Below are 112,264 nucleotides of genomic sequence, written 5' to 3'. Positions count from 1 at the left end.
TCGGCATCGGCGTCGAGCCTGCCTGGAAACGTCTCGTCGACGGCGCCTCCGGTCTGAGGGTGCTGCCGGAGGATGTTGTCGGCGAACTGTCGGCCAAGGTTGGCGGTGTCGTTCCCGGCATCACTGAGGATATTGAGGCCGGTTTCGACCCGGATCGCTCGATCACGCCGAAGGACCAGAAGAAGATGGATCGCTTCATCCAGTTCGCCATGGCGGCGACGGAGGAAGCGGTGAAGCAGGCCGGCTGGATGCCGACCGACGAAGGTTCGCGTGAGCGCACCGCAACGATCATCGCTTCGGGTGTCGGTGGCTTTCCTGCGATCGCCGAAGCAGTACGGATCGGCGAGACGCGGGGCGTGCGGCGGCTGTCGCCCTTCACCGTGCCCTCCTTCCTCGTCAACCTCGCCGCCGGCCAGGTCAGCATCCGCTATGGTTTCAAGGGGCCGCTCGGCGCGCCGGTGACGGCCTGTGCCGCCAGCGTCCAGGCGATCGGTGATGCGGCGCGGCTGATCCGCTCCGGCGAAGCCGATGTAGCGATCTGCGGCGGTGCCGAGGCCTGCATCGACAAGGTGAGCCTCGGCGGCTTCGCCGCCGCCCGTGCGCTCTCCACCGGCTTCAACGAGACGCCGGAACTGGCCTCGCGGCCCTTCGACACGGCGCGCGACGGTTTCGTCATGGGCGAAGGCGCCGGCATCCTGGTGATCGAAACGCTCGACCATGCGCTGGCCCGCGGGGCCACACCGCTTGCCGAACTCGTCGGTTACGGCACCGCGGCGGATGCCTACCACATGACCGCTGGCCCCGAAGATGGCGATGGTGCGCGCCGGGCGATGGAGGCCGCACTCAGGCAGGCGAAGATTCCGGCCTCGGGGGTCAGGCACCTCAACGCGCATGCGACGTCGACACCGGTCGGAGACAAAGGCGAAATCGCTGCGATCGGCACGGTCTTCGGCCGCAATGGCGCCATTGCCGTCAGCGCGACGAAATCGGCGACAGGCCATCTGCTCGGGGCGGCCGGCGGGCTGGAGGCGATCTTCACCATTCTTGCGTTGCGCGACCAGATCGCGCCGCCGACCCGCAACCTCAATGAAGCCGATCCGGCCGCCGACGGTATCGATATCGTCGGCAAGACGGCGCGGCGGCTGGCGATGGACTATGCCATCACCAACGGCTTCGGCTTCGGCGGGGTGAATGCCAGCGCCCTCTTCCGCCGCTGGTCGTAAAGTCCGCTTTCCTTGTGCTGAAATTCGCCTACACTTCCGCTCTATCGGGGGCTCGCTTCCCGACGGAGCCGGAGATCAATCCATGCGCGCCTTTCTCGCAGTTCTCATTCTGTGTGCCGCGTCCGCCCTCTCTCCTCTCTCGGCCCATGCCGAAGATCCGATCGACACGACGCGAACGATGATCGAGGAACAGATCAAAGCCTTCCTTAAGGACGATGCCGAAACCGCCTATTCCTTCGCCGCTCCCGGCATCAAGGCGATGTATCCCGACAAGAACCTGTTCTTCGCCATGGTGAAGAAGAGCTACGAACCGGTCTATCATCCCGGCAATTACGCCTTCGGGCGCAGCCGCTCGATCGACAACGGCGCGCTGATCTATCACGAGGTGCTGATTTCAGGCCGCGACGGTAAGGACTGGACAGCGATCTACCAGGTCACCCGCCAGCCCGACGGCAGCTACCGGATCAATGGCGTGCAGATCATGCCGGATGCAGACAGCAAGGGCATTTGACGCCAGTTTTGCGCCCGCTCGCAAGCCGGTAGGCGCACGGTCACGTTGCGCTAACAATTTCGAAATCCTCCTGGGGTAACAAAATGCCGACGGAGGGTTGTAACCGTGAATAGTGGCAAGCAATTTTTTACAGCTCTTGAAGCGTTGCGAGGAATTGCGGCCATCATGGTCATGTTCCTGCATACGGGTGGTACGCTTGGCCCGATGCCGGCAAATATCAGCTACCTCGGTGTAGACCTCTTCTTTCTCTTGAGCGGCGTCGTTCTGGCAAATTCATATGAAAAGCGCCTGACGGCGGGAGAGATTTCCCCGGCCGGATTTCTCCTGCACCGTATCATTCGGCTTTATCCGCTCTATCTTCTTTCGCTTCCTGTCGGCTTTGTCAGCTATGCGCTTCAAAGCGACCTGGAGTCGCCGGCAGGCCTCATTGTCAGGGCGATCCTGCTCATTCCAAACGGAAATCCGAACGGGGCATTTCCTTTGAACGGACCCAGTTGGTCGCTCTTCTTCGAACTCTGGGCCGGACTGCTGTTCGCCGTTCTTCTGATACGGCTGTCTTTCAGAACCTTGCTTGTTATCGCGCTTGGGGCTGCCTGTATCACCACATATGGGGCATGGGTCGGAGGCAATTTCGATATTGGACACCAAGCAGGCTACTTCGCATTTGGCTTTTCGCGAGTGCTGTTCTCGTTTTCACTCGGGATATGCCTCTACAGGTTATATGACGTCCGAAAACCGAACACGGTCAAGAACGGCAACATTACGGGCCTTCTTATCTGCGGTTGTTTGATCCTGATCACAAACATACCGGCCATCATATTCTTCGGCTTCCCGTATTTCGATCTTTCAATATGCCTCGTGATTTTCCCGGCTATCGTTTGGATTGCAATGCGCACGACGCAGACCGGCCGAGTGGAACTGCTATTCGGATGGTTGGGGCGGCTTTCCTATCCGACCTATATCCTGCACGGACCGATATTCAGCCTGCTGCATGTACTGCGGCAGCAGGGCTTCAACCTTCCCGCCTCTCCAGCAGCCGGCATGATCGTCGTCATAGCGATTTTCATTTTGGCTGGCGTTATCACCACTCGCTTTGACGAACCGGTGCGCAAGAAACTTAGAATGATGGTTTCGCCGAATCCACCGTCTGCGGCCACCCAGCCGGCCAAGTAGGCTCAGGTGGCGCTTAGACCGGCTGGAGATCACCCCTCGCCCATTCCTCCATCGTCTCCGCCATGAAGTCGGCGAATCGGCCTTCGGCGATCGCCTTGCGGATGCGCTGCATCAGTTCCTGGTAGTAGGCCAGATTGTGCCAGGAGAGCAGCATACCGCCGAGGGCTTCGTTGGCGCGGACGAGATGGTGGAGATAGGCGCGCGAATAATCGCGCGAGGCCGGGCAGTTCGACTGTTCGTCGAGCGGGCGCATATCCTCGGCATGGCGGGCATTGCGGATATTGACCTTGCCGCGGCGGGTGAAGGCCAGGCCATGGCGTCCGGAGCGGGTCGGCATAACGCAGTCGAACATATCGATGCCACGGGCGACGGATTTGAGGATATCGTCGGGCGTGCCGACGCCCATGAGGTAACGCGGCTTTTCAACGGGCAGGACGGGAAGCGTCTCTTTCAGCATATTCAGCATCACGTCCTGCGGCTCGCCGACCGCAAGACCGCCGACGGCGTAGCCTTTGAGGTCGAGCTTGGTGAGCTCCTCGGCCGAACGGATGCGCAGCGCCGGGATATCGCCGCCCTGGACGATGCCGAACATGGCCTTGCCAGGCTGCTCGCCGAAGGCCACCTTGCAGCGTTCGGCCCAGCGGAGCGACATTTCCATGGCACGCGCGATCTCCTTCGGCTCGGCCGGCAGCGCCACGCATTCGTCGAGCTGCATCTGGATGTCGGAGCCGAGCAGGCCCTGGATTTCGATCGAGCGCTCCGGCGACATGTGATGCAGGCTGCCATCGACATGCGACTTGAAAGTGACGCCCTGCTCGTCGAGCTTGCGCAGACCGGACAGCGACATGACCTGAAAACCGCCGGAGTCGGTCAGGATCGGGTGTTCCCAGCGGATCAACTTGTGCAGGCCGCCGAGACGGGCGACGCGCTCGGCCGTCGGGCGCAGCATCAGGTGATAGGTATTGCCGAGGATGATGTCGGCGCCCGTCTCCCGCACCTGATCGAGATACATCGCCTTGACGGTTCCGACCGTGCCGACCGGCATGAAGGCCGGCGTGCGGATCGTGCCGCGCGGCATGGAAATCTCACCGAGACGGGCGCCGGCATCGGTCTTCTCGAGCGTGAATTGGAAATTCTCTGTCATCTAGTCTTTCCGGAAAAGAAGGCTCGCGTCGCCGTAGGAGTAGAAGCGGTAGCCCGTGGAAATGGCGTGTTCATAGGCCGCATGCATGGTTTCGAAGCCGGCGAAGGCCGAGACGAGCATGAACAGCGTCGAGCGTGGCAGGTGGAAATTGGTCATTAGCATATCGACCGCCTTGAAGCTGTAACCGGGCGTGATGAAGATGCCCGTGGTCCCGGCCCATGGCTTGATTTCACCACTTTCCCCGGCGGCGCTCTCGATCAGCCGCAACGAGGTGGTGCCGACACAGACGATGCGCCCGCCCCTTTGTTTTACCGCGTTCAGCCGGGCTGCGACCTCCGCGCTGACATAGCCGCTTTCGAGATGCATCTTGTGGTCATCTGTATCATCGGTCTTCACAGGCAGAAAGGTGCCGGCGCCGACATGCAGTGTAACGAAATGACGTTCGATGCCGGCCCTATCGAGCGCCTCGAACAGAGCAGGCGTGAAATGCAGGCCGGCGGTGGGGGCTGCGACGGCGCCCTCCTCGCGGGCATAGATGGTCTGGTAGTCGGTGCGGTCGCGATCGTCATCGGGGCGCTTGGCGGCGATATAGGGCGGCAGCGGAATATGGCCGACGGCGGCGATCGCCTCGTCGAGCACCGGACCGGAAAGATCGAAGGCGAGCGTCACTTCGCCCGCTTCGCCCTTTTCCTCCACCGTCGCATCGAGTGAGCCGATCATGCAGCTTTCGCCGCTGTGGCCGAAGGCGATACGATCGCCCTCCTTGATGCGCTTGCCCGGTTTGGCGAAGGCTTTCCAGCGGCTCGGACCGACGCGCATGTGCAGCGTCGCGGAAATCAATTGGCCGCCGGCGCCGTCGCGATGGCGGATGCCCTCGAGCTGGGCGGGAATGACCTTCGTGTCGTTGAAGACAAGCGCATCGCCGGCACGCAGGAACGACGGCAGATCGGAAACGCGATGATCCGAGAGGGCGCTTGCCGCATTTGCGTCAACGACGAGCAGCCGCGCGCTGTCACGCGGCTCGGCGGGCCGCAGGGCGATGCGCTCCTCGGGCAGATCGAAATCGAAAAGGTCTACGCGCATAAGTGCACTTCCAGGCAAAGCGAAACCCGCCCCACGCTCTCGCGCAAGGGCGGGTTTCAGCAGAAATCACAATCAGACGTCGGCGGCAACCCGCATGGAGACGATCGAGTCCGGATCGGAGACCGGCTCGCCGCGCTTGATTTTGTCGACATTGTCCATGCCTTCGATCACCTGGCCCCAGACGGAATACTGCTTGTTCAGCCACGGAGCGTCGGTGAAGCAGATGAAGAACTGCGAATTGGCCGAGTTCGGGTTCTGCGAACGCGCCATCGAGCAGGTGCCGCGCACATGCGAGGTGGCGGAAAATTCCGCCTTCAGATCCGGCTTGGCGGAGCCGCCCATGCCGGCGCGGCCGGGATTGAAGGTTTCCGAACCCTTCTTGCCATATTCGACGTCGCCCGTCTGAGCCATGAAATCCTGGATGACGCGGTGGAAGACGACGCCGTCATAGGCCTTCTCGCGGGCGAGTTCCTTGATGCGGGCGACATGCTCCGGCGCGACCTGCGGCAGAAGCTGAATGACAACCTTGCCCTTGGTGGTTTCCAGAATGACGGTGTTTTCGGGATCCTTGATCTCGGCCATTATCTTCTCCTCTTGTTTCTCTCGTAACTTACTTCTTGCCCAGGGTGACCTTGATCATCCGGTCGGGACTTTTGACTTCGCCGTTCTGACCTTCGCCGCGCTTGATCTTGTCGACATTCTCCATGCCGGAAACGACCTTGCCGACGACGGTGTACTGGCCGTTCAGGAAGGAACCATCGGCGAACATGATGAAGAACTGCGAATTGGCGGAATTCGGATCCTGCGAGCGGGCCATGCCGACCGTGCCGCGCACGAAGGGCGTCTTGGAGAATTCAGCCGGGATGTCGGGCATGTCGGAGGAGCCGGTGCCGGCGAGGCTGGCATCGAAGCCCTTCTCCATGTTGCCGTATTTGACGTCGCCGGTCTGGGCCATGAAGCCGTCGATGACCCGGTGGAAGGCGACGTTGTCATATTCGCCCTTCTTGGCGAGTGCCTCGATCTGGGCGACATGCTTCGGCGCCACATCCGGCATCAGCTGGATCACCACCGGGCCGTTCTTCAGCTGAATGGTGAGATAATGATCGGCCGACTGGGCCAACGCATCCCCCGCGAAGGAGGCGAGATACAGCACACCGGCAAATGCGAGATAAAAGAGTTTCATGTGAGCTCCATTGCGGCGTTATCCGCCTAGGCTTTTGCGCTTGCTAGTTTGGGCGCTTGGATGTGAGGGCTTGCAGGACGGCGGCCGGGACGAAAGCGCTGACATCGCCGCCCATGGCGGCGATCTGGCGGACCAATGTGGCGGTAATGGGCCGCGACGCCGTGCCGGCCGGCAAAAAGATGGTCTGGATATCGGGTGCCATCGTTCGGTTCATACCGGCCATCTGCATTTCGTAGTCGAGATCCGTGCCATCGCGAAGACCGCGGATCAGAAGCGTGGCGCCATGGGCGCGGGCGGCATCGACGACCAGATTGTCGAAGGCGACGACCATGATTTCGCCGGTCTTGCCGGGCAAGGCTTCGGCCAGCGACAGGCGGATCAGCTCGGCTCTCTCTTCGAACGAAAAGAGCGGCGCCTTGCCAGGATGGATGCCGATCGCGACGATGACTTTTTCGGCGACGTTCAGCGCCTGGACCAGAACATCCACATGTCCGTTGGTGATCGGGTCGAAGGACCCAGGATAAAAAGCTGTCGTCATCTGGCCCGGCCATTCGTTTGACGCCTTTTGTCACGGATGCGGACTTGTCGCAAGTGATTTACCCGGCCGCGCCGCCCGGCTGAACAACGGATGAACGTGCCATTCAAGGCCGTTTCAGACGGCATCTGCTTAACTCGGATCATCAACCCAGCCGATGCCATTCCGGCAGCCGGCGCTCCCGAATGACTGAGACCCATGCTGATCGTGCTCGTTGCGTTTGCTGTCACTTCCTCCCTCGTCGCCGAGGTGGCCTATGGCTATTTCGCCGATCGCTACGAGGTGAACTGGGTGCGGCCAGAGCTTGCCGAACATGCGGCGATCGTGCGTGTCCAAGGCCGGCTGCGCGGAAATGAGGGCCGGCTGCAAGAAAAAACCGGACTGCGAATCTGAACGCCAGATGAACGAGACATTCAAGGAGGCTTCAGATCGCCGTTGCTAAACACCCCTCAACATCCGACGGAACCATTCTTAAACGGGTGCGTTCACTCAACCGACACAGAAATGCGTCAAAGCGCGGCAGGAAGGACTAATAATGCCCGGCAAGATTACGATGATTAACGTGCTCTGGATGGTCATGGTCACGGGCATGCTCACCGCAACTGTCGCTCTCTATGATCAGAAGGTCGATACCTCCAAGGTTTATGGCCCCTATGCTTCGGCTCGCACAGCCGTACTGGGCCAGTACTGAGGAGCGAGTACGCCACTCCCCAGGAAAGGAATGCCTATGTTCACGATCTTGACAGTGCTCACCGCCCTCATCAGCGTCATGTTCATCGTGTCTGTGGCCTCGACGATATCAGCGCTGCGGCGCGAAGGCGAAGAGGTGAAGGCGCTGAACGAAAAGCATAGCGCGTTCTGACATTCCTCTCTTCCCCTCCCATGAGCGGCACCGTTCGCCGCCTGGGCCTTTCAAAGCCGGATGCACCCAGCGTCCGGCTTTTTTCTTGGGCAGTGAGTGAGCCAACTGAGTGCTTCAGCCTGGAAGCAGGGCTCTAACAGAAAAGGGCGGCTCGAAGCCGCCCCGTTCATTCGATCATTCTTCGGCAGCACCGCCCGGATCGCCATCGGCGACAGGTGTCTCATCGGCGCCAGCGGCGCCTTCGACAGCCTCTTCCGTCTCATCCTCTTCCGGCTCGCTGATGCGCTCGACCGAGACGACCTTCTCGTCCTTGGCCGTCGAGAAGATGGTGACGCCCTTGGTGGCGCGGCTGGCGATGCGGATGCCGCCGACCGGCACACGGATGAGCTGGCCGCCATCGGAGACAAGCATGATCTGATCGCCATCATCAACCGGGAAGGCCGCAACCAGTTCGCCGATCTCGCCCGTCTTCGACGTGTCGGTGGCACGAATGCCCTTGCCGCCGCGGCCGGAGATACGGAAATCGTAGGAGGACGAACGCTTGCCGAAGCCCTTCTCGGAGACGGTGAGCACGAATTGCTCGCGCGCTTTCAGTTCTTCGTAGCGCTCGTCGGAAAGCTGCCCCTCTTCCGTGACCTCTTCGCCAACGAGAGCGATGTCCTCTTCATCCACGCCTATCGCCCGGCGTTCGGCGGCAGAGCGCTTGAGGTAGGCGGCCCGCTCCCATGGCTCGGCATCGACATGGCCGACGATCGTCATCGAGATGATGCGGTCGCCCTCGCCGAGATTAATGCCGCGCACCCCGATCGAGTTGCGACCGGCAAAGACGCGGACATCATCGACCGAGAAGCGGATGCACTGGCCGAGCGCCGTGGTCAGAAGAACGTCGTCCCGATCGGTGCAAGTCTCGACGGAGAGGATTTCATCGCCCTCCTCTTCCAGCTTCATGGCGATCTTGCCGTTGCGGTTGACCTGGACGAAGTCCGACAGCTTGTTGCGGCGAACCGTGCCGCGCGTCGTCGAGAACATGACGTCGAGGTTATCCCAGCTAGCCTCGTCCTCGGGCAAGGGCAGGATGGTGGTGATGCGCTCGCCGGATGCGAGCGGCAGCATGTTGATCAGCGCCTTGCCGCGCGAGGTCGGCGTGCCGATCGGCAGACGCCAGACCTTCTCCTTATAGACGATGCCGCGGGAGGAGAAGAACAGGACCGGCGTATGGGTATTGACCACGAATAGCCGGCTAACGAAATCCTCGTCGCGAGTCGTCATGCCGGAGCGGCCCTTGCCGCCGCGGCGCTGGGCGCGGTAGGTGGTCAGCGGCACGCGCTTGATATAGCCGAGGTGCGATACGGTGACGACCATGTCTTCGCGGGCGATGAGATCCTCGTCGTCCATTTCGAGGCCGCCATCGACGATCTCGGTGCGGCGCGGCGTGCCGAATTCGTCGCGAACGGCTGTTAGTTCGTCCTTGACGATGGTCTGGATGCGGACCCGCGAGGAAAGAATATCGAGATAATCCCGGATTTCCTCGCCTATCTTATTGAGTTCATCACCGATTTCGTCACGGCCGAGCGCGGTGAGGCGGGCGAGGCGCAGCTCGAGAATAGCGCGCGCCTGCTCTTCCGAGAGGTTGTAGGTCAGGTCGTCGTTGATGCGGTGGCGCGGATCGTCGATCAGACGGATCAGGCTTTCGACATCTTCGGCCGGCCAGCGGCGCGTCATCAGCTCTTCGCGGGCCGACTGCGGATCCGGCGCCTGACGGATGACGCGGATGACTTCGTCGATATTAGCGACGGCGATCGCGAGACCAACCAAGACGTGGGCGCGCTCACGCGCCTTGCGCAGCAGGAACTTCGTTCTTCGGCTAACGACTTCCTCGCGGAAGGAGACGAAGGCGCGCAGCATGTCGAGCAGGGTCAGCTGCTCCGGCTTGCCGCCGTTCAGCGCCACCATATTGCAGCCGAAGGAGGTCTGCAGCGGCGTGTAGCGGTAAAGCTGATTAAGGATGACCTCGGCATTGGCGTCACGCTTCAATTCGATGACGACGCGATAGCCCTGGCGGTCGGATTCGTCGCGCAGGTCCGAGATGCCTTCGATGCGCTTTTCGCGCACTAGCTCGGCCATCTTCTCGATCATCGTCGCCTTGTTCACCTGGTAGGGAATCTCGGTGATGATGATCTGCTCGCGGTCGCCGCGCATCGGCTCGATGGTGGCGACACCGCGCATGATGACGGAGCCGCGGCCGGTCTCGTAGGCAGAGCGGATGCCGGCACGACCGAGGATCTTGGCGCCTGTGGGAAAGTCAGGGCCGGGAATGATCTGCATCAGCTCCGGCAGCTCGATCGCCGGATCGTTGATCAGCGCGATGCAGCCGTCGATGACTTCGGAGAGGTTGTGCGGCGGAATGTTGGTCGCCATGCCGACGGCGATGCCGCCGGCGCCGTTGACGAGCAGGTTCGGGAACTTGGCGGGTACCACGACCGGCTCGGAGAGCGTGCCGTCATAGTTGTCGCGGAAGTCGACGGTTTCCTTGTCAAGATCGTCGAGCAGTGAATGAGCAGCCTTTTCCAGGCGGCACTCGGTGTATCGTTCGGCCGCCGGCGGATCGCCGTCAACCGAGCCGAAATTGCCCTGACCGTCGATCAGCGGCAGGCGCAGCGACCAGGGCTGCGCCATGCGGGCGAGCGCGTCATAAATCGCGGCATTGCCGTGCGGATGGTATTTACCCATCACGTCGCCGGTAACGCGGGCGCATTTGACGTATTTCTTGTTCCAGTCGATGCCGAGCTCGGACATGCCATAGAGGATGCGCCGGTGCACGGGCTTCAGGCCATCGCGCACGTCGGGCAGCGCGCGGCTGACGATGACGCTCATGGCGTAATCGAGATACGACCGCTGCATTTCCTCCATGATGGAGATGGGCTCGATGCCTGGCGGGAGCTTCCCGCCGCCGGGGGGTGTTTGCTCAGTCAAAACAGATCACGATCTCTTCTAGAATCACTCGAAGATTTATAGCGGAAAGCCTGTTCCCACGCCAATTTCTGAGCGCGTTTTGAACAGGCTTTTGCGGCGTAAAGACGGTAAAGCGCGCAAGTTTTCCGGCCGAACCGGGCAAATGCCGCCGCGGGATATTTGCCAAATCGGAACCGGCGCTTCACAATCATGAAAACCACGCATTCATATGATGTTCCGGAGAGACGATGGCAAGCGCCGACCAGTTGATCAACGCCTTCACCACGCTCATCGTCACCATCGACCCGCCGGGGCTCGCACCGCTCTTCCTGGGGCTGACGGTCGGCATGAGCCGCGCCGAGCGTCGGCAGGTGGCGCTGCGCGGCTCGACCATCGCCTTCATCATCCTCGCCGTCTTCGCCCTGTTCGGCGCAGGCGTGCTCGGCGTGCTCGGGATCTCGATCGGCGCCTTCCGCCTAGCCGGCGGGCTCCTGCTCTTCTGGATCGCCTTCGAGATGGTTTTCGAGAAGCGGCAGGATCGCAAGGAGAAGACGACCGAGGTGGCGATCACCAAGGATCATATCGAGAATATCGCCGTCTTTCCCCTCGCCCTGCCGCTGATCGCCGGTCCCGGCGCGATCTCGGCCACCATCCTGCTTTCCGGCACGCTGGCGACCTCGGTCGAAAAGGCCCAGCTGATCGGCGTCATCGCCGCCATTCTGCTGCTGACCTTCCTCATGCTGCTGATCGCCGAAACGCTCGACCGTTTCCTCGGCGTCACCGGCCGGGCGATCCTGACCCGCCTCCTCGGCGTCATCCTTGCAGCCCTTGCGGTGCAGTTCGTCGTCGACGGCGCGAAAGCGGCGCTCAATCTCATCAGCGCGACGCCGCGCTGAACGCCACAAGACCAAAGAAAAAGAGCATGACGCCATCAAAGGCATCATGCTCTCAACTCTTCTCCTGGCCAGAAAAATGATCGATCAGAACGGGATGTCGTCGTCGAGATCGCGCGAAAAGTTGCCGCCGCCACCGCCGCGGCTGGGCGACGAGGAGGGAGCCGGGGCGCCGTAGTCGTCGCCGTAATCATTGTTGCTGCTGCCGCCGCGGCCGCCGCCGAAGCCGGAGCTCGCGCCGCCGCCATCGCCGCGGCCGTCGAGCATGGTCAGCGTCGAGTTGAAGCCCTGCAGCACCACTTCCGTCGAGTAGCGGTCCTGGCCCTGCTGGTCCTGCCACTTGCGGGTCTGCAGCTGGCCTTCGATATAGAGCTTGGCGCCCTTCTTCACATATTGCTCGACCACCTTGCAGAGGCCTTCGTTGAAGACGACGACAGTGTGCCATTCGGTTTTTTCGCGCCGTTCGCCGGAATTGCGGTCACGCCAGGTCTCCGAGGTCGCGATACGGAGATTGGCGATCGGCCGGCCATCCTGAGTGCGGCGGATTTCGGGGTCTGCACCCACGTTTCCAACCAGAATTACCTTGTTCACGCTACCAGCCATGCTTTTCACCCTGCCTGCCGCCCTGCCCGGCGGCGTTAATCGATCAGCGCACCTTAAACCATAGAGACCGCAGATGCGCGCGAACGGTGTTTAATCCACAGTTTATCCCATCAGAAAGCCGCATGCATTCATCAGGAAATTTGTTCTTTATTTGTTCTAGTTTATCCGTATGATCCTGTCAACAGAATCGAAAACCTTGAGCCTTCCCGGATATTCAGCCTCGACTCGCCCGTTGGCATCACTAAATAAGGGCTGATATCCAGAAAACCAAAGCAGAGACGATGAGCGAACTGAAGACGATCTCCATCCGCGGCGCGCGCGAGCACAATCTGAAGAGCATCGATCTCGATCTGCCGCGCAACAAGCTGATCGTCATGACCGGTCTTTCGGGCTCGGGCAAGTCCTCGCTCGCCTTCGACACGATCTATGCCGAGGGCCAACGGCGCTATGTCGAAAGCCTGTCGGCCTATGCCCGGCAGTTCCTCGAAATGATGCAGAAGCCCGATGTCGACCAGATCGATGGGCTGTCGCCTGCCATTTCAATCGAGCAGAAGACCACGTCGCGAAACCCGCGCTCGACGGTCGGCACCGTCACCGAGATCTACGACTACATGCGCCTGCTCTTTGCCCGCGTCGGCGTACCCTATTCGCCGGCGACCGGCCTGCCGATCGAGAGCCAGACCGTCAGCCAGATGGTCGACCGCATTCTCGCTTTCGGCGAGGGTACACGTCTTTATATTCTTGCGCCGCTCGTGCGCGGCCGCAGGGGCGAATACAAGAAGGAACTGGCGGAGCTGATGAAGAAGGGCTTCCAGCGCGTCAAGGTCGACGGCCAGTTCTACGAGATCGCCGAGGCGCCTGTTCTCGACAAGAAATACAAGCACGACATCGACGTGGTGGTCGACCGTATCGTCGTGCGCCCGGATGTCTCGGCACGCCTGGCCGACAGCCTGGAAACCTGCCTGAAGCTCGCCGACGGCCTGGCGATAGCCGAATTCGCCGACAAGCCGCTGCCGCCGGAGGAGACCTCGGCCGGCGGTTCGGCCAACAAGTCGCTGAACGAGACGCATGAGCGCGTGCTGTTTTCGGAGAAATTCGCCTGCCCGGTCTCGGGCTTCACCATCCCAGAAATCGAACCCAGGCTCTTCTCCTTCAACAACCCTTTCGGCGCCTGCCCGACCTGCGACGGTCTCGGCGCGCAGCAGAAGATCGACCCGGACCTGATCGTGCCCGAACCGGAGCGGACCTTGCGCGACGGGGCGATCGCCCCCTGGGCCAAGTCGACCTCGCCCTATTACAACCAGACGCTGGAAGCGCTCGGCAAACATTACGGCTTCAAGCTCGGCACTCGCTGGAACGACCTGTCCGACGAGGCCAAGGACGTGATCCTGAACGGCACCGACGACAAAATCGAGTTCCACTACGCCGACGGCGCCCGTTCCTATACGACACACAAGAATTTCGAGGGCATCATCACCAATCTCGAGCGCCGCTGGAAGGAGACCGATTCGGCCTGGGCGCGCGAGGATATCGAGCGCTTCATGTCGGCCGCCCCCTGCCCGGCCTGCAACGGCTATCGCCTGAAGCCGGAAGCGCTGGCGGTGAAGATCAACAAGCTGCATATCGGCGAAGTGACCGAGATGTCGATCCGCATCGGGCGCGACTGGTTCGAGACGCTGCCGGCGACATTCAATGCCAAGCAGAACGAGATTGCCGTCCGGATCCTCAAAGAAATCCGCGACCGCCTGCGCTTTTTGAACGATGTCGGCCTGGAATATCTGAGCCTGTCGCGCAATTCCGGCACCTTGTCGGGGGGCGAGAGCCAGCGCATCCGGCTCGCCTCGCAGATCGGTTCGGGGCTGACCGGTGTGTTATACGTGCTCGACGAGCCGTCGATCGGCCTGCATCAGCGCGACAACGCCCGGCTGCTGGATACGTTGAAGCACCTGCGCGATATCGGCAACACCGTCATCGTCGTCGAACATGACGAGGATGCGATCCTGACGGCCGACGACGTGGTGGATATCGGTCCGGCCGCCGGCATCCATGGCGGTGAGGTTATCGCCCATGGCACGCCGCAGGACATCATGGACAACCCGAAGTCGCTGACCGGCAAATATCTCTCCGGCGAACTCGGCGTTCCCGTTCCCGAGGAGCGCCGCAAGCCGAAGAAGGGCCGCGAAATCAAGGTGATCGGCGCGCGCGGCAACAATCTGAAGAACGTCACCGCATCGATCCCGCTCGGCGTCTTCACGGCAGTGACCGGTGTGTCCGGCGGCGGCAAGTCCACCTTCCTGATCGAGACGCTCTATAAATCGGCAGCACGCCGCGTCATGGGCGCGCGCGAAATTCCGGCCGACCACGACCGCATCGACGGCTTCGAGCATATCGACAAGGTGATCGATATCGACCAGTCGCCGATCGGCCGCACGCCGCGCTCGAATCCGGCGACCTATACCGGCGCATTCACGCCGATCCGCGATTGGTTCGCCGGCCTGCCGGAAGCCAAGGCGCGCGGTTACCAGCCCGGCCGCTTCTCCTTCAACGTCAAGGGCGGGCGCTGCGAGGCCTGCCAGGGCGACGGCGTCATCAAGATCGAGATGCACTTCCTGCCCGATGTCTACGTCACCTGCGACGTCTGCCACGGCAAGCGCTATAACCGCGAGACGCTCGACGTGACCTTCAAGCAGAAGTCGATCGCCGACGTGCTCGACATGACGGTGGAGGAAGGCGTCGATTTCTTTGCGGCGGTACCCGCCGTGCGCGACAAGCTGCAATCGCTGAAGGATGTCGGCCTCGGTTATATCAAGGTCGGCCAGCAGGCCAATACGCTCTCGGGCGGCGAAGCGCAGCGCGTCAAGCTCGCCAAGGAACTGTCGAAACGTTCGACCGGACGCACGCTCTATATTCTCGATGAGCCGACGACCGGTCTGCACTTCCACGATGTCGCAAAGCTCTTGGAAATGCTGCACGAGCTCGTCAACCAGGGCAATTCCGTCGTGGTGATCGAGCACAATCTCGAAGTCATCAAGACAGCAGACTGGGTGCTCGATTTCGGCCCCGAAGGCGGCGATGGCGGCGGCGAGATCGTCGCGACCGGCACACCGGAAGCGATCGTCAGGGAAAAGCGCTCCTATACCGGCCAGTTTCTGAAGGAGTTGCTGGAGCGGCGGCCGGCGAAGAAGGCGGTCGCGGCGGAATGACGATGAGGTTGGCGTCGCCCGACGATCTCCAAGCGGAATATCGCGCTTTATAGTGTCTTCGGGTTCCGGAAAACGGGTCGCCGGCCGAACCCTTGTCGGCCAGGATGGACGCTCATCGCTATGACGAAAGAGATTCATGCGGCCTGACTGCCGCGAACTGGGAGGACGACATGACGAAATCCGGCACTATCCGCACCGGCATCGGCGGCTGGACCTTCGAGCCTTGGCGCGGGCATTTCTTTCCCGCCGACCTGAAACAGAAGGACGAGCTGCATTATGCCAGCCGTCAGCTGAAGGTCATCGAGGTCAACGGCACCTATTACAGCACACAGAAACCAGCGGTCTTTGCCAAATGGGCGGCCGACGTGCCAGAGGGTTTCATCTTTTCGCTGAAGGCCACTCGCTTCGTCACCAATCGGCGGGTGCTCGCGGAAGCCGGTGAATCGATGGAGCGGTTCCTCACATCCGGAATCAGCGAGCTCGGCGATCATCTCGGGCCGCTGCTCTGGCAGTTCGCGCCGACGAAGAAGTTCGATCCGGAAGATTTCGAGGCCTTCCTGAAGCTGCTGCCGGCAAAACAGGATGGGCTGGCGCTCCGTCACGTGGTCGAGGTGCGGCATGATTCCTTCAAGGTGCCAGAATTCGTTGCTCTGCTTGCTAGATATGGCGTGGCGCCGGTTTGTGCCGAACATTTCGAATATCCGATGATCGCCGATGTGACGGCCGATTTCGTCTATGCCCGACTGCAGAAGGGATCGGATGATATCCCGACCTGCTATCCCGACAAGGATCTGAAGGCCTGGGCAAAGCGGCTCGAGACCTGGGCCGAGGGCAAGGTCCCCGACGATCTGCCGCTGATCGACGGGGAGCGCCAGGTGAAGGCCGAGCCGCGCGACGTCTTCGCCTTCATGATCCACGAGGGCAAGGTCAATGCGCCCCACGGGGCTATCGCCCTGCAGCAGTTGCTGGCGAAATAGGCGGTTGAAACTTAGCCCGGGCTAAAGCGGCAACACCTCGGCCGCGAGATCTTCCGCCGTCAACCCCTTGCCGGCGCGCTGGCCAGCCTCTCCGTGCAGCCACACGCCGGCCGCCGCAGCCTCGAAAGTCGGCAGGCCCTGGGCGAGCAATCCGCCGATGATGCCGGCAAGCACATCGCCGGAACCTGCGGTGGCAAGCCAGACAGGCGCATTGGTATTGATGAGCGCGCGCCCGTCCGGCGAGGCGATGACGGTATCGGCGCCCTTATAGACGATCGCGGCATTGGCGCGGCGGGCAGCGGCCACCGCCTTGTCCACCTTCCCCAGTGTTTCGTCGTCGCCGATATCCGGAAAGAGCCGCGAAAATTCGCCCTCGTGCGGCGTCAGCACCAGACGCGGCTCGCCGCGGAACAGGGCGAAAAGCTGTTGCGGATCGTCCTTGAAGGAAGAGATGCCGTCGGCATCGAGCACGAGCCGGCGATCGGCAAGCGCGGTGACGAAGCCGCGCGCCCTTGCCCCGATGCCGAAGCCGGGACCGAGGACGAAGGTCTGCAGCCGCTTGTCGGAGAGCCACTCTGCCAGATCCGCCTCGTCGTCGACTGCATGCAGCATGACGGCTGTGAGATGCGCGGCATTAGCGGCCATCGCTGCACCGCGTGCGGCGATCGTTACCAGGCCGGCGCCGGCCTTGAGACCGGAGACCGCCGACATACGGGCAGCCCCGGTCTTGTCGGCCTCGCCTGAAAAAACGACCAGATGACCGCGCTTGTATTTGTGGGTTTCCAGCTGTTCGGCCGGCAGCACGCCCTTCCAGGCGTCAGGCGTGTTCTCGGCGATGGCGCCGCCCGCCTCAGCCCGGATGATCCGGGCGGGAATGCCGATGTCGAAGACCTCCAACTCGCCGCAAAGCTGCCTGCCCGGCATCAGAAGATGGCCGGGCTTACGGGTCATGAAAGTGATGGTGTTGCGAGCCTGGAAGGCAGCACCCAGCACCTTGCCGGTGCGGCCATCGACGCCGGAGGGCAGATCAATGGCGAGCACTGCGGTACCGGCCTCGGCGACGCGCTTGGTCAAGGCAGCCACATCGGCCGGCACCGCGCGCCCGAGCCCCGCTCCGAACAGACCGTCGATAACGACGTCGCCGGCTTCCGGCCGGTAGAGGCCGAGCTCCTGCCCCTGCAATGTGCAACCGGCTCGAGCGCGGGCGGCATCACCTTTCAGCTTTGCGGGATCGCCGAGATGAAAAATCGCCACGGTCGCTCCGCTCTCCCGCAGATGCCTTGCCACGACATAGGCGTCGCCTCCGTTGTTGCCGGGGCCGCAGAGCACGACGAAACGCAGCGCCGCAGGATGAAGCCTGAGCGCGGCAGCCGCGGCGGCGGCCCCTGCCCTTTCCATCAGGCCGAAGGAATCGATTCCGGAGGCAGCCGCGGCCGCATCGATGGCGCTCATTTCGGCAGGTGTCACCAGAAGCTCGGAGAGATGTTTGCTCATCAGCCTATTCAATTCAAAAAACGCACAAAAAACAACCGTCTGGAGAGACATGCGAGAGATCTAAATTTGTGCATTTGCTTATATTTTAATCGACTCGCAACTTGGTTTTGCAATCGAGGGAAAACCTGGCTTTTCCGGTTTTCGGCCGATTTTTCTCCGATAGCCGACGTTTTTCCACCCCTCTCGTCACCAAATCGACATTAAATTCCCTGCAGACGCGCTGGTTTCGACAAAATCGACGTCTTTTTTCAATAAGACGGATTTCAAACTGGCATGATATCTGCATCATATCCGCGAGCGGGAACATCCCTGCCATAACAGGAGAAGCGGAGAGACATTTTCTCATGAAAAAGATCGAAGCGATCATTAAGCCCTTCAAGCTGGACGAAGTGAAGGAAGCCCTTCAGGAAGTCGGCCTGCAGGGTATTACAGTCACGGAAGCCAAGGGCTTCGGTCGTCAGAAGGGGCACACGGAACTTTACCGCGGAGCCGAATACGTCGTCGACTTCCTGCCGAAGGTGAAAGTCGAGGTGGTGCTGGCCGACGAGAACGCCGAGGCGGTCATCGACGCGATCCGCAAGGCGGCTCAGACCGGCCGCATCGGCGACGGGAAGATCTTCGTCTCCAACGTCGAAGAGGTTATCCGCATCCGTACCGGCGAGACCGGCATCGATGCCATCTGACCACTTTGCCAAGCGCGCAAAGTCCGATAGCGTCATCGCGCCCACCTATTGTTATCGCAAATTGGAGGAAGGTATTTAATGGCGACCGCAAGCGAAATTCTGAAGCAGATCCAGGAGAACGACGTCAAGTTCGTCGATCTGCGTTTCACCGACCCGAAGGGCAAGCTGCAGCATGTCACGATGGACGTCGTGTGCGTCGACGAAGACATGTTCGCTGACGGCGTGATGTTCGATGGCTCCTCGATCGGCGGCTGGAAGGCCATCAACGAGTCCGACATGGTGCTGATGCCCGATACCGAGACGGTGCATATGGACCCGTTCTTCGCTCAGTCGACCATGGTCATCATGTGCGATATCCTCGATCCGGTTTCCGGCGAGGCCTATAACCGCGATCCGCGCGGCACCGCCAAGAAGGCCGAGGCCTATCTCAAGGCATCGGGCATCGGCGACACGGTCTTTGTCGGCCCGGAAGCCGAATTCTTCGTCTTCGACGACGTCAAGTACAAGGCCGATCCCTACAATACCGGTTTCAAGCTCGATTCGACCGAACTGCCGTCGAACGACGACACCGATTACGAGACCGGTAATCTCGGTCACCGCCCGCGCGTCAAGGGCGGCTATTTCCCGGTTCCGCCTGTTGATAGCGCCCAGGACATGCGCTCGGAAATGCTGACGGTGCTCTCCGAGATGGGCGTCGTTGTCGAAAAGCATCACCATGAAGTCGCCGCCGCCCAGCACGAACTCGGCATCAAGTTCGACACGCTGGTGCGCAACGCCGACAAGATGCAGATCTACAAATATGTCGTGCACCAGGTGGCCAACGCCTACGGCAAGACCGCGACCTTCATGCCGAAGCCGATCTTCGGCGACAACGGTTCGGGCATGCACGTGCACCAGTCGATCTGGAAGGGCGGCAAGCCGACCTTTGCCGGCGACGAATATGCCGGCCTCTCCGAGACCTGCCTGTTCTACATCGGCGGCATCATCAAGCACGCCAAGGCGATCAATGCCTTCACCAATCCGTCGACGAACTCCTACAAGCGTCTCGTGCCGGGTTATGAAGCGCCCGTTCTGCTCGCCTATTCGGCCCGCAACCGCTCTGCCTCCTGCCGCATTCCGTTCGGCTCCAACCCGAAGGCCAAGCGCGTCGAAGTCCGCTTCCCGGATCCGACCGCCAACCCCTATCTCGCCTTCGCCGCCATGCTGATGGCAGGCCTCGACGGCATCAAGAACAAGATCCATCCCGGCAAGGCCATGGACAAGGATCTCTACGACCTGCCGCCGAAGGAACTGAAGAAGATCCCGACCGTCTGCGGCAGCCTGCGCGAAGCGCTCGAAAGCCTCGACAAGGACCGCAAGTTCCTGACCGCAGGCGGCGTCTTCGACGACGACCAGATCGATGCCTTCATCGAGCTGAAAATGGCAGAGGTGATGCGTTTCGAAATGACGCCGCATCCTGTCGAATACGACATGTATTATTCGGCCTGATCGGCCGTAACACGGAAAGTCCCGGTTCGCCGGGACTTTCACCTCCCTGGTCATGAACGGCAGAAGGAGGATATGACGTTCATGTGACGCGCTGGTGCAAAAATCTTGATTTGCACGGCACCAATCACCAAATTTGGTGATGAAAGGAAGTCGTACCATGAAAGAAAGACTAGCAAAGTTCAGTATCGGCGAAGTGGTCCGGCACAAGGATTTTCCGTTTCGCGGCGTCATCTTCGACGTTGATCCGGAATTTGCAAATACCGAGGAATGGTGGAATTCGATTCCCGCCGAGGTGCGCCCGAGCAAGGACCAGCCCTTCTACCACCTGCTCGCCGAAAACGACGAAAGCGAATATGTCGCTTATGTCTCCGAGCAGAACCTGGTGAATGACGAAAGCGGCACCCCGCTTCGCAACCCGCAGATCTACCAGATTTTCGATCAAGCGCCGTCCGGCCAGCTCAAACCCAAGATGAGCCTCGCCCACTAAGATCGGATCACCGATCACATAAACAAGGCCTCGCATCTCCCGGCGAGGCCTTTTTCTTTGGCGAGAAACAAAAAACCCGGCTCGAAGCCGGGTTTCTATTCAGTATGGCGGCAGGATCACTGCGCCTTGGCAGCCTTCTGGGCGTCTTCCAGCTTCTTGCGGGCTTCTTCAGCCTTCTTCTGCATGCCTTCCTGCAGGCTGCGCTGGCTTTCGGCGAGCTTGGATTCGGAAACCGGTTCGCCATCATAGGCGCCGGTGAAGCCTTCGAGCGAAATCTTGATCGGGTTCGGTGCGCGGCGGAAGTTGATCGAAGTGAAGATCACGTCGCTGCCCTTTTTGAGGCTGGCGATCATCGCGTCCGTCAGCGGAATTTCGGCGGTGCACTTGTCCGGCAGGCAGACGGCGTAGTCGAGCTTTTGGCCCTTACCGCCGTCGATTTGCATGCTGATGCCCGGAGGAATGAGGCGGGCCGTGGGAACGGAGACCTGCAGGAGCTTGCGGTTGATCTTGCCGGTGACCGAAATCAGGCCGACAGCCGTGACGAGCTGGCCGCCATTGGCGAGAATCAGGTTCTGGACAACACAGATGTCGTTGTCTTCCTGCTTGCTGCAGGTCTTGTACCAGCCAAGCTTCGGCGCACCGGCAGCCTGTGCCGGAGCATCGGCCGGAGCCTGTGCCGCCGCGTCCTGCGCGAAGGAGGAGACCGGAGCCGAAGCGGCGCCGAACATCACTGCCAGAACGGACAGTGCTGCCCGCATTTTCTTTTCAGACTTGAACATCATAACGAATTCCGTCTCCTGATATCCGTTCGGAGCAGCGACGTGCCGCCCCAACCATCGGGTCGTTCGGCACTCCACCTCATGGAAAAATAAGGCAAATGCATGACCCCGAAACTTCGGGTTCACCTGTTACATCGCAGCGTTCAAGATATCCAGCTTTTCTTTGGCAATTCGAGGCGCAATTTCGTCGCGATGCCGAAGAAATCGCCGCTCCGTGTTGGAATCGAGCGACCCCATGCTAATCTCCGCGGTGAATCATGCCCGTTTTCGTGGTCTTAAGGATTGCAGAATGCTCCGGATCGTCGTCCCTCTCGTCCTCTCGCTGCTGTGCGGCGCTGTTGCCGCCGAGCCGCTGCACGGCATCGCGATGCATGGCGAGCCGGCCTTGCCGCCGGACTACAAACACTTCCCTTACGTCAATCCCGACGTGAAGAAGGGCGGCAAGATCACCTATGGCGTCGTCGGCACCTTCGACAACCTCAACCCGTTCATCCTGAAAAGCATGCGTACGACGGCGCGTGGAATGTGGGACCCCGAATATGGCAATCTCGTCTACGATTCGCTGATGCAGCGCTCCCGGGACGAGCCATTCACGCTTTACGGCCTGCTGGCCGAAACGGTGGAATGGGACGACAACAGGAGCTTCATCCAGTTCAACCTCAATCCAAAGGCGAAATGGTCCGACGGGCAGCCGGTGACGCCCGAAGACGTGATGTTCACCTTCGATCTGCTGCGTGACAAGGGGCTCCCGCGCTTTTCTAATCCTCTGAAACTCGTCGCCAAGATGGAGAAGGTGGGCGAGCGGAGCGTGCGCTTGACCTTCACCGACAAAGCTAATCGCGAAACGCCTTTGATTTTGGGCCTTTTCCCGGTGCTGCCGAAACATGCGGTCGACCCCGAAACCTTCGACCGGACTTCGTTGACACCTTTGGTCGGCTCCGGCCCCTATAAGGTGAAGACGGTGAAGCCGGGCGAGAGCATCACCTTTGAGCGCGATCCGAATTATTGGGGCAAGGATATTCCCGCCAAGGTCGGCACTGACAATTACGATGAGATCATCGTCCAGTACTTCCTACAGGACACGACGTTGTTCGAGTCCTTCAAGAAGGGCGATATCGATATCTATCCGGACGGTAATCCCGGCCATTGGGCCAGTGCCTATGATTTCCCTGCCGCCACTTCTGGGGCCGTTATCAAGGACGTGTTCACGCCGAAACTGCCGAGCGGCATGCTCGGCTTCGTATTCAACACGCGGCGGCCGATCTTTGCGGATTCGAGGGTGCGCGAAGGCCTGTCGCTGGTGTTCGATTTCGAATGGGCGAATAAGAACCTCTATTCCGGCGCTTATATGCGCACGCAGAGCTTCTGGCAGAACTCCGAACTATCGAGCTTCGGCCTTCCCGCTGATGCGAAGGAACTTGCCCTGCTCGGGCCGATCAAAGACAAAATCGCGCCGGATATTCTCGATGGCACCTATAAGCTGCCGGTCACCGACGGCTCGGGCCGTGACCGCAATGTGCTGAAGCAGGCGGTCGGATTGTTGAAACAGGGCGGCTACACGATCCAGGGCGGCAAGATGCTTGACGTCTCCGGCCGCCAGCTTGCTTTTGAGATCATGACGCAAAATGCCGACCAGGAGAAGCTCGCGGTTGCCTATCAGCGTTCGCTGCAGGCGATCGGCATCGCCGTTTCGATCCGCACAGTCGACGATTCGCAATATCAGAGCCGGACGAGCAGCCGTGATTACGACATGATCATCAAGTCCTATGTGTCTACGCTGTCGCCTGGAATAGAGCAGGTCGGCCGTTGGTCTTCCGCTGAGCGCACAAAGGACGGTAACGACACATTTGCCGGCGCCAACGATCCCGATCTCGACACGCTGATCGATCATGTGCTGAGGGCGCGTTCGGCGGACGACTTCACTGCAGCGGTGCGCTCCTACGACCGGCTGCTGCTATCGGGCCACTACGTGCTGCCACTCTATCATATCGGCCAGCAATGGGTCGCACGCAGCAAGCGCATCGGCCGTCCCGATACGACGCCGCTTTACGGCTACCAGTTACCGGTCTGGTGGGACACAAGCGCGCAGTAAGAAGAGCCGAACCGCCCCGATCCGTAAAGAATAAGGAAATCATCATGGAACGCATCACCATCGACGTCGTCTCGGATGTCGTCTGCCCCTGGTGCTATCTCGGCAAGGCGCGGCTGGAGCTCGCCATTGCCGAAGTGCAGGACGAGATCGGCGTCGACATCAACTGGCGGCCGTACCGGCTCAATCCCGACTATCCCAAGGAAGGCGTCGACCAGAAGAAGGCGCTAGCTCAGAAGCTCGGCGGCGAGGAGCGCGTGGCGCAGGCCCACAAGATCCTGACCGATTACGGCCGCGAGGTCGGCATTGCCTTCGATTTCGAGGCGATCAAAATCGGCCCGAACACGCTCGACGCCCACCGGGTGATTCACTGGGCGATGATCGAAGGCCGCGAAAAACAGGACAAGGTCGTTGCCGCGTTGTTCAAGGCGAATTTCGAGGAAGGCCGCAATGTCGGCGACCACGCGGTGCTGCTCGATATAGCCGAACAGGCCGGCCTCGACCGCTCGGTCATCGCCTCGCTGCTTGCCTCCGATGCCGACAGCAACCTTATCGTCGCCGAAATCACCGCGGCACAGGAAATGGGCGTCAACGGCGTGCCGTTTTTCATCTTCGACCAGCAATATGCCGTCAGCGGCGCCCAGACGCCTGATGTGCTCGCGAACGCGCTGCGCGATATCGCCAAGGCGAAGGCCGAGGCGCGATCAGGGCTCAACTGAGGCTATCGATGCGAATCGAGATCGAACAGCCGCGACAGAGTTGGGTCGAGGATTTCGCAGCGCTCAAGCGCGCTATCATGCGCGCAGCCCCTGCCGGAGCCTATCTGCATCATATCGGCTCGACGGCCATTCCCGGCCTTCCCGCCAAGGACATCATCGATCTTCAGCTGACCGTGAATGATCTGGCCGACATCGATGTCGACGCGTTCGAACAGGCCGGTTTCGAGCGCAGACCAATCTTTGTCGACCACTGCCCTCCGGGAGTTGAACTTGCGGAAGGCGAATTGCGCAAGGCCTTCTATCGCAGCAGAGGACGCCCCGCCAATCTGCATATCCGGCAAAGAGGCCGTTTCAATCAGCGCTACTCCCTGCTCTGCCGAGACTTCCTGCACGCCCATCCGACGGCGGCCAACGCCTATGCCCTGATCAAGCAGCGGCTCGCTCAACGCTTTCCCGACGACATCGATTTCTACTACGACATCAAGGACCCGGTGTTCGACATCATCATGGATGGCGCCAATGAATGGGCAAAGCTGATTGGCTGGTCGGAGCCACCGGGCGACTGAAGCTGCGGCTTTAACTCAACCCAGAACCGGAATGCAGCGCACTTCGGTCTTCACCGAATTGGCGATGAAACATTTGTCGTGGGCGCGATGATGCAGAGCTTCGAGCTCGCTCAGAGAAGGCTGCTTTTCACCACTGAAGACGACATATGGCTTCAGTGTCACCACAGTCATGGCGACACGGCCCTCGGCATTCTTCTCCATGACGCCCTCGGCGGCATCGGTGTAGCTGTCGACGCAAAAGCCCTGTTTGGCGGCAATCGACAAGAACCAGAGCATGTGACAGCTCGAAAGCGAGGCAACGAAAGCTTCCTCCGGATCGACGGCGTCTTCGGCCGAATAGGGCAGCGGAACGACATGCGAGGACGAGGATGCCCTCACTTCGATGCCGCCGTCGAAGGTCCAGCGGTGGGCGCGGCTGTAGCGGTTGTTGGTGAAGGTCTCGCCGCCGCGTTGCCAGGCGATCGTCGCGCCATATGTCGCCATCTCAATCTCCCTCTGTTTACTTCGCCATCTCGGCCAGTTGCGTCATGATAACGGCAGCACCCTGCAGGCGTTTTTCTGGCGTCGGCAGGTCGCGGGTCAGGAAGAGGCTGTGATCGGGGCGGATCTTCGCCATCGTGCCCTGTTTGCCGATGTAACCGACGAGGTTTGCCGGGTTGGGAAATTCCTTGTTGCGGAATTGCACGACCACGCCCTTCGGACCGGCGTCGAGCTTTTCGACATTGGCGGTGCGGCAAAGCGACTTGATGTAGACGATCTTCAGGAGATGCTGGACTTCGATCGGCATCGGCCCGAAGCGGTCGATCATCTCGGCGCCGAAGCCGTCGATCTCCTTGAGTTCGGTGATTTCGCCGAGACGGCGATAGAGCGCCATGCGCAGATGCAGGTCGGGCACATAGTTCTCGGGAATCATCACGGTCGTGCCGACCGAGATTTGCGGCGACCAGCCGGTATCGTGGATTTCGTCGACACCCTTGACCTCGGCGACCGCCTCTTCCAGCATCTGCTGATAAAGCTCGAAGCCGACCTCCTTGATGTGGCCGGACTGCTCCTCGCCGAGCAGGTTGCCGGCGCCGCGGATATCGAGGTCGTGGCTTGCCAGCTGAAAGCCGGCGCCGAGCGTATCGAGCGACTGCAGTACCTTCAGCCGGCGGTCGGCCGTCGCCGTCAGCACCTTGTTGACCGGCAGGGTGAAGAGCGCGAAGGCGCGCACCTTGGAGCGGCCGACCCGGCCGCGCAACTGGTAGAGCTGGGCAAGACCGAACATATCGGCGCGGTGGACGATCAGCGTGTTGGCCGTGGGTACATCAAGGCCTGATTCGACGATGGTGGTCGAGAGCAGCACGTCATAGCGGCCTTCATAGAAGGCGTTCATGATGTCTTCCAATTCGCCGGCCGGCATCTGGCCATGGGCAACGGCGACCTTCAGTTCCGGTACGTCGGACTGCAGGAAGGCATTGATATCGGCAAGGTCGGAAAGCCGCGGGCAGACATAGAAGCTCTGGCCGCCCCGATAGTGCTCGCGCATCAGTGTCTCGCGGATGACCAGACTGTCGAAGGGCGAGATGAAGGTGCGCACCGCCATACGGTCGACCGGCGGGGTGGTGATCAGCGACAACTCGCGCACCCCGGTCATGGCAAGCTGCAGCGTGCGCGGGATTGGCGTCGCCGACAGCGTCAGCACGTGCACGTCGCTCTTCAGCTCCTTAAGCCGCTCCTTGTGCTTGACGCCGAAATGCTGCTCCTCGTCGATGACGAGCAGGCCGAGATTGGCGAATTTAATGCCGGCGCCGAGCAGCGCATGGGTGCCTACGACGATATCGGTCTTGCCCTCAGCCACTTCCTTCTTGGTCAGCGCCAGTTCCTTCGACCCGACAAGGCGAGAGGCCTGCTGGACACGCACCGGCAGACCGCGGAAACGCTCGGAAAAGGTTTTGAAATGCTGGCGGGCGAGCAACGTCGTCGGCACGACGACGGCGACCTGGACGCCGTTCATCGCCGCGACGAAGGCAGCGCGCAGGGCCACTTCGGTCTTGCCGAAACCGACATCGCCGCAGACGAGGCGGTCCATCGGCCGGCCGGCGCCGAGGTCGGAGCGCACGGCGTCGATGGCATTGTCCTGGTCTTCGGTCTCGTCATAAGGGAAGCGGGCGGAAAACTCGTCGTAAAGGCCGTCCGGCGTCGTCAGAACAGGCGCGTGTCGCGTCAGACGCTCGGCGGCGATGCGGATCAGCGCGTCCGCCATATCGAGCAACCGCTTCTTGAGCTTGGCCTTGCGCATCTGCCAGGCGCCGCCGCCGAGCTTGTCGAGCTGAGCCTCGGTGCCCTCGCCGCCGTAGCGGGAGAGAAGATCGATATTTTCGACCGGCAGGAAGAGCTTGGCCTCATCGGCATATTGCAGTTCGAGGCAGGCATGCGGGGCGCCTGCCGCCTCGATGGTCTTGAGTCCGATAAAGCGGCCGATGCCGTGTTCGGCATGGACGACGATCGAGCCTTCGTCGAGGCCCGCGACCTCGGAGATGAAATCGGCGGCGCGCTTGCGGCGCTTGGAGCGCCGCACCATGCGGTCGCCGAGAATATCCTGTTCGCCGATGACGACGAGATCACCGGCCTCGAAACCGGATTCGAGATTGAGCACGGCGGCAGCGGCCTCGCCTTTGCCCAGCGCACCGAGATCCTTCAGCGCCTCGACCGGCTTCACCCTTTCCAGGCCATGCTCGTTCAGCACCTGCAGCAGCCGCTCCAGCGAGCCCTCGGTCCAGGCGGTGACCAGCACTTTCGCCCCGCCGGCGCGGCGGTCGGCAATATGCTTGACGACGACGTCGAAGATATTGACGCGCTCGGCATCGCCGCCGCCTTCGGCATTCGAGCGTGCCCAGCGCTGGCCCTGCCGGGCTTCGATATTGACGACCCGCCTCGTCTCGCCCTCAATTTCGTTGAAGGGACTGATGCGGATCGCGCCGAGCGAGTCGAGAGTCTTGGCGAAAAGCTTGCTGTCCAGGTAGAGCTGCCCCGGCGCCACCGGCTTGTAGGGCGTGCCCTGCGCCATCTGGCCCTTGGCCGGCTGGCCGGAATTCAGGCGGGCGTCGAAATAATCGAGGACGAGCTTGGAGCGTTCCTCCGCCGCTTCCCGCACCGTATGGTCGGAGACGACTCGGAAACCGCTGAGATAATCGAAAACGGTATCGAGCTTCTCGTAGAAGAGCGGCAGCCAATGCTCCATGCCGGGATAACGCCGGCCTTCGGAAACGGCGAGATAAAGCGCGTCGTCGCGCGTCGTCGCGCCGAAAGCCGAGAGATAGTTCTTGCGGAAGCGGCTGATCGTATCCGGGGTCAGCGTCACCTCGCTCATCGGGTTGAGATCGAGGGAACGCACCTGGCCGGTCGTGCGCTGGCTGGCCGGATCGAAGCTGCGGATACTCTCCAGCGTATCGCCGAAGAAGTCGAGGCGCACCGGCTCTTCCGAACCCGGCACGAAGACATCGAGGATGCCGCCGCGCACGGCATATTCGCCGACCTCGCGCACGGTCGCGACGCGGTCGAAGCCGTTGCGCTCCAGGCGTCCGGCGAGATCATCCATGCGCAGCTGGTTGCCGGGACGGGCCGAAAAGCTGAGGCTCTCGATCACATCCTGCGGCGCCACCTTCTGCAGCATTGCATTGGCGGTGACGAGCACGATCGCGGCATGCGGCTTTTTTCGGTGGGCAATCAGGCCGCCGAGTGCGGCAAGCCGGCGGGCCGAGGTATCGGCACTCGGCGAGACGCGGTCATAGGGCAGACAGTCCCAGGCCGGCAGGGTGAGAACCGGAATGTCGGGGGCGACGAAGCCGAGCATCTGCTCGAGATCGGCCATGCGGTGGCCGTCGGACATGACATAAGCGACCGGTTCCCCCGCGCGGGCGAGCTCGGCGAGCAGCAGCGGTTCGAGGCCAGCAGGCACATTGCCGATCGTCAGCGGCTCGGCAATGGCCGCAAGCTTCTTCGCATCGAAACCAGGGATCATTCCGGCGTCCTGAGGGGCTTGTCGAAATCGGGCGTGTAGGCGGCAAGGCGGGAGAACATCGGTGTTTGGAAACGCTCAGGCACCGGCCAGGTTCCCATGATCCAGCGGACCAGGTCGTTGTCCTCTTCGGCCATGATCGTCTCGAACTCGTCGAGTTCGGCTTCCGAAAGCGTCGCGATCTCGGCTTCCGCGAACTGGCCGAAGACCAGGTCCATCTCGCGAATGCCGCGATGCCAGCAACGGAAAAGAATCCGGCGGCGGCGCGGGTCGAGACCGGCACTCGTGAGCGTGACACCTGTCATGGCATTACCTTCCTGTTGATGCGCCTCTATAGACCCTGGAAAGCGGCTTGTCAGCCTTGCCAAGGCCGCATTCTTCATCGCATTTTGGCCGCATGCGCCCCGCCATTCTCGATCCGCTGTTTTCTCCTATTTCGGGCCTTCCGGGCGTCGGCCCGAAGATCGCCGAACTGCTGGTCAAGCTGCTCGGACGCGAGGCGCCGGAGGATTGCCGGGTCATCGACCTTTTGTTTCACGCCCCCTTCTCGCTGATCGACCGCCGCAACCAGCCGGGGATCGCCCGGGCGCCGCAGGGCGCGATCGTCACCATCACCGCACGTGTCGATCGGCATCAGGTGCCGCCGCGGGGCAAAAGCAATGTGCCCTACCGCGTGTTCCTGCACGACGAGACCGGCGAGCTGACGCTGGTCTTCTTCCGCGGCCAGGCTGCATGGCTGGAAAAGCAGCTGCCTATTGACACCGAGGTGACGGTCAGCGGCAAGATCGACTGGTTCAACGGCCGCGCCTCGATGGTGCATCCCGACTATATCGTCAAAGCGGAGGAGGCGGAGAGCCTGCCGCTCGTCGAGCCGATCTATCCGCTGACGGCCGGGCTTTCGCCAAAAACGCTGCGCAAGATCATCGACGCCGCCTTGCCGCGCTTTCCGGAGATGCCGGAATGGATCGACCTCACGCTGACGCAGAAGCAGGGCTTGCCGTCGATCCGTGACAGCTTCCATATGCTGCACGAACCGCGCGATCCCGCCGATATCGATCCGCAGGCCCCTGCCCGCCGGCGGCTCGCCTATGACGAATTCCTGGCCGGCCAGCTGTCGCTCAGCCTGGTGCGCCAGAGGCTTCGCAAGGTGGCGGGCCAGCCGGTGCATGCGACCGGTGCGGTCAGCAGCAAGATCGTGAAGGCGTTGCCCTTCTCGCTCACATCAAGCCAGAACGATGCGATCGCCGAAATCCTGAAGGACATGGCCGGTCACGAGCGGATGCTGCGGCTGCTGCAGGGCGATGTCGGCTCCGGCAAGACGCTGGTGGCGCTGATGGCGATGGCGGCGGTGATCGAGAGCGGCGGCCAGGCCGTGCTGATGGCGCCGACCGAAATCCTGGCGCGGCAGCACCACGCGACCATCTCGAAATTCGCCGCCTCCGCCGGCCTCGGCATCGAGGTGCTGACCGGGCGCACCAAAGGACGCGAGCGGGAGGACATCCTGGAGCGCATCGCCTCAGGCGAAGCGCAGATCATCATCGGCACGCATGCACTGTTCCAGGAGAGCGTCAGTTACGCAAACCTGATGCTCGCAGTCGTAGACGAGCAGCACCGTTTCGGCGTTCACCAGCGCCTGCGGCTGACGGCCAAGGGTACCTCGCCGCACATGCTCGTCATGACGGCGACGCCGATCCCGCGCACGCTGGTACTTGCCGCCTTCGGCGACATGGACGTTTCCAAACTCACCGAGAAGCCGGCCGGCCGAAAGCCGATCCAGACGATCACCGTGCCGATGGAACGAACGAGCGAAATCGTCGGGCGGCTGCAGGGCGCGATCGCCGAAGGGAAGAAAGCCTACTGGATCTGCCCGCTGGTCGAAGAATCCGAAGAGCTCGACCTGATGTCGGCGGAAGAGCGGCATGCGACGCTCGTCTCCGCACTCGGTCCCGATATCGGCCTCATCCATGGCCGCATGAGCGGCGCGGAGAAGGATGCGGCGATGATGGCGTTCAAGAACGGCGAGACCCGCCTTCTCGTCGCCACCACCGTCGTCGAGGTCGGCGTCGACGTGCCGGATGCGACGATCATGGTGATCGAACATGCCGAGCGTTTCGGCTTGGCTCAGCTGCATCAGCTGCGCGGCCGCGTCGGGCGTGGCGACGAGGCCTCGACCTGCATCCTGCTTTACAAAGGGCCGCTCGGCGAGACCGGTCACGCCAGACTGTCGATCATGCGGGAGACCGAAGATGGTTTCCGCATTGCCGAGGAAGACCTGAAGCTGCGCGGCGAAGGCGAATTGCTCGGCACCCGTCAATCCGGCACGCCGGGCTTCCGCATCGCCAGCCTCGAGGCGCATGCCGATCTGCTCGAGATCGCCCGCAAGGATGCGGCCTATCTGATCGAGCGCGATCCGGAACTGACCAGCGAAAGAGGACAAGCGATCCGCACCCTGCTCTATCTCTTCCGCCGCGATGAGGCGATCCGTTTCCTGAGGGCGGGTTAATCGGCCTTGGAAATCGCCACTGGCTTCGGCCGCGGCAGATGCTTCGGTTTCGGCTCAGGCGGAGGGGTTCCAGGCGCCACGAGACCGCCCGAAATCAGGAACTTGGCGGCGTCTTCCGGCGACATGTCGAGCACGACGATCTTCTCGCGCGGTACGAAGACGAGGAAACCGGCGGTCGGCACCGGCGTCGGCGGCAGGAAGACAGCGACCATATCCTGACCCATCGCATTAAACTTAGACGCGATTTCGCCCTTGGCGTCGGTGGCGACGAAGACCAGCGCCCAGAGGCCGGGACTTGGATATTCGATGAGGCCAACTTTTTTGAAGGAGTTCGACTGCTCCTTCAGCACCGTTTCGAAAATCTGCTTCACGCTTCTGTAGATCGTGCGCACCAGCGGCATGCGCTGGACGACCGATTCGCCGAAACCGACGATGCTCTGGCCGATGAGGTTCTTGCCGAGAAAGCCGACGACGGTGATCAGCACGACGGCAGTCAGCAGGCCGAAACCGGGAATAGCGAAATTAAGATAGCTTTCCGGATTCCAGCGCGCCGGGATATACGGTCTGACCCAGCTGTCCGACCAGTGGATGAAGGTCCAGGTCAGCCAGATGGTAATCGCAATCGGCGCGCAGATGATCAGGCCTGCGAGAAAATTGTTCCTCAGCCGGGTCGCTACCGGCATTCTGGGGGCGTTGTCGGCCATCGTTTCCTGATGAACTCCATCTCAGTCCTGGACGGGCCGGAACGCCGGCCCTTCCCCCTTGTCCATATGGTAAAATTGCCAGAATTCCAGGCGCCGCACAATATGTTTCGGCGCCGGATTCCGACCTTGCCGGCTTACTCCACAGTCACGGATTTCGCCAGATTGCGGGGCTGATCGACGTCGGTGCCCATGAAGACGGCGGTGTGATAGGCGAGCAGCTGGATCGGCAGCGAGAAGATCATCGGCGCGATGATTTCATCGACAACAGGCAAGGTGATGGTTGCCATGGTCGGTAGTTTCGAGGCCGCCGCACCGGCTTCATCGGTGATGAAAATGATGCGGCCGCCGCGGGCTGCGACCTCCTGCATATTGGAGACGGTCTTTTCGAAGAAGCGGTCGTAGGGGGCAATGACGATAACCGGCATGTTCTCGTCGATCAGTGCGATCGGCCCGTGCTTCAACTCACCGGCGGCATAGCCTTCGGCGTGAATATAGGAAATTTCCTTGAGCTTCAGCGCCCCTTCCATGGCGAGCGGGAAGCTGGTGCCGCGGCCGAGATAGAGCACATCCCTGCATTTCGACAGTTCGCGCGACAGGCTTTCCATCTGCGGCTGGATGAGGTTCAGCACCCGGCTCATGATGCGCGGCATCTCGGCGAGATGGCGCACCAGCGCCCTCTCCTCCTCGATACTCACCGTGCCGCGCGCCTTGCCGGCGCCGATCGCCAGCGACGCCAGCACGGCGAGCTGGCAAGTAAAAGCCTTGGTCGAGGCGACGCCGATTTCGGGACCGGCCATGATCGGGAAGACCGCGTCGGATTCGCGGGCGATCGTCGATTCGCGAACATTGACGACGGCGCCGATCTTCAATCCGTTGTCGCGGCAGTAGCGCAGCGATGCCAGCGTATCGGCGGTCTCGCCGGACTGGGAGATGAAGAGTGCGGCCTGTGATGGCGAGAGCGGCATTTCGCGGTAGCGGAATTCGGAGGCGACGTCGATCTCAACGGGCAGCCGGGCATACCGCTCGAACCAGTATTTGCCGACAAGGCCGGCGAGATAGGCGGTGCCGCAAGCCGAAATCGCCAAGCCGCTCACTGCCTTGAAATCGATTGCGGCGGCATTGGCGCCGATCGTGTTCTCGGCGAAGTCGACGTAGTGGCTGAGCGCGTGGGAGATCACCTCCGGCTGCTCGTAGATTTCCTTTTCCATGAAATGGCGGTGATTGCCCTTGTCGACGACATAGGCGGTCGCCTGCGAGATCTGGCGGGCGCGTTTGACCGGCTTTCCGGCAAAGTCGAGCACGGCAACGCTGTCGCGCGTGATGACGGCGCAATCGCCATCGGCCAGGTAGGTGATCTCGTTGGTGAAGGGCGAAAGCGCGATCGCGTCCGAGCCGAGGAACATCTCGCCGCGGCCATAGCCGACGGCAAGCGGCGGGCCGGAACGAGCGGCCATGATCGTGCCGGGATCGGCCTTGAGCATGACCGCCAGTGCATAGGCGCCGGTCACCCGGTTCAGCATCTTCAGCATGGCGGCGCGCGGCTCCAGGCCTTCGCGCAGATATTTCGCCATCAACTGGGCGACGACCTCGGTATCGGTCTGGGTTTCGAAAATCGCGCCCGCTTCGCTCAATTCGTCGCGAAGCTCGGAGAAGTTTTCAATGATGCCGTTATGAACGACGGCCACGCCTTCAACGAAATGCGGATGGGCATTGGTCTCGTTCGGCACGCCGTGTGTTGCCCAGCGCGTATGGGCAATACCGACTGTGCCGGGCAACGGCTCGGCGTCGAGGCGCTTTTCCAAATTGAAGAGCTTGCCCTCGGCGCGGCGGCGATCCATCACGCCCTCGTGGATGGTGGCGACACCGGCAGAATCATAGCCGCGATATTCCAGGCGCTTCAGCGCATCGACCAGGCGCCCGGCAACTGGCTGAGTTCCGACGATCCCCACAATTCCGCACATGCAATATCCCCATGAGCCTCTGACAACGAGGCCAGTCCTAACGATTTTCGCTTATTTCTCAATCGCCTCGGCGGTCACTTTCAATTTCCGCCGGTTACGGAAAGCGGCCTCAAGCCTTGGCCTTTTTTGCCGCTTTGATGGCGAGCGCGCGCTCGCGCAACAGCGTCGCGCGGCCGGGCTTGATCTCCTGACGGGCGCGTCCGAGCGCCAGCGCATCGGCCGGCACGTCGACGGTGATGACGCTGCCGGAGGCGATATAGGCGCCGTCGCCGATCGTCACCGGCGCGACCAGCGAGGAGTTGGAGCCGATGAAGGCGTTTTCGCCGATAACCGTTTCGCTCTTGTTGACCCCGTCATAATTGCAGGTGATCGTGCCGGCGCCGATATTGCTGCCGGCACCCACAACCGCATCGCCGATATAGGTGAGATGGTTGACCTTGGCGCCCTCGCCGATCCGGCCGTTCTTGACCTCGCAGAAATTGCCGACCTTCGATCCGTTGGCGAGATCGGCACCCGGCCGCAACCGCGCAAAGGGGCCGACGGTGGCGCCTTCGCTGACATGGGCCCCTTCGATATGCGAGAAGGCATGAATGATGGCGCCGCTTTCGATCACCGCGCCGGGGCCGAAGACGACGTTCGGCTCGATCAGCGCATCCTGGCCGATGACGGTGTCATAGGAGAGGAACACCGTTTCCGGCGCAATCATCGTAACGCCTGATAACATCATCTCGCGGCGGCGACGTTCCTGCCAGAAGCGTTCGATGACGGCGAGTTCGGCACGGTTGTTGCAGCCGGTCATCTCGATCTCAGGCGCGTCGACGGCAGTGACGCGGCCGCCGAGCGAACGGGCGATCTCGACGAGATCGGTGAGATAGAATTCGCCCTTGGCATTGGCGTTGCCGATGCGTGAGAGAAGATCGAGCGCCTTGCGGCCGTTGATCGCCATCAGTCCGCTGTTGCACCAGGTCACAGCGCGTTCGGCGTCGGTGGCGTCCTTCTCCTCTCGGATGGCTATGAGTTCGCCGTCCTTGACGAGCAGCCGGCCATAGCCGGTCGGCCGATCGGTATGGAACCCGATGACGACCACGTCGCTGCCTTCGGCGAGTCCCTGGCGGGCGGCCTTGAGCGGCCCGTCGGTCTGCAGCGGCACGTCGCCATAGGTAACGAGGATGTCGTCATAGCCCCTGGCGATGGCCTCGCGCGCTGCCAGCACCGCATGGCCGGTGCCGAGGCGTTCCTGCTGCAGATAGGCTTCGATGCCGACGCCGCCGATGCTTGCGGCCTTTGCCACCTCCTCGGCATTGCGGCCGACGACGAGGGCGACGGAGGAGATGCCGGCAGAGGCGACCGCCTCGACCACATGGGCGATCATCGGACGGCCGGCGACCGGATGCAGCACCTTCGATTTTGAGGATTTCATCCGCGTGCTGTCACCGGCGGCAAGGATGACGGCAAGACAAGTACGTTCCATGATCTGCTCCGCGAATCCGCGCAATGAGGCGGCTTTTCTGCCTCATACTGCATAATCCTGAAATCGGAAATCCATTTCAGGGTTAGATTGCGGGCGAAATCGGTCCCAGAACAACAGGGGAGCCGTGGGCCGCGAAGGCCTCGTGCACGTGATCGCGGCCGTCCACGATGACGACTTCCATCGCACGCCGCGCGGCGGCGCTGTCGCCGGAAACGATGGCATCGACGATGCGCATATGGGTATCGGCGATATTGGCGAATCCATTTTCCGAGGGCGGCGTGCTGATGCGGAACATGCCGACCAGGGCCGCTTCGATGAGGCTGCCGAGGGTGCGCATGAAGGGATTGTGCGAGGCTTCGGCAATTGCCAGGTGGAAGCGCAGGTCGGCGAGCGCCAGGCTGTCGGCCGTATGTCCGCTTGCCGCCATCTCCTGCGCCAGTTCGCGCAGCGTCTCGATTTCCTCGGCACTGGCGCGCTCGGCGACCAGGCCGGCGGCGAAGGGTTCGACGGCAAGGCGGATATCGTAAAGCTGCAGCAGGAATTCTTCGGTCACGCCATTGTCGAAGTGCCAGGCGATGATTTCGCTGTCGAACATGTTCCAGAGATTCTTCTCGGTCACCCGCGTGCCGACTCGCGCCTTGGCGACGACCATGCCCTTGGCGGCGAGCGTCTTCATCGTTTCACGCAAGACTGTGCGCGATACCTTGAAGCGCTGCGCCAGTTCCGTATCGCCCGGCAGGATCGAACCGACCGGATAGGTGCCGGCGACAATCGCCTTGCCGAGCTCGTCGACCACCTGTGCATGGCTCGTCCGGGTTCGGCGCCCTGTCTTGCGTGTCTCGATGAATTTGTTGCGCAAAGGACCCGCCCCCCTCAGGCATACCTCTTGTTCAGGCTGGAAAGGAACAGGATCGCCTTCTGCATCAGGATGAATGCAAACAGCAGCAGGCCGATCAGAATCTTCGTCCACCAGCTCGACAGCGTGCCGTCGAAGGTGATGTAGGTCTGAATGAGCCCCTGGATCAGAATACCGATCAAGGTTCCCGCCACGAATCCCGCTCCTCCGGTCAGCAGCGTCCCCCCAATGACCACCGCAGCGATGGCGTCAAGTTCGACGCCGACTGCCGCAAGAGAATATCCGGCAGATGTGTACAGCGAAAAAACGATTCCGGATAGACCGGCGAGAAAACCCGACAGCGCGTAGATCTGGATCGTCGTGCGGCCAACCGGCACGCCCATCAGCCGCGCCGTCTGAGGCCCGCCGCCGAGAGCATAAACATTGGTGCCGAAGCGGGTGCGGTGGGCGATGAAGATACCGGCGGCAAAGACCAGAAGCATGACGGCGCCGATCAGCGTCAGCCGTCCGCCTCCGGGCAGCCGCCAATAGAGGCTCGTCAGCGTCGAATAATAGTCGTGGTTGATCGGAATGCTGTCGATCGAGAGCACGAAGGCGATGCCGCGCGCCAGGAACATGCCGGCAAGCGTTACGATGAAGGCCGGCATTTCAAGGTAATGGATGATCGCGCCCATGACGGCGCCGAAGGCGGTGGTGATGACGAGAACGAGCGCGAAAGCAAGAAGAGGATGGATCGAGGTGTTCTGCAGGATCACCGCGAGGAAGACGCCGGTGAAGGCGATGACCGAACCGATCGACAGGTCGATGCCGCCGGAGATGATGACGAAGGTCATGCCGACGGCGGCGATGCCGAGAAAGGCGTTATCGGTCAGAAGATTGCCGATGACGCGCGTCGACAACATGTTCGGATATTGCAGCGTGCAGCCGGCATAGGCGAGCACGAAGATGACGATGGTCGCAAGCAGCGGCAGATATTTGGAGTTCATTTCGGCTACTCCCTTCCGCTCTGCCGGCGGCTGGCGAAGATGGCGAGCGATTGCACCGCCGGCGACTGAATGACGAGGATCACGATGATGATGACCGCCTTGATGATCAGGTTGAACTCAGGCGGAAATCCGGAGGACAGGATGCCGGTGTTGACCGCCTGGATGATCATCGCGCCGATCAGCGACCCGACAATACTGAATCTTCCGCCGAGCAGCGAGTTGCCGCCGACGACGACGGCGAGGATGGCATCGAGCTCCAGCCAGAGACCGGCATTGTTGGCATCGGCACCCTTGATGTCGGCCGCGACGATGATGCCCGCGATCGAGGCGCAGAGCCCGCTCAGCATATAGACGGCCATCAGCAGCACCGGCGTTTGAATGCCGGAGAGCGTGCTGGCGCGACGGTTGATGCCGACTGCCTCGAGCAGCATGCCGAGCGCCGTGCGGCGAACGAGCAGGATGACGAGCAGGCCGACGAGCAGCCAGATGACAACCGGCATCGGCAGGAGCGCCAGGGAGCCGCTGCCGAAGAAGATCAGGCCGTCATCGTTGAACGTCAGGATCGCGCCTTCGGTGATGAGCTGGGCGATGCCGCGGCCGGCGACCATCAGCACCAGCGTGGCGATGATCGGCTGGATGTTGAGGATCGCCACCAGGAAACCGTTCCAGACACCGCAGGCAAGCCCGATCATCAACGTCAGGAGAATTGTGTAAGCGACTGAATATCCGGACACGATCGACGATGCAGCGACGGCGCCGCAAATGGCGATGACCGCGCCGACAGAGAGGTCGATGCCCTTGGTGGCAATCACAAGCGTCATGCCGATCGCCAACAAAGCCACCGGCGCGCCGCGATTGAGCACGTCGATCAGGCTGCCATAGAGGCGTCCGTTTTGAACAACGACATTAAAAAACTGCGGCGACGTTATGAAATTCAACAGAAGAATGACAACGAGAGCGATCAATTGCGGCGCCAGGCGATAGGCCAGCGCATAGCGGGAGGACTTCATGCATCCTCCTTCTTGTGCTCGGCGGCGGCGATGGCATCGACGATACCGGCTGCGGTGATGCGCTCGCCCGTGAGTTCGGCGATATGCTGCCTGTCGCGAAGTACGATGACGCGTGAACTATAGGCGACAAGCTCTTCAAGTTCCGATGAAATTACGATCAATGACATGCCTTCGGCGCAGAGCTGTTCGATGAGCCGGATGATCTCCGCATGGGCGCCGACATCGATGCCGCGGGTTGGCTCATCGAGGATGAGAAACTTGGGATTGGTTGCCAGCCAACGGGCGAGGATGGCCTTCTGCTGGTTGCCGCCGGAGAGCAGCCGGATCGGCTTTTCACGGTCGGTGGTGCGGATGTCGAGCGCCTTGATATAGCGGTCGGCGAGCGCATTCTGCTCGGCGCGCGACAGCGGCCGGGTCCAGCCGCGGCGGGCCTGCAGCGCCAGCGCGATGTTTTCCCGGATCGACAGGTCGCCGACGATGCCGTCAGTCTTGCGGTCCTCGGGGCAGAAGCCGAAACCCTTTCCGATTGCAGCGCGCGGGCTGGAAAGGGTGACCGGCTGACCGTCGATCGTCGCACTGCCGCTATCGGCATGTTCGACGCCGAAGAGCAATTCGGCGGTTTCGGTGCGCCCGGATCCGAGCAGACCGGCCACGCCCACCACCTCGCCTGCGCGGACATCGAGATCGAAGGGCTTGACCTTGCCACGTTTGCCGTAGCCGGAAAAACGGTAGCGGACCTCGCCGGCTGCAATGCTGCGTTCCCCGACCGTCTCTTCGGCCTGGGCCAGTTCGCGGCCGAGCATCATGGCGATCAGGCCCTGGCGCGGCAGCTCGGCCGCGTCGCGGGTGCCGACGAGCTTACCGTTGCGCAGCACAGTGATGCGGTCGCTGATCGCATAAACCTGCTCGAGAAAATGGGTGATGAAGACGATGCCGAGCCCGCGCTTCTTCAGGTCCTCAATGATCCGGAAGAGCAGCGCCACTTCCTGGTTGTCGAGGCTCGCCGTCGGCTCGTCCAATATCAGCACCTTGCCGGAGAGATCGACGGCACGGGCGATGGCGACCACCTGCTGGACGGCGACGGAGAAACGGGCAAGTTCGGCGGTGACGTCAATATCGATGCCGTAGCCGGTGAGCAGTTCGCGCGCCTTGCGATTCATCGCGCGCACGTCGGTCATACCGAAACGCCTCGGCTGGCGTCCGAGAAAGAGGTTTTCGGCGACACTCAAGTTGGTGAGGAGGTTGACCTCCTGATAGACGGTGCCGATGCCGAGTTTCTGGGCGGCGAGCGTGTTGGCCGGATTGATTTCCTGGCCGTCGAGCACCAGGCTGCCGCCGTCGCGATGATAGGCGCCGGTGATGCACTTGATCAGCGTCGATTTTCCGGCGCCGTTCTCGCCGAGAAGCGCATGAACCTCACCGCGGCGCAGCGTGAAATCAACCTTATCAAGGGCGACGGCGCCGGGGAAAAACTTGGATATGGCCGAGGCTGCGAGAATATTCTCGTTATTGTGAACCATGAGGGCTGCTGTGTCCTGATATTGCACCGTGCGCCCGCGCCAAGACCGGGCTGACGCCCGATCCGGCACCGGCAGTTCCGCACCGGCCCATTATGGGCCAGTGCGGTTCCAGGTTCAAATCAGTAGCCCTGGCCCTTCTTCTCTTCGTAGACCTTCATCGGCTCGTCGGCCGGCGTATAGAGCTTCGACTCGGTCTGGATCCACTTCGGCGGGGCCTTCTTGTCCTTCAGGTAGGCTTCGAGGGCATCGAAGGCTGGGCCGGCCATGTTCGGCGTCAGCTCGACGGTGGCATTGGACTCGCCTTCGGACATCGCCTTGAAGATATCCGGAACGGCGTCGATGGAGACGACGAGGATATCTTTGCCGGGCTTCAGGCCGGCTTCCTTGATCGCCTGGATGGCGCCGACGGCCATGTCGTCGTTATGAGCATAAAGCGCGCAAATATCCTTGCCGCCGTTCTCGGCCTTCAGGAAGCTTTCCATGACTTCCTTGCCCTTGGTGCGGGTGAAGTCACCGGTCTGGCTGCGGACGATCTTGAGGTTGTCGTGGCCGGCAAGAGCTTCTTCGAAGCCCTTCTTGCGGGCGATCGCCGGCGACGAGCCGGTCGTGCCCTGCAGTTCGACGACGTTGCACTTCTTATCGCCGACGGTCTTGACCAGGAAGTCGCCTGCGACCTTGCCTTCATGAACGAGGTCCGACGTAACAGCGGTCAGGTAGAGATCGTCGGGAGCCTTGATGGTGCGGTCGAGAAGGATGACCGGGATCTTGGCTTCCTTGGCTTCCTTCAGAACGTCGTCCCAGCCGGTTTCAACAACCGGAGCGATCAGAATGGCATCAACGCCCTGAGCAATGAAGGAGCGCAAAGCCTTGATCTGGTTTTCCTGCTTCTGCTGCGCGTCGGCAAACTTCAGATCGATGCCGCGCTTCTTGGCCTGTTCTTTGGTGACAGTGGTTTCAGCCGCACGCCAGCCCGATTCCGAGCCGATCTGCGAGAAGCCGACCGTCAAGCCACCGGCCGAAGCCGAACCGAACATGCAGGCAGCCAGAACCGTGGCACTCAAAAGTGCAGTCTTCAATTTCATGATATCCTCCCAATGCCGCTCCTTCGCGGCGCAGGGTCAAAAAATCATATAGTATTACTTTTGGCAATCACTTTTTTTAGCGTTGAGAAGAAAAAAGGGCGCCCGCCGGGACGCCCTTGGAAGTTGCAAAAAGCCTTGGGAATTATTGCGCCGGCAGCTTGTCGTCGACACCTTCGACATAGAAGTTCATGCCGAGCAGCGTGGCGTCATCTGCCTTCTCGCCTGCCTTCAGCCAGGGCGTTCCGTCCTGCTTGTTGATCGGGCCGGTATAGGGATGCAACTCGCCCGACTTGATCTTGGCTTCGGTTTCCTCGGCCATCTTTTTCACATCGTCAGGCATGTTCGTGTAGGGCGCCATCTTCAGGATGCCGTCCTTCAGGCCATCCCAGCTTTGTTCGGACTTCCAGGTGCCGTCGAGAAGGGCGTGAACGCGTTTGGAATAGTAGGTGCCCCAGGTGTCGACGATCGCCGTCAGCTGCGCCTTCGGGCCGGCTGCGATCATGTCGGACGCCTGACCGAAGGCATGGATGCCGCGTTCTTCGGCAACCTGCATCGGCGCAGTCGTATCGGTGTGCTGCGTCAGCACGTCGACACCCTGGTCGATCATCGCCTTGGCCGCATCGGCTTCCTTGCCGGGGTCGAACCAGGTATTGACCCAGATGACCTTCAGCTTGAAGCTCGGGTCGATCGACCGAGCGCCCTGCTCGAAGGAGTTGATGCCCATCACCACTTCGGGGATCGGGAAGGAAGCGATGTAGGCAGCGCCGTGATTCTTCGAGGTCTTGGCTGCGATCTGGCCGAGGATATAGCGGCCTTCATAGAATCGCGAATTGTAGGTCGCGAGATTCGGGCCGGTCTTGTAGCCCGTGCCGTGCTCGAACTTGACCTTCGGGAACTTGGCGGCGACCTTCACCGTCGCGTCCATGAAGCCGAAGGACGTGGTGAAGATCAGCTTGCAGCCGGAGCGGGCCAGACGCTCGATGGCGCGCTCGGCATCCGGGCCTTCCGGGACATTTTCGAGATAGGGCGTTTCGATCTTGTCGCCGAATTCGGCCTGGACCTGCTGGCGGCCGAGATCGTGGGCCTGCGAATAACCGCCATCGGTGTGCGAGCCGACATAGACGAAGCAGACCTTCGTCTTGTCCGCGGCCTGAGCGGCGGATGAAATGCCGATCACGGCGGCAGCCGAGGCGGCGAGTGCGAATGCGAACTTCTTCATGGTTACCCCTGTTGGTTTGAAGTTATTGCGGAACCCGTCTTTGATCTTGTTGCTTTATCGCTCCGGCACGAAGGCTTTTCCGAGCGACGCGGGCGTGTTGATCAACGTCGTGCGCCGATTATGAGAAATGATGATGAGAACCACAATAGTCGCGGCATAGGGCAGCATCGAAAGGAACTGCGCGGGAATGCCGAGACCGAAGGCCTGCGCGTGCAGCTGCAGGATGGTGACCGCGCCGAAGAGGTACCCGCCGGCAAAAACCCGCCATGGCCGCCAGGAGGCGAAAACGACAAGCGCCAGGGTGATCCAGCCGCGGCCAGCCGACATATTCTCCGCCCATTGCGGCGTGTAGACGAGCGAGAGCTGCGCGCCGGCAAGACCGGCGCAGGCGCCACCGAACATCACCGCTAGGTAGCGCGTGCGGATGACACCGATGCCGAGCGCATGGGCCGAAGTATGACTGTCGCCGATCGCTCTCAGTTTCAGCCCGGCCCGGCTGTGGAACAGGAACCAGCTGACGCCGATCACGAGCGCAATCGACAGGTAGAAGATCAGATCCTGCCTGAACAGAACATGGCCGATCACAGGGATATCCGACAGGACGGGAATGACGATCTCGTCGAGGCGAATGCCGGGAACGCTGACATAGGGCTCACCGAGCATGCCGGATGCACCGAGGCCGAGAAGGGTGAGCGCCAGTCCCGTCGCCACCTGATTGGCCACCAGCGTCAGCGTCAGGAAAGCAAACAGCAGCGAGAACAGCGCGCCGGCCGCTATGCCGCAGATGATCCCGACATAGGGCGAGCCCGACGCTTGCGCGCCGGCAAAAGCGGCGACCGCGCCCATGATCATCATGCCTTCGACGCCGAGATTGAGAACGCCGGAGCGCTCCGCTACCAGTTCGCCGAGCGCGGCGATGACGAGCGGCGTCGAGGCGGTGATGACCGTCAGCAGAATGGCTTCGAAGATGCTCATGCCCCCACACCCCTGATCCGCGACCAGACGATGCGGATTTTGTAGTAGATCAGCGTATCGCAGGAGAGCACGAAGAAGAGCAGCAGGCCCTGGAAAACGCGGGTGACCTTGTCGGAGACGCCGAGCGACAGCTGCGCCGCCTCGCCGCCGAGATAGGTCAGCGCCAGCACCAGGCCGGATGCGATGATGCCGAGCGGATTGAGCCGGCCGAGGAAGGCGACGATGATGGCGGTGAAGCCGTAGCCCGGCGAGATGGCGGGCTGCAGGTGGCCGATCGAACCGGAGACCTCAGAGATTCCGGCAAGGCCGGCAAGCGCGCCCGAGAAGAGGAAACTAAACCAGATCATCTTCTTCGACGAGAAGCCGGCAAAGCGCCCTGCCCGCTCCGACTGGCCGAGGACGACGACCTCGAAACCTATCAACGTAAAGCGCAGCATGAACCAGACGCCGATCGCCGCGATGATGGCGAAGATGAAGGCCCAATGAGCGCGGCCCGATTCTTCCCAGATCGCCGGCAGCACCGCCTCCGGCGCGAAATCGCGCGAAACAGGAAAGTTGAATCCCTTCGGATCGCGCCAGGCGCCCCGGACCAGCCAGTCGAGGAAAAGCTGGGCGACATAGACCAGCATCAGCGACGTCAGGATCTCATTCGTGTTGAAATGCGCCTTCAACAGCGCCGGAATGGCGGCAAAAAGCGCGCCGCCGAGCGCGCCGAGCAGCAGCATCAACGGCAGGACGAGAGGCGAATGCCAGTCGTAGAAGACGATCGGCAGATAGGAGCCGGTGATGGCGCCGATGGTGAACTGCCCCTCGGCGCCGATGTTCCAATTGTTCGAGCGGTAACTGACGGCAAGGCCGACGGCGATCAGGATCAGCGGTGCTGCCTTGATCGCCAGCTCGTGCAGCGACCAGACCTCGAGCAGCGGCTCGACGAAGAAGGCGTCCAGCGCCTCGACCGGATCCTTGCCGAGTATAGAAAACATGATGGCGCCGAAGGCGAGCGTCAGGGCAAGCGCCAGGAGCGGCGAGACGAAAGCAAAGAGCTTCGAGACGTCGGGACGTTTTTCCAGTTCAATGCGCATGGGCAGTCTCCGCGGCAGAACTGCCTTCATGCAGGCCGCCCATCAGCAGGCCGATCATTTCGCGGGTCAGTTCGCCGGCCGGATAGGGCCGGGAAAGGCGCCCCTCGGAGATGACGGCGATATCGGTTGCCACTTCGAAGATTTCGTCGAGGTCCTGGCTGATGACGACGACGGCGGAGCCGGCCTTTGCAAGATCGACGAGCGCCTGGCGAATGCGGCTTGCCGCCCCCGCATCGACGCCCCAGGTCGGCTGGTTGACGACGAGCACGGCCGGCTGGCGGTCGAGCTCGCGGCCGACGATGAATTTCTGCAGATTGCCGCCGGAGAGCGAGCCGGCGGCGGGATCGTCACCGCTCTTGCGGACGTCCATCGCTTCGGAAATGCGCCGCGCCGCAGACTTGACCGCGCCCTGCCTGATGATGCCGAGCGCGCCCAGAAAGGCTTTGCGATCCGACTGGCTGCGGGCCAGCACCAGATTGTCGGACAGCTTCATGGTGGAAACGGCAGCGTGCCCGTGCCGCTCCTCCGGCACGAAACCGGCGCCAAGCAGGCGACGCGCGGTAATGCCCTGAGTGCCCACCGGCTTCTTGCGGATGATGATCGCTTCGGCTGAGGCAACCGGATACTCGCCCGACAGCGCGTCGAACAACTCGCTCTGGCCGTTGCCAGCGACCCCGGCAATCGCGAGGATTTCGCCCGCACGCACCGTCATGGAGACGTCGCGCAGCGGCATGGCAAAGGGCGTACGCGGGGAAACCGACAGGTTCGAAACGGCAAGCTGCACCTCGCCCCTGTCGCTGCGCTCGGGATGGGTGACCGTCGCCACTTCGCTGCCGACCATCATGCGGGCGAGCGAGGCCGGCGTTTCCTGCCTGGGATCGCAGGCGCCGGTCACCCGGCCATGGCGCAGCACGGTGGCGCGATCGCAGATGCGCTGCACCTCCTCCAGACGGTGGCTGATATAGAGAACCGAGCGCCCCTCGGCGCGCAACTTGAACAGCGTCTCGAACAGCCTGTCGGCCTCCTGCGGCGTCAGCACCGAAGTCGGCTCGTCGAGAATGATCAGCTTAGGGTTCTGCAGCAGCGCCCGGACGATCTCGATGCGCTGGCGCTCTCCGACCGAGAGATCGGCGACATGGGCATGCGGATCGAGCGGCAGGCCGTAGGTGACCGACAGCGCCCTCGCCTCCTCGGCGATACGGTCGATCGGGATGGCGTCATCGAGCGACAGCGCGATGTTTTCGGCCACCGTGAGGGCCTCGAACAGTGAGAAGTGCTGGAAGACCATGCCGATGCCGTGCTTGCGGGCTTCTCCCGGCGAGGCGATGACGACGGGACTGCCTTCCCAAAGGATCTGCCCGTGCGTCGGCTCGAGAACACCGAACAGCATCTTGACCAAGGTGGACTTGCCTGCGCCATTTTCGCCGAGAAGCGCATGAATCTCGCCCGGCGCTATGTCGAGATCGATGTCATTGCAGGCGGCAAAGCCACCGAAGAACTTCGTCAGCTTCTGGACGGATAACAACGCACCGGGATCCGGCACATTCAATGCAGACACGTTCCCCTCATTTCTTCTGCCAACCGGTCCGTTCGGATCTCATGGAATCAGCAGCGTCGTTCCTGTCGTTTTTCTTGCTTCCAGATCCGCGTGAGCCTGCCCAACCTCACGCAGCGGATAGGTTTGGTTGACATTGATACGCACTTTGTTGCTTTGCACAACATCAAATAGCGCCTTTGCACTATCGTCCAATTCCTGACGCGTGGCGATATAGGTGAAGAGCGTCGGGCGCGTCGCAAAGAGCGACCCTTTCTGGGCCAGCATGGCGAGGGTGAAATTCTCGATCGGCCCGGAAGATTGGCCGAAGGAGGCAAAAAGGCCGCGCGTCTTCAGACAATCGAGCGACTGTGGAAAAGTATCGCGACCGATCGAATCATAGACGACATCGACACCCTTGCCGCCCGTTATCTCGCGGACGCGGCCGACGAAATCCTCGCTCTTATAGTTGATCACATGGTCGTAGCCGTGGGCGAGTGCCAGCTCGACCTTCTCCTTGGATCCAGCCGTGCCGATGACCGTGGCGCCGAGCGCCTTCGCCCACTGGCCCGCGATCAGACCGACTCCGCCGGCTGCGGCATGGAACAGAAGGACGGTCTGAGGGCCGACCTTGAAGGTGCGGTTCAAGAGATATTCGGCGGTCATGCCTTTCAGCATCATCGCTGCCGCCGTTTCGAGCTCGATGCCGTCAGGCACATGCACCAGATGGCGTGCCTCGATATTGCGCTCGGCGCTATAGGCGCCGTCGGCGCTGGCATAGGCGACCCGGTCGCCCGGTCTGAAATCGGTAACATCGGGGCCCACTGCCGTGACGGTACCGGCGCCCTCCTTGCCGGTGACAAAGGGAAGGTGCGGCACCTTATAGGAGCCGTTGCGGAAGTAGACATCGATGAAGTTGAGGCCGATCGCCGCCTGCCGGATCTGCACCTCGCCCGCCGCCGGTGGCGGAAGATCGATCTCGACATAGTCGAAAACATCAGGTCCGCCCGTCTGCGAGAATGAAACCGCATGCGTCTTCGTCATGTTGCCTGTCCTAAGCTTCGCGTCCAAGGGAGGGGAAGAATTGCAGCACCGCGCCGATGACGTAAAGATAGAGCCCGGTCACGATGAAGAGAACGAGCGCCCATTCCGGCATCTCGAAATGCATCAGCAGCGAATAGACGCCGAGCGCCGACCATAGCAGGAAGACGCCGAGATTGAGCGGGCGCAATCGTTTCACCCGGACCGGGTGGAGAAAATTGATCGGCAGGAAGGTCAGCACCACCGAAATCGTCACGACGACAAGCGCCGTCGTGGCGCTCGCATCGATGACGAACAGGGTGAAGACGATCATGTTCCAGACGACGGGAAACCCGGAGAAAAAATACTCGTCGGTCTTCATGCCCATATCGGCATAATAGATGGCGCTGGAGACGACGATCATGCCGGCTGCGACGAAGGACCAGGGCTCGCCTATCATGCCGCTCTGATAGAGGGCGAAGGCCGGCAGCAGCACATAGGTGACGTAATCGATGATGTTGTCGAGCGTATCGCCCGACCAGTTCGGCAGCACTTCCTTGACCCGCACCTTGCGGGCGATCGGACCGTCGATGCCGTCGACCAGAAGCGCAAGGCCCAGCCACCAGAACATGTCGATGAAGCGATGCTCGGCAGCGGCGACGACGCCGAGAAAGGCAAGGAACGAGCCGGACGCCGTCAGGATATGAACGGAAAAGGCGCGCATCTCGGCGTAAGGAACACGCTTGTAGTTGAAAATCTTCATAGTCCCCCGACCGCCTGTCGCGCTCGCCCCGGCAAGCGTGTTTTTTCGCCATCATCACCGGACCCTGTTCCTGAATCGGGTTGGGTTCGACGCCGTAGGTCTTTGTTGTCGCACCGCTTTTGCCGAAAATCAGCATTCGGCTGCGGTCCGCCGCTCTAATATGCATCCTTTGCCCGGCTTCGCCAGCAGGAAATAAGACATTCCCCGCTCGCCATTGAATCCTGACAATGACATGCATATTTCCCTTCTGAAGCGTCGCGTGGAATGGAATGCCTTTAATTCCGGCCGGATTTGTATTATCTCGCTCCCAATCCGACAGTTCATCCGACGAATACGGGATCCGCTACCGAAATGAACGCGCCTGCAAAGACCGAAGACTTCGCCTCGTCCATCCCCGCCGGCGTCTATGCCGAGACGGTGCTCAGCGTGACGCATTACACCGACCGGCTCTTCCGCTTCACGATGACCCGGCCGCAGGGCTTCCGTTTCCGTTCCGGCGAATTCGCGATGATCGGGCTGATGGTCGAGGGCAAGCCGGTCTTCCGCGCCTATTCGATCGCCAGCCCCGCCTGGGCCGAGGAGCTGGAATTCTTCTCGATCAAGGTGCCGGACGGCCCGCTGACCTCGCATCTGCAGGCGATCAAGCCCGGCGATCAGGTGCTGATGCGCAAGAAGCCGACGGGCACGCTGGTGCTTGATGCGCTGACGCCGGGCCGTCGCCTCTACATGTTCTCGACGGGAACGGGTGTCGCGCCTTTCGCCAGCCTGATCCGCGATCCCGAGACCTATGAGAAGTTCGAGGAAGTCATCCTCACCCACACAACCCGCGATGTCGCCGAGCTGAAATACGGCTTCGACCTCGTGCACGAGATCCAGAATGACGAACTGCTGAAGGAAGTGGTCGGCGACAAGCTGCGCCATTATGCGACCGTCACGCGCGAGGATTTCGAATATCGCGGCCGCATCACCGACCTGATCTCGTCGGGCAAGCTGTTTACCGATCTCGGCGTGCCGCCTCTCGATCCGGCAATCGACCGCGGCATGATCTGCGGCTCCTCGGCCATGCTGAAGGATACCAAGGAACTGCTGGAGAAGGCCGGCCTCAATGAGGGCGCCAACAGCAAGCCCGCCGAATTCGTCATCGAACGGGCCTTCGTCGGCTGACGTTTTTTTTGCGACAAGCAGATTTGAAGCGGCTCCGGAAACGGGGCCGTTTTTATTTGCGGGCGAGATAGTCGATCAGTGCCGCCATTGCCGCATGCGCCTCATCCGGTCTGCCCCGCTGGATGGGCCGAATGACGGCTACATGCAGCGCGATGGCGCGGTCCATTCGTTCAGGGCTTGCGGTGGAATACCAGAGGCGACGCGAATGCGTCTGCACCGGGCCGAGCGCGGCCGTTATGAAGCCATTCGGACAGGCATCCTCGAGGATCTCGTCAAAGGTCTTGTCGGCGGCGAAGAAGCCGGTGAGATCGCCGGTGGCAGCGCATTTTTCCATTGCATTGGCACAATCGCCGAGGCGCTGGCGCTGTTCATCCGTCGCGTGTTCGGCAACCAGGCTTGCTGCGATCGGCTCAAGCTCAAGGCGCACCTGCATGACATCGCCATGATCCTGCGGCGCGATCTCGGCAACCTGCAGCCCGACGCGCGGCTTCACCAGGATGAGCCCCTGCCAGGCGAGTTTCTGGATCGCCTCACGCACCGGCGTCCGTCCATGACCGGCCAAATCGATCAGCTGCTTTTCGGTGACGGGCGCGCCAGGCTTCAGCGCCAGCGTGACGATCAGATGTTCCAGCGCAAGATAGGCGAGATGACTCTGTGAGGTCTGCATGCCGAAAATCCGCTGCGCGACTGGTATATCAACTTCTCGCATGCTGAAAAACGCAGGGCAAGTCATACTGATACCGTATGCGAATAACGATTTGCGTATCTCGGGATTGAGTGCCCCAGAAATCGTTGCTCTGCTCAGCGAAACGGAATTGCAACCCCGTCCCTTGACGATTGCCATGCACAGCGCGAAATGGTCCTATGAGGTTCATGAGTTGGTTTCATGGAGCTCGCAATGTCTCCCGACGACATCGACCTAAACCTTCTGCGCGTATTTGATGTGCTAATGCAGGAAAGAAGCGTTACGCGCGCCGCTGATCATTTGGGGCGGACCCAATCCGCTGTCAGCCACTCACTGGCGAAGTTGCGTATTATTTTCAAAGACGAGCTGTTTACGCGCGACGGTGCATTGATGAGGCCCACGCCTCGCGCATTAGAGCTTATCGGAGACTTATCTGAAGCTCTCGGAAAAATCCGCGCGGCGATCGGGCGCTACAGGGTTTTCAACCCTTTGACAACCACACGAAACTTTCGCGTGGGACTGACCGATTATCATGCAATGATTTTCATCCCTGGTCTCATTCGGGAATTCTCCAAGCAGGCGCCACAGGCCACCCTAAATGTCATACCCGCCAACCGGGCTGAAGCTGAAAGCGCAGATTATTTCCGACAGGTCGACTGCACTCTGACGGGCGCAAGGCTGAAGGACGACCCCAACCTGACGAAGACAGAACTAGGGCAGGATAGGATACTCTGCGCCGTTTGGAGCGGCAGCGAAATCGCCAGGAGCGCCTTGAGTTTGGACAGATATCTTTCGGCATCTCACCTTCAAATTTCCGCTGATGGGCTGTCCGAGGGTTTGGCCGATGGAGCACTCGGAGAGCGTGGCCTACGGCGGAAGGTCGTCGCGACCATTTCGAATTACCTGGTAATGCCTTGGGCATTGAGAGGGACGGATCTGATTACCCATTGCGGCGACGGCATTTTTCAAATGCTTGATGGCACAAGCGAGGTGACACTCCTCTCGCCGCCCATTCCCATCACTTCTGTCAGCGCGAGCCTCGTCATTCATCGGCAGATGGTCACCGATCAGGGGACCCTCTGGCTGCGCCGGCTGATAACTGAATTGTATCATGCCGCTCAAATCAGAAAAAACGAAGTCATTTTGGCAAGGAACATTGTCGCGTGAGCGACGAGAAGGCTCGGCTTTGACGCACAGTCCGCGAGTTCTACTGCCCAACGGTACATGAATTTTTCTCATAAACCGGATGATGACAATCAATTTGACGATTAACCGTCAGCCGGCCACCCTCTTTTGCAGAAATCAAAAAAGGGGATCTTATTATGCAGAAATTAATGGCTGGCGTTCTGGGTGCGGCAATCGCCGTTTATGCATGCCCTGTCTGGGCGGGGACCTTGGACGAGGTCAAGGCAAAAGGCGTCCTCACATGCGGGACGAATCCGGCAACGGCGGGCTTCAGTGTCCCTGACAATGACGGAAAGTGGACAGGCTTCGTCGTCGATTACTGTCGTGCCGTGGCTGCTGGCGTGCTCGGCGACGCCACGAAGGTCAAGTTCATCCCGCTCAACGCCAAGGATCGATTCACTGCACTGCAGTCCGGCGAGATCGACATCCTGGCCCATAATGCGACGTGGACATCATCGCGCGACACCTCCCTCGGCATCATCTTCGCCGGCACCTACTTCTACGACGGCCAAGGCTTTATGGTTCGCAAGTCGGAGAATATTCAATCTGCCAAGGCTCTTGACGGCGCATCGATCTGTGTGTCGCAGGGGACCACTGCCGAATTGAACCTCGCCGACTATTTCCGCACCAACGGGATGACTTATAGCGCCGTTGGTTTTGCGGACGAAGAGGCCGTTATCAAGGCCTACGAAGAAGGGCGCTGCGACGTTTTCTCAGCAGACACTTCGAGCCTGAACGCCGCGCGTATCCGTATGGCGAAGCCCGACGAAAACATTGTGCTCCCCGAAATCATTTCGAAGGAGCCGCTGGGGCCTGCAGTTCGCCAAGGTGACGACCAGTGGCTGAACATTGCCAAGTGGACGCTCAATGTCATGCTCGCTGCTGAAGAGTTCGGCGTCACCTCGAAGAATGTCGACGAGATGAAGAACTCCGGTGATCCAAATATCCGCCGCCTCTTGGGCGTGGAAGGAAGCTTCGGCAAGGATGTCGGGCTCGGAGCGACATGGTCTCAGGACATCATCAAGCAGGTTGGCAACTATTCCGAGATCTTTGAGCGTTCGATCGGCAAGGAGTCCCCCTTGAGGATAGAACGCGGTGTGAATGCGCTCTGGAGCGCCGGCGGCCTTCAATACGCGCCTCCCATCCGCTGACAGACCGAGGCCGCCACGAGAAGCGGCGGCCTCTTCCTAGTTGGGAGGAACGAATGGTTGACATGGCTCAGCCCGTGGCGGTGCGCAGCACCTTCTCGATCTATGACAAAAGGATTCGCGGAATCGTCTATCAAGCCGCATTGGCTGTGAGCATGGTCGTGATCCTTGCGGCGATTGCAACTCAAACTGTTTCGAATATGAAACGGCGTGGCATCCCTCTTACCTTCGATTTTTGGACGCAGACGTCAGGTTTCCAGATCAATCAGACGCTTATCCCCTACGACACCTTGTCAACCTATGGACAGGCCTTTTGGGTGGGTGTTGCGAACACACTCCTGGTCAGCGTGCTCGGCATCGTGTTTGCCACGATCATCGGTTTCCTGATCGGCATTTCACGTCTTTCAAGAAACTGGATAGCAGCCCAGGTTGCGACCTCCTATGTCGAAGTCATTCGAAATATCCCGCTGCTGCTTCAGCTTCTGTTCTGGTACAACGCAGTCCTCAAGCCGCTGCCCGCTCCAAAGGCATCGATCTCCCTTCCAGGGGGGATCTACCTCAACAATCGCGGGATCATAATGCCGACGGTTGAACTTCAGGCGGGAGCCGGCTGCGTCGGTGTAGCAATCCTTGCCGGGGTGGCTATAGCCGTCGCATTCGGAGCCTATGCCAAGGCCCTCCAGAATCGAACCGGCAAACAGCTTCCAGTCCTCCTGGTCACCATGCTCTCCCTCATAGGGCCGCCGCTGCTTGCTTATGCAGCAGTGGGCAGTCCCTGGACCTTCACGTATCCTGAATTAAGGGGTTTCAACTTCCGTGGCGGCCAACAGGTCTACCCTGAATTCGCGGCCCTGCTCATCGGTCTATCTGTCTACACGGCATCATTTATCGCTGAAATCGTCCGCGGAGGCATTCAAGCCGTTTCCAAAGGACAGACAGAAGCGGCCCACGCACTCGGTCTCCCTCAGGGCAAAACTTTGCGCCTGGTCGTGGTTCCGCAGGCTTTGCGGATCATCATCCCGCCTCTGACCAGTCAATATCTGAACTTGGTCAAAAACTCATCGCTTGCCGTTTTCATTGGCTATCCCGATCTCGTTCAGGTTTTTGCCGGATCGGTACTCAATCAAACGGGGGCGGCGGTGCAGGTGATGGCCATAACGCTCGCGGTCTATCTCGTCATCTCCTTGATCACGTCCGTCGCCATGAACGCCTTCAACCAGAGTTTTGCGCTCGTGGAGAGATGAGATGAATGACACTCTTCATGCAACAGCTTCATATCGATACGACTATCTTCCCTCCGTCCCGCCTCCGCCGGACATCCGGCCGGGCCCCGTGACTTGGGCGCGAAAGAACCTGTTTTCGAGTCCTCTCTCCTGCCTTTCGACCGTCTGCTTCACCGGGCTGGCAGTGTGGCTCGTTTCGCAATTCCTGGGCTTTGCGCTGATAAAGGCGGTGTGGAGCGGTGACAGCGAAGTCTGTCGTGCCAATCCCGACGGCGCATGTTGGTCCTTTATCGGCGCTAAGCTGAACTATCTGCGGTACGGAGCATATCCGGCGACAGAGCGCTGGCGCGTCGACTTAACGCAGGTGATCGGCGTCGCCTTGACCGGTTGGCTCCTATGGCGGAGCGCCCCGCGACGCAACATAGCCGCGCTGGTGTTTTTCGGCATTTATCCCATTGTGGCGTTTACGCTGCTTCGTGGAGTGGAAACGATTGGTCTACCGGTCGTCGACACCACGCTATGGGGCGGAATGATGATCACGCTCTTGATGTCCGTCGTAGGAATCGTGTTTTCGCTGCCGCTTGGTATCGTTCTCGCACTCGGCAGACGGTCCGAACTCCCAATCATCAAGGCCGCTTGCGTCTTCTACATCGAGGTTGTCCGAGGCGTACCTTTTATCACCGTACTCTTCATGGCGAACTTCATGATGCCTTTGTTTGTGCCTGAGGCGTTTACGCCGGACAGGCTTTTGCGCCCAATGATCGGCACTGCCCTCTTCTCGGCGGCTTACATGGCGGAAGTGATTCGTGCCGGGCTGCAGGCTATCCCCAACGGGCAATATGAGGGGGCTCAGGCTCTGGGCGTCGGATACTTCGCGATGATGAGGCTCATCATCTTGCCTCAAGCGCTCACGATTGTGATTCCCGGCATCGTTTCGACATTCATCGGACTGTTCAAGGACACGACGCTCGTCGCAATCGTCGGCATAGCAGATTTTCTGCGGGCGGTCGAAACCGCCCGTGTCGATCCGACCTGGGCGGGTCCCACCATCTCGTCAACCGGTTACCTGTTTGCCGCGATTGTCTACTGGGCCTTCTGCTTCGGGATGTCTCGGTATTCCATGTCGGTGGAACGTCACCTCGCGCGCGGCCACAAATCATAGGAAGTGTCGATGTTGAATAATCCAAAGTACGCGCCAAACCGCGAGGCCAAAAAGGTCATGCTGTTCGACGAGCCGACCTCGGCGCTCGATCCTGAGATGGTCATGGAAGTCCTCGATACTATGACCTCGCTCGCAACAGAAGGCATGACAATGCTCTGCGTGACGCACGAAATGGGTTTCGCCCGCGAGGTCGCCGATCGTGTCGTGTTTTGGATCAGGGTCAAATTGTCGAGATGGCCACTCCCGATGAATTCTTCCGGAGTCCTCGTTCCGACCGAGCACGGCAGTTCCTGCGACAAATTCTGAGGTGATTGTCCCCGCTCTTCCAATGCGCTGCTTGCGCCAACATTACCATTAGGAATCTGACCGATGACACAGTCCCGTGCACCGGCGACCAGGAAACTGGGCGCCGAGGAGTCGAATTTTGACATTGTCCATGATCGCAGCCAATTCGGCTCCGCGAAATGGGCCAATCAATGGGACGAGTTCTCTCCCCGTGTCGACGGCAGCGGCCTGCTATCGCTCTGGACGGCCGACATGGACTTTCGTGCGCCGGAACCGGTGATCGCACGCCTGCGCGAGGCCGTCGATCATGGAATCTATGGCTATACGAAGCGTGATCCGCGCCACTATGAGATCGTAAGGTCGTGGTTCCAGCGCCGCCACGGCTGGAGCGTGGATATCGAGACGCTGCTCCCAGCGCCGGCAATCATGCCCTGCGTCGCTGCTATTTTGCGGACCTTCACGCAACCCGGTGACGGGGTCATTGTTCAATCTCCGGTTTATTCCCCCTATTTTCAAGTTGTCCGTGCCAATGGCAGGCGCCTGCTCATCAATCGCCTGAGGCTTGCGGACGGCGCCTACGAGCTCGACCTGGAGGATTTTGAACGGCAAGCCGCAAATGGTGCCCGCGCACTCCTATTGTGCAATCCGCACAACCCTGCTGGCAAGGCCTGGACACGCGAGGAACTGACCAGCCTCGACGCCATCTGCGAGCGCTACGGCATTCTGGTGATCTCCGACGAAATTCATTGCGATATTCGACTGAACGACCGGCCTCATATCGTATTCTCCTCGATCGGCGATGCCGCGGCGGCAAAATCCTTCATCTGCACAGCACCGACCAAGACATTCAACCTCGCCGGTGTGCCTGCGGCTACCCTGTCCGTCGCCGACCCGGAACGCCGCGAGGAGCTGTTCCAGGTCATGCAAGCATCGTTCATGCTGAACGCCAACTATTTCGGGCGGCTGGCTCTTGAAGTCGCCTATAGCTCCGGCGATCAGTGGCTCGACAGCCTTACACGCTACGTTCGCGACAATGTCGATCTCGTATCGCGCAGAGCGGCGAGCGATCTCCCCGGCATCACGCCTATGCGACCGGATGCATCATATTTGATTTGGCTCGACGCGCGAGAGTTGGATGCAAAGGTGGAAGGCGTCCATCGATTCTTTGTCGAACAGGCGGGGGTCAACCTTTACGACGGACGCGTCTATGGGCCGGGTGGAGAAGGGTTCATCCGATTAAATGTCGGCTGTCCGCGCTCAGTCCTCGAAGGAGCGCTGGCACGCATGGCAAGCGCCCTCGCGTCGCTGTAGCTGCGCAATCACCCGGCATTGTCCCGGCTCTGATCAATGGCCGTGTGCTTGTGATCGCCCGGCTGTCGAACCTGCGGCGAAGGCGCAGCCGCTAGTTGCAATTACCAATGCCGGCGACTTCTTTCACTCGTGCCGCAACGCCTCGATCGGATTGAGCTGTGCTGCCCGTCTCGCCGGAAAATAGCCGAAGATCATGCCGATCGCGGCGGAGAAGAGGAAAGCGACGGCGACCATCATCGGGCTGAAGACGAACGGCACTTTCAGGAGGGTGACCGCCACCAGACTGAGGCTCAGGCCGAGCACGATGCCGGTGATGCCGCCGAAGAGTGAGAGGGCCACCGCCTCGACGAGGAACTGGGTGAGCACCTGGTTTTCGAGCGCGCCGATCGCCAGACGGATGCCGATTTCGCGGGTTCGCTCGGTGACGGAGACCAGCATGATGTTCATGATGCCGATGCCGCCGACGAGCAGGCTGATGGCGGCGACGGCGCCGAGCAGGCCAGTCAGGAGCGTCGTCGTGCCGGTCATCGCCTCGGCGATCTGCGTCATATCGTTGACGTTGAAATCGTCCTGCCGGCCGGGAATGATCTTGCGGCGCTCACGCAGCAGATTTTCGACGTCGGCCTGCACCTTGGCCGTGGACACACCGTCCCGCGCCGAAATGATGATCTGCGGCACGTTGCTGTTGCCGCTGATACGCCGCTGGAACACCTTGACCGGCATGATGACCACGTCGTCCTGGTCGGTGCCCATGCCGGACTGGCCGCGCCTGGCGAGCACCCCGATGACCGGGCACGAAACCTTGCCGACGCGGATCTGCTGGCCGAGCGGATCGCCGGCGCCGAAGAGCTGCGAGCGGACCGTCTCGCCGATGATGCAGCGGGACTGGCCGCGCTCTTCGGCGGGGGTGAAATTGCGGCCGAGCGCCAGGTTCCAGTCCTGCGCGACGAAATAATCGTTGGTGGTGCCGGAGACGCTGGTCGAATGGTTCTGGCCGCCAAAAATCACCGTCGCCGTCGACTGGTTGAGCGGCGCTACCGCCCTCAAGCCGCCGATCTGATCGCGGATGGCGGCGACATCCTTGACGCTGAAGCGTTTCGCTTCGGAACTCGCCCGGCCGGGGCCGAACTGGCCGGGACGAACAAACAGCATATTGGTGCCGAGCCGCGACAGTTCGGTCGAGACCTGGGCGGTCGTACCGTTGCCGATTGTCACCAGCGCGATGACGGCCGCAACGCCGATGACGACGCCGAGCACAGTCAGGAAAGAACGTAGCATGTTGCGGCTGATGGCGCGCAGCGCGAGTTTCAGCGTCTCAAAGAACATGATCCGCCCTCCTGCGATGCTCCAGCTCCGTCTCCAGCTTGCCGTCGACGAAGCGCAGCAGCCGCCCGGCATAGGCGGCGATATCAGGCTCGTGCGTGACCATGACGATGGTGATGCCCTGCTCGCGGTTCAACCGCGTCATCAGATCCATGATTTCGACGCTGGTCTTCGTATCGAGATTGCCCGTCGGCTCGTCGGCGAGCAGCAGCGCCGGCTCGGTGACGATGGCGCGGGCGATGGCGACGCGCTGCTGCTGACCGCCTGACAGCTCCTGCGTCTTGTGATGTTCGCGGCCGGACAGGCCGACCAGCGCCAGCGCCTCGCGCGCGCGTTCGCGCCGCTCCCGCACCCCCATGCCGCGATAGATCAGCGGCAGTTCGACATTCTCGGCCGCGGAGGTGCGCGACAGGAGGTTGAAGCCCTGGAAGACGAAGCCTAGCATGTGGCGGCGCAACAGCGTCAGCTGGCTGCGGTCGAAGCCGCTGGTCGGAATGCCCTGGAAGATGTAATCGCCCGATGTCGGCACGTCGAGGCAACCGAGAATGTTCATGGCCGTCGATTTTCCGGAGCCTGACGGCCCCATGATCGCGACGAATTCATGGGCATCGATCGCAAGATCGACATGGTCGAGCGCGCGGATCGCCGCCTCGCCCTCGCCATAGATTTTCGAGACCTTCCTGAATTCGATGAGCGGCGGGTTTGTCATCCGGCTCTCCGCCTAATTCGTCCGCACCGTGGCGTCGGTCACCAATGCATCGTTTTCCTTGAGTTGGCCGGAGACCACCTGGGTGAACTGGCCGTCGGACGAACCGACTTGAATGACGACGGGCGCGGCGCGGCCGTTGCGCAGCACCCAGACGCGGCGCTGCGCTCCGGTCAGTGCCTGACCGGAATCGCCGCCGCGCCGGCGTGGCGGCCCGAAGATCCCGAGAATGCCGCGGCCGCGCCGTTCCGCCTGCGGCGGGGCATAACGCAAGGCGGCGTTCGGCACCATCAGCGTATCCTTGACGGCCTCGACGGTGATGTCGGCGGTCGCGGTCATGCCGGGGCGCAGCAGCAGGTCGGCATTGTCGACCGAGAGCACCGCCTTATAGGTCACGACGTTGTTGACCACTTCGGAGGCGAAGCGGATCTGCTCGATCTCGGCGGGGAACGACCGGTCGGGATAGGCATCGACGGTAAACTTCGCCTTCTGGCCGACGGTGATCTTGCCGACATCGGCCTCGTCGACATCGACCTGCAGCTCCATCTTCTTCAGATCGCCGGCGATGGTGAAGAGAATGGGCGCCGAAAGCGAGGCGGCGACGGTGGCGCCCGGATTGACGGAACGGGTGAGAATCACGCCGTCGATCGGCGAGACGATCTTTGCCTTGGCGAGATTGACCTCGGCAAGCTGCAGATCGGCCTCCGCGGCCAGCACCTCGGCTTCGTTGATCTGTTTGGCCGCGACGGCGGAATCATATTTGTAGGTGGCGTCGTCGAGGCTCTGCTGCGTGGAGACATTGCTCCTGACCAGGCTCTTCAGCCGCTCGAGCGAGGTGCTCGCCGATTCGAGATCGGCATTGGCCTTGGCGACATTCGCCTTGGCCGAATTGACCTTGGCGCGCGAGCTCTTCACATCCGCCTCGAGCTTGTTGGTATCAAGCAGCGCCAGCACATCGCCGGCCTTGATAGTGCTGTTATAATCGACATTGACGTCGCGGACGGTGCCGGAAAGTTCGCTCGATATGTCCACCTGCTCGGTCGGCTGCACCGAACCCGTGGCGGTGACAAGCACCGTCAGGTCGCCGCGTTTTGCCGGCAGCGTGGTGTAGCTCACCTCGCTTTGCCCGCGGCCGATGTATAGGTAAGCGCCGGCAGCGGCGGCAGCGAGGATGATCAGCAGAACGAGCAGACGCCCGCGCCAACGGCCCCGCTTATTCTGCCTTGCCGACGCGGCAAGAACCGCTGCGAGGTCGGGCGTCGTGCCGGCCTTTGCTCCGGTTTCGTCGCCGCTTACGATCTTGTTCATGTCATCCTCGATCAGTCAGTGGCCGCATCGGCCTGCAATGAAATAATCACACCGCAGATGAACCGGGAATTAGCGTTGCCGCCGAACTGGCACGGAATCGCGGACAGGTGAAATGAAATATTGGTAAGAAAACTCAAGTTTCCGCACGGCGGCGCTTATCGCGCAAAAATCTGCAGCGCTTTCGCGCTCCCGACGGGCAGCAATTGCCGACGGTCAATCGGCATCCTCGGCATGTTGCCCGGCACCTGGCAGCGGATGCAGCCACGCTTCGCGCCGCTTGATCCAGACTTCATAGCTCGGCTCAAGATCTGTCGGCGGGCTATCGAGCGAGCCGAGGCGGATTTCCGCCGTCGCCTCCTGAAGGCAGAAAAGCCTGCTGCCGCAGGTGGGACAGAAGCTGCGGCCGGCGAAAGTGGCAATTTCGCCGCTATGGGAGAAAGCCGAGCGAGACCAGAGCGCGAAGAAGACGAAGGCGGAACCACTCGATTTGCGGCAATCGGCGCAGTGGCAGAGGCCGACGCGAAGCGGCTCGCCTTCCACTCGATAGGCGACCGCTCCGCAAAGGCAGCTTCCCGTTCTGATCCTCATGGACGGCCGTCAGGAGTCGAGCTTGGTGGGGAGCCGCGGCGGACGGCGCTTTGCCGCCATCAACAGGTCGAGCTCGGTGGCGGAGGGGCCAAACTTGTCATAGAGGCGCTTGGCCTCCTTGTCGTCCAACCGGTATTTTCTGGCAAATTCGCTCATGCTGTAGGGGCGGCCACGCAACACTCTTCGCGCCGGGGTCGCCGTTTTCGGTGCGTCGGTCATGGTTTTCTCCTTTCCTCAGCTTCCCTGTAAGTTAGAGCGGCCCATCTATTTGAAAAGAGTCGAGCGGCCTCGGCAGTGCCATCAACCGGAGCGGATGCGTGCTGATTTTCCTGGAACCTTTTTGCCGAGAGACGGTTTTCGAGGCGAGGCTGCGGGCCGCGCCAAGCGGACGCGGCGGCGCTAGAGAACATCGGGATTTTTCCGCTTTCTCCCGGTGGCCAACGAAATGGCAGGCGAGCTCCCTACCCGCCCGGTCCGCTTCCTCATCCTCCTCTCTCCGGCGAGATCACGAAATATTAAAATGCGGAACGCATGCGCCGGAGCGAGGTTGTGAACTCGAGGTCGACGTGGCCTCAGTTCAAAACCAAGGAGAAACCGAATGGCAAACCAAGGTGGAACCCACGAACAGCACGTCAAGGCTGGGCAGCAGAGTCACAAGAATGACTCCAATACCCGCAGCGCCTCTTCAGGCGGTCGCGACGCGCAGTCCAGCGGAACCCGCGGCGGCAGCCATGAGCAGCATGTAAAGGCTGGTCAACAAAGCCACAAGAACAGCCACTAAGGCTTTCATGACATGAAACTCGGCCCGCGCCCTCCATTCCGGCGCGGGCTTTTTGTTTCAAGACAAACGCCGGCCGTCCTCACCGAAGAGGTGCAGCACAGCGGGGTCGAGATGGAGCGGCAGGCTGTCTCCCGATTTCATCTGCTGCTGGCCGGCAAAGACGGCGATCAACCTCTTGCCGGCGGTTTCGGTGTGGACGACGGTTTCAGAACCCAGCTCTTCGACAAGGGTGATCCGCGTGTCCAGCCTGCCTGCGGCGGCGGCATCGGCGAGGCTGATGTGCTGTGGCCGGATGCCGATGCTGACGCTCTCGCCCGCCGGGCGCGCCTCCCTGGCAAGGACGGAAAGACGATGGCCGCCGACGGTTTCGACTTGCGTGAAACTGCCATCGTGGCCGACGATCGAGGCTTCCAGAAAATTCATGTGCGGCGCGCCGATAAAGCCGGCGACGAAGCGGTTGGCCGGTTTGTTGTAGAGTTCCAGCGGCGTCCCAACTTGTTCGATCCTGCCGCCTCTCAGCACGACGATTCGGTTTGCGAGCGTCATCGCCTCGACCTGATCGTGGGTAACGTAGATCATCGTTGCCTTCAGGCGGGCATGCAGGGCGGCGAGTTCGGCGCGCATGCTCACCCGAAGCTCGGCATCGAGATTGGAGAGCGGCTCGTCGAGCAGGAAGGCATCCGGCCGGCGCACGATGGCGCGGCCGATCGCGACGCGCTGGCGCTGGCCGCCGGAGAGCTGCCCGGGGCGGCGCTGCAAGAAAGGCTCGATCTCCAGCATGCGGGCGGCGTCAGCGATGCGCGCTTCGATCTCGGCCTTGGCCACCTTGGTGTTCTCCAAGCCGAAGGCAAGGTTTTCGCGCACGCTCATATGCGGATAAAGAGCATAGGACTGGAAGACCATGGCAAGGCCGCGGTCGGCCGCACCGATTGCGGTGACGTCCTTGCCGTCGATGGCGATACTGCCGCCGGTGGGCTTGTCGAGACCGGCGATCAGGCGCAGCAAAGTCGATTTTCCACACCCGGACGGGCCGACGAAAGCGACGAACTCGCCGTCATTCACCTCAAGCGAGACATCGCGGATGACCTCGACGGCGCCGAAATTCTTGACGATGTTCCTGAGCTCGAGTCCGCTCATGCACTCTCCTGTTTCATATTATTTCAGCCCCGAGCCGGCGATACCAGTCGTGATGAAGCGCTGCAGGAAGACGAAGATCAGCACGACGGGGATCATCGAGACGACGGTCATGGCGAGAATATAGTGCCACTGCACATTGAGCTCGCCGGCATAGACATTGAGGCCGACCTGCAGCGTGTAGAGTTCCTTGCGCGACAGCACGATCAGCGGCCAGAGGAAGTCGTTCCAGCGCCAGACCACCGAGAAGATCGCCAGCACCGCCAGCGCCGGGGCCGACAGCGGCAGGATGATGCGCCAGTAGATCTGCCATTCGCTGGCCTTGTCCATGCGCGCCGCATCGATCAGTTCATCGGGGATCGTCAGCATGTATTGGCGCAATAGGAAAACGCCCGTCGGCGTGGCGACAGTCGGCAGGATGACGCCCCAGAGGCTGTCGAAGAGGTTCAAGCTGCCGATGACCGAATAGAGCGGCACGACGATCACCGAGAGCGGCACCATCAGCGTCGCTAGGATCATCAGCATGACGGCGGTGCGGCCGGGAAACTGGTATTTCGACAGCGCGAAGGCGGCCATGGAATTGACGAGCAGGGTAATGGCCGTCGCCACGACCGTTACGAAGACGGAGTTGCGCAGGAACAGGAAGAAGTCGAAGCGCTGGAAAGGCTCGGTGTAGTTATTCGCGGCGAATTCGACCTCACGGACCGGCGTGCGGTCCTTGATGTTGACCTTGACGATTTCGCCAGGCTGTTTCGGATCGACCATCTGACCCATGATGCCGATGCGGCGGACTTCGGCGAGCACGTGGGTGCTGCCATCCGGCATCGTCACATTATAGAGCGGCAAAGGCTTGTCGTAGCCCGGCACCACGGCCTGCTCGGTGACATAGGGCAGGACGGACGGCGGGAACTCGGCGAGCGCCGCCGGCGTCTTGAAGGAGGAGAAGACCAGCCAGATGGCCGGGCCGAACATCAGGATGACGCCTGAGATCAGCCAGATCCAGGTGACGACGTCGGTCCAGTGCCAGCCGCGGCCGCGGCGGCGAAGCAGGAAGGTGGCGACGGCGCTCATAGACGTTTGCCCTTCTTCTCGTTGCGGCTGCTTGCGGCGAGCTGAACCAGCGTCAGGATGACGAGCACGATGCCCATCAGGATCGAGGCGGCCGAGGCCAGGCCGGGATTGCGCAGCGAACTGGCAAAGCCGGTCTCGTAAATAAACTGGGTAATGTACATGGTGCTGGTGCCGGGCCCGCCGCCGGTGAGCACGAAAACCTCGTCGAAGATCTGCACGGCGCGGATCAGCGCCAGAACCAGGACGACGATGAGGTTCGGCATTAAGAGCGGCAGGGTGATGCGCCGGAAGACACGGGTGGGGCTGGCCTTGTCCATCGCCGCCGCCTCATAGAGATCCCTCGGGATCGCCTGCAGGCCGGCGAGCAGGATCAGCGCGTAAAAGCCCATATGCGCCCAGACCGACACGAAGACGGCGAAGAAGAAGGCCCAGAAACGATCGCTGAGCCAGGAGAAGGGTTCGAAGCCGAAAGGGCTCAGCGCATAGTTCAACAGGCCTTCACGCTGCAGGATCCATTTCCAGATCAGGCCAACGACCACGGGGGACAGCAGCACCGGAAAGAAGAAGACGGCGCGCCAGAAGCCGCGATTGGAAAGCTCGCGGTTGAGGATCAAAGCCGTTGCGAGTGCCGCGACCAGCATTGCCGAGACCTGGAAGACGACGAAGACGGCGGTGTTGCGCACGGCGGCCCAGAAGGTGTCGGCAGCACAAGTCGAGGGGTCGAGATAGGAGCGGCAATCAAAGAGGATGCGGTACTGCTCGGCGCCGACATAGGTCCTGTTCGGCAGGAAAATGGCGCCGCCGCTCGTCGTCGAATAGATGAAGTTGATGACCAGCGGCAGGAGCACGAAGATGGAAAAGATCAGCATGTTGGGCGCCAGAAAGACGCCCGCCATGCCATTCAGCCCCGTCAGCTTCTGCCAGGCGCGCATCGGGATATCGACGATCCCCATGGCGAGCCTGACAGGCGCAAGGAGCGCCTGCCGCAGACCGGCTTTCGCCGGCGGTTCGGAAGAAACTGTCCCGTCCGTCATCCGCTCTTCCGTCAGTTGCCGCCGACCTTGGCCTTGATGTCCTCGTCGATGCGGGCATAGGCGTCGTCGAGCTTCATTTCGCCGGCGATCACCTGGCTGATACGGGCAACGATGGCGCTGTAATAGGCGTCCGACCACTTCCAGCCCGGCAGCTTCATCGCCGGAGCGGCTGTCTGGCCGGCCGATTCGACGAAGGCCTTCAGCGCCGCCTTCACATGCGGATTATCGGTCTTGAAGTCCACCTGGCCGGCGGCTACGCCCTTATGCGCCGGAATGAACAGGCTGCGCTCGGCAAATTCCTTCTGCACGTCGGCGCTTGCCAGGTAGTCCATCACCTTGGCGACGTCCTTCGGGTTCTTGGTGTATTTGACGGCGACGAGACCGGCGCCACCCTGCATGCCGGTGCAGGCCACCGTGCCGCAGGGGCTCCCGGCCATGATCCAGTCGAAACTGTCGCCGATCTTCTGCGCGAAGCCCGAAACCTGCCAGCTGCCGGAATAATAATAGGCAAGACCGCCATTGATGAAGTCTTCGGCGGCAGCGCGATAGGTACTGCCGGCGGCGCTTACCCAGACGTCCTTGTTGACGGTGCCGTCCTCGTTCCATTTGACGAAGCGGCTGAGGAATTCCTTGGCGCCCTGATCGATCGGCGCCGGCTTGCCGTCGGCGGCGATATAGTTGGCGCCATAGGAGATATTGGGGCCGGAGACGCGGTGGCCCGAGCGGTCGATCGCCATGGCGAAGACCTTCTGGCTGTCGGCGACCTTCCTGGCCGCCGCTGCCCAATCGTCCCAGGTGGCTTTCGGGCCGGGAATTTCGACGCCGGCTTGCTCGAACAGCGTCTTGTTGACGAAGCCGCCGGTGAGCGTCAGCTGCGTCATGAAGCCGGTGATGGCGTTCGAGCCGTCGGGACGCATCCAATCGGCCTGGGCGCCGAAATTCTCGTCCCAATATTTCGCATCGGCGAGAAGCGGGCGGAGATCGAGCCAGTGCTGCGCTTGCGCCTTCAGATTGGTGACGCGGGCGATATCGGGCCCCTTCCCGGCTTCCAGCTGCACCGGCAGCTGTTCCTTGACGACGTCATAGGAGACTTCATCGAGGATGACGTTGACATCGGGATTGGCCTTGGAGAAACGCGCCAGCAGATCCTTGATCACCTCGCCTTCGCCGCCGTCGGAATACCACATGATGCGCACGTCGCCGGCGTGGGCGGCGACGGAACTCAAGAGAACCGCAGCAAAAGCCGCGCCGATCGATTTCATTCTGGTCATAGTCTCCTCCTCTTGACCGATGAACTTCTGCATCCGGCCAGGTCCTCCACCTGTCCGGACATATCATTTAAGAGGCAGCGCGCCGCTGCTGCCTGCCCGCTATCTCAAGATGTACCGCGTCTCCCCGTACTGACCAGTCCGACGGCTTGAGAATACGGCCTTCGGCGCGCACGGTACCGTCCTCTTCGAAGACGACCTGACCATAGTCTGGGTCGTCGATGATCAAGGCGCCCTCATTGACGCGGCGGGCGGCAAGCGTGGCGAAACGCGCCCGCATGCCGTCGAGGCCGTCCTCTCGCCCGAGATCGGAGAGGCGGACGATCCAGCGGCCGTTGCGGCCGGCCAGGCGCAGCTCGACATCCGTCGTCGGGCCGTGTTTCACCGGTTCGAGCGGTCCGCTACCGATCAGCATCGCCAGACCGTTGCCGGAACGGGCAAGCGCCAGATTGCTGCCGACCGCCGTCTCGTCGAAGGCTTCGAGCGGAAACCAGGCATGGGTGAAATCCGGCTGGCCCTCGTGGATGTCGAAATCGAGAATGGCGAGGTCACGATATTGATGGACGCGCGGCAGCGTTCCGCAGCCGCCCCAGAAACTGGGCCGGCCGTAGCCGAACTGGATGGTTTCGCCGGGATGGTTGATCCAGATCTGCGCTTCCGGCCGCTCGCCCAAACGCAGATGCAGCACCGTCTCCTGATAACCCCAGGCGCCGGGGCGATAATGGGCGATGGTGCCGAGCGCGGTATCGCGGGTCTTATAGTGGTAGAGGGCGGCAAAACGGTTCTCGCCCTGGGAAAAGGTCCATTCCTGCGCGTCGTCGGTGTCATGCGCGGCGATCGTCGCCAGCGCTTCCGGGAAACGCAGCCCGTGATCGCGGATGCAGACGGCAAGCTGCGGCAGCGCATGGACGCGCCGGCCGTACCAGCCGCGGCCCCAGAGCAGCCGGGCGATGGCCGACAACTCGACCGAGCGGCCGGGGCGCAGCGTGTGTTCGTAGGAGCGGCCCTGGCTGCCGGTCAGCATGCCGTGATGGGCCGAGCGGGCGACAATTTCCATCAGGCGGACGATGCTGGCATTGGCGCGGTTGCGGATAGCTTCATCCGGGGCGCAGGCAGCAAGCGCCGTCAGCCCTTTGAGGTCGATCGGGAAATAGGGAACGGAATTCCATTCGGCCATTTCCCAGCGCTCGAAATGATCGAGCCAGGCGCGGACCCGCTCTTCGCCGACCCTCATCTGCTCGGCGCCGGTGCGGCCGGAACGGACGAAGACGGCATCGGGGAACAGCCTTCCGCCGAGATAGGCGGCGGTGTGGAAGAGCAGCGCGTGATTTTCCGAAAAATACCACTGAACGTCATTGCCGGGCTCGTCCATCCAGTAGCGATAGCTGAGAACGGCGCGCTCGATTCTCTGCCGCAGATCCTGCGACAGCAGATTCCTCCAGCGCGTATAGGCAAACAGCAGCGGCACCAGCACGAAATCGGCGCAGTCGTGACAATCCTCGATAACAGGCAGCATCGCCGAAATCATCGCCTCGGTGTCCTCGCCGCCCTGCCCCAAAGCCAAGCGCGCGAAGGCGCAAACGGTATCGGGCTCGGAATGGGCGGCGACCTCGGCAAGCGCCTCTGCGACGCGAGCCTCGAGCGCGGCGGGCGCTAGCCCCTGGCGCTGGGGATGGCAGATCTCGACGCCGAGCGTGCGGCCGAGCGAAAGTTTGCCTGTTTTGAACGTGATGCGGAAATGGCGGAAATCGGCGGGCATATCAGCCGAGGGGCCGAGTTCCAGCTTCGTCGCCCCCGCTTCCAGCGCGAATTCATAATCGAAGCGCTCGACCGACATGAAGTCGCCTTCGATCTCGACATGACAGCTCAGCGCCACCGGCAGCGGCGCGGGAAACAGGATCGTCACGTTTTCGCCGAGATAGGCGGTGCGATCGAAGCGCATGCCTTCGAGGATTGCCTCCAGCCCGTCCGCCTCACTGGCAGCGATCGGAACAGGCACCGATGTTTCGACCTCCGGCCCTTCGAAATAATCCAGCTGGAAATAGAAGCGGGCGTCGCGTTCGGCGAGATCGTCGAAATAAACGCGGATCTCGTTGAGACCCTTGGAAAGCTCGACCTCGAAAATCTGCTGGGCTTCCAGATTGCGCTGGTAAGGCGCCATGAAGCCCTGCTCGGCCTCATTGACGAAGAGGACGGCGCCACCGCAGGTCGTCAGGCGCAGCGTGGCTGGTCCCGCCGACTGCGCATCGAGGAAGGTGCGCGCCCAGCAGCCGATGCGCGTCGGACGAAACCAGAAGCCGGAGAGATCGACGCGCGGCGATGAAAAGGGAAGCCACCAGCGGACGGCCTCGAATTCGGTCGCCGGCTGCGGTCTTCGGCCGGAAAAGGATGCCTTGAATTCGGTGCGGCAGGGATATTCATGCGGGATGAAATTCTTCGTCTTGGTGACGAAGAAAAACGGATCCATCTTGCCTTCCATCGACCGATCGGCGACGTCGTAGCGCGCCTGCGAGAGATGGCCGAGCTGCCAGTAGACGATCGGGCCTTGTTTCGCGGTCTTGCGGCGGAGATAAGACTCTTCGGCGGCCATGCTTCAGCCCGCTTGAGCTTTAACACGCCGGGCAAAATGCCGACGCATGGACTTGCCGTCAAACCGCATCTTCAAAGCCTCCCTGCTCTGCCGCCTGTCGCTGACACCTCAATTGTGCATAGCCATTCCATTTGCGCAATCTGAAAGATTTTTGCATACTTCACGAGGGAGCGAGGAGATGTGATGACCGCGGAGCAGAAAAAGGGCAGGCGCACACGCCTCGACGACATCGCCGCCCGCTGCGGCGTTTCGATCAGCACGGTGTCGCGCGCGCTCGCCGGCGAAAAGGGCGTCAGGCCCGAGATCCGCAAGCTGGTGCTGGAAACGGCGAGCGCTGTCAGCTACGCGCTGCCGGCGAGTGTCGCCGGCAAGAAGGTCATGCTCGTCGCCTCCGGCGCGGCGATGATCGACTATGTCCGCAACCAGTTTACGTTCCACGTGCTCGAGGGATTGAACGTGCGCGCGTCCGCCCTCGGCATCGAAATGGCGATGCGCCCGGTCGCCGACAAGGCCGATGAAACCCGCGTCCTCGCCGAGATGCGCAATGATGCAAGTTTCGGCGGCATGCTGATCCTGACGGTCGACGAGGAGGACATGCTGGCGGCGGCCGCCGATCTCGGGAAGCCCGTCGTGCTCGTCAACAGCGACGATCCCTATATGCGGCTTTCGAGCGTGACGCCCTGCAACCGATCGGCCGCTTTCATCGCTGCCGAGCGGTTGATCGAGGCCGGGCATCAACGCATTCTGTTCATGCTGCGGCCGGGACGGCGGACGATCGAGCGGCGCCTGGAGGGCTGGCGCGACGCGCTGCAGCATCATGGGCTGACGGCCGATGCCGACCTGGTGCTCGAGGTCGACGACTGGTTGCCGGAACTCGGCGCCGAGGCGATCACACATCTCGTCGGCGACAAGGGCCTTTGCTTCACCGCCGTTCTGACGGCGGGCGACAGTCTCGCCAACGGCGCCGTGCGCGGATTGCAGGCGATGGGTTATGCCGTGCCGCAGGATGTCTCCGTCATGGGCATAGACGACCTGCCGCAATCGGCCTTTCTCAATCCGCCGCTGTCGACGGTGCACATCCCGATGCGCGAACTCGGCGCCACCGCGCTCGATCTGTTGCGCGACATGATGCTCGGCCTTGCCTTGCCGCGCCGCCGTGTCGAGCTTGCATGCCATGTCGTCGAAAGAGGCAGCGTCGCAGCCGTCCGCCATCCGGTTGCCGCGGATCACATCAAGCCAATCACATGAGGTTAGGCCGGTCATGAAATTTCTGGCGATATCCGGAAGCGCCCGCAGAGCCTCGACCAATACGGCCATGCTATATGCCCTCCAGTCGGCTGCCGGGCCGGCGCATATGCTCTCGGTCTATGATCGTGTTGGCGAGCTCCCGGTCTTCTCGCCCGATCTCGAACTTCCCGAGCCTCCTTCCGAAGTGGCGGCTCTTGCAAAGGCGATCGCGGATGCGGATGGACTGATCCTGGCGAGTCCCGAATATATCAGGTCAATCCCCGGCGGGCTGAAGAACGCCATCGACTGGCTCGTCTCCCGCAACGAAGTGATCGGCAAACCGATCGTGCTTGCGCACGCCTCGCATCGCGGCGATGACATGCTGCAGCAGCTTCGCACCGTTCTCGCCACGCTGAGCGAGCGCTTCAACGAGCAGCTCTTCCTTCGCTTCCATCTGATGAAGCTTTCCCCGGAAGAAATTGCCGAGCATCTTTCCGCGCCCCGGCATCAGGAGGAGATGCGCCATTTCCTGGAGGCTTTCGCACGCTATTGCAGTCCAGCCTGAGGCCCGGCTGCGCAACGATCCCGTCAAGCCTCCATGAAGCTCGCCTCGAACAGCTCCTGCGCATAGGCATCATGCGTCGTGCCGACTTGCAGATCCGCCTTTGTGAGTTCGTCGACGACGCCGCCGTTCTTCATGATCAGCACCCGGTCGCACATATGGGCGATGACCGCGAGGTCGTGGCTGACGAGCAGATAGGTCAACCCCTTCTCCTCGCGCTGATCGGCAAGCAGGTTGAGGATTTCGGCCTGGACGGAGACGTCGAGCGCCGAGGTCGGCTCATCGAGCAGCAGGATCGGCGGCGACAGGATCAGCGCCCGGGCGATCGCCACGCGCTGCCGCTGGCCGCCGGAAAGTTCGTGCGGGAAACGGTTGGCGAAGCTTGCCGGCAGGCCCACCTGGATCAACGCCCTTTCGACCTTCGACCAGATGTCGTAATGGCGCATGGCGCGCAACGGTTCGGCAAGCGCGGTGCCGATGCGGTGGCGCGGATGCAGGGATCCGTAAGGATCCTGAAACACCATCTGGGCTGAGGTCAGTTCCTCGCGGGAGCGCTTCTTGCCGATCGGCTTGCCGCGCAGCTCGATCTGACCGGTCCAACCGGCCTCCATGCCGGCGAGGCAGCGCAGCACCGTCGATTTGCCGCAGCCGGATTCGCCGACAATGCCAAGCGTCTCGCCCTGGCCCACCTGAAAACTGATGCCCTTGACGACATGGTTGCTTGATTTGCCCGAGGTGAAGACAACATCGAGGTCACGGACAGTGATCATTGCGCCGCCTCCAGATCGAGTTTCGCCCTATCGAGAACGGCAAGCCGGCGAACCGGGTTTTTCGGATCGGGCAGCGCTGCTATCAGACCGCGCGTATAGGGATGACGGGCCTCTTCGAGACTGGTCAGGGTTTCGATGATCCGTCCGGCATACATGACGATGATACGCTCGCAGAAGGCCGCCACCATGCGGATGTCGTGGCTGATCAGGAGCAGGCCCGAATTGTTTTCACGCACCAACTCATCGAGCAGCAGCAGCACGTCCTTGCGAACGCTGACATCGAGCGCCGAGGTCGGTTCGTCGGCGATGACGAGCTTCGGCCGCGCCAGCAGCATCATGGCGATCATCACGCGCTGGCCCATGCCGCCCGAGATCTGGTGGGGATAAAGCGCCATGACCCGCTCGGGATCGGTGATGCGCACCCGCTCCAGCATGGCGCGGGCTGCATCCAACGCCTGGCTCTTGCCAAGACCGAGGTGAAGGCGTGCGGCTTCGGCGATCTGTTTGCCGATCGAGAGCACCGGGTTCAGCGAATAGCGCGGATCCTGCATGATCAACGCGATATCTTTGCCGCGAAGCGCGCCCATCTGCCGCTCGCTCTTCGACAGCAACGGATCGCCGCCGAGATCCAGACGTTCGGCGGTGACGACCGCGGCCGGCGGCAGCAGACGCATGATGGCGCGACCGGTCGTCGATTTGCCGGAACCGGATTCTCCGACGATGCCGACACGTTCGCGCCCGACATCGAAACTGACATTAGAGACGGCGGGCACGGCCCCTCGCCCGAAGCGAACGCTCAACTCCTTGACGGACAGAACGGGCTGAAAATCATGATCTTTCATTTCAAGATCTGGCATGGCGGGGATCCAGAATGTCGCGCAGAGCATCTCCGGCGATGTTGAAGGCAAGGCTGGTCAGCAGGATTGCGATACCGGGCATGACGGCGACCCACCAGTAATCGAGCATGAACTTGCGGCCGTTGGAAATCATCGCACCCCATTCCGGCGCAGGCGGCTGGGCGCCAAGGCCGAGAAAGCCGAGCGAGGCCGCCGTCAGGATGATGCCCGCCATGTTGAGCGTCAGGCGCACGATGACCGACGGCACGCACATGGGCGCGATATAGAGAAGAAGAATGCGGATTGGCGAGGCGCCGTAAAGGCGGGCGGCGACCACATAGTCGGCATTTCTGACGACCAGAGCCTCGGCGCGCGCCAGCCGGGCGATCGGTGGCCAGGCGGTGAGTGAGATCGCGATGATGGCTGTGGTCAGGCCGGCGCCGAGTGCTGCCGCAAAGGCGAGCGCCAGGATCAGCGACGGGAAGGACAGAACGATATCGGTGGCGCGCATCAAGAGCGCATCGGTGCGCCCGCCGAAGAAGCCGGCGACGACGCCGATCAACAGGCCGATCGGCCCGACGATGAGGGAGATCGACAGCACGGTCTGAATGGTGATGCGCGTGCCGAAGATCAGACGGCTCAGAATGTCGCGGCCGAACTCGTCGGTGCCGGCCGGATGCGCCAGGCTCGGCGGCTGCAGGGTGTCGCCAAGCGATTGGATGACCGGGTCATAAGGCGCCAATAACGGCGCGAAGATCGCGATCAGGCAAAGCAGGCCGAGGATGACGAAGCCGGCAAGGCCGAGCGGCTCGGCAGCCAGCTTGCGGCCGGCACGGGCAAACGACGCCGCCATACGGCTCGGCACGCTCGGCGGACGAATCCGGATCTCGCTGCGGATAACGTTGCTCATCGGGCTGGGGCTCATCACGCCGCCTCCCGCATGCGCGGATCAAATATGGCGTAGGCGACGTCGGCGAGGAAGTTCAACAGCATGAAAATGAATCCCACAATGATGGTGCCGGCCACGATGGCGTTCATGTCGCCGATCATCAGCGCATTCGTCATGTATTGGCCGATGCCCGGCCAGGAAAAGACGATCTCGGTCACGACGGCGCCTTCGAGCAATCCGCCATAGGAAATGGCCAGGATGGTGATCAACTGCACGGCGATGTTCGGCAGGACATGGCGCCAGATCGTGCCGAAGGGGCTCACACCCTTGGCGCGGGCCGCAATGACGTAATCCTGGCTCAACTGCTCGAGGGTGAAGCTACGGGTCATGCGGGTGATGTAGGCCATCGCGGCATAGGCGAGGATGATGGCCGGAAGGATGATATGGCCGAGGGCATTCCAGAAGATTTCCGTCTCGCCCTGCAGGAGGCTGTCGACCAACAGCAGCCCGGTCTGCGGGGTGACGAGACCTTCGTAAAAGACATCGATCCTGCCTGGCCCGCCGACCCAGTTCAGGCCGGCATAGAAGATGACGAGGCCGACGATGCCGAACCAGAACACCGGGATCGAATGACCGACGAGGGCGACCACGCGGGCGACCTTGTCGATCAGGCTGTCGCGAAACAGCGCCGCGACCAGGCCGAGCGGGACGCCGACGAAGGTCGAAATGATCACGGCAAGTGTGGCCAGTTCGAACGTCGCCGGAAAAGCCTGAGCGAGGTCCGAGGAGACAGGATTGCCGGTGAGCACGGCCGTGCCGAAATCACCATGGGCGAGCCCGTTCAGATAGAGGAAGAACTGCTGATAGATCGGCAGATCGAGCCCCAGACGCGTCCGCATCGCCGCATAGGCGGCAGGATCGGCGAGTTCGCCGACGATCGCGCCGACGGGGTCGGTGGGCAGGACGCGGCCGATCACGAAGGTCACACAGAGGAGGATGAACAGGCTGACGAGCAGATGCGCCAGGCGTCGGCCAAATTCGGCTACAGAGAGTTCCTTCATGATCGGCTGCCTCGGGAGTATTACTGAGCTTCAGACTTCGTGACGTTCTCGAGACGCGTCAGCTGGGTCGGATGCCCTACATATCCTTGCACCTTGCTCGAAAGGACGATCGGCTCGAAGCGCTCGAACATCGGCAGCACCGCCGGCTTCTGTTCCACGAACATCTTCTGCATTTCGACATAGAGCTCGCCGCGCTTCTTGGCGTCCGGTTCCATCGATGCCTTGGCCGTCAGAGCCGTCAGCTCCGGGATGTCCCAGGCCGAGCGCCAGACGAAATTGCCGGCATTGTTGGCTTCCTTCGAGTTGTCGGGATTGGAGGAGAACTGCTCCATCGAGCCGAGCACGTTCGGCATGTAGGCGCTGGTCTGCGGGATCAGCAGATCGAAATCCCTGGCGCGATGGGCGGCGATGATTTCCGAGCCGTTGCCCTGCTGGATGTCGACCTTGATGCCGACCTGGGCAAGCGATGCCTGGATGGCCGTGGCAAGATCGATGCGCGGCGTCTGGGCGATCGTCTTCAGAGTCAGCGAGAAGCCGTCCTTGAACCCTGCTTCGGCCAACAACTGCTTGGACTTTTCGACGTCGAGATGCCAGTCGGGGTTCGGGATCGCAGATTCGAAATTCTCCGGAACCGGAACGTTTCTCGCCCGCCCGTAGGGACCCATGATCGTCTTCTCGATGCCCTTATAATCGATGCCATAGGCAATCGCCTCGCGCACCTTCGGATTGGACAGGTACTGATTGCCGGCATTCATCGACAGCACGTAGAAGCCGCCTGTCGGAATGCGCTGGATGGTAAAGCCCTGCTTGTCCTTGAAGGTGGCAAGATCGGCGGCGGTCATGGCGCTGGCGATGTCGATGTCGCCGCGTTCGAGCATCAGCCGCTCGACCTGGCTTTCCGGAACATGCCGGACGATGACGCGCTTCATCTTTGGCGCGCCGGCCACATAATCCTTGTTGGCATCCAGGATCACCAGCTCGTTGGGAGACCAGCGGTTCAGGGTGAACGGACCGGAGCCGGCCGAGTGCGTGCGCATCCAGGCATTTCCCCAGTCGTTGTCTGCGACATGCTTCTGCACTTCGACGCTGTCGACAATGCTGGTGGTCGATGCCGCGAGCCGGTAGAGCAGCATCTCGGCCGTCACCTGGCCGGAAAAGTCGATGCGCACGGTCTTGTCGTCGACTGCCGTGACGAGCTTGTCGACATTGGTCTTGTCGTAGCCGACGCGCTTGAGGTTTGCCGCAGCAGCCTGGTCGAGCTTCAGAAGCCGCCCGATCGAATAGACGACGTCCTTCGCCGTCACCGGATTGCCGGAGGCGAAATTGGCCTGGCGCAGCGTGAAGGTGATGCCCTTGTCGTCGACCTTCCAGCTTTCGGCCAGCTGCGGCACGATCTTGCCATCCGGCGTGCTGTTGACCAGGCGGTCGTAGAGGTTCGACATGATCTCGACGGCCTTGCCCTCGGTCGCCTGATGCGGATCGAGCGACAGGACCTGCGCCAGTGACGTCCCGATCACCAGCTGATCCCTAGGGGTGGCGGCGTGCGAGAGCGGCGCAGCGATCATCAGCGCGCCGATAACGGCGCTGACGAACATGCCTTTCGAAAAATGCTTCATTGTAACTCCTCCCTGGATTACTATAAGAGACATATTATGTCGTCCGTATGTCGTATTATGATCTATCGAAGTCCGATTTGATTTGCAAGACCCGTGCGGAAGACGTGAGGCAAAGGAACTGGGGAAACGAGAATGACGACACTTGGCCGTGGTCGGCAAAGACTGGCGCAGCAGGTCATCGATCAATTGCGCGCGCAAATCGAGACGGGGAAATTGCGCGTCGGCGACCAGCTGCCGACCGAGCCGCAGCTCGAATCGACCTTCGGCGTCAGCCGCACCGTGGTGCGCGAGGCCATCGCGGATTTAAGGGCTGCGGGTTTTGTCCGGCCAATCCAGGGCAAAGGCGTGTTCGTCGCGGATCCGAAGGTTCATTCGGTCATGTCGCTGACGCCGGTGGAAATCAAAAGCATTCCGGAAACCTTGGAATTGCTGGAGTTTCGCATGGCTACCGAGGGTGAAGCGGCAGCGATTGCCGCTTATCGCCGCACGGCTGAGCAAGAAGCGGCGATCCGCGAGGCAAACCGAAGAATGGCGCAACTGATCGAGACGGGACAGCAGACCGTCGAGGCGGATTATGCCTTTCACATGGCGATCGCCGCGGCCACCAACAACCGGTTCTATGTCGATGTTCTCCGTCATTTCGGCCCGCGCGCCATTCCCCGCGGGCAGTTTCCGACGCTGCCGGAGGCCAATGACCGCGAGTATCTGCAGAAGGTCTATGCCGAACATGTGGACATCCTGGCGGCGATCGCCGATCAGGACCCCGACCGTGCCCGCCAGGCGATGCGCGCGCATCTGATGGCGAGCCAACGTCGTTATCGGATGCTCGCCGAACAGCAATAGGGCTCGACACCCTCAAAAATTCATATTATGTCATATGACATTGTTGAATCTGGAGAGGTCTCTGATGTATCTTGGAACACAGGTGGCGGCGCGCGACGATGACGATTATCGGATCTTCGCGCAATTGGGGGTGAAGCATATCAGCGCCGATCCGCCGGGAAAGCCGAGCAGCTGGACGCTTGCCGATATCGAACGCCATCGCGACAAGGTGGAAAGCTTCGGCCTGATCCTCGACATGATCCAGCTGCCCCTGCCCTCGCAGCCGATCGAGAAGGCCTCCTATCCCGACATCCTGCTTGCCGGGCCTGAGCGTGACCGGCAGATCGATGCGGTCTGCCAGATGATCGAGGATGTCGCGGCGGCCGGCATTCCGGCGGTCAAATACAATCTCAACCTGATCGGCATTCCGCGCACGCCTGATGAACCCGGACGCGGCGGCTCGATGAATGCGAGCTTCCGCTGGGAGAAGACGGATCAGCAGGCAGCCCCCGGCCTTGCCGGCGTGCTCTCAGAGGACGAAAACTGGGAACGGATCGATTATTTCCTCGAACGGGTCGTGCCGGTCGCCGAAAGCAATCGCGTCCGGCTCGCCTGCCATCCGCACGACCCCTATACGCCGCCCGGCTATCGCGGCGTCACGCGCGTGCTCGGCACGGTGGAAGGCCTGAAGAAATTCGTGCAGATGCGCGAAAACCCCTATCACGGCCTCAATTTCTGCCAGGGCTCGGTCGGCGAGATGCTCGAAAATCCGCGCGAAGAGATCGACGACATCATTCGCTGGTTCGGTGAGCGCAACAAGATCTTCAACGTCCACTTCCGCAATATTCGCGGCGGCAAGCTGTCTTTCATGGAGACCTTTCCCGACGAGGGCGACATGGACATGGTCCGCTCGGCCAGGATCTACAAGGACGTCGGCTACAAATACATGCTGATGCCCGACCATGTGCCGACCGTCAGCGGCCAGGATCCGTCCGCCACCGCATTTGCCTTCTGCTACGGCTACATCGCGGCACTTCTGCAAGTGCTCGAGAACGCCTGACACGATTTTCAACACGTAAGGAATAGGACTTGATGATGAACCCGATTGAATTGAAGAAGGCCGTCGGCAGTGGTCTGCTCTCGTTTCCGGTCACGCATTTCGACGATCAGCTGAAATTCGACGAAGCGAAGTATCGCCGCCATGTCGAGTGGCTTGCCGGTTACGACGCCGCCGCGCTGTTTGCTGCCGGCGGCACCGGCGAATTCTTCTCCCTCAATCCGAGCGAGATCCCTGCGGTCGTCAAAGCCGCCAAGGCCTCGGCCGGCAAGACGCCGATCATCTCGGGAACCGGCTACGGCACGTCGCTTGCCATCGAGATCGCACAGGCGGCCGAGAAGGCCGGCGCCGACGGATTGCTGCTTCTGCCGCCCTATCTGATGTTTGCCGAACAGGCCGGCCTGATCGCCCATGTCAAGGCGGTCTGCCAATCGGTCGGCATCGGCGTCATCGTCTACAACCGCGACAATGCCATCCTGACCGCCGACAGCATCGCGCGGCTTGCCGAGGAATGCCCGAACCTGATCGGCTTCAAGGATGGCGTCGGCGATGTCGACAAGGTCATCGAGATCACAACGCGGCTTGGCGACCGTCTCGTCTATGTCGGCGGCATGCCGACCCACGAGGTCTATGCCCAGGCCTATTTCGCCGCCGGCGTGACGACCTATTCCTCGGCCGTCTTCAACTTCGTCCCGGCGCTCGCCCAGCGCTTTTACGGCGCCTTGCGCAGCGGCGATCAGGCAACCGTCGACGAGATCCTGAAGAGCTTCTTCTTCCCCTTCGTCGCCCTGCGCAATCGCAAGAAGGGCTATGCCGTCTCGATCATCAAGGCCGGCCTCCAGGTGCTCGGGCAAAACCCCGGACCGGTTCGCCCGCCGCTGACGAATCTCACCCCGGAAGAGCTCGCGCTCCTGGAAAAGATCATTCAAGCAAACGGCATCGAACGGATTGCGGCGGAATAAAAACGGAGATGTTCGCGTCAACGGCTGCCCTCATCCGACGGCGCCACCTCTGCCTGGGCCGAGCCACACGTCTCGCGCCGTGTTTCGGACGCCGTTTGCGGGTGAAGCGGATATGCCGCGACTTCTCGATTCCCTCTTCTCCCCAGCGGGGAGAAGAGATTATGCCGCACCCTCTGCGTTCCTCGCCTCGTATCTCATGAGACGTCCGCTCGCGCCGTTCACCGGGGAGAGCGCAGGATAAGGGGCTGATGTCGGCAATCTCCCGGGCTGAAAATGTCGCAGCCCTATCGCCCTCACCTACAGCGCCACACCAGTCCCACGATCGAAAATGTGCACCTGGTCGCTGGCGATACTGGCCTCGAACACGGCGCCGTAGCGGGCGGGATATTCGCCGTCGACGATCGCCGTTACCTGCTGCCCGGCAAGGTCGAAGACCACATGGGTCTGGGCGCCCGTCGGTTCCACCAGCATGGTTCGGCCGGCAAGCGGTGTGCCGCCCGATATGCCGGGAACCAGATGTTCGGGGCGCAGGCCGATGGTGACGGCCTGACCTGATTTGACCTTGCGGTCGGGCGCGATGCGGATCGCCGTGCCGTCTTCGAGGCGGGCGGCGGGTTCGCCGTTTTCACCGTCCACTGTGCCCTCCAGCATATTCATCGCCGGCGATCCGATGAAGGCGGCGACGAAGAGATTGGCCGGCTTCCGATAGAGTTCGAGCGGTGTTCCCTGCTGCTCCACCTTGCCGTGATTGAGCACAACGATGCGGTCAGCGAGCGTCATCGCCTCGATCTGGTCGTGGGTGACATAGATCGAGGTCGTCCGGACCTTCTGGTGCAGTGTCTTGATCTCCGAGCGCATCTGCACGCGCAGTTTCGCATCAAGGTTGGAGAGCGGCTCATCGAACAGGAAGACGGCCGGGTTGCGGACGATGGCGCGGCCCATGGCGACGCGCTGGCGCTGGCCGCCGGAAAGCTGGGCGGGCTTGCGGTCGAGCAGCTTGGCGAGGTCGAGCATACGGGCGGCTTCAGTGACGCGGGCCTCGATCTCCGCTTTGGCAACGCCGGCGAGCTTCAGATTGAAACCCATGTTTTCGGCGACGGTCATGTGCGGATAGAGCGCATAGGACTGGAAGACCATGGCGATGTTGCGCTCGCGCGGCGTCATGGCGTTGACGACATTGCCGCCGATGGCAATCTCGCCGTCGGTGATTTCCTCGAGACCGGCGATCATTCGCAGCAGCGTCGACTTCCCACAGCCGGACGGGCCGACGAGCGCGACGAATTCGCCATCCTCGATATGAAGCGAAATGCCGTGAATGACGTCGACGGCGCCGTAGGCCTTGTTTACATCTGTCAGTTCAACGGATGCCATTGATGCAACTCCAACGGTTCGGCTCAGGACTTCACGGCGCCGGCAGTCAATCCGGCGATGATATGTCTCTGGGCGACAAAGAAAACGATGATCGTGGGAAGGATCGTGAGGGTGATGAAGGCCAGCACCAGCTGCCACTCCGTGCCGAATTCACCGCGATAGACCATGATGCCGAGCGGCCAGGGATATTTGGATTCCGAGTTCAGCATGATCAGCGGCAGGATGTAGCTGTTCCAACTGCCGACGAAGGAAATGATGCTGACGGTGGCGACGATCGGACGGGAGAGCGGCAGCGAGATATGCCAGAAGAACCTCATATAACCGCAGCCGTCGACAAAGGCCGCCTGGAACAACTCCTCCGGAAGGTTGCGGAAATAGTTCCTGAACAGAAGAATGCTCATCCCGAGGCCGAAGGCGACCTGCGGCAGAACCACGCCCCAATAGGTGTTCAGCAGGCCGAGATCGCGGATGCGGATGAAAAGCGGCAGGATCGCGGTCGCCGCCGGAAACATCAGGCCGAGCAGGAAATAATTGAGCAGGAAGGACGAGCCGAAGAAGCGGACATGGGCAAAGGCGAAAGCCGCCATCGACGAGACGATCAGCGTCAAGAGCACGGTCAGCGCCGCAATGACGAGCGAATTGCCGATCTGCAGCCAATAGCGCTCGCCGAAGAGGATGTCGGTGTAGTTCGCCCATTGCCATTCGGTCGGCAGGCCGAAGGGATTGGTGCGGAGATCCCCCAGCGTCTTGAAGCCGCCGAGCGCCGTCGTCAGCAGCGGCACCAGTACGATCGCGGCGATCAGGCTCAGCGATACGTAGAGATAGATGCGGGTGGATGTCCTCATGCGGATGGAAGAGCTCATATCAGTCATGGCGCATGAAGATCCTTTTGTAACCGAAGGCGAGTGTCACGCAGATGATGAACAGCACCACGCCGACGGCGCTGCCCAGACCCACCTGCATGCGCATGACACCGTAGGTATAGAGGAAGGTGACCATCGTCTGCGTCGAGTTCGACGGCCCGCCGCCGGTCAGCGGCATGATCATGTCGAAGAGCTGCAGGGAGCCGACGACGGCGAAGAAGATTGAAAGGCGCAGGGTGGAGCCGAGGAGCGGCAGCGTGACGTAACGGAACTTCTGCCAGCCGGTGGCGCCGTCGATCTCGGCCGCCTCCAGCACGCTCTTGTCGACCGATTGCAGGCCGGCGATGAACAGCATCATGTGGAAGCCGAAATACTTCCAGACGATAACCCCGAGGATGGCATAGATCGCCACGTCCTTGTCGGCGAGCACATAAGGATTGGCGAAGCCGAAGAAGCTGGAAACGGCGGCAAACAGGCCGTAGTCGCCGTCATAGACGAAGCGCCAGATGAGGCCTGCGGCAACATCCGCCAGCACATAGGGCAGGAAGAAGATCAGGCGGTAAGCGACGACACCGGGAATGCGGTGCGCCAGCATGGTGGCCAGCCAGATGGCGAGCGGCACCTGGATGCAGATCGAGATGATGATGATCAGGCCGTTATTGACCAGCGCCTGGGTAAACGCCGCGTTGCGGAACAGGACCTGGAAATTGCGGAGGGCGATGAACTCTGTCGGCGTGCCGTAACCGTTCCACTTATAGAGGCTATACCAGGCCGCCTCGCCCATCGGCATGATGACGAAGAGCGTGAAGAGCAGCAGCGCCGGCGGCAGAAACAGCAACAGCACGGTCAGTCGGTCGTGGGCGACCGAGCTCTTCCGGTTTGCGGCTCGTCTTGCCGGCGTTGCGGCGCTCGGTGTCGATAGGACTGAGATATTGGCCATGGTTCCTGCTTTCGCATCTCGTCGGCAGCGATGCCGGCGCTCCCGATTGGCAGGAGCGCCGGAAGGTTCTGCGGGCGCTGGTTATTGTTCCAGTTCGAAAGCATCCTGGATCATCTGGGCGCCGTCCTTGGAGTTCATCTGTCCGGAGACGATTTCCACCGAGACGTCGTTGACGACACGGCCAACGGCCGCACCGAGATCCTGGTCGAAGAAGTTCTGATGCCAGGTCGAACCCGCAAGCTGTTTGGCCGATTCGGCGAGCAGCGGGTTGACGACGCCGTCATCAGCGCCGACGGCAACAGGCAGGAGCATCCCGGCCTTGGCCATTGCCCGCTCGTTGTCCGCATTCGTCAGGAAAGCGAGGAAATCGATCGCTTCCTTGGAGGCTTTCTTGGTGAGCGCCCAGCCGTTCAGGCCACCAAGCGTATCCGTCGGCTTTCCGGCGCCGCCTTCAACCGTCGGGAAGACGAAACGGCCGATATTGTCGGGCGAAAGCCCCTTGCCGTCGCCGGCATTCTTGCGCTGGTTGGCCTCGGTCGCCTCGAAGCCGAGGATCATCGCCGCCTTGCCGTCGCCGAAAACGCCGAGCGTCTGCGGCCACGTTGCGCCGAGATAGCCGGGCTGGAAAGGTTCGAGCTTGCCGAGCTCGGCGAGATCTTCGCCGGCCTTGATGATGGCCGGATCGAGGAAGCCTTCGCCCTCGCCCTTTTTGGCCGCGTCAAAGACCTTCTGGCCGCCCTCACGCATGACGAGATAGCTCCAGTAGAAGTGGATCGGCCATTTCTCGCCGCCGCCGCCGGCGATCGGCACGATACCGGCCGCCTTGATCTTCTTCACCGCCTCAAGAAAATCGGTCCAGGTCTTGATGTCCTCGGCCTTGACGCCTGCCTTGGCAAACAGCGCCTTGTTATAGAAGAAGCTCACCAGGCCGACCTTGTAGGGGATCGCCCAGGTCTTGCCGTCGAAGGTCAGGCCGTCGACCGAGGCGGGCGTATAGGCCTTGCGCAGCTTGCCGCCATCGGCATCGAGTGCTGCCGTCACATCCTGCAGTGCGCCGGTCTCGGACTGCTGCTTCAGGACGCCGCCGCCCCAGCTGAAAAAGAAATCCGGCACGTCGTCGGACTGCAGCAGCGTGGGAAGCTTGGCCTTGAAGGCCTCGTTTTCGAGAAACTGCATCTGGATGTCGACGTCGGGATGCTGGGCTTCGTATTTCTTGACGATGTCTTCCCAGGCGGCGACGTTCTTCGGATCGGTTTCAAGATGCAGCCACTTGACGACCGTCGTCGCCGAGGCGGCCCCTGCTCCGGCCAGCAACATGCCGGCTGCCGCGGCCACGGATACGATGCGCCTGCCGCCGAAAGCGGCGTTCTTCAGCATGAAATTCATGATTTTCCTCCCAGGGGACCTATCCTCACAATTTTTCCCCTATGCGGATTAATTCAACGGACCTCGCGCCGGATGTCAACCCGATACGTTAATTTTTACCAAATTCGCTTGACAGCCCTGCGGAATTGCCTGCTATTTAATTCGTAACCCGTTATAAATATTGGCTTCCGCCCAACCAAACGACTGCCGGCACATTTTCATGAAGACTGCAGATCCAGAATTGATGCGCGCGATCAATCGCTTGAACGTGCTCGACACCATCAGGCGCCATGGTCCGATCTCGCGCATCGAAATCAGCGAGCGGACCGAACTTTCGACGACAACCGTCTCGGCCATCACCGCCTCGCTGCTCGATGATGGGCTGATTCTGCCGCGTCATGAAGGCGATATCCGCAACGAGGCGGTGCGCGGCAGGCCGCGCGTGGCGCTGGAGCTCAATCCCGACGCCGCCCGCGTCGTCGGCGGCAAGATCGCCGCCAGCCGCATGGTCTTCGTCGTCACCAATTTTCGCGGCGACGTGCTGTCGAAGCTCGCTTTGCCGATCCGCATCGACCGGCAGCCGATCGGCGTCATTGCCGATCTGGTCGAGGACGGGGTCAGGCGCTGCGTCGTCGATGCCGGCCTGTCGCTGGAAGATGTCGACAGCATCTGCCTCGGCTTTCCCGGCGTCGTCGAGCACCGCACCGGCTACATCAGAAGCAGCCCGATCTTTCGCGACACCAATGTCGATTTCGCCGCCGAGATGTCGACGCGGCTGTCGACGCCGACCATCGTCGAGAGCGACGCCCATGCCATCACGCTCGGCCATCACTGGTTCGGAAGAGCCAGGGATCTCGAGGATATGGTGTTGATTTCGCTGGAACAGACGCTGGGGCTTGGCGTGTTGCACGGCAACCGCCTGTTCCGCGGCGCCGGCGGCCTCAGCCATAATCTCGGCGACCTCGTGCTCGGCATGGGACCGAACGGCATCGTGCGGCTTTTCAGCCAGGCCGGCGAAAGCGCCATCCTCGGCGAACAGCAGGCCGATGGGCGTTTTGCCGAAGCGATCCGCCTCGGGCGCGGCATGACCCATGCCCAAGCTCTGATCAAGGCCGATGACGATCAGCTGATCGGCGCTGCCATCCGCGCCGGCGAGGCAGTCGGCTTGACCATCGCCAACATCGTCACGCTGTTTGCGCCGCCGCGCGTCATTCTGGTCGGCTCCAGCCTGGCGCTCGGCGAACCGTTTTTGAACAGCCTGCGCGACGCCTATGCGCTCGCCATCCCGCCCTCGCTGAAGGGGGTCAGCGAACTCGTCTTCGACGATTCGAGCGATGATTTCTGGGCGCAGGGTGCCGCAGCCGTGGCGCTCTACGAACTCTACGAATCGCCCTGGAGCACCACAGGGCCGGCGCTCTGAGGAGCGCGCACTCAAGATCAATGGAGGAATTCATGGACAAGGTCGGTATCGGCATCATCGGATGCGGTAATATTTCGGGCGCCTATCTCACAGCGATGGCATCCTTCCCAATTCTCGACATTCGCGGCGTCGCCGATCTCAACCGGGAACTGGCAGAGGCAAAAGCTGCCGAATTCAACGTGGCCGTCAAATCCGTCGAAGAGCTTTTCGCCGATCCCAAGGTCGAGATCATCGTCAATCTGACCATCCCGAAGGCCCATGTCGCCGTGGCGATGCAGGCGCTGGAGGCCGGCAAACATACCTATTCGGAAAAGCCGCTCGGGATTAATTTCGCGGAAGGGAAAAAATTGGCGGAGGCTGCCAAGGCGCGGAATCTGCGCATTGGTGCTGCCCCCGACACCTTCCTCGGCGGCGGCCACCAGACGGCCCGCGCCTTGATCGACCAGGGCGTCATCGGCCAGCCGGTCGGGGGCTCGGCAAGCTTCATGTGCCCAGGCCATGAGCGCTGGCATCCGAATCCGGCCTTTTTTTACGAAGTCGGCGGTGGGCCGATGCTCGACATGGGTCCCTATTACATCACCGATCTCGTCAATCTTCTCGGGCCCGTTGCGCAGGTTGCAGGCTTTGCGACGACGCCGCGGGCCGAACGGCTCATTACCAGCGAACCGCGCAACGGCGAGCGCATTCCTGTGCATGTACCGACCCATGTCGCCGGCATGATGGCTTTTGCCAACGGCGCCGTCGTCCAGATCGCCATGAGCTTCGATGTCGCCGGCCACAAACATGTGCCGCTCGAAGTCTACGGAACCGAGGGCACGCTTGTCGTGCCCGACCCCAACAAGTTTGCCGGCCCCGTCGAATATCTGAAGAAGGGCGGCGCCTTCGAGGACCAGCCGGTTAACGCGCCCTATGCCGACGGCAACTACCGCTCGCTCGGCGTCGCCGACATGGCGCATGCGATCCGCTCGAACCGGCCGCACCGCGCCAACGGCGATCTGGCGCTGCATGTGCTCGAAGTCATGGAAGCCTTCCATACAGCGTCCGAGACCGGGCGGACGGTGACGATCACCACGGCAACGGAGCGCCCTGCCCCGTTATCCGAGTCCATCGTCGACGGACGGCTGGCGAAATAATTTCAGGAGGAAAGAGAATGCGTGAAGCACTGATCGTCTGGGGTGGCTGGAGCGGGCATGAGCCGCAGGAATGCGCCGAAATCATCAAGACCATGCTCGAGGAAGACGGCTTCAAGGTCTATCTCGAACACGGCACCGAGGCGCTCGCCGACCCTTCGGTCCATGACCTCAGCCTCGTCGTGCCGATCATGACGATGTCGAAGATCGAAAAGGAGGAGGTCAAGAACCTCGCCGCCGCGATCGAAAGCGGCGTCGGCATCGCTGGCTATCATGGCGGTGCGGGCGATGCCTTCCGTGACTCCGTCGACTATCAGTTCATCATCGGCGGCCAGTGGGTGGCCCACCCCGGCAACATCATCGACTATACCGTCAACATCACCCGCCCCGACGATCCGCTGATGGAGGGGATTGCCGATTTCCCCTATAGGTCGGAGCAATATTACATGCATGTCGACCCGTCGAACGAGGTTCTGGCAACGACGAAGTTCACCGGCGAACACGCCTACTGGATCGACGGCGTCGTCATGCCGGTCGTCTGGAAGCGCAAATATGGCAAGGGCCGCGTCTTCTACTCCTCGCTCGGCCACCAGGCCAAGGAATTCGAGGTGCCGGAGATGAAGACGATCTTCCGGCGCGGTGCGAATTGGGCGGCGCGGTGAAAAGAAGCTCCTGCGACTGACTGCCTCACCCTGGCCCTTTCCGGGTCGAGCCAATGATCTCGACCCGTCTTTCACCCCCGCACGCGGACTCAGCATCGGCGATGTTTTCATGAGAGACCATGGCCCGCCGGCGAGTATCTCTTGTTGCGAGGGGACTTGCGCTTCCCCGAAATGTGGCCAAAAATACTGATCGCAATTCTTGCGCGCCGACAGCAATGCGGCGCGCCCCCGAAGTTATTCATTCCGTAAATGAAATATGATTTCAGATTGATGGCGGCGTACTTGGCCCATCCGGCCGACCGAGACTGAGCAATTCGAATTTATGTGTATCTTCACGGCGTGGATGCGACATGTCTTTCGTCGAATCGCAAGGGGACAGAAAGTATCGGACGAGCGAGCGAGTGGGTGGGCTTGTTGATTGCTCATCGCTTCAGGTCGAGCTGAGGCATTTCGATCCGGGTTGGCAGATCGATCTTACACTCGAATGTACGGAAATAGCCGTCCTACTCTCGGGTCAGTCGAAGATCAGGTGGACTGGTGACGGCCACAGGCGGGAGGCGATCGCTCGCCCTGGCATCGCTTGGGTATGTCCGGCGGGTGTTCATGAGAGCGCCGTGGAAATCATGGGTACCATGCCCGAGTCCCTCCACATCTTCCTACCTCCGTCGCTCGTCGGCGAGAGCGCGCTTTCAAATTTCGACATCGACCCGGCCAAGGTGCAGCTCGCGTATGCGGGAGGCGTCCCTGATCCTACGGTGCTGCAGATCGGTCAGCTCTTTCGGGGTTTGTTGAACAGAAGCCTTGAGCCTACTGATCGCCTCTTCCTGGACGGCCTTCAAATGGCACTGGCGGCGCACCTTCTCGGCACCTATTCGTCCGTTCGCTGGCAACCTGCCGAACGGGCGCCAACTGTCGACCCCAAGAGGCTGCAACGCGTCTTCGATTTCATCGAAGCCCGAATCGCAGCAGAAATCTCGCTGGATGACCTTGCAGCGGAAGCTTGCCTCAGCCCCTTTCATTTTGCCCGCATGTTTCGCAAGGCGACCGGCTCGACCCCGCATCGCTACGTCACCGAGCGACGGGTCGAGGCGGCGAAGGAAAAGCTGCGGCTCGCACGGTCCTCGCTCGTGGAGATCGCGCTCGATACCGGCTTCGGATCGCAGGCGAATTTCACCCGGGTCTTCCGCAAGATGACCGGCTTGACGCCCGGCCAATACCGCGCGCTCATCACCGGTTAGTGGGTTACGCCTGCGGAAATAGTTCGCCGTTCATGCATGCCGGCACGCCGGAGCGCAAGATTTGCACATAGCGCAGCAAGAGCTGAAAATACCGCAAAACCGGTTCCGCCTATACACCTGTCTCATCGAGCGGGGCGCGCCAGCCCCTGAACGAAAAGAGGAGACAGGAGATGATTACCATTGACGAAGCTCGCAGGATCATCACCGCAGGTGAGGCGAAGGCTCATAATATCGGTGTGCCGGTCAACATCGTGGTCTTGGATGCCGGAGCGCATCTCAAGGCCTTTAGCCGAATGGACGGCGCAGTGCTGGGCTCGATCGATCTGGCCATGGGCAAAGCCCGGACGGCCGTATTGTTTCAAACGACGAGCGAGGCGGTCTGGGAATATTGCAAACCCGGCGCTCCCGCCCATGCCCTCGAACTATCCAATGGCGGCCTGACGCCCTTTGCGGGCGGCATCTCGCTCTTTGCCCGCGACGGCACGGTGATTGGCGCCGTTGGCGTTTCCGGCGGAGCGGTTCCACAGGATCTCGAAATCGCGCAGGCAGCGGTTGCAGCCGTCGCGTGATGCTGTGCGAACACCTGATTTCCATCAACCGAAACATCGGAAGGAATGTCTCATGAATAAGACCATCTTGATCACTGGCGCAGGCTCAGGCTTCGGCAAGGGTGCCGCCATCGGCATGGCAAAGAACGGCCACAGCATCATCGCGACGACGCAGGTTTCCTCGCAGGTGACGCCGCTGCGCGAGGAGGTCGCCGCCCTCGGCCTGAAAAACGTCCGTGTCGAGCGTCTCGACCTCACCGATCCCTACGATATCAAGCAGGCGCAGGGATGGGATTTTAACGTTCTTTGGAACAATGCTGGCATGGGCGAAGCCGGCCCGGTCTGGGAAATTCCGATCGAACTTGTTCGCAAGAACTACGAAGTCAACGTCTTCCTGCCGCTGGTGCTGACCCAGGGGGTTGTGCAGAGATGGGTGCGCGAAGGCAAGAAGGGCAAAGTTGTGTTTACGTCGTCGATGGGCGGCCTGTTCACGCCGGCCAACTGGGGCACCTATGTCTCCACCAAACATGCGCTGGAATCGATCGCCGAAGCGCTGCAGCAGGAACTCGCCCCTTTTGGCATCAAGATCCAGACGATTAATCCCGGCGCCTACTACACCGGCTACAACGAGACCATGGCGGACAATCCATTCCGCTGGCTGGATGACAGCAAAAATTTCACCAAGCGCGCAGATCTGCGAAAGGGTTTCGACGATTTCTTTGCGACGCCCGAAGGCAAGATGGACCCGAAGGAAATGATCGACCGGATGATCGAAGTCGTTCCGGCTGACACCGGCAGGTTCCGCAACGTCGTTCCGAAGGTCATCGAGGACATGCTGAAGGAGCATCAACTGAGAGCCTGGGAGAACCAGATCTAAGCAGCTTCTTGCGCCGCAAGCGGCACCCGCCCAACGGGTGTCGCCCACTAAGTATATCCTCTGGAGAAAACCATGTCCTACACCGTAACGGCACCCGTCTGCCGGCCGCAACCCCTGGCCAGGCGCATCTTCAAAGCAACCCTCGGCATCGCCGCCACCATTCTTGCTCCAGCCGGCCTCGAAGCCCGCGCAGCGCAGTCTCTTACTGAAACCGAACGCCGCAACAAGGCAGCCGTCGAAGCTGGCTTCGAATCGTGGGCGGCCGGCACGGGCAGTCCTTACGACCTCCTGGCCGATGACGTCCGCTGGACGATAGAGGGCTATTCGCTGGCATCGAAGACCTATCCCAGCCGCGAGGCATTCTTGCGCGAGGTGATCCGCCCGTTTAACGCTCGGATGAAGGCGCCGCTGAAGCCAGCGATCCGCAACATATACGCCGACGGCGACACTTTGATTGTCTTTTTCGATGCCCGCGGCATTGCCCGTGACGGAGAACCCTATGCAAATACCTATGCCTGGTTCCTCGACATGCGCGACGGCCGTATCGTCCGTGCCTCGGCTTTCTTCGATTCAGTCGTCTTCAACGCGTTCTGGACCCGCGTGACGCCGGCCGATTAGAACCTACCTAGGGTGAATTAGGCGGCGCGGTGAGACAGCGTTGTGCGGTTCGTGCTGATGGCCGCCCCGAGCGATTGCCTGCTCACCCGAACACTTGCAGTCGAGCTACTGGTCTCGAGTCGGGTGAGTGCCGGGCGGACGGATGATGGCCAAGCGTTAATCTCAGCGCAAAATCAACGCTGTACCATAAAGTCCTAATGCAAACACCGTATGCGCCAGCAGATTGAAACACCGGACCTTCATCGGCTCTGGATGTTTCGAAGCAGCCCAGCCGAGGCCGAGGCCCGGCTGCAGCAGGAACCACCCTGCCCCGACGGTGACGATGCCGAAGATCCAGGCGGGAAGAAATGTCGGTGCGGCGAACCATTCCTCTCCCATGATGAGCGCAAAGATCACCCCATAGAGGATGCCGACGACGTAATGGCTGATCCAGCCGAGAGCGAGTTCATTCGCGTAAGGCGCAGCATCGGCAATGCTGTCATGAAAGACCTTGCCGCGGCCGAGATGCCAGAACCAGCGGCCGACCGGCGCCCAATTGGCGGGCGGCTGACCGAAGAACTTGGCAAGCACAATTGCCCAGAGGTCCATGAGGATGGTTGCGCCGGCGCCGATCGCCAGACCGCGCCATAAGATATCGAACATCGGGAATCACCGGAGAGCGTTGTGATAGAAGAAGCGCCAGAGAACCATTGCGGACGCGCTTGCGCAATGGTTTCGGCAAGACATTCGCGGAGACATTGCGGCCAAGAGGCGCCCTCGACGGGGCCGTTGCTCCATCATCCGCAAAAAGGCATCGGTGCGGCCGCAAATTGATGCTTTTCGCAGGTAGCGTTATTCCCTACTCACAGTCTCGAACGGCAATGAGAGGCGAACGGCAATGACACTGCCATTTTACTGGAACGAATTGGTCAGCGACGACTTCGCCGGCTTGTCTCCCGACACCACCATCGCCGTTCTGCCGATCGCCTCGACCGAGCAGCACGGGCCGCATCTACCTGTCGCTACCGACGTGGCTATCGCCAATGGCATGCTCGTCGAATTGCGCAAGCAGAAGCCCATCGATCTCGATTGTCTGGTGCTGCCGACACAGGAAATCGGCAAGGCCAATGAACATATCTACGGCCCGGGAACCTTGTCGCTCGGCGCCGAACTGCTCATTCCGGTCTGGACCGCGATCGGCGCAAAGGTTGCCGAAGCCGGCATCCGCAAGATGGTGATCGTCAACTCGCATGGCGGCAATGTCGATATCATGAGCATCGTGGCGCGCGAGCTGCGCGTGCGCTACGCCATGGCCGTCGTCTCCACGCAATGGGGCCGCTTCGGCCACCCCGAAGGCATGATCGGCGAGCATGAGCTGAAATACGGCATCCATGGCGGCGAGGTGGAAACTTCGCTGATGCTGCATTTCCGGCCTGATCTGGTGCGGATGGAGAAGGCGCAGAATTTCACCTCCAAGGCGGAATGGATGCGCGGGCAATCGAAATACCTTCAGCCGCTGCCGCCGCATTCGCTCGCCTGGATCGCGCACGACCTCAATCCCAACGGCGTCGTCGGCGACGCGTCGCTCGGGACGGCCGAAAAGGGCGAAGCGATCTGCCGCCATCAGGTCAAGGGCTTCATAGAGCTGCTCTATGACCTGAAGCGTTACCCGCTTTCCAATCTCTACTCGAAGTAAGGCGGTGGCTCACATCGCGGCGGAAACATAGGCCGCGATATGACCCTTGGCCTGCAGCTCCTGCACCAGGCCGGCCAGTTCGGCCAGGAGGTACTCGACGAACAGGCTGGTGGCGGAATCGAGCGGCGCGCGGGCGCGGGCAAAGAGCTTCATCGGCTGGTGGCGCGCATGCGGCTCGGCGATCGGCCGGAAGACCAGTTCACCCTGCCGGCATTCGGTGATGACATCGAGCGGGTTCAGGATCGTCAGCCCCGCCCCCGTTCTGACCAGCTTCTTCAGCATCTCCGAGGCATTGGTTTCGAGCACCGGTTCGACATGCACGTCGAGGCGCGCCAAAGCCAGATTGATCACGTCGCGCAGGCTGGTCCCTTGCTGCGCCAGCACGAGGCGCTCCTGGACGATATCGGCCAGGTTGATCGGGCCGGGACCGATCAGATGGTGACCGGGCGGCAGAACCACGCCGATCGGTATGTCGAAATTGCCGAGGGTGCGGATGCCGGGCGTTGCCGGAATATTGAATCCGAGGCCGATATCCACCTCACCTGAAAGCACCGGGTTGACCGTCATCGTGCCGGCGTCGTTGCGCAATTGCATGAAGACGCGCGGATGCTCCGACTGGAACCGCGCGATGATTTCGGGGAGCGGCCCTGCAGCAAGGCCAACCGTCGTCACCAGCCGCACCTTGCCCGCCTGCTGCATCTTCAGGCTGCGGATGCGCCCCTCCAGCCGCTCGTAATTCTTCAGCACCTCACGAATATGTTCGATACAGAGCTCGCCGGCGGCGGTGAGCCGCAATCCGCGCGGCAGGCGTTCGAAGAGCGGCGCGCCCATTTCCTCCTCCAGCGCGAGGATCTGCCGATTGATCGCCGAAGACGCCACGTTCAGCCGTGCCGCCGCCTTGCGGATCGAGCCCGAACGCGCAATCTCGTTGATATAGAGAAGTTTTCTTGAGTGCAGCATCAGAACCCTCGTCGCACAAAAATCAGGCACGCAGCGCAAATTAGGCACAGGCTTTCGGTGAGATGCCGAAAAGGCATCATTGCGCACGAAATTTGATGCTTTTCAAAGAGCAAAGCAACGGCTCCTATGAAGAAAATCGGACGTCGCCGCGACGGCTGCGAACTCAGAAGGGGAACGTCGATCATGCCCATGACAAAGAAGAACAGGGTCTTTTCCGCATTGGCCGCGCTTGGCGGCATGATTGCCTCCATCGCGTCCGCTCAGGCGGCCGACAAGGTCACCTATGGCACCAACTGGCTGGCGCAGGCCGAGCATGGCGGCTTCTACCAGGCGGTCGCCGACGGTACCTATGCCAAACACGGCCTTGACGTCACCATCGTCCAGGGCGGCCCGAACGCCGCCAACAGCGCGCTTCTGATCTCCGGCAAAATCGATTTCTACATGGGTGGACCGCAGGGCGAGATTTCGGCCGTCGAGCAGGGTATTCCGCTCGTCGATGTCGCGGCGATCTTCCAGAAGGATCCGCAGGTGCTGATCGCGCATCCCGATGCCGGCATCGAAAAATTCGAAGATCTTGCCAAGCTCAAGACGCTGTTCCTCGGCAAGGACGGCTATCTCACCTACTTCGAATGGATGAAGGCGAATTTCAAAGGCTTCAGGGACGAGCAGTACAAGCCCTACAATTTCAGCCCTGCGCCCTTCCTAGCCGACAAGGACTCCGCGCAGCAAGGTTATCTCACCTCGGAACCCTACGAGATTCAGAAGCAAGCGGGCTTCGAGCCGAAGGTCTTCCTGCTCGCCGACAACGGCTACTCTCCCTATTCGACGATGATCACCACCACGCAGGCGATGATCGACAGCAAGCCCGATCTCGTCCAGCGCTTCGTCGATGCCTCGATCGAAGGCTGGTACCACTATCTCTACGGCGACAACACCAAGGCCAACGAACTGATCAAGAAGGACAATTCTGAAATGACGGATGGTCAGATCGCCTATTCCATCGCCAAGATGAAGGAATATGGCATCATCGAATCCGGAGACAGCCTCGACAAGGGCATCGGCTGCCTGACCGAGGCGCATTACAAGGCCTTCTTCGACGAAATGGTAGCAATCAAGGTGTTCAAGCCGGAGACGGATTACACCAAGGCCTTCACGACGAAATTCGTCTGCAAAGGCACGGGAATGGCGATGAAGAAGTAAGCCGCACACGCCGCCTGCGATCCGCCGCCAACACGGCGGATCATTCCCCTGCATGAACGAGACAGGCAATGCCCCTAGCAGAAGCTCAGGCCCTATCACCGAAAGAGATGCGCAAGCGGCCGCTGGTCGTCATGCAATCTGTTTCCAAAGTCTTCTCCAGCGGAACCGTAGCCCTTTCGAACATGTCGCTGACCGTGGAAAGCGGTGAGTTCATCAGTCTGCTCGGTCCGTCCGGCTGCGGTAAATCCACGGCGCTGCGCATCATTGCCGGCCTCGGCAATGTCACCTCGGGCGCGATCGACTGGCCGAGTTCGCGCATAAACTCCAAGGGTCTCCCCGAGGGCGATATCAGCTTCGTCTTTCAGGAGCCGACGCTGATGCCCTGGAAGACCGTCTTCGATAATGTCCATCTGCCGCTGAAGCTGAAACATGTTTCGAAGGCTGCGGCGCACGATCGGATCCTGGAGACGCTGAGCACCGTCGGGCTTCAGGATTTCGCCAGCGCCTATCCGCGCGAACTCTCCGGCGGCATGAAGATGCGTGTGTCGATCGCCCGGGCGCTCGTGACCAGGCCGAAGCTCCTGCTGATGGATGAGCCCTTCGCAGCACTTGATGAGATCACCCGCCAGAGGCTGAACGACGACGTGCTGCGGCTCTGGAAGGTGACCGGCATCACCGTCATCTTCGTCACTCATTCGGTCTTCGAATCCGCCTATCTCTCGAACCGCATCGTCGTGATGAAGGCAAGACCTGGGCGCGTTCATGCCGATCTGCCGCTGACGACCAGCCTTGAACGCGATGCTCATTACCGCACTTCGGAAGAATACCGCAGAGCTTGCGAGACGGTCTCGCATTCGCTGATCGGGGCGATTAACGCGGTGGAGGACCATTGATGAGTGACGAACCGGCCGCAGCGCCGCTGCTTGTCAAAACCACTGCAAGCGCCCGGAGCCGCGATCTGGCGCTGCGCATCTTGATCCCCCTGCTGGTGATCGCGGCGCTGATCCTGATCTGGTATGCCTATGTCCGACTGTCCGGCGTGCCGGCATATATCCTGCCGGGTCCGGCGGCCGTCGCCAACGCTTTCGTCACGGATTGGGGCACGCTTGCCCCTGCCCTCTGGGTCACCACCGAGATCACCCTGATGTCGCTGATGCTGGCGCTCGTCGGCGGCGTCGGTTTCGCGATCTTCCTCGTGCAGTCGCGCTGGATCGAACTCGCCTTCTATCCGCTCGCGGTCATTCTTCAGGTCACGCCAATCGTGGCGATCTCGCCGCTCATCCTGATCTATGCGCCGTCGACACAGGTAGCGCTGCTGATCTGCGCCTTCCTGGTAGCGTTTTTCCCGATCCTTTCGAATATGGTCCAGGGGTTGAAAAGCGTCGACCACAATCTCATCAACCTGTTCGAGCTCTACGGCGCCTCGCGCTGGCAGACGCTGCTCTTTCTCAAGCTGCCGGCCGCCCAACCCTATTTCATGACGGGTCTCAGGATCGGCGGCGGCCTGGCGCTGATTGCAGCCGTCGTCGCCGAATTTGCCGCGGGCTCGGCGGGCGCCGGCTCCGGTCTCGCCTTCCGGCTCCTCGAAGCGCAGTATCGCCTCAATATTCCGCGCCTCTTTGCGGCGCTGCTGATGCTCTCGCTGCTCGGCGTGGCGATCTTCGCCGTCACCTCCTTCATTTCGTGGCTTGCCCTGCACCGCTGGCACGAAAGCAGCCTGAAACGGGAAAACTGATGACCTATTCCTTCATCTCCCCGCCCAATGCCGGCCGCTTCGTGCTGAGCAACGCAACCCTGCCTGCCGCTGCCGTCGCCGGTTATGAGGCGCCTGTTGTCGAGGGGCTCGTCCGAGCCGATATCGTCATCGCCGACGGCGTGATTTCCGCCCTGCTGCCGGCCGGCGGAGCGCCCGTAGAATTGGCGAAGTCCGACCTGAAGGAGGGCATGGTCTGGCCCTGCTTCGCAGACATGCACACGCACCTCGACAAGGGCCACATCTGGCCGCGCAACGCCAATCCGGACGGCACATTCCCGGGAGCGCTGGAGGCCGTGCGCGCAGACCGCGAGGCGCACTGGTCAGCCGCCGACGTCAAGAAGCGCATGGAGTTTTCTCTTCGATCTGCCTACGCACACGGCACCAGCCTCATTCGAACCCATCTCGATTCCCTTGCGCCGCAGCACCGCATTTCATTCGAAGTCTTTGCCGAAATGCGCGATGTCTGGAAGGACAGGATCGCCTTACAGGCGGTGGCGCTGTTTCCGATGGAAAACATGGCGGACGCGGCCTATTTCGCCGATCTCGTCACAGTAGTCCGCGAAAAGGGCGGGCTGATCGGCGGCGTTACCCGGATGAGCGGCGATCTCGACAGCCACCTCGACATGCTGTTCAGAGCTGCGGCCGATAACGGCCTCGATGTCGATCTTCATGTCGACGAGACCGACGATCCAGCTGCTGAAACGCTGAAGGCGATCACGCAAGCCGTGCTGCGCAACCGCTTCGCCGGCAAGGTGACGGCCGGCCATTGCTGCTCGCTCGCCCGCCAGGACGAGGAGACGGCAAAACGCACGGTCGATCTTGTCGCAGAGGCCGGTGTCGCCATCGTCTCACTGCCGATGTGCAACACGTATCTGCAGGACCGCTATCCCGGCCGCACACCGCGCTGGCGCGGCGTCACCCTGTTCAAGGAGCTGGCCGCGGCCGGCGTTGCAACCGCGGTCGCCTCCGACAATACCCGCGATCCCTTCTATGCTTATGGCGATCTGGATGCGGTGGAGGTGTTCCGCGAGGCGGTCCGCATCCTGCACCTCGACCATCCGCTGAATACGGCTGCGCGTGTCGTCACCACCTCGCCGGCCGATATTCTCGGCCGGCCGGATATGGGGCGCATCGCCGTCGGCGCATCGGCCGATCTCGTTCTCTTCAGCGCCAGGCGCTGGAGCGAATTTCTTTCCCGTCCGCAGTCCGACCGCGTCGTCCTTCGTCGCGGCAAGGTGATCGACCGCAGCCTGCCGGACTATCGTGAACTCGACAGCGTCGTTGGAGCCTGACATGCCGGATTATCAGACGATCAGCCAAGAACTCGAAGGCATCGCCATCGAAGACAATCCGGCGCTGGTGCGCCAGAAGAGCCGCGATTTCTACTGGTATTCGCCGATCCTGAAGGCGCAGCTCGACAATGTGACGGCCGACCTCGTCGTCACGCCGAAAAACGAAGAAGAGGTCATCCGGACGTTGAAAGTCGCCTTCGCGCACGGCGTGCCGGTCACGCCGCGTGGCGGCGGCACCGGCAATTACGGCCAGGCGATGCCGCTTTCCGGCGGGATCGTGCTCAATCTGGCGGCCATGGACAAGATCAAGGGAATCCATCCTGGCCGGGTGATCTGCGAGCCGGGCATCATCATTGCCCAGCTCGACAAGCAGACCAAGGCTCATTCCGGCCAGGAACTGCGGTTCCATCCCTCGACGGCGCAGATGGCGACGGTCGGCGGCTTCATTGCCGGCGGCTCCGGCGGCGTCGGCTCGATCACCTGGGGTGGCCTGCGCGATCTCGGCAATATTCTGCGCCTGCGCGTCGTCACCATGGAGGCCGAGCCGCGCGTGCTCGATCTCACCGGCTGGGACCTGCAGAAGGTCAGCCATGCCTACGGCACCAACGGCATCATCACCGAGATCGAAATGCCGCTGGCGCCTGCCTATGACTGGGTCGATGTTCTCGTCGGTTACGATGACTTCATGGCCTGCGTGCGCTTTTCGGACGCGCTGGCCAAGTGCAACGGCATCCTCGTCAAGGAAATCGCCCCGATCGCCGCTCCGATCCCGCACGACTATTTCACTCGCCACAAGCCTTATATCCGCAAGGGGCAGTCGGTGGTGGTGTTGATGATCGCGCCGCATGCAATGGATGCCTTCCTGGCCTTCACCTCGGCCCACAAGGGCGAAGTGATCTTCCGCTCCGACAAGGTCGAGAGCATGAAAGGCATTCCGCATGCCTATGAACTTGCCTGGAACCACACGACGCTGCGGGCGCTGAAAGTCGATCCCGGCTTCACCTATCTGCAGGTTCAGTATCCCGGGCCGGATCACGTGGCCAAGGTCGCCAAGATGGTGGAGATCTTCGGCGACGAAGTTCCGGGGCATCTGGAGTTCATCCGGTTCGACGGGCAGATCCAGTGCTCCGGCCTGCCGCTGGTGCGCTACACCACCGAAGAGCGCCTTGAAGAGATCATCCGGATCCACCAGGATCACGGCTGCCCGATCTTCAACCCGCACCGCTACACGCTCGAGGAAGGCGGCATGAAGCGCACCGACAAGGTGCAGCTTGCCTTCAAGCACGAAACCGACCCCAAGGGTCTTCTCAACCCCGGCAAGATGATCGCCTGGGAAAACCCGGACTTCGATTTCAATGCCGGCAAGAACTATCTCTTCCCCGGCCTTGCAGGCCTTATGGAGGCCTCATGAGGGTTCTCGTGCTGCATTCGCATCCGGTGGAGGAAAGCTACGGCAAGGCCCTCTACAAGCAGACGCTAGCAAGCCTGCGCAAAGCCGGCCACGACGTGGACGGATGCGATCTTTACGCCGAGAATTTCGATCCCGTTCTTTCCCGGCATGACCGGCTCAGCTATCACGACTATCCCGGCAACACCGAACTGGTGAAATCCTATGTCGAGCGGCTGAAGCGGGCCGAAGGGCTGGTGCTGGTCACGCCGATCTGGAATTTTGGCTTCCCCGCAATATTGAAGGGATATTTCGATCGCGTCTGGCTTCCCGGCGTCTCGTTCGAACTGGTCGACGGCAAGGTGGAATCGCGGCTGCGCCATATCAGGAAGCTTGCCGCCGTGCTGACTTATGGCGCCACGCCGTTCCGGGCTTTTGTGGCCGGCAATCCGCCGAAGAAGATCGTCAAGCGCGTGCTGCGAGCCCAGATCAACCCGCTACGGCCAGTCACCTTTCTTGCCCACTACGACATGAACAACTGCACTGAGGAAAGCCGGACACGCTTTCTGGAGAAGGTGAAGAACGCCATGGAGCGCTACTGAACATCCGAGCCGCAGCGACACCTCGTTCAAGCAGGGAATGCCGATGAAGAAGGTTTTCAATCCCTCATCCGTCCGCCGCCCGTTCGGACAGTACAATCACGGCCTATTGGTGCCACCGGGCGCCGCGCTGCTCGTCACCTCGGGTCAGCTCGGCATCGGCCCCGACGAGATCGTGCCGGAGGATATCGGTGCGCAAGCGGAACTCTGCTTCGAGGCAATCAAGGCAATTCTCGCCGAGGCCGAGATGAGCTTTGCCGACGTCATCCGCATTTCGGCCTTTGTGACGAAACGCGAGGATTTCCCGGCCTATATGGCGGTGCGGGATCGCTATACCTTGGATCCGAAGCCGGCCTCAACGCTGATCATCGTCAGCGGGTTCACCCGGCCTGACTTTCTGGTGGAAGTCGAAGTGACGGCCGCCAAAGTATTCTGATGAAGCAGGCCCTGTGGAGCGCGCGCGTCAGCCGCCCTCTCCCTGCGGCTCCTCAGCACTACCGCCGATATCGCTGGCAAATTTTCGCATTAGCCGCACCAGCTCATTGAAATCGTGCTCGTCCCAGCTTGCGAAGATCGCGCGGCCCATCCGCTCGCGCGCGGCGTCGATGCGGTCCGTCATCGCTTTGCCTTTCGGGCTGATGACAGCCTCGCGAACGCGGCGGTCAGCGGCACTTTCCCGACGCTCGACTAGCTCCAGGCTCTCGAGCTTGGCGACCTGCCTACTGACAGTGGTGTAGTCGCGCCCGGCGCGGTCGGCGAGTTCGACGACGCCGATCGGGCCGAGGCGTTCCACCGTCACCAGCAGCGGAAACAGGGCGCGATCGAGCGAAATACCTGCTTCGCGCACCATCTGCTCGTCGCGCTGGGGCCGGTTCATCACGCTGACGATTTCGATCAAAGCCCCATGCAGTTCGCGCAGCTTTTCCGATATATGTGTATTTTGCACATTTACTGTTGACGACATTTCGATTCTCCTATTATGTGCATAATACACATATGGAGACGACAGTGACAGAGAATTCGACAATCGACGTGCTGATATCAGGGGCCGGCGCAGCCGGGCTGACGCTGGCGATAGAGCTGGCGCGGCGTGGTATATCTTTTCGCCTGATCGAAAAGCTAAACGACCCTTTCCGCGGCTCGCGCGGCAAGGGCATTCAGCCGCGAACGCAGGAGGTCTTCGAGGATCTAGGTATCCTCGACCGGATCGTCGCGCTCGGCGGCGCCTATCCCAAGCAGCGGCAATATCGCAACGACGGAAGCTTCATCGACTCCGACGCCATGGTGCTCGAGGAGGCGACGCCTGCCGAGCCCTATCATCTTCCGCTGATGGTGCCGCAGTTTCTGACCGAGAGGGTGATGCGCGAGCGCCTCATCGAGCTGGGACACCGGCCGGAATTCGGCTGCGAGCTTATCGGTTTCGAACAGGACGAGGCGGGCGTGACGGCGCAACTCAATAGCCAATCCGGCGACGAGACCATTCGCGTCCGATGGCTGGTTGGCGCCGATGGCGGCCGCAGCTTTGTACGCCACGCGCTGGATATCGGCTTTCCCGGCAAGACGCTCGGCGTGCGCGCCATCGTCGCCGATGTCGCGCTGACGGGGCTCGATCGCGACGCCTGGCATCGCTTTGACGAAGGCGACATGCAGCGACAGCTGGCTCTTTGCCCGCTGGCGGGAACCGATCTGTTCCAGATCCAGGGACCTATCCCTCTCGAAGGCGAGATCGACCTTTCCGCAGCGGGTCTGACCGCCCTGGTGAGGGAACGCACCGGCCGCGAGAATATTGACGTCCAGTCGGTCTCCTGGGCCTCGGCCTACACCATGAACGCCCGGCTTTCCGACCGCTACCGGCTCGGCCGCATCTTTCTCGTCGGCGATGCCGCGCATACGCATCCGCCGACCGGCGGCCAGGGCCTCAATACCAGCGTCCAGGATGCCTATAATCTCGGATGGAAACTGGCTGCGGTCGTCGCCGGCGCCCCCGATCAACTGCTCGACAGCTACGAGGAAGAGCGCCGCCCGATTGCCGCAGCGATGCTTGGCCTTGCGACCAAACTTCTCGATGCGCTGAAGCGCGGTGACGTCAGACGTGGCCGCGAGGTTCATCAGCTCGATATCGGCTATCCCGAATCCTCCGTCGCGCTGGAGAAGCCGGAACGCCGCGGCCGTCTGCTTGCAGGCGACCGCGCGCCGGATGCCCCGCTCGCCGGTGCGGCCGGCCAGCCAAGGCGGCTGTTCGACATGTTCAGGGGCGCCCATTGGACCCTGCTCTGCTACGAGGTCGACCAGACAGTCGTGCCGCCGCGCAAGGGATTGCACATCCACAGAGTCGGCCGGAGCGGCGACCTCCTGGATGAAAGCGGACATTTCCGCAGCGTCTATGCCCTGAGACCGGGCGACCATGTGCTCGTGCGTCCGGACGGCTATATCGGCGCCATAGTCGCATCCGGCGCCTCTTCAGCGCTGGAAGCCTATCTCGCCAAGGTCGGCCTCGGCATGACTGCGGAACGTCACGATGCTGAAACCTGCTGAGCAATCCGCAGGGGGCGATCCGAGCGGTTGGACCGGCGGCTAACGCTTCCGGTTTTCACCGTCGTCAGCCTCGGTGCCGCCAGCTCACGGGCAGAGCCTATACGGGTCCGGCCAAAGCCGCCGCGGCAGAGGGCGGCTGAAGACTTCATCAGAGCGCATCGCGTTCGTATCGCGGCGTCCAGCCGCGCGCCATTCCGCGACTCATCACGCTTTCGGCCAGCGCCAGTTGCCGGCGCAAATGCTTGCAGTCATCGAGCAGCGAGCGGATCGCCGCCTTGGCATCATCGTCATGCCAGGCGAGCACAGCTTCCACTTCCCAAGCATCATCGGGTTCCATCTGATCAAGCCCGGCCTGACGGGATTTCAAGCTCGGCTGCATCAGTTTAGCGCCAGCGGCAATTGGACCGGACGCGGCAAAGGCGGCAGCGGTCGGCTGAGTTCCACCTTTTTCTGCCAGGCGGCGCGGCGCTGCTGGTCCCGCTCGCGGGCCGCCCGGGAGGCTTCCACGAGGGCAAGGGCGTTGGCGATCACCTGTTCCGTATGTGTCATGACAATCCCCAATGTTCCTGTTTTGTTCTACTCTAGACTTTTGACCGGAGAAGTCAAGCGCCGGGACGAGCTTCGTGGAACGGGGAGAAAATCGGAACAAAGGCGCGGCCGCTGGTCAGTCGGCAGCTTCTATGACGGCGATGCCCGCCTCCTGCGCAGCCCTGATGAAGACGGCGCGCACATGATCCGGCGAGAGATCGCCGGTAATCGCATCCAGGCAGGCTTTGACCGCTTCGAAATATTCTTCGCCGTCGTCCACCGGCCAGTCACGGAGCAGCGTTCGCGCGGCATCCCACACTGAGTTGATAACGGCATAATGGCCAAGCCCCATGGAGGCCAGGCCGACCGGTCGAAAATTTGCCGTCTGTCTCACTTTGCTACAGCTTTTCCTAATTTCGGCGAGCTAACCGATACTTTGCAATTAGCATGCCGTTGGCAGCGGCCTTCGATCCTTGGCACCATGACCGTGAAAGACACGTCTCTCCCGGCGGGATCCGGCAGGCGACGCTTGAAACGGGAAACGTCTGAAGCTTCTCGAGGGGTTCCGGAACTCTCGCTATCAGCATTAAACGACCGATTATGGTAAATATCAGACATAACTCATTACACCCACTCATCAAAATCGCCAATATCCATGCATATTCTGTCGGGCGTGCAGCAACGCGTTGCCTTCTCGGAAGCAACGCCTTGCAATGATCAGGCATTGATTGTCCCGAAGGTGGACGTGAATGAATCCAGATCGTACAATGCCACCTCTTGCACGCGGCGGATCTGGGAGGACGCGCGATGCCTATCTTCATGGACCGGCACTATCTCGAAGGAACGTCAGCCGCCGAGGTTGCGCAGGCGCATCGCATGGATATCGACATTCAGGATCGATACGGCGTCAAGTTTCTGACTTATTGGTTCGACGAGCGGCGCGGGACGGCCTTCTGTCTGGTGGATGCGCCCGATGTCGAAACCGTCCACTGCGTACATCGCGAGGCGCACGGTTTCGTCGCCAATGAGGTCGTCGAGGTGGCTCTGTCGGCCGTCGAGGCCTTTCTCGGTCGCATTAATGACCCCGATCCGGCGCCCGGCCAATCCGCGCCGCGGATGGATCCTGGTCACCGGGCGATCCTCTTTACCGATATTGTCGGCTCGACCGAGATGACGGCGCGCCTCGGCGACCGCATGGGGACGGAGCTGGTCAGAGCCCATGATGCGATCGTGCGCCGGTGCCTCGGCAAAAATTCCGGCCGGGAAGTCAAGCACACCGGCGACGGCATCATGGCGGCCTTCGCGGCGACGACTGCGGCCGTCGAATGCGCCATGGCGATCCAGCAGGAATTCCAGCATTACAACGGCAGCAAGGCCGAGCCGATCCATGTTCGCATCGGACTCGATTGCGGCGAGCCGGTCGAGGACAGCAACGACCTCTTCGGTTCCACCGTGCAGCTCGCAGCCCGCCTCTGCGCGGCCGCAGCCAGTGACCAGATCCTCGTGTCGGAGAATATCTTCCGGGAATTTGGCGCCGGCGACCTCTTCGCCCATGCGACGCGCCGGCGCATCAAGGGATTTTCGAAGCCCGTGCTGGTCTTCCGCTGCGATTGGGCGGCTGCCAGCCTTGGCTAACGCGCGTCGCGATCGGTGCGACGCGCATAGATCCGGTGAAATCCGCTGAGAGCTGTTGCCGCTTTCCGCCGCTTGCCGCGTTGGCAATGACCGCAGATCGCGACCGGACGCGCCGCTTATGACGTGGCGGCACGCCGGCTCAGATCGTCACGAACAGACTTGCCTCTTCAAGCATTGCCGACGTTTCGATCGCCCATCCCCTCGAATTTGGGGCCGCTGTCGAGCATGCCCGACATCTTCAGAAAACGGCGAAAATTCTCGCGCGCAGCGCTGAGCGGAAAATGCCCCTTGGCGGTATCCCTGCACGCCTTCAGCAGTGTGTCATATGCCAGACCTCGCTTGTCCTGCGGCCACTCATCCAGAAAATCGAAGATTTCGTCGAGACATGTGATCTCGGCGACGAAATGCTGACGATGAAGAAAAACCGGCTCGAACCGAGCTTCCGACATAGTAACCTCCCATTTATATTACTTTTTTATGGTTTTATATTACTGAAAATCGGCGATTTGTTCAAGGCAAAATCGGGAATCATTCGCTTACCGACACTACGGACTTACTTCCATAACCGCAGAATAGTTGGCCATATTATCCCCGAATTTTCCCAAGGAGCAAAAGAGCGGTCCCTCGACCATCGAAGCCATTTCCCATCAGATGAGCGTGATTGATCTCGCTGGTCCTCGCATCTGTTTGTGCCGGCATGATAGATTGCCGAGACCAACCTCAGGAGCAGCTCAGATGGCCCGATTCCTCACCTTGTTCGCGACCAGCGCGATAATCGGCTTGTCCACGCTCACGGCTTCCTGCACCTCGCCCGCAAGGCAGGACCGGGAGGATTATCAATATCAGCTGGATACTTCGAGGAACCCGGCCTGTGCGGACGGATTCAGACCCGGCAATGCTCGCTCGTGCAGCTATTAAAAGATCCGCACCGTCAATCGGAGGTTTGGCGCATCAGGCGCCGGGAAACAACCATTGCCGAGCGATCGATCGCCTGCATAACCAAGAGAAACATTGGAAACACCGTGAATTCCATGCCGAACAGAGACTTCCTTGAGTTCCACTCACTGCCGCTGGACACAGTCGCTGCGATTATCGACAGAGCCGGCCAGCTTGCGAAGCATTGGGCGGACCGCACCATGCCACAGTCGCTGCTGGGCAAGCGAGTTGGTGTTATCGCCGACGACACGGGATGGCGGAACACAGCGGCCTTCGATCTCGGCGTCAAGGCCATGGGCGGCGTCTGCGTGCAACCGCCGATCAGCTTCAACACCCGCGAGGCCACCGCCGATCTCGCAAGCTATCTCGATAACTGGTTTGATCTCCTCGTCGTCAGGACGAAGGAACTTGCTACCTTGCAAGAGCTCGCGGCCGTCATGGATGCGCCTGTCATCAACGCCCGAACAAGACTAAATCATCCGTGTGAAACGCTCGGCGATCTCGCCTACATCAAGAGCGTCCGGGGATCACTAGACGGCCTCAAGGTTGTCGGGATCGCGCCAGATGCCAACATTCTTCGCTCCTGGGTCGAGGCATCGAAATCCATGCCCATCCACGTCGTCCAAGTCTATCCGGAGCGCTGGCACGTGGCCGATCCCAATCTCCTGAACCCGAATTTCGAAATCAGCCGGGATATCAGGCATGCCCTTGACGCGGATGTCATCATCACGGACTCGTGGCCGAAAGACGCGAGGGAAGACGAGCTGGCGGAATATCAGGTGACGGCAACACTCCTCGACAAAGGGCGGCGCGACCTGATCTTTTTGCCCTGCCCGCCAGTCGCAAGGGGACAGGAAGTAGCAGCCGATGCGATGTTGCACCCTGCCTGCCAAAGCGGTCCCGCAAAAGCATTCCTGCTTCACGCCCAGAATGCGCTGATGGAGTGGGTTTTGTCTTGACCATTGGCCCCAGCCACTGGCGGGCCTTTGGCTGGGAAACAACCGACCAACAGTCATCCGCCAGCCCAACAGACTGCGCAAAGGCCTCAGCTGCACCACGAGGTTTCCCAGTCCCTAAATTGTGTCGTTTCCGCATCACTTTCCGTAGGGTTGCATATTCCCTCTTGGCAATGGGCAATTGCTTCGCTACAAAACGCTACCGCTTCAGATCGAACAAAAGGGAGGCGTTGAATGACATCAGCAATCATCGAAGTCTTCCCGTGTGGTATGTCCCGACGCTAGGTCATATCCCTTCGCGACCCGCCTCAAGCGCGCGCGACATGCGGTTTTTTCTACCTTCGTAGCCGATTGATCTGACGGCATTACTTTGTCTTCCGCGCGGGCTGTGCCTTTCAACTCTCGATTTTGAGGACCGGTTTCCGATACGGGCCGGGCTGTATAAAATGACTCGCAAGAAGCTCGATTTCCGCGCCGATGCCTATCGTCACGTGCTCGGCTTTGTTTTTCATCATTGGACCCACCGGCCTGCATTGGTAGGCATCATCATCGTGCTGGTAATTTCGAGCACGCTGGCCGAAGTCATGGTGCCGGTATTTTCCGGCCGGATCGTCGATGCCATTGCCGGCGGCAATGCGGCTGACGGCGCGCTCAGCGCCTTTGTTGTCGTCGTCGTTCTCGGCTTTATCAGCGTGGCACTGCGCTGGTTCATCTTCAACGGCATCATCCGGCTGACGCTGCGCATCATGGCGGATGTGGTCAATAACGGTTTCCACAAGGTGCAGCGGTTTTCGACCGACTGGCACGCCAACAGCTTCGCCGGTTCGACGGTGCGCAAGATCACTCGCGGCATGTGGGCGCTCGATTCGCTCAACGACCTCTTGCTGGTCGCGCTGCTGCCGTCCATCGTCATGCTGGTCGGCGCCAGTATCGTCCTCGGCAGCTACTGGCCGGTCATGGGCCTGATCGTGGCGGCGGGGTCGCTGATCTATATCGGCGTCACCGTAGCGCTTTCCATGGGCTTCGTGTCGCCGGCGGCAAGGCTTGCCAATGCCTGGGACACCAGGCTCGGCGGTGCGCTGGCAGATGCGATCAGCTGCAATTCGGTGGTCAAGGCCTTCGGCGCTGAAAACCGCGAAGAAGCCCGCTTGCGCCATGTGCTGGGTAAATGGGACAGCCGGACGCGGCGGACATGGAAGCGCGGCACTTTGAGCGGCACGATCCAGGGCTTCATGATGGTCTCTATGCAGGCCGGCATTCTGGGAACGGGCCTGATCATGTGGCGGCAGGGGCTGGCGAGCCCCGGCGACATCACCTTCGTGCTCGCCATGTTCTTCGTTCTGCAAGGCTATCTGCGCAATGTCGGCCAGGACATCCGCAATCTCCAGCGTGCCGTCAACGACATGGAGGAGTTGGTGCTGCTCGACAGGATGCCGCTCGGCATCGAGGACAAGCCGCACGCCAAGCCGATTGCGATCGGCGCGGGCGAGATCGTCTTCGATCGCGTCACCTTCCAATATGGCGCTCATCCCGACCCGCTTTACGAGGACTTTTCGGTCACCATCAGGCCGGGCGAGCGTGTGGGGCTGGTTGGACATTCTGGCTCGGGCAAGACCACTTTCGTCAAGCTCATCCAGCGCCTCTACGATGTGAACTCGGGCGCCATCCGCATCGACGGGCAGGACATCGCCGAGGTCAGGCAATCGAGCCTGCGCGGCCAACTCGCCATCGTGCAGCAGGAGCCGATCCTGTTCCACCGGACGCTCGCGGAAAATATCGCCTATTCCAGGCCGAACGCCTCGCGGCGTGAGATCGAGCAGGCGGCGAAACAGGCCAATGCGCACGGCTTCATCATGGACCTTCCGAAGGGCTATGAGACGATGGTCGGCGAACGCGGCGTCAAGCTGTCGGGCGGCGAGCGGCAGCGTGTCGCCATCGCCCGCGCCTTCCTGGCTGATGCCCCGATCCTGATCCTCGACGAGGCGACGTCGAGCCTCGACAGCGAAAGCGAAGTGCAGATCCAACAAGCCATGGAACGCCTGATGGACGGCCGCACCACGCTTGTCATCGCCCATCGGCTGTCCACGGTGCGGGCGCTCGATCGGCTGCTGGTATTCGACAAGGGCAAGATCGTCGAAGAAGGCGACCACCAGGCGCTGATCCGGCTCAATGGCGGCATCTATCGCCGGCTGTTCGAGCGGCAGGCGCTGGAATTGACCAAGGGGCTGGTGGCTTGAATCGAAACGCCAGGGCTGATGCTCTGGCGTCTCTTCTTCTGCATATGCGTCTGATATTATATGCGTCTGACATTGCCGCATCAGGATTGGCGGAGCGCTTCTACGATCACCTTGAAGGCGGGCGAGTTCTGCCGTCTGCTGGGGTAGTAGAGATGATAGCCGGGAAAAGACGGGCACCAGTCGTCAAGAACCTGCAGCAGGCGCCCCGCCTCGATTTCGCGGGCGACAATGTCCTCCGGCACATAGGCGATGCCGTAACCTTTGACCGCAGCATCGATCATCGCGTAGGTCGTGCTGAACGTAAGCTGCCCATCGACCCGGACCCGCAGTTCCCTGTCGTCCTTTGCGAACTCCCAGGCATAGAGACCGCCCGAGCGCGATTGCCGGTTGTTGATGCAGATATGGCCGACGAGGTCCTGCGGCTTTTCAGGCGCAGTGCGCCTTGCGAAATAGTCCGGCGATCCAACGGCGACAAGGCGCCAGTCCGGACCGATCCTGACGGCGATCATGTCCTTGTCGACGCTTTCGCCGAGACGCACGCCGGCATCGAACCGGTCTTCGACAATATTGCGAAAGCCGTTATCCGTGTTCAACTCCAGCCCGATGTCGGGATAGTGCTTCAGCACATTGCGGAGTTTCGGCCAGACGATGCTCTCCAGGGCGTGGTCGGACAGGGTGATCCGGACAGTCCCCGAAGGCTTGTCCCTGATCTCCATCAACTGGTCGATCTCGGATTCCAGTTCCTCTATGCGCGGCGCGAGCGAGCGGATCAGCCTCTCCCCCGCCTCCGTCGGCGACACGCTGCGTGTCGTCCGGGTCAACAGCCGCAAACCTATCCGCGCCTCGAGCTTCTTGATCGTGTGGCTGATCGTCGATTGGGACGTGCCGAGCTTCGCCGCCGCTTTGGTGAAGCTGCGCTCTTCGGCCACAGCGAGGAACCACAGCATATCATTCAGGTCTTCCCGCTTCATGGATCGCCCTCTCCGTCCTTACGATTAATGTCGAGAATCGATAGGTCCATGAGAATTGCAACGATCAATTCCGGAAGTCAGCTCAACTTCTGTTGAGCGCCAGAGTGAACGGCAGGCTGTTATCAGACCGGAAAAACAACGTCGAGGCTCACGACAGGGCGAAGATCCTGACCTCCCTGCCGATGCCCTGAAGCTCCGCCATTCGCGAGGCGGACGTGACGCCGCTGTCGCGCAGGATCTCCGACACATTGGCATCTTCGACGATCGCCTCGGTCGTCATGATCACATTCGGGTCGGCAAGGCTCTGGACGCGGGAGGCGATATTGACCGTCTGGCCGAAATAGTCCTGCCTGTCGTTCAGGTTGACGGCGAGGCACGGTCCCTCGTGGATGCCGATCTTCAGCAGGAGGTCTTCGCTGCCGTGTTCGGCATTCAACCGGCGCATCGCCTCACGCATCCTCAGCGCCGCCGCCACCGCCCGGTCCGGGCTCGGAAAGGTCGCCATCACGGCATCGCCGATCGTCTTGACGACCGCGCCGGCCTCGGTGGCAACGATCTCGTGAAGAACGCGGAAATGCGCCCGCACCAGATCGAAAGCGGCGAGATCGCCGACTCGCTCATAGAGCGCGGTCGAGCCCCTGAGATCGGTGAACAGGAATGTCAGGCTGGTGATCTTCAGGCGCTGGTCGACGTCGAGCGTATCGGTCCTGTAGATGTCGCGAAAACTCTGGTTCGTCAGCAGGCGCTTGGCCGTCAGAAACTCCCGCCTGCGGCCCAGCAGGTCGTGCAGATCATCGCCGGCAATGCAGACATTCGGCACCACCCGGCGATCGGTGTGGTTCTCGAGCGTGAGCCGCAGCAAGCCGGGTCTCAGCGTCACGGTTTCGTTCAAGGCATGCCCGCGGCTGATGACCATCGAGAGGTTCTGGCGTTCCTCCGTGGGCTCCCCCTGCACATCGATGAACTGCGCCGAATGGGTCACCGCATCGAAGATGATGACGAATTGCGCCGGCAGCTGCAGCGACACGAAGGCCTTCTCACCCGGCGCCAGCTCGATCATCTCCAGCAGGATGCGGTCGAACCTGGCTTCGAGATCCTCCGGCAGGTCGACTCCGGAGCTGAAGAAAATCTGGCGGTAATATTCGAGCGGCGGCAGCCGGTCGGGCTCGTGGGCGGCAATCCGGCGCACGCGCGGACTGACCGTGAAGGTGACTTCGACCATCTCGTCGAGGGTGGGTTCGTATCCGGCCGCGCAGAGGGCGCAATGATAGCTATCCTGGTTAACCCCTTTAAGGGTTGCGCCGCTGTCGAGAACGCCGCCGCATCCCGGGCAAAGCACATTCCAGGTCATCTCGAAGGCGCCAATACGGGCCGCATGCAGAAAGGCGGCAATGGTTTTCTCTTCATCGAGGTGGTGCTTGGCGGCGAAGGCGAGCGCATTGACGCGATTGAGATCACGATCGGCGCCGTGCTTGACGACGTTTTCGATGCACTCGACCGTCTGCGGGTCAGCCGCCTGTCGCAGGCTGGCAAAAAGCACGTCCACTTCGCTCATCGGACAAGTCTCTGTACTGACAACACGGCCGATAAGGCCCAGTCCCGTGATCATAACACGGGATGTTCCCAATAGAAATCAAGGGGGCCCGGGATGCCGCTCGTTTCCCGATCGTCAAGCTTGGAAGCCGCTCGAAATAGGGCATCGGATCGGTCGTTACGCCACTGCATCACCACTGCGAAAATCGGTGGAAACAGCGCACAAAAAGTGAACGTCACCCCCTCGACTTCCGCTACAATCAGTCGTTTCGGCCTCTTGGGGCAGATCGCAAAGGAGAAGCGATGGATCGTCTCGTCGGCGCGGATGAATGGGCTCGATCGGCAGATCGGGCTGACGAGGCCGGGTGTGCGGAGGGTCTTGCGCGGGATATTACCGCGGTCAAAATCGGCGACTGCCTGCTGGGTTACAAGGCCGTGCAGCGCCGCATGCGGGGCGGCCGCTGGAACCATTTCCGCGGCCGGATGCGCGAGATCGAGAAATTGATCCGGCATCGTCATGGCGAGATCGTGCCCGAGGCGGATGACGCCCTGATCTATGTCGAGGTGATCGCCGGTCTTGCCTTTGTCGAGTTTGGGGAAGGCTTTGTCGAGGTGGTTCTCGGCTGGGCGGCGCGATGGCTGCCGTGGGCTCAAAAAGCCGTGATCGAGGAAATCATCTACGAGCGGACGAGAGTGCGCTTTTCTCCGCTGACCGCCGACGCGCTCGGTCACGCCCTGCATCTGAGCTACGCCGGACGCAGCGCGCTCGACATTCGCACCATCGGCGCCTTCGACGTGCCGAAGGCGAAAAGAGCAAAACTGCAGAAGGCAAAGCGGCGCCAGCGCGACCGAAGCCGAAAGGAAGAGCAGCGGCGGGCCGCCGGCGCCGTTTCCAGGGCCGACTATCTCGACAATTCCCTCAGCGCAGCCCGCCCCTGGGAGGCCTTCGGCATCAGCCGCCGCACATGGGAGCGCCGCGGCAAACCGATGCCGGAGGCAGTGCCGGACGTCGCGCCGATTTCGCTGGCCGCCTAGCTCGGCGGTTTTTCTCGCCCGTCAGCGCGGCGGCCCGAACCAGGTGTTCATCGCTGCGTCGAGCCTGTCCTGGGACCCCTCGCCCACCCACGCCACATATCCGTCTGGCCGGATCAGCACCGCGGCCGGCGCTGCGACCGCCCCCACCGCCGGCAGCTCCCATGGGCCGTCGTAGCGCGCGTCGACCAGACGCACGCGGTCTGACCATGGCCCGCTGTCGAGGCTGCCGCGCGGCCCGAGGTTTAACAGCACCGGTCCCGCCTGTTTCAGCAGGCTAAAGACACGCAAGGGGCCGTCCGGCGTGATCAGGTCGAGATCCGGCATGCGGCGGCCGAGCAACGGGTGCCCCTCGCCAAAATCATAACGGATGCCAAGTCCGGACATCTCGGCGGCGATCTTCTTGCGCGCTGCCTCCAGGCCAAGCAGCTCCAACACGATGTCGCGCAGGGCTTCGGTGCGATCATCGGTCCGCTGCAGTGCGACTTGCGCCATCGTCGTGCGCAGCACGCGGGCGGCGACTGGATGCCGTTCGGCATGATAGGTGTCGAGCAAAGCCTCGGGCGATATGCCCTTCACCACCTGGGCGAGCTTCCAGCCGAGGTTCACGGCATCCTGCACACCGGTATTGAGGCCCTGCCCGCCGACCGGCGAATGCACATGGGCGGCATCACCCGCCAGCAGCACCCTGCCCTTGCGGTAGACCTCCGCCTGGCGCGACATGTCGGTGAACCTGGAAATCCACCTCAGGCCGTGGATGCCATAATCGGTTCCGCAGGCGGCGATGAGCGCTTGCCTGAGATCATCAAGCGTCGGCTCGCTCGTGCCGTCGGCCGTCTGTTCCGTCACCATCACGTTGATCGGACCTTCACTGGCGAAGACTACCTTGCCGTCGCGGATTTCATATTCCTCGCGACCGAGGGCATGCATGCCGAGCGCTGTGCGGTGGACGCCGAGCGGCGGCTCCTCCTCCATCTCGGCCTCGGCGAGAATATTGCTGGTGGTCGCTTCCCATCCCGGAAAGGCGATGCCGGCGATCTTGCGGACCAGGCTGCGGCCGCCATCGCAGCCGACGAGATAGCCTGCGCGCAGCGACGTCCCATCGGAGAGTTCGAGGGTGACGCCGGCCTCGTCCTCTCTGAAACCGGTCAGTTCGCGGCCGCGATAGATCGTCACCGGCAGCTCGCCGACCCAGCCGGCCAGGATCCGCTCAATATGCTTCTGCCGCAGCGCCAGCCCATAATTGTGCCGGGTCGGGAAATCGCTGATATCAAGCCGCGTGACCGCAAACCCCGTCACCTGGGCGATCTGCCCTTCCGCCAGAAACCGATCGACGATGCCGCGCTGGTCGAGGACTTCGAGCGTGCGCGAACTGAGACCCCCGGCACGCGAACCGACGATCTCCGGATTCTCGCGCCGTTCAACGATGGCGACATTGATGCCTGCCAGGGCCAGTTCACCCGCCAGCATCAGCCCCGTCGACCCTCCTCCCGCAATCACGACTGCATGTTCTTTCATCCGCGAACTCCTCTGTTCACTGTCCGAGCGCAAAATCCGCCATAGCGGGCCGACCCGCCCGCGTTGACCCTCCCCGATTTCGTGATGCCTGTTCGGGTGCCGATTTCCCCTGTCGCAGGTTGTTCCCCCTATAAATATAAGCTCTCTAATGGTGGGAAGGACTTGCGACAGAATTTCTGCCTTGCCTTCCAAAGCCCTGTGGTTGCCGCTTGCGCGGTGTTTTGCGGTGGAGCGCGGGCGTTGCAGCACGACCGGACCGGGTGGGCGCCGGATCCGGCAGAGCGCTTCCGCTTTCACCATTCGTTCCCAAAGGGCGATCGATCAAAAAGCTGTTGTGACGCCTCTCACTGCGGCGCTGTGGCCTTCTGCGGAATGGTCTCAGTCGCTGGTCGCTCGGACGGATCGGCGGGATGGCCGTAGAGCGTGTAAACTGCGCCCGCCAGAATGCCGAGGACGAGAAGAGCGAGCACATAGGACATCATTCCGCGGATGGCCGTTTTCGGTGTTCTGTCCATCAGGGACCTCCAAGATCACTCAGGGGCCAAAGTCGATGCGGGCGCTTTTGGTTCCGAGAATGAAAGTCTGGGGCGGCCCGTCGGCATCTGCACGGAAGGCGATGCAGATCACCAATCTCGATTCTGATTTGCAGCGCTTGGAAATCCTTCCAATCCGAGAGAAGATCATCCCGCTCTAACCTTGGGGGATCTCATGGAAAATCACGAGCCGTTTCTGCGCGAGGCGATTGCGCTCTCGAAATCCGCGATGGCAAACGGTGACGAACCGTTTGGCTCGGTCCTGGTCAAGGACGGCGCAGTCCTCCTGCGCGCCGAAAACAGCGTCTTCACCGGCCACGATATGACAAACCACGCCGAGATGAACCTGGTCAAACTGGCGGCGCGGCACCACGACCCTGCTTTTCTCGCCGACTGCACGCTCTATACCAGCACTGAACCCTGCGCGATGTGCTCCGGGGCGATCTACTGGTCGGGCATCGGGCGGATGGTGTTTGCGTGCTCCGAAACGCGGCTTGGCGAGATTGCCGGGATCGGGTTGAACGTGCCCAGCCGAGCGGTGTTGCAGACCGGCGCGCGTGTCGTCACTGTGGTTGGCCCGACAAACCTCGAAGAGGAAGCCGCCGAAGTGCACCAGGAATTCTGGCCGAAGCATCTGAGCAAGGTTTAGGCGCGGGGGCCTTTGATCAGAGCCATAGGATGACGGCGGCTGCGACGCAGATGGCCGAGAAGAAGACTGTGGGCGCGCCGTTCCTAGATGTGAGCTTTCGGGAGGTTGTCCATTCGGAGCGGATCGAGGAGACTGGAGCTACCACATCTCGAGTCGGAGGGATCGCCGCGAATGAACATTCATAAGAATGCCCGACTGA

The 112,264-nt window shown here is 61.4% G+C and carries 105 protein-coding genes and 3 pseudogenes (1 of these 108 cut by a window edge); 51 read left to right on the top strand and 57 right to left on the bottom strand.

Annotated features, from left to right (window positions below; all coding sequences use genetic code 11):
• The 3 genes from fabF to QWJ46_RS22470 form a co-directional block, all read left to right on the top strand.
• Positions 1 to 1,223, top strand: partial view of a beta-ketoacyl-ACP synthase II gene (fabF, locus tag QWJ46_RS22480; RefSeq protein WP_302754019.1) — the 3' portion only. Its footprint begins 43 nt before the window's first position; 1,223 of the gene's 1,266 nt are visible here — the last part of the coding sequence; the start codon falls outside the window, past its left edge; its stop codon occupies positions 1,221 to 1,223.
• An 82-nt stretch (positions 1,224 to 1,305) separates the two neighbouring features.
• Complete coding sequence (locus tag QWJ46_RS22475; protein WP_085778173.1) at positions 1,306 to 1,734, top strand: DUF4864 domain-containing protein; 429 nt, start codon at positions 1,306 to 1,308, stop codon at positions 1,732 to 1,734.
• Between the two features lie 105 nt (positions 1,735 to 1,839).
• Positions 1,840 to 2,907, top strand: a complete 1,068-nt coding sequence (locus tag QWJ46_RS22470; protein ID WP_302754018.1) for an acyltransferase — start codon at positions 1,840 to 1,842, stop codon at positions 2,905 to 2,907.
• Between the two features lie 13 nt (positions 2,908 to 2,920).
• Here QWJ46_RS22470 and tgt read toward each other — a convergent pair whose 3' ends face one another.
• The 5 genes from tgt to coaD all read right to left on the bottom strand — a co-directional run bounded on the left by tgt (position 2,921) and on the right by coaD (position 6,855).
• Positions 2,921 to 4,051 carry a tRNA guanosine(34) transglycosylase Tgt gene (gene tgt / locus QWJ46_RS22465; protein ID WP_302754017.1) on the bottom strand — a complete coding sequence of 377 codons (1,131 nt, stop codon included), beginning with the start codon at positions 4,049 to 4,051 and terminating at the stop codon, positions 2,921 to 2,923.
• Positions 4,052 to 5,134: a tRNA preQ1(34) S-adenosylmethionine ribosyltransferase-isomerase QueA gene (queA, locus tag QWJ46_RS22460; RefSeq protein WP_302754016.1), complete on the bottom strand. Its 1,083-nt coding sequence runs from the start codon at positions 5,132 to 5,134 to the stop codon at positions 4,052 to 4,054.
• Between the two features lie 72 nt (positions 5,135 to 5,206).
• Positions 5,207 to 5,716: a peptidylprolyl isomerase gene (locus QWJ46_RS22455; protein ID WP_184456666.1), complete on the bottom strand. Its 510-nt coding sequence runs from the start codon at positions 5,714 to 5,716 to the stop codon at positions 5,207 to 5,209.
• Positions 5,717 to 5,744: 28 nt separating this feature from the next.
• On the bottom strand, positions 5,745 to 6,317 hold the full coding sequence (locus QWJ46_RS22450) for a peptidylprolyl isomerase (RefSeq protein WP_184456668.1): 573 nt from the start codon (positions 6,315 to 6,317) through the stop codon (positions 5,745 to 5,747).
• A 43-nt stretch (positions 6,318 to 6,360) separates the two neighbouring features.
• Positions 6,361 to 6,855, bottom strand: a complete 495-nt coding sequence (gene coaD, locus QWJ46_RS22445; protein ID WP_302754015.1) for a pantetheine-phosphate adenylyltransferase — start codon at positions 6,853 to 6,855, stop codon at positions 6,361 to 6,363.
• A 90-nt stretch (positions 6,856 to 6,945) separates the two neighbouring features.
• Between coaD and QWJ46_RS22440 the strand changes: the two are divergent.
• The 3 genes and pseudogenes from QWJ46_RS22440 to QWJ46_RS22430 all read left to right on the top strand — a co-directional run bounded on the left by QWJ46_RS22440 (position 6,946) and on the right by QWJ46_RS22430 (position 7,714).
• Positions 6,946 to 7,245, top strand: a pseudogene (locus tag QWJ46_RS22440) (hypothetical protein).
• A 142-nt stretch (positions 7,246 to 7,387) separates the two neighbouring features.
• Complete coding sequence (locus QWJ46_RS22435; RefSeq protein ID WP_003539654.1) at positions 7,388 to 7,543, top strand: hypothetical protein; 156 nt, start codon at positions 7,388 to 7,390, stop codon at positions 7,541 to 7,543.
• 36 nt (positions 7,544 to 7,579) lie between these two features.
• On the top strand, positions 7,580 to 7,714 hold the full coding sequence (locus QWJ46_RS22430) for a hypothetical protein (protein ID WP_010056528.1): 135 nt from the start codon (positions 7,580 to 7,582) through the stop codon (positions 7,712 to 7,714).
• Positions 7,715 to 7,888: 174 nt separating this feature from the next.
• On the opposite strand, the gene gyrA is transcribed toward QWJ46_RS22430, so the two are convergent.
• Positions 7,889 to 10,687, bottom strand: a complete 2,799-nt coding sequence (gene gyrA / locus QWJ46_RS22425; protein WP_184456672.1) for a DNA gyrase subunit A — start codon at positions 10,685 to 10,687, stop codon at positions 7,889 to 7,891.
• A 227-nt stretch (positions 10,688 to 10,914) separates the two neighbouring features.
• Here gyrA and QWJ46_RS22420 point away from each other — a divergent pair, with 227 nt between their 5' ends.
• Positions 10,915 to 11,562 carry a MarC family protein gene (locus QWJ46_RS22420; RefSeq protein ID WP_184456674.1) on the top strand — a complete coding sequence of 216 codons (648 nt, stop codon included), beginning with the start codon at positions 10,915 to 10,917 and terminating at the stop codon, positions 11,560 to 11,562.
• 84 nt (positions 11,563 to 11,646) lie between these two features.
• On the opposite strand, the gene QWJ46_RS22415 is transcribed toward QWJ46_RS22420, so the two are convergent.
• Complete coding sequence (locus tag QWJ46_RS22415; protein ID WP_184456676.1) at positions 11,647 to 12,162, bottom strand: single-stranded DNA-binding protein; 516 nt, start codon at positions 12,160 to 12,162, stop codon at positions 11,647 to 11,649.
• Between the two features lie 281 nt (positions 12,163 to 12,443).
• On the opposite strand from QWJ46_RS22415, the gene uvrA reads away from it, so the two are divergent.
• The 3 genes and pseudogenes from uvrA to QWJ46_RS22400 all read left to right on the top strand — a co-directional run bounded on the left by uvrA (position 12,444) and on the right by QWJ46_RS22400 (position 16,342).
• Complete coding sequence (gene uvrA / locus QWJ46_RS22410) at positions 12,444 to 15,365, top strand: excinuclease ABC subunit UvrA (protein WP_302754014.1); 2,922 nt, start codon at positions 12,444 to 12,446, stop codon at positions 15,363 to 15,365.
• A 30-nt stretch (positions 15,366 to 15,395) separates the two neighbouring features.
• Positions 15,396 to 15,512: pseudogene (locus tag QWJ46_RS22405) on the top strand (GNAT family N-acetyltransferase); the annotation flags it as partial.
• A 23-nt stretch (positions 15,513 to 15,535) separates the two neighbouring features.
• Positions 15,536 to 16,342 (top strand): DUF72 domain-containing protein, encoded by an 807-nt coding sequence (locus QWJ46_RS22400; RefSeq protein WP_184456680.1) that lies wholly within the window; start codon positions 15,536 to 15,538, stop codon positions 16,340 to 16,342.
• Positions 16,343 to 16,363: 21 nt separating this feature from the next.
• Here the strand turns inward: QWJ46_RS22400 and QWJ46_RS22395 are convergent, their stop codons facing one another.
• On the bottom strand, positions 16,364 to 17,836 hold the full coding sequence (locus tag QWJ46_RS22395) for an NAD(P)H-hydrate dehydratase (RefSeq protein ID WP_302754013.1): 1,473 nt from the start codon (positions 17,834 to 17,836) through the stop codon (positions 16,364 to 16,366).
• 344 nt (positions 17,837 to 18,180) lie between these two features.
• Between QWJ46_RS22395 and QWJ46_RS22390 the strand changes: the two genes are divergently transcribed.
• From QWJ46_RS22390 to hspQ, 3 genes are all read left to right on the top strand, one after another.
• Positions 18,181 to 18,519: a P-II family nitrogen regulator gene (locus QWJ46_RS22390; RefSeq protein WP_003539626.1), complete on the top strand. Its 339-nt coding sequence runs from the start codon at positions 18,181 to 18,183 to the stop codon at positions 18,517 to 18,519.
• Between the two features lie 78 nt (positions 18,520 to 18,597).
• Positions 18,598 to 20,007 (top strand): type I glutamate--ammonia ligase, encoded by a 1,410-nt coding sequence (glnA, locus tag QWJ46_RS22385; RefSeq protein ID WP_302753971.1) that lies wholly within the window; start codon positions 18,598 to 18,600, stop codon positions 20,005 to 20,007.
• 157 nt (positions 20,008 to 20,164) lie between these two features.
• Positions 20,165 to 20,494 (top strand): heat shock protein HspQ, encoded by a 330-nt coding sequence (gene hspQ, locus QWJ46_RS22380; RefSeq protein WP_302753969.1) that lies wholly within the window; start codon positions 20,165 to 20,167, stop codon positions 20,492 to 20,494.
• 116 nt (positions 20,495 to 20,610) lie between these two features.
• On the opposite strand, the gene QWJ46_RS22375 is transcribed toward hspQ, so the two are convergent.
• Entirely contained in the window at positions 20,611 to 21,276 is a 666-nt protein-coding gene (locus QWJ46_RS22375) for an invasion associated locus B family protein (RefSeq protein WP_064691599.1), read from the bottom strand.
• Between the two features lie 286 nt (positions 21,277 to 21,562).
• Between QWJ46_RS22375 and QWJ46_RS22370 the strand changes: the two genes are divergently transcribed.
• Genes QWJ46_RS22370 through QWJ46_RS22360 form a run of 3 tightly spaced genes read left to right on the top strand, consistent with a single transcriptional unit; the run spans position 21,563 to position 24,647 of the window.
• Positions 21,563 to 23,365 (top strand): extracellular solute-binding protein, encoded by a 1,803-nt coding sequence (locus QWJ46_RS22370; RefSeq protein WP_302753966.1) that lies wholly within the window; start codon positions 21,563 to 21,565, stop codon positions 23,363 to 23,365.
• 44 nt (positions 23,366 to 23,409) lie between these two features.
• The gene (locus QWJ46_RS22365) at positions 23,410 to 24,081 is read left to right on the top strand and encodes a DsbA family oxidoreductase (protein WP_302753965.1); all 672 of its coding nucleotides are present in this window, start codon (positions 23,410 to 23,412) and stop codon (positions 24,079 to 24,081) included.
• Positions 24,082 to 24,089: 8 nt separating this feature from the next.
• A complete protein-coding gene (locus QWJ46_RS22360) occupies positions 24,090 to 24,647 on the top strand; it encodes a GrpB family protein (protein ID WP_302753963.1) in 558 nt (185 codons plus the stop codon).
• A gap of 15 nt (positions 24,648 to 24,662) precedes the next feature.
• On the opposite strand, the gene QWJ46_RS22355 is transcribed toward QWJ46_RS22360, so the two are convergent.
• The 3 genes from QWJ46_RS22355 to QWJ46_RS22345 are packed head-to-tail and all read right to left on the bottom strand — an operon-like array spanning position 24,663 to position 28,952.
• Positions 24,663 to 25,130, bottom strand: coding sequence for an OsmC family protein (locus QWJ46_RS22355; RefSeq protein WP_302753961.1), 468 nt, complete (start codon positions 25,128 to 25,130; stop codon positions 24,663 to 24,665).
• 16 nt (positions 25,131 to 25,146) lie between these two features.
• Positions 25,147 to 28,650 carry a transcription-repair coupling factor gene (gene mfd / locus QWJ46_RS22350; protein ID WP_302753959.1) on the bottom strand — a complete coding sequence of 1,168 codons (3,504 nt, stop codon included), beginning with the start codon at positions 28,648 to 28,650 and terminating at the stop codon, positions 25,147 to 25,149.
• The gene (locus QWJ46_RS22345) at positions 28,647 to 28,952 is read right to left on the bottom strand and encodes a succinate dehydrogenase assembly factor 2 (RefSeq protein WP_302753958.1); all 306 of its coding nucleotides are present in this window, start codon (positions 28,950 to 28,952) and stop codon (positions 28,647 to 28,649) included. The genes mfd and QWJ46_RS22345 overlap by 4 nt, the downstream gene beginning before the upstream one ends.
• 92 nt (positions 28,953 to 29,044) lie before the next feature.
• On the opposite strand from QWJ46_RS22345, the gene recG reads away from it, so the two are divergent.
• Positions 29,045 to 31,150 carry an ATP-dependent DNA helicase RecG gene (gene recG, locus QWJ46_RS22340; protein ID WP_302753957.1) on the top strand — a complete coding sequence of 702 codons (2,106 nt, stop codon included), beginning with the start codon at positions 29,045 to 29,047 and terminating at the stop codon, positions 31,148 to 31,150.
• Here recG and QWJ46_RS22335 read toward each other — a convergent pair.
• From QWJ46_RS22335 to pcsA, 14 genes are all read right to left on the bottom strand, one after another.
• On the bottom strand, positions 31,147 to 31,854 hold the full coding sequence (locus QWJ46_RS22335) for a DUF502 domain-containing protein (RefSeq protein ID WP_184456703.1): 708 nt from the start codon (positions 31,852 to 31,854) through the stop codon (positions 31,147 to 31,149). The genes recG and QWJ46_RS22335 overlap by 4 nt on opposite strands.
• A gap of 134 nt (positions 31,855 to 31,988) precedes the next feature.
• Positions 31,989 to 33,815, bottom strand: coding sequence for a glutamine--fructose-6-phosphate transaminase (isomerizing) (glmS, locus tag QWJ46_RS22330; RefSeq protein WP_302753955.1), 1,827 nt, complete (start codon positions 33,813 to 33,815; stop codon positions 31,989 to 31,991).
• 109 nt (positions 33,816 to 33,924) lie between these two features.
• Positions 33,925 to 35,286: a bifunctional UDP-N-acetylglucosamine diphosphorylase/glucosamine-1-phosphate N-acetyltransferase GlmU gene (glmU, locus tag QWJ46_RS22325; protein WP_302753953.1), complete on the bottom strand. Its 1,362-nt coding sequence runs from the start codon at positions 35,284 to 35,286 to the stop codon at positions 33,925 to 33,927.
• 82 nt (positions 35,287 to 35,368) lie between these two features.
• Positions 35,369 to 36,145 (bottom strand): FadR/GntR family transcriptional regulator, encoded by a 777-nt coding sequence (locus QWJ46_RS22320; protein ID WP_184456708.1) that lies wholly within the window; start codon positions 36,143 to 36,145, stop codon positions 35,369 to 35,371.
• Positions 36,146 to 36,159: 14 nt separating this feature from the next.
• Positions 36,160 to 37,128, bottom strand: a complete 969-nt coding sequence (gene yjfF, locus QWJ46_RS22315; protein ID WP_302753951.1) for a galactofuranose ABC transporter, permease protein YjfF — start codon at positions 37,126 to 37,128, stop codon at positions 36,160 to 36,162.
• A 5-nt stretch (positions 37,129 to 37,133) separates the two neighbouring features.
• Positions 37,134 to 38,138 (bottom strand): ABC transporter permease, encoded by a 1,005-nt coding sequence (locus tag QWJ46_RS22310; protein WP_302753950.1) that lies wholly within the window; start codon positions 38,136 to 38,138, stop codon positions 37,134 to 37,136.
• Entirely contained in the window at positions 38,135 to 39,658 is a 1,524-nt protein-coding gene (ytfR, locus tag QWJ46_RS22305) for a galactofuranose ABC transporter, ATP-binding protein YtfR (protein ID WP_302753949.1), read from the bottom strand. Before ytfR ends, QWJ46_RS22310 begins: the two co-directional genes overlap by 4 nt.
• A gap of 119 nt (positions 39,659 to 39,777) precedes the next feature.
• Positions 39,778 to 40,740, bottom strand: a complete 963-nt coding sequence (ytfQ, locus tag QWJ46_RS22300; protein ID WP_302753948.1) for a galactofuranose ABC transporter, galactofuranose-binding protein YtfQ — start codon at positions 40,738 to 40,740, stop codon at positions 39,778 to 39,780.
• Between the two features lie 142 nt (positions 40,741 to 40,882).
• Entirely contained in the window at positions 40,883 to 41,959 is a 1,077-nt protein-coding gene (locus tag QWJ46_RS22295) for a BMP family ABC transporter substrate-binding protein (RefSeq protein WP_302753946.1), read from the bottom strand.
• Positions 41,960 to 42,013: 54 nt separating this feature from the next.
• Positions 42,014 to 42,934 (bottom strand): ABC transporter permease, encoded by a 921-nt coding sequence (locus tag QWJ46_RS22290; protein WP_184456718.1) that lies wholly within the window; start codon positions 42,932 to 42,934, stop codon positions 42,014 to 42,016.
• A complete protein-coding gene (locus QWJ46_RS22285; RefSeq protein ID WP_302753943.1) occupies positions 42,931 to 44,016 on the bottom strand; it encodes an ABC transporter permease in 1,086 nt (361 codons plus the stop codon). Before QWJ46_RS22285 ends, QWJ46_RS22290 begins: the two co-directional genes overlap by 4 nt.
• On the bottom strand, positions 44,006 to 45,574 hold the full coding sequence (locus QWJ46_RS22280; RefSeq protein WP_302753941.1) for an ABC transporter ATP-binding protein: 1,569 nt from the start codon (positions 45,572 to 45,574) through the stop codon (positions 44,006 to 44,008). Before QWJ46_RS22280 ends, QWJ46_RS22285 begins: the two co-directional genes overlap by 11 nt.
• Positions 45,575 to 45,613: 39 nt before the next feature.
• Complete coding sequence (locus QWJ46_RS22275) at positions 45,614 to 46,594, bottom strand: quinone oxidoreductase (protein ID WP_302753939.1); 981 nt, start codon at positions 46,592 to 46,594, stop codon at positions 45,614 to 45,616.
• A gap of 10 nt (positions 46,595 to 46,604) precedes the next feature.
• Positions 46,605 to 47,333 carry a phosphatidylcholine synthase gene (gene pcsA, locus QWJ46_RS22270; RefSeq protein ID WP_302753937.1) on the bottom strand — a complete coding sequence of 243 codons (729 nt, stop codon included), beginning with the start codon at positions 47,331 to 47,333 and terminating at the stop codon, positions 46,605 to 46,607.
• Positions 47,334 to 47,684: 351 nt separating this feature from the next.
• On the opposite strand from pcsA, the gene QWJ46_RS22265 reads away from it, so the two are divergent.
• A complete protein-coding gene (locus tag QWJ46_RS22265; RefSeq protein WP_064806129.1) occupies positions 47,685 to 48,497 on the top strand; it encodes a ferredoxin--NADP reductase in 813 nt (270 codons plus the stop codon).
• A gap of 52 nt (positions 48,498 to 48,549) precedes the next feature.
• Here QWJ46_RS22265 and QWJ46_RS22260 read toward each other — a convergent pair whose 3' ends face one another.
• Positions 48,550 to 49,164 (bottom strand): GntR family transcriptional regulator, encoded by a 615-nt coding sequence (locus tag QWJ46_RS22260; RefSeq protein ID WP_302753936.1) that lies wholly within the window; start codon positions 49,162 to 49,164, stop codon positions 48,550 to 48,552.
• A 231-nt stretch (positions 49,165 to 49,395) separates the two neighbouring features.
• On the opposite strand from QWJ46_RS22260, the gene QWJ46_RS22255 reads away from it, so the two are divergent.
• The 6 genes and pseudogenes from QWJ46_RS22255 (at position 49,396) to QWJ46_RS22230 (ending at position 55,496) form a co-directional block, all read left to right on the top strand.
• Positions 49,396 to 50,349: a LysR family transcriptional regulator gene (locus QWJ46_RS22255; protein WP_184456728.1), complete on the top strand. Its 954-nt coding sequence runs from the start codon at positions 49,396 to 49,398 to the stop codon at positions 50,347 to 50,349.
• Between the two features lie 155 nt (positions 50,350 to 50,504).
• Positions 50,505 to 51,518, top strand: a complete 1,014-nt coding sequence (locus tag QWJ46_RS22250) for an amino acid ABC transporter substrate-binding protein (RefSeq protein WP_184456730.1) — start codon at positions 50,505 to 50,507, stop codon at positions 51,516 to 51,518.
• A 53-nt stretch (positions 51,519 to 51,571) separates the two neighbouring features.
• Positions 51,572 to 52,759, top strand: coding sequence for an amino acid ABC transporter permease (locus QWJ46_RS22245; RefSeq protein WP_302753934.1), 1,188 nt, complete (start codon positions 51,572 to 51,574; stop codon positions 52,757 to 52,759).
• A 1-nt stretch (position 52,760) separates the two neighbouring features.
• On the top strand, positions 52,761 to 53,900 hold the full coding sequence (locus QWJ46_RS22240) for an amino acid ABC transporter permease (protein ID WP_302753932.1): 1,140 nt from the start codon (positions 52,761 to 52,763) through the stop codon (positions 53,898 to 53,900).
• A gap of 51 nt (positions 53,901 to 53,951) precedes the next feature.
• Positions 53,952 to 54,211, top strand: a pseudogene (locus tag QWJ46_RS22235) (amino acid ABC transporter ATP-binding protein); the annotation flags it as partial.
• Between the two features lie 58 nt (positions 54,212 to 54,269).
• Positions 54,270 to 55,496 carry a MalY/PatB family protein gene (locus QWJ46_RS22230; protein ID WP_302753931.1) on the top strand — a complete coding sequence of 409 codons (1,227 nt, stop codon included), beginning with the start codon at positions 54,270 to 54,272 and terminating at the stop codon, positions 55,494 to 55,496.
• A gap of 123 nt (positions 55,497 to 55,619) precedes the next feature.
• Here the strand turns inward: QWJ46_RS22230 and QWJ46_RS22225 are convergent, their stop codons facing one another.
• From QWJ46_RS22225 to QWJ46_RS22205, 5 genes are all read right to left on the bottom strand, one after another.
• Positions 55,620 to 56,822, bottom strand: a complete 1,203-nt coding sequence (locus QWJ46_RS22225) for an ABC transporter permease (protein ID WP_302753930.1) — start codon at positions 56,820 to 56,822, stop codon at positions 55,620 to 55,622.
• The gene (locus QWJ46_RS22220) at positions 56,812 to 57,528 is read right to left on the bottom strand and encodes an ABC transporter ATP-binding protein (RefSeq protein WP_302753929.1); all 717 of its coding nucleotides are present in this window, start codon (positions 57,526 to 57,528) and stop codon (positions 56,812 to 56,814) included. The genes QWJ46_RS22225 and QWJ46_RS22220 overlap by 11 nt, the downstream gene beginning before the upstream one ends.
• Positions 57,529 to 57,540: 12 nt before the next feature.
• Complete coding sequence (locus QWJ46_RS22215) at positions 57,541 to 58,833, bottom strand: efflux RND transporter periplasmic adaptor subunit (protein WP_302753927.1); 1,293 nt, start codon at positions 58,831 to 58,833, stop codon at positions 57,541 to 57,543.
• A gap of 213 nt (positions 58,834 to 59,046) precedes the next feature.
• Positions 59,047 to 59,421 (bottom strand): GFA family protein, encoded by a 375-nt coding sequence (locus tag QWJ46_RS22210; protein ID WP_302753925.1) that lies wholly within the window; start codon positions 59,419 to 59,421, stop codon positions 59,047 to 59,049.
• 9 nt (positions 59,422 to 59,430) lie between these two features.
• Positions 59,431 to 59,640, bottom strand: a complete 210-nt coding sequence (locus tag QWJ46_RS22205) for a hypothetical protein (protein WP_064708964.1) — start codon at positions 59,638 to 59,640, stop codon at positions 59,431 to 59,433.
• A 379-nt stretch (positions 59,641 to 60,019) separates the two neighbouring features.
• Between QWJ46_RS22205 and QWJ46_RS22200 the strand changes: the two genes are divergently transcribed.
• Positions 60,020 to 60,202, top strand: a complete 183-nt coding sequence (locus QWJ46_RS22200; RefSeq protein ID WP_004673791.1) for a hypothetical protein — start codon at positions 60,020 to 60,022, stop codon at positions 60,200 to 60,202.
• A 57-nt stretch (positions 60,203 to 60,259) separates the two neighbouring features.
• Here the strand turns inward: QWJ46_RS22200 and QWJ46_RS22195 are convergent, their stop codons facing one another.
• The 5 genes from QWJ46_RS22195 to QWJ46_RS22175 form a co-directional block, all read right to left on the bottom strand.
• Positions 60,260 to 61,339 (bottom strand): ABC transporter ATP-binding protein, encoded by a 1,080-nt coding sequence (locus QWJ46_RS22195; protein ID WP_302753915.1) that lies wholly within the window; start codon positions 61,337 to 61,339, stop codon positions 60,260 to 60,262.
• Between the two features lie 18 nt (positions 61,340 to 61,357).
• On the bottom strand, positions 61,358 to 62,407 hold the full coding sequence (locus QWJ46_RS22190; protein WP_184456750.1) for a carbohydrate ABC transporter permease: 1,050 nt from the start codon (positions 62,405 to 62,407) through the stop codon (positions 61,358 to 61,360).
• Positions 62,404 to 63,441 (bottom strand): carbohydrate ABC transporter permease, encoded by a 1,038-nt coding sequence (locus QWJ46_RS22185; protein ID WP_184456752.1) that lies wholly within the window; start codon positions 63,439 to 63,441, stop codon positions 62,404 to 62,406. Before QWJ46_RS22185 ends, QWJ46_RS22190 begins: the two co-directional genes overlap by 4 nt.
• An 11-nt stretch (positions 63,442 to 63,452) precedes the next feature.
• Complete coding sequence (locus QWJ46_RS22180) at positions 63,453 to 64,712, bottom strand: ABC transporter substrate-binding protein (RefSeq protein WP_184456754.1); 1,260 nt, start codon at positions 64,710 to 64,712, stop codon at positions 63,453 to 63,455.
• Positions 64,713 to 64,779: 67 nt separating this feature from the next.
• Positions 64,780 to 67,299 carry a hypothetical protein gene (locus tag QWJ46_RS22175; protein WP_302753913.1) on the bottom strand — a complete coding sequence of 840 codons (2,520 nt, stop codon included), beginning with the start codon at positions 67,297 to 67,299 and terminating at the stop codon, positions 64,780 to 64,782.
• Positions 67,300 to 67,482: 183 nt separating this feature from the next.
• On the opposite strand from QWJ46_RS22175, the gene QWJ46_RS22170 reads away from it, so the two are divergent.
• The gene (locus QWJ46_RS22170) at positions 67,483 to 68,547 is read left to right on the top strand and encodes a LacI family DNA-binding transcriptional regulator (protein ID WP_302753912.1); all 1,065 of its coding nucleotides are present in this window, start codon (positions 67,483 to 67,485) and stop codon (positions 68,545 to 68,547) included.
• Between the two features lie 13 nt (positions 68,548 to 68,560).
• Positions 68,561 to 69,091, top strand: coding sequence for an NADPH-dependent FMN reductase (locus QWJ46_RS22165; protein ID WP_302753910.1), 531 nt, complete (start codon positions 68,561 to 68,563; stop codon positions 69,089 to 69,091).
• Between the two features lie 23 nt (positions 69,092 to 69,114).
• On the opposite strand, the gene QWJ46_RS22160 is transcribed toward QWJ46_RS22165, so the two are convergent.
• Genes QWJ46_RS22160 through QWJ46_RS22140 form a run of 5 tightly spaced genes read right to left on the bottom strand, consistent with a single transcriptional unit; the run spans position 69,115 to position 74,260 of the window.
• Positions 69,115 to 69,858, bottom strand: a complete 744-nt coding sequence (locus QWJ46_RS22160; protein WP_302753908.1) for an ABC transporter ATP-binding protein — start codon at positions 69,856 to 69,858, stop codon at positions 69,115 to 69,117.
• A complete protein-coding gene (locus QWJ46_RS22155) occupies positions 69,855 to 70,700 on the bottom strand; it encodes an ABC transporter ATP-binding protein (RefSeq protein WP_302754043.1) in 846 nt (281 codons plus the stop codon). Before QWJ46_RS22155 ends, QWJ46_RS22160 begins: the two co-directional genes overlap by 4 nt.
• Position 70,701: 1 nt before the next feature.
• Positions 70,702 to 71,604 carry an ABC transporter permease gene (locus tag QWJ46_RS22150; protein WP_302754042.1) on the bottom strand — a complete coding sequence of 301 codons (903 nt, stop codon included), beginning with the start codon at positions 71,602 to 71,604 and terminating at the stop codon, positions 70,702 to 70,704.
• A gap of 14 nt (positions 71,605 to 71,618) precedes the next feature.
• On the bottom strand, positions 71,619 to 72,644 hold the full coding sequence (locus QWJ46_RS22145) for an ABC transporter permease (protein ID WP_184456780.1): 1,026 nt from the start codon (positions 72,642 to 72,644) through the stop codon (positions 71,619 to 71,621).
• A 20-nt stretch (positions 72,645 to 72,664) separates the two neighbouring features.
• On the bottom strand, positions 72,665 to 74,260 hold the full coding sequence (locus QWJ46_RS22140; RefSeq protein WP_302753905.1) for an ABC transporter substrate-binding protein: 1,596 nt from the start codon (positions 74,258 to 74,260) through the stop codon (positions 72,665 to 72,667).
• A 132-nt stretch (positions 74,261 to 74,392) separates the two neighbouring features.
• Between QWJ46_RS22140 and QWJ46_RS22135 the strand changes: the two genes are divergently transcribed.
• From QWJ46_RS22135 to kdgD, 3 genes are all read left to right on the top strand, one after another.
• A complete protein-coding gene (locus tag QWJ46_RS22135; RefSeq protein ID WP_184456784.1) occupies positions 74,393 to 75,103 on the top strand; it encodes a FadR/GntR family transcriptional regulator in 711 nt (236 codons plus the stop codon).
• Positions 75,104 to 75,167: 64 nt separating this feature from the next.
• Positions 75,168 to 76,142, top strand: a complete 975-nt coding sequence (locus QWJ46_RS22130) for a mannonate dehydratase (RefSeq protein ID WP_302753904.1) — start codon at positions 75,168 to 75,170, stop codon at positions 76,140 to 76,142.
• 32 nt (positions 76,143 to 76,174) lie between these two features.
• Complete coding sequence (gene kdgD / locus QWJ46_RS22125) at positions 76,175 to 77,101, top strand: 5-dehydro-4-deoxyglucarate dehydratase (RefSeq protein ID WP_302753902.1); 927 nt, start codon at positions 76,175 to 76,177, stop codon at positions 77,099 to 77,101.
• A 297-nt stretch (positions 77,102 to 77,398) separates the two neighbouring features.
• Here kdgD and QWJ46_RS22120 read toward each other — a convergent pair whose 3' ends face one another.
• From QWJ46_RS22120 to QWJ46_RS22105, 4 genes are all read right to left on the bottom strand, one after another.
• Positions 77,399 to 78,472, bottom strand: a complete 1,074-nt coding sequence (locus tag QWJ46_RS22120) for an ABC transporter ATP-binding protein (protein ID WP_302753900.1) — start codon at positions 78,470 to 78,472, stop codon at positions 77,399 to 77,401.
• Between the two features lie 23 nt (positions 78,473 to 78,495).
• Positions 78,496 to 79,344, bottom strand: coding sequence for a carbohydrate ABC transporter permease (locus QWJ46_RS22115; RefSeq protein ID WP_097598546.1), 849 nt, complete (start codon positions 79,342 to 79,344; stop codon positions 78,496 to 78,498).
• Complete coding sequence (locus QWJ46_RS22110) at positions 79,337 to 80,275, bottom strand: carbohydrate ABC transporter permease (RefSeq protein WP_302753897.1); 939 nt, start codon at positions 80,273 to 80,275, stop codon at positions 79,337 to 79,339. The genes QWJ46_RS22115 and QWJ46_RS22110 overlap by 8 nt, the downstream gene beginning before the upstream one ends.
• A gap of 81 nt (positions 80,276 to 80,356) precedes the next feature.
• Complete coding sequence (locus tag QWJ46_RS22105; protein WP_302753896.1) at positions 80,357 to 81,661, bottom strand: extracellular solute-binding protein; 1,305 nt, start codon at positions 81,659 to 81,661, stop codon at positions 80,357 to 80,359.
• 199 nt (positions 81,662 to 81,860) lie between these two features.
• On the opposite strand from QWJ46_RS22105, the gene QWJ46_RS22100 reads away from it, so the two are divergent.
• The 7 genes from QWJ46_RS22100 (at position 81,861) to QWJ46_RS22070 (ending at position 88,133) form a co-directional block, all read left to right on the top strand.
• On the top strand, positions 81,861 to 83,060 hold the full coding sequence (locus tag QWJ46_RS22100) for an ROK family transcriptional regulator (RefSeq protein ID WP_302753894.1): 1,200 nt from the start codon (positions 81,861 to 81,863) through the stop codon (positions 83,058 to 83,060).
• A gap of 32 nt (positions 83,061 to 83,092) precedes the next feature.
• Complete coding sequence (locus QWJ46_RS22095) at positions 83,093 to 84,193, top strand: Gfo/Idh/MocA family protein (RefSeq protein WP_302753892.1); 1,101 nt, start codon at positions 83,093 to 83,095, stop codon at positions 84,191 to 84,193.
• A gap of 17 nt (positions 84,194 to 84,210) precedes the next feature.
• Positions 84,211 to 84,852 carry a ThuA domain-containing protein gene (locus QWJ46_RS22090; protein ID WP_302753890.1) on the top strand — a complete coding sequence of 214 codons (642 nt, stop codon included), beginning with the start codon at positions 84,211 to 84,213 and terminating at the stop codon, positions 84,850 to 84,852.
• A 350-nt stretch (positions 84,853 to 85,202) separates the two neighbouring features.
• Entirely contained in the window at positions 85,203 to 86,090 is an 888-nt protein-coding gene (locus tag QWJ46_RS22085) for an AraC family transcriptional regulator (RefSeq protein ID WP_302753888.1), read from the top strand.
• A gap of 170 nt (positions 86,091 to 86,260) precedes the next feature.
• Positions 86,261 to 86,659: a heme-binding protein gene (locus QWJ46_RS22080; protein WP_302753886.1), complete on the top strand. Its 399-nt coding sequence runs from the start codon at positions 86,261 to 86,263 to the stop codon at positions 86,657 to 86,659.
• Positions 86,660 to 86,711: 52 nt separating this feature from the next.
• The gene (locus QWJ46_RS22075) at positions 86,712 to 87,515 is read left to right on the top strand and encodes an SDR family oxidoreductase (RefSeq protein ID WP_302753884.1); all 804 of its coding nucleotides are present in this window, start codon (positions 86,712 to 86,714) and stop codon (positions 87,513 to 87,515) included.
• Positions 87,516 to 87,587: 72 nt separating this feature from the next.
• Positions 87,588 to 88,133: a nuclear transport factor 2 family protein gene (locus QWJ46_RS22070; RefSeq protein WP_302753882.1), complete on the top strand. Its 546-nt coding sequence runs from the start codon at positions 87,588 to 87,590 to the stop codon at positions 88,131 to 88,133.
• A gap of 162 nt (positions 88,134 to 88,295) precedes the next feature.
• Here QWJ46_RS22070 and QWJ46_RS22065 read toward each other — a convergent pair whose 3' ends face one another.
• Complete coding sequence (locus QWJ46_RS22065) at positions 88,296 to 88,775, bottom strand: DUF2938 domain-containing protein (protein WP_302753880.1); 480 nt, start codon at positions 88,773 to 88,775, stop codon at positions 88,296 to 88,298.
• A 235-nt stretch (positions 88,776 to 89,010) separates the two neighbouring features.
• Between QWJ46_RS22065 and QWJ46_RS22060 the strand changes: the two genes are divergently transcribed.
• On the top strand, positions 89,011 to 89,808 hold the full coding sequence (locus tag QWJ46_RS22060) for a creatininase family protein (protein ID WP_302753878.1): 798 nt from the start codon (positions 89,011 to 89,013) through the stop codon (positions 89,806 to 89,808).
• Between the two features lie 9 nt (positions 89,809 to 89,817).
• On the opposite strand, the gene QWJ46_RS22055 is transcribed toward QWJ46_RS22060, so the two are convergent.
• Positions 89,818 to 90,768 (bottom strand): LysR family transcriptional regulator, encoded by a 951-nt coding sequence (locus QWJ46_RS22055; protein ID WP_302753877.1) that lies wholly within the window; start codon positions 90,766 to 90,768, stop codon positions 89,818 to 89,820.
• Positions 90,769 to 90,951: 183 nt separating this feature from the next.
• On the opposite strand from QWJ46_RS22055, the gene QWJ46_RS22050 reads away from it, so the two are divergent.
• The 7 genes from QWJ46_RS22050 (at position 90,952) to QWJ46_RS22020 (ending at position 97,438) form a co-directional block, all read left to right on the top strand.
• Positions 90,952 to 91,968, top strand: coding sequence for an ABC transporter substrate-binding protein (locus QWJ46_RS22050; RefSeq protein ID WP_302753875.1), 1,017 nt, complete (start codon positions 90,952 to 90,954; stop codon positions 91,966 to 91,968).
• Between the two features lie 68 nt (positions 91,969 to 92,036).
• The gene (locus tag QWJ46_RS22045) at positions 92,037 to 92,861 is read left to right on the top strand and encodes an ABC transporter ATP-binding protein (protein WP_302753874.1); all 825 of its coding nucleotides are present in this window, start codon (positions 92,037 to 92,039) and stop codon (positions 92,859 to 92,861) included.
• On the top strand, positions 92,861 to 93,703 hold the full coding sequence (locus QWJ46_RS22040; RefSeq protein ID WP_302753873.1) for an ABC transporter permease: 843 nt from the start codon (positions 92,861 to 92,863) through the stop codon (positions 93,701 to 93,703). The genes QWJ46_RS22045 and QWJ46_RS22040 overlap by 1 nt, the downstream gene beginning before the upstream one ends.
• Entirely contained in the window at positions 93,703 to 95,016 is a 1,314-nt protein-coding gene (locus QWJ46_RS22035; RefSeq protein ID WP_302753871.1) for a cytosine deaminase, read from the top strand. The genes QWJ46_RS22040 and QWJ46_RS22035 overlap by 1 nt, the downstream gene beginning before the upstream one ends.
• A 1-nt stretch (position 95,017) precedes the next feature.
• On the top strand, positions 95,018 to 96,427 hold the full coding sequence (locus tag QWJ46_RS22030) for an FAD-binding oxidoreductase (RefSeq protein ID WP_302753870.1): 1,410 nt from the start codon (positions 95,018 to 95,020) through the stop codon (positions 96,425 to 96,427).
• Positions 96,424 to 97,005, top strand: coding sequence for an NAD(P)H-dependent oxidoreductase (locus QWJ46_RS22025; protein ID WP_302753868.1), 582 nt, complete (start codon positions 96,424 to 96,426; stop codon positions 97,003 to 97,005). The genes QWJ46_RS22030 and QWJ46_RS22025 overlap by 4 nt, the downstream gene beginning before the upstream one ends.
• 43 nt (positions 97,006 to 97,048) lie before the next feature.
• Positions 97,049 to 97,438: a RidA family protein gene (locus QWJ46_RS22020; protein ID WP_302753867.1), complete on the top strand. Its 390-nt coding sequence runs from the start codon at positions 97,049 to 97,051 to the stop codon at positions 97,436 to 97,438.
• 27 nt (positions 97,439 to 97,465) lie between these two features.
• Here QWJ46_RS22020 and QWJ46_RS22015 read toward each other — a convergent pair whose 3' ends face one another.
• Positions 97,466 to 97,966: a MarR family winged helix-turn-helix transcriptional regulator gene (locus QWJ46_RS22015; RefSeq protein WP_302753866.1), complete on the bottom strand. Its 501-nt coding sequence runs from the start codon at positions 97,964 to 97,966 to the stop codon at positions 97,466 to 97,468.
• 44 nt (positions 97,967 to 98,010) lie between these two features.
• Here QWJ46_RS22015 and QWJ46_RS22010 point away from each other — a divergent pair, with 44 nt between their 5' ends.
• The gene (locus QWJ46_RS22010) at positions 98,011 to 99,537 is read left to right on the top strand and encodes an FAD-dependent oxidoreductase (RefSeq protein ID WP_302753864.1); all 1,527 of its coding nucleotides are present in this window, start codon (positions 98,011 to 98,013) and stop codon (positions 99,535 to 99,537) included.
• Positions 99,538 to 99,685: 148 nt separating this feature from the next.
• On the opposite strand, the gene QWJ46_RS22005 is transcribed toward QWJ46_RS22010, so the two are convergent.
• The 3 genes from QWJ46_RS22005 to QWJ46_RS21995 form a co-directional block, all read right to left on the bottom strand.
• On the bottom strand, positions 99,686 to 99,916 hold the full coding sequence (locus tag QWJ46_RS22005; RefSeq protein ID WP_302753863.1) for a hypothetical protein: 231 nt from the start codon (positions 99,914 to 99,916) through the stop codon (positions 99,686 to 99,688).
• A complete protein-coding gene (locus QWJ46_RS22000; protein ID WP_164517744.1) occupies positions 99,916 to 100,086 on the bottom strand; it encodes a hypothetical protein in 171 nt (56 codons plus the stop codon). Before QWJ46_RS22000 ends, QWJ46_RS22005 begins: the two co-directional genes overlap by 1 nt.
• A 115-nt stretch (positions 100,087 to 100,201) precedes the next feature.
• Positions 100,202 to 100,459, bottom strand: a complete 258-nt coding sequence (locus QWJ46_RS21995) for a DUF982 domain-containing protein (RefSeq protein WP_085778099.1) — start codon at positions 100,457 to 100,459, stop codon at positions 100,202 to 100,204.
• 413 nt (positions 100,460 to 100,872) lie between these two features.
• Here QWJ46_RS21995 and QWJ46_RS21990 point away from each other — a divergent pair, with 413 nt between their 5' ends.
• Positions 100,873 to 101,700 (top strand): nickel-binding protein, encoded by an 828-nt coding sequence (locus tag QWJ46_RS21990; RefSeq protein ID WP_302753862.1) that lies wholly within the window; start codon positions 100,873 to 100,875, stop codon positions 101,698 to 101,700.
• A 167-nt stretch (positions 101,701 to 101,867) separates the two neighbouring features.
• Here QWJ46_RS21990 and QWJ46_RS21985 read toward each other — a convergent pair whose 3' ends face one another.
• Positions 101,868 to 102,149, bottom strand: coding sequence for a DUF982 domain-containing protein (locus QWJ46_RS21985; protein WP_302753861.1), 282 nt, complete (start codon positions 102,147 to 102,149; stop codon positions 101,868 to 101,870).
• A 582-nt stretch (positions 102,150 to 102,731) separates the two neighbouring features.
• On the opposite strand from QWJ46_RS21985, the gene QWJ46_RS21980 reads away from it, so the two are divergent.
• Entirely contained in the window at positions 102,732 to 103,595 is an 864-nt protein-coding gene (locus QWJ46_RS21980; protein WP_302754041.1) for an ornithine carbamoyltransferase, read from the top strand.
• A 443-nt stretch (positions 103,596 to 104,038) separates the two neighbouring features.
• Complete coding sequence (locus QWJ46_RS21975; RefSeq protein WP_302753859.1) at positions 104,039 to 105,829, top strand: ABC transporter ATP-binding protein; 1,791 nt, start codon at positions 104,039 to 104,041, stop codon at positions 105,827 to 105,829.
• 80 nt (positions 105,830 to 105,909) lie between these two features.
• Here the strand turns inward: QWJ46_RS21975 and QWJ46_RS21970 are convergent, their stop codons facing one another.
• Positions 105,910 to 106,800, bottom strand: coding sequence for a LysR family transcriptional regulator (locus QWJ46_RS21970; RefSeq protein ID WP_184456838.1), 891 nt, complete (start codon positions 106,798 to 106,800; stop codon positions 105,910 to 105,912).
• Between the two features lie 148 nt (positions 106,801 to 106,948).
• Positions 106,949 to 108,355, bottom strand: coding sequence for an adenylate/guanylate cyclase domain-containing protein (locus QWJ46_RS21965; protein ID WP_302753857.1), 1,407 nt, complete (start codon positions 108,353 to 108,355; stop codon positions 106,949 to 106,951).
• A gap of 281 nt (positions 108,356 to 108,636) precedes the next feature.
• Here QWJ46_RS21965 and QWJ46_RS21960 point away from each other — a divergent pair, with 281 nt between their 5' ends.
• The gene (locus QWJ46_RS21960) at positions 108,637 to 109,368 is read left to right on the top strand and encodes a hypothetical protein (protein WP_302753854.1); all 732 of its coding nucleotides are present in this window, start codon (positions 108,637 to 108,639) and stop codon (positions 109,366 to 109,368) included.
• 21 nt (positions 109,369 to 109,389) lie between these two features.
• Here the strand turns inward: QWJ46_RS21960 and QWJ46_RS21955 are convergent, their stop codons facing one another.
• Both QWJ46_RS21955 and QWJ46_RS21950 read right to left on the bottom strand, forming a co-directional pair.
• On the bottom strand, positions 109,390 to 110,883 hold the full coding sequence (locus QWJ46_RS21955; RefSeq protein WP_302753852.1) for an FAD-dependent monooxygenase: 1,494 nt from the start codon (positions 110,881 to 110,883) through the stop codon (positions 109,390 to 109,392).
• A gap of 344 nt (positions 110,884 to 111,227) precedes the next feature.
• On the bottom strand, positions 111,228 to 111,398 hold the full coding sequence (locus QWJ46_RS21950; RefSeq protein WP_183703149.1) for a hypothetical protein: 171 nt from the start codon (positions 111,396 to 111,398) through the stop codon (positions 111,228 to 111,230).
• Positions 111,399 to 111,591: 193 nt separating this feature from the next.
• Here QWJ46_RS21950 and QWJ46_RS21945 point away from each other — a divergent pair, with 193 nt between their 5' ends.
• Positions 111,592 to 112,065 carry a nucleoside deaminase gene (locus tag QWJ46_RS21945; RefSeq protein WP_302753849.1) on the top strand — a complete coding sequence of 158 codons (474 nt, stop codon included), beginning with the start codon at positions 111,592 to 111,594 and terminating at the stop codon, positions 112,063 to 112,065.
• Positions 112,066 to 112,264: the final 199 nt, after the last annotated feature.

This window comes from Rhizobium sp. CBN3 (assembly GCF_030518245.1).
In the GTDB taxonomy this organism is placed as follows: domain Bacteria; phylum Pseudomonadota; class Alphaproteobacteria; order Rhizobiales; family Rhizobiaceae; genus Rhizobium; species Rhizobium aethiopicum_A.
This window is presented reverse-complemented; position numbering and strand designations above follow the sequence as displayed.

Coding starts and splice junctions, on each gene's coding strand:
- QWJ46_RS22475 (WP_085778173.1), top strand. CDS start 1,306: ATGCGCGCCTTTCTCGCAGTTCTCATTCTGTGTGCCGCGTCCGCCCTC.
- tgt (WP_302754017.1), bottom strand. CDS start 4,051: ATGACAGAGAATTTCCAATTCACGCTCGAGAAGACCGATGCCGGCGCC.
- queA (WP_302754016.1), bottom strand. CDS start 5,134: ATGCGCGTAGACCTTTTCGATTTCGATCTGCCCGAGGAGCGCATCGCC.
- QWJ46_RS22455 (WP_184456666.1), bottom strand. CDS start 5,716: ATGGCCGAGATCAAGGATCCCGAAAACACCGTCATTCTGGAAACCACC.
- QWJ46_RS22450 (WP_184456668.1), bottom strand. CDS start 6,317: ATGAAACTCTTTTATCTCGCATTTGCCGGTGTGCTGTATCTCGCCTCC.
- coaD (WP_302754015.1), bottom strand. CDS start 6,855: ATGACGACAGCTTTTTATCCTGGGTCCTTCGACCCGATCACCAACGGA.
- QWJ46_RS22435 (WP_003539654.1), top strand. CDS start 7,388: ATGCCCGGCAAGATTACGATGATTAACGTGCTCTGGATGGTCATGGTC.
- QWJ46_RS22430 (WP_010056528.1), top strand. CDS start 7,580: ATGTTCACGATCTTGACAGTGCTCACCGCCCTCATCAGCGTCATGTTC.
- QWJ46_RS22420 (WP_184456674.1), top strand. CDS start 10,915: ATGGCAAGCGCCGACCAGTTGATCAACGCCTTCACCACGCTCATCGTC.
- QWJ46_RS22415 (WP_184456676.1), bottom strand. CDS start 12,162: ATGGCTGGTAGCGTGAACAAGGTAATTCTGGTTGGAAACGTGGGTGCA.
- uvrA (WP_302754014.1), top strand. CDS start 12,444: ATGAGCGAACTGAAGACGATCTCCATCCGCGGCGCGCGCGAGCACAAT.
- QWJ46_RS22400 (WP_184456680.1), top strand. CDS start 15,536: ATGACGAAATCCGGCACTATCCGCACCGGCATCGGCGGCTGGACCTTC.
- QWJ46_RS22395 (WP_302754013.1), bottom strand. CDS start 17,836: ATGAGCAAACATCTCTCCGAGCTTCTGGTGACACCTGCCGAAATGAGC.
- QWJ46_RS22390 (WP_003539626.1), top strand. CDS start 18,181: ATGAAAAAGATCGAAGCGATCATTAAGCCCTTCAAGCTGGACGAAGTG.
- glnA (WP_302753971.1), top strand. CDS start 18,598: ATGGCGACCGCAAGCGAAATTCTGAAGCAGATCCAGGAGAACGACGTC.
- hspQ (WP_302753969.1), top strand. CDS start 20,165: ATGAAAGAAAGACTAGCAAAGTTCAGTATCGGCGAAGTGGTCCGGCAC.
- QWJ46_RS22375 (WP_064691599.1), bottom strand. CDS start 21,276: ATGATGTTCAAGTCTGAAAAGAAAATGCGGGCAGCACTGTCCGTTCTG.
- QWJ46_RS22370 (WP_302753966.1), top strand. CDS start 21,563: ATGCTCCGGATCGTCGTCCCTCTCGTCCTCTCGCTGCTGTGCGGCGCT.
- QWJ46_RS22365 (WP_302753965.1), top strand. CDS start 23,410: ATGGAACGCATCACCATCGACGTCGTCTCGGATGTCGTCTGCCCCTGG.
- QWJ46_RS22360 (WP_302753963.1), top strand. CDS start 24,090: ATGCGAATCGAGATCGAACAGCCGCGACAGAGTTGGGTCGAGGATTTC.
- QWJ46_RS22355 (WP_302753961.1), bottom strand. CDS start 25,130: ATGGCGACATATGGCGCGACGATCGCCTGGCAACGCGGCGGCGAGACC.
- mfd (WP_302753959.1), bottom strand. CDS start 28,650: ATGATCCCTGGTTTCGATGCGAAGAAGCTTGCGGCCATTGCCGAGCCG.
- QWJ46_RS22345 (WP_302753958.1), bottom strand. CDS start 28,952: ATGACAGGTGTCACGCTCACGAGTGCCGGTCTCGACCCGCGCCGCCGC.
- recG (WP_302753957.1), top strand. CDS start 29,045: ATGCGCCCCGCCATTCTCGATCCGCTGTTTTCTCCTATTTCGGGCCTT.
- QWJ46_RS22335 (WP_184456703.1), bottom strand. CDS start 31,854: ATGGCCGACAACGCCCCCAGAATGCCGGTAGCGACCCGGCTGAGGAAC.
- glmS (WP_302753955.1), bottom strand. CDS start 33,815: ATGTGCGGAATTGTGGGGATCGTCGGAACTCAGCCAGTTGCCGGGCGC.
- glmU (WP_302753953.1), bottom strand. CDS start 35,286: ATGGAACGTACTTGTCTTGCCGTCATCCTTGCCGCCGGTGACAGCACG.
- yjfF (WP_302753951.1), bottom strand. CDS start 37,128: ATGAACTCCAAATATCTGCCGCTGCTTGCGACCATCGTCATCTTCGTG.
- QWJ46_RS22310 (WP_302753950.1), bottom strand. CDS start 38,138: ATGAAGTCCTCCCGCTATGCGCTGGCCTATCGCCTGGCGCCGCAATTG.
- ytfR (WP_302753949.1), bottom strand. CDS start 39,658: ATGGTTCACAATAACGAGAATATTCTCGCAGCCTCGGCCATATCCAAG.
- ytfQ (WP_302753948.1), bottom strand. CDS start 40,740: ATGAAATTGAAGACTGCACTTTTGAGTGCCACGGTTCTGGCTGCCTGC.
- QWJ46_RS22295 (WP_302753946.1), bottom strand. CDS start 41,959: ATGAAGAAGTTCGCATTCGCACTCGCCGCCTCGGCTGCCGCCGTGATC.
- QWJ46_RS22290 (WP_184456718.1), bottom strand. CDS start 42,934: ATGAGCATCTTCGAAGCCATTCTGCTGACGGTCATCACCGCCTCGACG.
- QWJ46_RS22285 (WP_302753943.1), bottom strand. CDS start 44,016: ATGCGCATTGAACTGGAAAAACGTCCCGACGTCTCGAAGCTCTTTGCT.
- QWJ46_RS22275 (WP_302753939.1), bottom strand. CDS start 46,594: ATGACGAAGACGCATGCGGTTTCATTCTCGCAGACGGGCGGACCTGAT.
- pcsA (WP_302753937.1), bottom strand. CDS start 47,333: ATGAAGATTTTCAACTACAAGCGTGTTCCTTACGCCGAGATGCGCGCC.
- QWJ46_RS22265 (WP_064806129.1), top strand. CDS start 47,685: ATGAACGCGCCTGCAAAGACCGAAGACTTCGCCTCGTCCATCCCCGCC.
- QWJ46_RS22260 (WP_302753936.1), bottom strand. CDS start 49,164: ATGCAGACCTCACAGAGTCATCTCGCCTATCTTGCGCTGGAACATCTG.
- QWJ46_RS22255 (WP_184456728.1), top strand. CDS start 49,396: ATGTCTCCCGACGACATCGACCTAAACCTTCTGCGCGTATTTGATGTG.
- QWJ46_RS22250 (WP_184456730.1), top strand. CDS start 50,505: ATGCAGAAATTAATGGCTGGCGTTCTGGGTGCGGCAATCGCCGTTTAT.
- QWJ46_RS22245 (WP_302753934.1), top strand. CDS start 51,572: ATGGTTGACATGGCTCAGCCCGTGGCGGTGCGCAGCACCTTCTCGATC.
- QWJ46_RS22240 (WP_302753932.1), top strand. CDS start 52,761: ATGAATGACACTCTTCATGCAACAGCTTCATATCGATACGACTATCTT.
- QWJ46_RS22230 (WP_302753931.1), top strand. CDS start 54,270: ATGACACAGTCCCGTGCACCGGCGACCAGGAAACTGGGCGCCGAGGAG.
- QWJ46_RS22225 (WP_302753930.1), bottom strand. CDS start 56,822: ATGTTCTTTGAGACGCTGAAACTCGCGCTGCGCGCCATCAGCCGCAAC.
- QWJ46_RS22220 (WP_302753929.1), bottom strand. CDS start 57,528: ATGACAAACCCGCCGCTCATCGAATTCAGGAAGGTCTCGAAAATCTAT.
- QWJ46_RS22215 (WP_302753927.1), bottom strand. CDS start 58,833: ATGAACAAGATCGTAAGCGGCGACGAAACCGGAGCAAAGGCCGGCACG.
- QWJ46_RS22210 (WP_302753925.1), bottom strand. CDS start 59,421: ATGAGGATCAGAACGGGAAGCTGCCTTTGCGGAGCGGTCGCCTATCGA.
- QWJ46_RS22205 (WP_064708964.1), bottom strand. CDS start 59,640: ATGACCGACGCACCGAAAACGGCGACCCCGGCGCGAAGAGTGTTGCGT.
- QWJ46_RS22200 (WP_004673791.1), top strand. CDS start 60,020: ATGGCAAACCAAGGTGGAACCCACGAACAGCACGTCAAGGCTGGGCAG.
- QWJ46_RS22195 (WP_302753915.1), bottom strand. CDS start 61,339: ATGAGCGGACTCGAGCTCAGGAACATCGTCAAGAATTTCGGCGCCGTC.
- QWJ46_RS22190 (WP_184456750.1), bottom strand. CDS start 62,407: ATGAGCGCCGTCGCCACCTTCCTGCTTCGCCGCCGCGGCCGCGGCTGG.
- QWJ46_RS22185 (WP_184456752.1), bottom strand. CDS start 63,441: ATGACGGACGGGACAGTTTCTTCCGAACCGCCGGCGAAAGCCGGTCTG.
- QWJ46_RS22180 (WP_184456754.1), bottom strand. CDS start 64,712: ATGACCAGAATGAAATCGATCGGCGCGGCTTTTGCTGCGGTTCTCTTG.
- QWJ46_RS22175 (WP_302753913.1), bottom strand. CDS start 67,299: ATGGCCGCCGAAGAGTCTTATCTCCGCCGCAAGACCGCGAAACAAGGC.
- QWJ46_RS22170 (WP_302753912.1), top strand. CDS start 67,483: ATGACCGCGGAGCAGAAAAAGGGCAGGCGCACACGCCTCGACGACATC.
- QWJ46_RS22165 (WP_302753910.1), top strand. CDS start 68,561: ATGAAATTTCTGGCGATATCCGGAAGCGCCCGCAGAGCCTCGACCAAT.
- QWJ46_RS22160 (WP_302753908.1), bottom strand. CDS start 69,858: ATGATCACTGTCCGTGACCTCGATGTTGTCTTCACCTCGGGCAAATCA.
- QWJ46_RS22155 (WP_302754043.1), bottom strand. CDS start 70,700: ATGAAAGATCATGATTTTCAGCCCGTTCTGTCCGTCAAGGAGTTGAGC.
- QWJ46_RS22150 (WP_302754042.1), bottom strand. CDS start 71,604: ATGAGCAACGTTATCCGCAGCGAGATCCGGATTCGTCCGCCGAGCGTG.
- QWJ46_RS22145 (WP_184456780.1), bottom strand. CDS start 72,644: ATGAAGGAACTCTCTGTAGCCGAATTTGGCCGACGCCTGGCGCATCTG.
- QWJ46_RS22140 (WP_302753905.1), bottom strand. CDS start 74,260: ATGAAGCATTTTTCGAAAGGCATGTTCGTCAGCGCCGTTATCGGCGCG.
- QWJ46_RS22135 (WP_184456784.1), top strand. CDS start 74,393: ATGACGACACTTGGCCGTGGTCGGCAAAGACTGGCGCAGCAGGTCATC.
- QWJ46_RS22130 (WP_302753904.1), top strand. CDS start 75,168: ATGTATCTTGGAACACAGGTGGCGGCGCGCGACGATGACGATTATCGG.
- kdgD (WP_302753902.1), top strand. CDS start 76,175: ATGATGAACCCGATTGAATTGAAGAAGGCCGTCGGCAGTGGTCTGCTC.
- QWJ46_RS22120 (WP_302753900.1), bottom strand. CDS start 78,472: ATGGCATCCGTTGAACTGACAGATGTAAACAAGGCCTACGGCGCCGTC.
- QWJ46_RS22115 (WP_097598546.1), bottom strand. CDS start 79,344: ATGACTGATATGAGCTCTTCCATCCGCATGAGGACATCCACCCGCATC.
- QWJ46_RS22110 (WP_302753897.1), bottom strand. CDS start 80,275: ATGGCCAATATCTCAGTCCTATCGACACCGAGCGCCGCAACGCCGGCA.
- QWJ46_RS22105 (WP_302753896.1), bottom strand. CDS start 81,661: ATGAATTTCATGCTGAAGAACGCCGCTTTCGGCGGCAGGCGCATCGTA.
- QWJ46_RS22100 (WP_302753894.1), top strand. CDS start 81,861: ATGAAGACTGCAGATCCAGAATTGATGCGCGCGATCAATCGCTTGAAC.
- QWJ46_RS22095 (WP_302753892.1), top strand. CDS start 83,093: ATGGACAAGGTCGGTATCGGCATCATCGGATGCGGTAATATTTCGGGC.
- QWJ46_RS22090 (WP_302753890.1), top strand. CDS start 84,211: ATGCGTGAAGCACTGATCGTCTGGGGTGGCTGGAGCGGGCATGAGCCG.
- QWJ46_RS22085 (WP_302753888.1), top strand. CDS start 85,203: ATGTCTTTCGTCGAATCGCAAGGGGACAGAAAGTATCGGACGAGCGAG.
- QWJ46_RS22080 (WP_302753886.1), top strand. CDS start 86,261: ATGATTACCATTGACGAAGCTCGCAGGATCATCACCGCAGGTGAGGCG.
- QWJ46_RS22075 (WP_302753884.1), top strand. CDS start 86,712: ATGAATAAGACCATCTTGATCACTGGCGCAGGCTCAGGCTTCGGCAAG.
- QWJ46_RS22070 (WP_302753882.1), top strand. CDS start 87,588: ATGTCCTACACCGTAACGGCACCCGTCTGCCGGCCGCAACCCCTGGCC.
- QWJ46_RS22065 (WP_302753880.1), bottom strand. CDS start 88,775: ATGTTCGATATCTTATGGCGCGGTCTGGCGATCGGCGCCGGCGCAACC.
- QWJ46_RS22060 (WP_302753878.1), top strand. CDS start 89,011: ATGACACTGCCATTTTACTGGAACGAATTGGTCAGCGACGACTTCGCC.
- QWJ46_RS22055 (WP_302753877.1), bottom strand. CDS start 90,768: ATGCTGCACTCAAGAAAACTTCTCTATATCAACGAGATTGCGCGTTCG.
- QWJ46_RS22050 (WP_302753875.1), top strand. CDS start 90,952: ATGCCCATGACAAAGAAGAACAGGGTCTTTTCCGCATTGGCCGCGCTT.
- QWJ46_RS22045 (WP_302753874.1), top strand. CDS start 92,037: ATGCCCCTAGCAGAAGCTCAGGCCCTATCACCGAAAGAGATGCGCAAG.
- QWJ46_RS22040 (WP_302753873.1), top strand. CDS start 92,861: ATGAGTGACGAACCGGCCGCAGCGCCGCTGCTTGTCAAAACCACTGCA.
- QWJ46_RS22035 (WP_302753871.1), top strand. CDS start 93,703: ATGACCTATTCCTTCATCTCCCCGCCCAATGCCGGCCGCTTCGTGCTG.
- QWJ46_RS22030 (WP_302753870.1), top strand. CDS start 95,018: ATGCCGGATTATCAGACGATCAGCCAAGAACTCGAAGGCATCGCCATC.
- QWJ46_RS22025 (WP_302753868.1), top strand. CDS start 96,424: ATGAGGGTTCTCGTGCTGCATTCGCATCCGGTGGAGGAAAGCTACGGC.
- QWJ46_RS22020 (WP_302753867.1), top strand. CDS start 97,049: ATGAAGAAGGTTTTCAATCCCTCATCCGTCCGCCGCCCGTTCGGACAG.
- QWJ46_RS22015 (WP_302753866.1), bottom strand. CDS start 97,966: ATGTCGTCAACAGTAAATGTGCAAAATACACATATATCGGAAAAGCTG.
- QWJ46_RS22005 (WP_302753863.1), bottom strand. CDS start 99,916: ATGCAGCCGAGCTTGAAATCCCGTCAGGCCGGGCTTGATCAGATGGAA.
- QWJ46_RS22000 (WP_164517744.1), bottom strand. CDS start 100,086: ATGACACATACGGAACAGGTGATCGCCAACGCCCTTGCCCTCGTGGAA.
- QWJ46_RS21990 (WP_302753862.1), top strand. CDS start 100,873: ATGCCTATCTTCATGGACCGGCACTATCTCGAAGGAACGTCAGCCGCC.
- QWJ46_RS21985 (WP_302753861.1), bottom strand. CDS start 102,149: ATGTCGGAAGCTCGGTTCGAGCCGGTTTTTCTTCATCGTCAGCATTTC.
- QWJ46_RS21980 (WP_302754041.1), top strand. CDS start 102,732: ATGCCGAACAGAGACTTCCTTGAGTTCCACTCACTGCCGCTGGACACA.
- QWJ46_RS21975 (WP_302753859.1), top strand. CDS start 104,039: ATGACTCGCAAGAAGCTCGATTTCCGCGCCGATGCCTATCGTCACGTG.
- QWJ46_RS21970 (WP_184456838.1), bottom strand. CDS start 106,800: ATGAAGCGGGAAGACCTGAATGATATGCTGTGGTTCCTCGCTGTGGCC.
- QWJ46_RS21965 (WP_302753857.1), bottom strand. CDS start 108,355: ATGAGCGAAGTGGACGTGCTTTTTGCCAGCCTGCGACAGGCGGCTGAC.
- QWJ46_RS21960 (WP_302753854.1), top strand. CDS start 108,637: ATGGATCGTCTCGTCGGCGCGGATGAATGGGCTCGATCGGCAGATCGG.
- QWJ46_RS21955 (WP_302753852.1), bottom strand. CDS start 110,883: ATGAAAGAACATGCAGTCGTGATTGCGGGAGGAGGGTCGACGGGGCTG.
- QWJ46_RS21950 (WP_183703149.1), bottom strand. CDS start 111,398: ATGGACAGAACACCGAAAACGGCCATCCGCGGAATGATGTCCTATGTG.
- QWJ46_RS21945 (WP_302753849.1), top strand. CDS start 111,592: ATGGAAAATCACGAGCCGTTTCTGCGCGAGGCGATTGCGCTCTCGAAA.